The 115,343-nt window shown below is 71.8% G+C and carries 101 protein-coding genes, 1 tRNA gene and 1 pseudogene (2 of these 103 cut by a window edge); 78 read left to right on the top strand and 25 right to left on the bottom strand.

What is annotated here, in order from left to right:
- From LO763_RS14830 to LO763_RS14730, 21 genes are all read left to right on the top strand, one after another.
- Window positions 1–641 carry the 3' portion of an ABC transporter ATP-binding protein gene (locus LO763_RS14830; protein WP_230603395.1) on the top strand. The gene continues 358 nt to the left of window position 1, outside the view, so only the last 641 of its 999 coding nucleotides appear in the window; its start codon lies off the left edge, out of view; it ends in the stop codon at window positions 639–641.
- A 28-nt stretch (window positions 642–669) separates the two neighbouring features.
- Window positions 670–1,467, top strand: a complete 798-nt coding sequence (locus LO763_RS14825) for an ABC transporter permease (RefSeq protein ID WP_230603393.1) — start codon at window positions 670–672, stop codon at window positions 1,465–1,467.
- Window positions 1,460–2,281, top strand: coding sequence for an ABC transporter permease (locus LO763_RS14820; RefSeq protein WP_230603391.1), 822 nt, complete (start codon window positions 1,460–1,462; stop codon window positions 2,279–2,281). The genes LO763_RS14825 and LO763_RS14820 overlap by 8 nt, the downstream gene beginning before the upstream one ends.
- A 2-nt stretch (window positions 2,282–2,283) precedes the next feature.
- Window positions 2,284–3,072, top strand: a complete 789-nt coding sequence (locus LO763_RS14815) for an ABC transporter permease (RefSeq protein WP_230603389.1) — start codon at window positions 2,284–2,286, stop codon at window positions 3,070–3,072.
- Window positions 3,062–3,868 (top strand): ABC transporter permease, encoded by an 807-nt coding sequence (locus tag LO763_RS14810; protein WP_230603387.1) that lies wholly within the window; start codon window positions 3,062–3,064, stop codon window positions 3,866–3,868. The genes LO763_RS14815 and LO763_RS14810 overlap by 11 nt, the downstream gene beginning before the upstream one ends.
- A gap of 15 nt (window positions 3,869–3,883) precedes the next feature.
- Window positions 3,884–4,699 (top strand): ABC transporter permease, encoded by an 816-nt coding sequence (locus LO763_RS14805; RefSeq protein ID WP_230603385.1) that lies wholly within the window; start codon window positions 3,884–3,886, stop codon window positions 4,697–4,699.
- 56 nt (window positions 4,700–4,755) lie between these two features.
- The gene (locus LO763_RS14800; protein WP_230603383.1) at window positions 4,756–5,493 is read left to right on the top strand and encodes an ABC transporter permease; all 738 of its coding nucleotides are present in this window, start codon (window positions 4,756–4,758) and stop codon (window positions 5,491–5,493) included.
- Window positions 5,494–5,707: 214 nt separating this feature from the next.
- Complete coding sequence (locus tag LO763_RS14795) at window positions 5,708–6,640, top strand: serine protein kinase RIO (protein ID WP_230603381.1); 933 nt, start codon at window positions 5,708–5,710, stop codon at window positions 6,638–6,640.
- A gap of 89 nt (window positions 6,641–6,729) precedes the next feature.
- Window positions 6,730–7,710, top strand: coding sequence for a hypothetical protein (locus LO763_RS14790; RefSeq protein ID WP_230603379.1), 981 nt, complete (start codon window positions 6,730–6,732; stop codon window positions 7,708–7,710).
- Between the two features lie 53 nt (window positions 7,711–7,763).
- On the top strand, window positions 7,764–9,647 hold the full coding sequence (gene uvrC / locus LO763_RS14785) for an excinuclease ABC subunit UvrC (RefSeq protein WP_230603377.1): 1,884 nt from the start codon (window positions 7,764–7,766) through the stop codon (window positions 9,645–9,647).
- Window positions 9,648–9,740: 93 nt separating this feature from the next.
- A complete protein-coding gene (gene rapZ, locus LO763_RS14780) occupies window positions 9,741–10,640 on the top strand; it encodes an RNase adapter RapZ (RefSeq protein WP_439650294.1) in 900 nt (299 codons plus the stop codon).
- A 220-nt stretch (window positions 10,641–10,860) separates the two neighbouring features.
- Window positions 10,861–11,778, top strand: a complete 918-nt coding sequence (locus tag LO763_RS14775) for a gluconeogenesis factor YvcK family protein (protein WP_230603373.1) — start codon at window positions 10,861–10,863, stop codon at window positions 11,776–11,778.
- 3 nt (window positions 11,779–11,781) lie between these two features.
- Window positions 11,782–12,768, top strand: a complete 987-nt coding sequence (whiA, locus tag LO763_RS14770) for a DNA-binding protein WhiA (RefSeq protein WP_230603371.1) — start codon at window positions 11,782–11,784, stop codon at window positions 12,766–12,768.
- Between the two features lie 283 nt (window positions 12,769–13,051).
- Window positions 13,052–14,047, top strand: coding sequence for a type I glyceraldehyde-3-phosphate dehydrogenase (gene gap, locus LO763_RS14765; RefSeq protein WP_230603369.1), 996 nt, complete (start codon window positions 13,052–13,054; stop codon window positions 14,045–14,047).
- Window positions 14,048–14,054: 7 nt separating this feature from the next.
- A complete protein-coding gene (locus tag LO763_RS14760; RefSeq protein WP_230603366.1) occupies window positions 14,055–15,251 on the top strand; it encodes a phosphoglycerate kinase in 1,197 nt (398 codons plus the stop codon).
- A complete protein-coding gene (gene tpiA, locus LO763_RS14755; RefSeq protein ID WP_230603364.1) occupies window positions 15,251–16,036 on the top strand; it encodes a triose-phosphate isomerase in 786 nt (261 codons plus the stop codon). The genes LO763_RS14760 and tpiA overlap by 1 nt, the downstream gene beginning before the upstream one ends.
- Window positions 16,037–16,262: 226 nt before the next feature.
- Window positions 16,263–16,508: a preprotein translocase subunit SecG gene (gene secG, locus LO763_RS14750; protein ID WP_230603362.1), complete on the top strand. Its 246-nt coding sequence runs from the start codon at window positions 16,263–16,265 to the stop codon at window positions 16,506–16,508.
- 202 nt (window positions 16,509–16,710) lie between these two features.
- The gene (locus LO763_RS14745; RefSeq protein WP_230603360.1) at window positions 16,711–17,571 is read left to right on the top strand and encodes a Scr1 family TA system antitoxin-like transcriptional regulator; all 861 of its coding nucleotides are present in this window, start codon (window positions 16,711–16,713) and stop codon (window positions 17,569–17,571) included.
- Entirely contained in the window at window positions 17,537–17,800 is a 264-nt protein-coding gene (locus tag LO763_RS14740; protein ID WP_230603359.1) for a DUF397 domain-containing protein, read from the top strand. The genes LO763_RS14745 and LO763_RS14740 overlap by 35 nt, the downstream gene beginning before the upstream one ends.
- Before the next feature lie 45 nt (window positions 17,801–17,845).
- Window positions 17,846–18,769 (top strand): NADP-dependent oxidoreductase, encoded by a 924-nt coding sequence (locus LO763_RS14735; RefSeq protein WP_230603357.1) that lies wholly within the window; start codon window positions 17,846–17,848, stop codon window positions 18,767–18,769.
- A gap of 256 nt (window positions 18,770–19,025) precedes the next feature.
- Window positions 19,026–19,379, top strand: a complete 354-nt coding sequence (locus LO763_RS14730) for an RNA polymerase-binding protein RbpA (RefSeq protein ID WP_230603356.1) — start codon at window positions 19,026–19,028, stop codon at window positions 19,377–19,379.
- Between the two features lie 112 nt (window positions 19,380–19,491).
- Here LO763_RS14730 and pgl read toward each other — a convergent pair whose 3' ends face one another.
- The 6 genes from pgl to tkt all read right to left on the bottom strand — a co-directional run bounded on the left by pgl (window position 19,492) and on the right by tkt (window position 27,654).
- Window positions 19,492–20,229, bottom strand: coding sequence for a 6-phosphogluconolactonase (gene pgl / locus LO763_RS14725; RefSeq protein ID WP_230603354.1), 738 nt, complete (start codon window positions 20,227–20,229; stop codon window positions 19,492–19,494).
- The gene (locus tag LO763_RS14720; protein ID WP_230603352.1) at window positions 20,226–21,170 is read right to left on the bottom strand and encodes a glucose-6-phosphate dehydrogenase assembly protein OpcA; all 945 of its coding nucleotides are present in this window, start codon (window positions 21,168–21,170) and stop codon (window positions 20,226–20,228) included. The genes pgl and LO763_RS14720 overlap by 4 nt, the downstream gene beginning before the upstream one ends.
- A 13-nt stretch (window positions 21,171–21,183) precedes the next feature.
- The gene (zwf, locus tag LO763_RS14715; protein WP_230603350.1) at window positions 21,184–22,719 is read right to left on the bottom strand and encodes a glucose-6-phosphate dehydrogenase; all 1,536 of its coding nucleotides are present in this window, start codon (window positions 22,717–22,719) and stop codon (window positions 21,184–21,186) included.
- Window positions 22,720–24,336 carry a phosphoglucose isomerase-related protein gene (locus LO763_RS14710; RefSeq protein ID WP_230603348.1) on the bottom strand — a complete coding sequence of 539 codons (1,617 nt, stop codon included), beginning with the start codon at window positions 24,334–24,336 and terminating at the stop codon, window positions 22,720–22,722. It abuts the gene before it with no gap.
- The gene (tal, locus tag LO763_RS14705) at window positions 24,333–25,469 is read right to left on the bottom strand and encodes a transaldolase (protein ID WP_230603346.1); all 1,137 of its coding nucleotides are present in this window, start codon (window positions 25,467–25,469) and stop codon (window positions 24,333–24,335) included. Before tal ends, LO763_RS14710 begins: the two co-directional genes overlap by 4 nt.
- Window positions 25,470–25,575: 106 nt before the next feature.
- A complete protein-coding gene (tkt, locus tag LO763_RS14700; protein ID WP_230603344.1) occupies window positions 25,576–27,654 on the bottom strand; it encodes a transketolase in 2,079 nt (692 codons plus the stop codon).
- A gap of 213 nt (window positions 27,655–27,867) precedes the next feature.
- Here tkt and LO763_RS14695 point away from each other — a divergent pair, with 213 nt between their 5' ends.
- The 3 genes from LO763_RS14695 (at window position 27,868) to LO763_RS14685 (ending at window position 29,928) form a co-directional block, all read left to right on the top strand.
- The gene (locus tag LO763_RS14695; RefSeq protein WP_230603342.1) at window positions 27,868–28,866 is read left to right on the top strand and encodes a heme o synthase; all 999 of its coding nucleotides are present in this window, start codon (window positions 27,868–27,870) and stop codon (window positions 28,864–28,866) included.
- A 230-nt stretch (window positions 28,867–29,096) separates the two neighbouring features.
- A complete protein-coding gene (locus tag LO763_RS14690; protein WP_230603340.1) occupies window positions 29,097–29,663 on the top strand; it encodes an RNA polymerase sigma factor in 567 nt (188 codons plus the stop codon).
- On the top strand, window positions 29,647–29,928 hold the full coding sequence (locus LO763_RS14685) for a hypothetical protein (RefSeq protein WP_230603338.1): 282 nt from the start codon (window positions 29,647–29,649) through the stop codon (window positions 29,926–29,928). Before LO763_RS14690 ends, LO763_RS14685 begins: the two co-directional genes overlap by 17 nt.
- Before the next feature lie 9 nt (window positions 29,929–29,937).
- On the opposite strand, the gene LO763_RS14680 is transcribed toward LO763_RS14685, so the two are convergent.
- Window positions 29,938–30,654 (bottom strand): spermidine synthase, encoded by a 717-nt coding sequence (locus tag LO763_RS14680; protein WP_230603336.1) that lies wholly within the window; start codon window positions 30,652–30,654, stop codon window positions 29,938–29,940.
- A 247-nt stretch (window positions 30,655–30,901) separates the two neighbouring features.
- Between LO763_RS14680 and LO763_RS14675 the strand changes: the two genes are divergently transcribed.
- The 8 genes from LO763_RS14675 to LO763_RS14640 all read left to right on the top strand — a co-directional run bounded on the left by LO763_RS14675 (window position 30,902) and on the right by LO763_RS14640 (window position 48,888).
- Window positions 30,902–34,213: a DUF4132 domain-containing protein gene (locus LO763_RS14675; RefSeq protein ID WP_230603334.1), complete on the top strand. Its 3,312-nt coding sequence runs from the start codon at window positions 30,902–30,904 to the stop codon at window positions 34,211–34,213.
- A 71-nt stretch (window positions 34,214–34,284) separates the two neighbouring features.
- Window positions 34,285–37,587, top strand: coding sequence for a DUF4132 domain-containing protein (locus LO763_RS14670; protein ID WP_230603332.1), 3,303 nt, complete (start codon window positions 34,285–34,287; stop codon window positions 37,585–37,587).
- A gap of 131 nt (window positions 37,588–37,718) precedes the next feature.
- Entirely contained in the window at window positions 37,719–40,997 is a 3,279-nt protein-coding gene (locus LO763_RS28985) for a DUF4132 domain-containing protein (RefSeq protein ID WP_255672486.1), read from the top strand.
- A gap of 9 nt (window positions 40,998–41,006) precedes the next feature.
- Window positions 41,007–42,095 carry an ATP-binding protein gene (locus LO763_RS14660; protein ID WP_230603330.1) on the top strand — a complete coding sequence of 363 codons (1,089 nt, stop codon included), beginning with the start codon at window positions 41,007–41,009 and terminating at the stop codon, window positions 42,093–42,095.
- Complete coding sequence (locus LO763_RS14655; protein WP_230603328.1) at window positions 42,092–44,383, top strand: DUF5682 family protein; 2,292 nt, start codon at window positions 42,092–42,094, stop codon at window positions 44,381–44,383. The genes LO763_RS14660 and LO763_RS14655 overlap by 4 nt, the downstream gene beginning before the upstream one ends.
- Window positions 44,373–45,509, top strand: a complete 1,137-nt coding sequence (locus LO763_RS14650; RefSeq protein WP_230603326.1) for a VWA domain-containing protein — start codon at window positions 44,373–44,375, stop codon at window positions 45,507–45,509. The genes LO763_RS14655 and LO763_RS14650 overlap by 11 nt, the downstream gene beginning before the upstream one ends.
- Window positions 45,510–45,671: 162 nt before the next feature.
- A complete protein-coding gene (locus LO763_RS14645) occupies window positions 45,672–47,627 on the top strand; it encodes a YehQ family protein (protein WP_230603324.1) in 1,956 nt (651 codons plus the stop codon).
- A gap of 97 nt (window positions 47,628–47,724) precedes the next feature.
- Window positions 47,725–48,888: an NAD(P)-dependent malic enzyme gene (locus tag LO763_RS14640; RefSeq protein WP_369431994.1), complete on the top strand. Its 1,164-nt coding sequence runs from the start codon at window positions 47,725–47,727 to the stop codon at window positions 48,886–48,888.
- Between the two features lie 68 nt (window positions 48,889–48,956).
- Here the strand turns inward: LO763_RS14640 and LO763_RS14635 are convergent, their stop codons facing one another.
- Window positions 48,957–49,931, bottom strand: coding sequence for an ADP-ribosylglycohydrolase family protein (locus tag LO763_RS14635; protein WP_230603320.1), 975 nt, complete (start codon window positions 49,929–49,931; stop codon window positions 48,957–48,959).
- Between the two features lie 136 nt (window positions 49,932–50,067).
- On the opposite strand from LO763_RS14635, the gene LO763_RS14630 reads away from it, so the two are divergent.
- Together LO763_RS14630 and LO763_RS29865 are read left to right on the top strand one after the other, a co-directional pair.
- Complete coding sequence (locus LO763_RS14630; RefSeq protein ID WP_230603318.1) at window positions 50,068–52,545, top strand: alpha-L-arabinofuranosidase family protein; 2,478 nt, start codon at window positions 50,068–50,070, stop codon at window positions 52,543–52,545.
- A 514-nt stretch (window positions 52,546–53,059) separates the two neighbouring features.
- Window positions 53,060–54,520 (top strand): LPXTG cell wall anchor domain-containing protein, encoded by a 1,461-nt coding sequence (locus tag LO763_RS29865; protein ID WP_230603316.1) that lies wholly within the window; start codon window positions 53,060–53,062, stop codon window positions 54,518–54,520.
- A 62-nt stretch (window positions 54,521–54,582) separates the two neighbouring features.
- Here the strand turns inward: LO763_RS29865 and LO763_RS14620 are convergent, their stop codons facing one another.
- Window positions 54,583–55,365, bottom strand: a complete 783-nt coding sequence (locus LO763_RS14620; RefSeq protein ID WP_230603314.1) for a DUF2705 family protein — start codon at window positions 55,363–55,365, stop codon at window positions 54,583–54,585.
- Window positions 55,358–56,302, bottom strand: coding sequence for an ABC transporter ATP-binding protein (locus LO763_RS14615; protein ID WP_230603312.1), 945 nt, complete (start codon window positions 56,300–56,302; stop codon window positions 55,358–55,360). Before LO763_RS14615 ends, LO763_RS14620 begins: the two co-directional genes overlap by 8 nt.
- Before the next feature lie 273 nt (window positions 56,303–56,575).
- On the opposite strand from LO763_RS14615, the gene LO763_RS14610 reads away from it, so the two are divergent.
- The 5 genes from LO763_RS14610 (at window position 56,576) to LO763_RS14590 (ending at window position 63,939) form a co-directional block, all read left to right on the top strand.
- Window positions 56,576–58,318 carry a choice-of-anchor I family protein gene (locus tag LO763_RS14610; RefSeq protein ID WP_230603310.1) on the top strand — a complete coding sequence of 581 codons (1,743 nt, stop codon included), beginning with the start codon at window positions 56,576–56,578 and terminating at the stop codon, window positions 58,316–58,318.
- Window positions 58,319–58,462: 144 nt separating this feature from the next.
- Window positions 58,463–59,872 (top strand): cysteine--tRNA ligase, encoded by a 1,410-nt coding sequence (gene cysS / locus LO763_RS14605; RefSeq protein ID WP_230603308.1) that lies wholly within the window; start codon window positions 58,463–58,465, stop codon window positions 59,870–59,872.
- Window positions 59,873–59,920: 48 nt separating this feature from the next.
- Window positions 59,921–60,925, top strand: a complete 1,005-nt coding sequence (gene rlmB, locus LO763_RS14600) for a 23S rRNA (guanosine(2251)-2'-O)-methyltransferase RlmB (protein ID WP_230603306.1) — start codon at window positions 59,921–59,923, stop codon at window positions 60,923–60,925.
- Window positions 60,926–61,158: 233 nt separating this feature from the next.
- A complete protein-coding gene (locus tag LO763_RS14595; protein ID WP_230603304.1) occupies window positions 61,159–63,759 on the top strand; it encodes an Hsp70 family protein in 2,601 nt (866 codons plus the stop codon).
- A gap of 107 nt (window positions 63,760–63,866) precedes the next feature.
- Window positions 63,867–63,939, top strand: a tRNA-Thr gene (locus LO763_RS14590).
- A 266-nt stretch (window positions 63,940–64,205) separates the two neighbouring features.
- On the opposite strand, the gene LO763_RS14585 is transcribed toward LO763_RS14590, so the two are convergent.
- A complete protein-coding gene (locus LO763_RS14585) occupies window positions 64,206–65,951 on the bottom strand; it encodes an N-6 DNA methylase (protein WP_230603302.1) in 1,746 nt (581 codons plus the stop codon).
- A gap of 129 nt (window positions 65,952–66,080) precedes the next feature.
- On the opposite strand from LO763_RS14585, the gene LO763_RS14580 reads away from it, so the two are divergent.
- Window positions 66,081–66,689, top strand: coding sequence for a hypothetical protein (locus LO763_RS14580; protein WP_230603300.1), 609 nt, complete (start codon window positions 66,081–66,083; stop codon window positions 66,687–66,689).
- Window positions 66,690–66,991: 302 nt separating this feature from the next.
- Window positions 66,992–67,720, top strand: coding sequence for a hypothetical protein (locus LO763_RS14575; RefSeq protein WP_230603298.1), 729 nt, complete (start codon window positions 66,992–66,994; stop codon window positions 67,718–67,720).
- Between the two features lie 317 nt (window positions 67,721–68,037).
- On the opposite strand, the gene LO763_RS14570 is transcribed toward LO763_RS14575, so the two are convergent.
- The 3 genes from LO763_RS14570 to tnpA all read right to left on the bottom strand — a co-directional run bounded on the left by LO763_RS14570 (window position 68,038) and on the right by tnpA (window position 70,869).
- Entirely contained in the window at window positions 68,038–68,745 is a 708-nt protein-coding gene (locus LO763_RS14570; RefSeq protein WP_230603296.1) for a ComEA family DNA-binding protein, read from the bottom strand.
- Entirely contained in the window at window positions 68,742–70,178 is a 1,437-nt protein-coding gene (locus LO763_RS14565; RefSeq protein WP_230603294.1) for a serine/threonine-protein kinase, read from the bottom strand. Before LO763_RS14565 ends, LO763_RS14570 begins: the two co-directional genes overlap by 4 nt.
- Before the next feature lie 274 nt (window positions 70,179–70,452).
- Complete coding sequence (gene tnpA / locus LO763_RS14560) at window positions 70,453–70,869, bottom strand: IS200/IS605 family transposase (protein WP_230603292.1); 417 nt, start codon at window positions 70,867–70,869, stop codon at window positions 70,453–70,455.
- Between the two features lie 24 nt (window positions 70,870–70,893).
- Between tnpA and LO763_RS14555 the strand changes: the two genes are divergently transcribed.
- Entirely contained in the window at window positions 70,894–72,051 is a 1,158-nt protein-coding gene (locus LO763_RS14555; protein ID WP_230603290.1) for an RNA-guided endonuclease InsQ/TnpB family protein, read from the top strand.
- 129 nt (window positions 72,052–72,180) lie between these two features.
- Here the strand turns inward: LO763_RS14555 and LO763_RS14550 are convergent, their stop codons facing one another.
- Complete coding sequence (locus tag LO763_RS14550) at window positions 72,181–73,251, bottom strand: hypothetical protein (RefSeq protein WP_230603288.1); 1,071 nt, start codon at window positions 73,249–73,251, stop codon at window positions 72,181–72,183.
- Between the two features lie 426 nt (window positions 73,252–73,677).
- On the opposite strand from LO763_RS14550, the gene LO763_RS14545 reads away from it, so the two are divergent.
- The 6 genes from LO763_RS14545 (at window position 73,678) to LO763_RS14520 (ending at window position 79,628) form a co-directional block, all read left to right on the top strand.
- Window positions 73,678–74,298: a DUF4272 domain-containing protein gene (locus LO763_RS14545; RefSeq protein WP_230603286.1), complete on the top strand. Its 621-nt coding sequence runs from the start codon at window positions 73,678–73,680 to the stop codon at window positions 74,296–74,298.
- 36 nt (window positions 74,299–74,334) lie between these two features.
- Window positions 74,335–75,438, top strand: a complete 1,104-nt coding sequence (locus LO763_RS14540) for an adenosine deaminase (RefSeq protein ID WP_230603284.1) — start codon at window positions 74,335–74,337, stop codon at window positions 75,436–75,438.
- A gap of 10 nt (window positions 75,439–75,448) precedes the next feature.
- Window positions 75,449–76,732 (top strand): amidohydrolase family protein, encoded by a 1,284-nt coding sequence (locus LO763_RS14535; RefSeq protein WP_230603282.1) that lies wholly within the window; start codon window positions 75,449–75,451, stop codon window positions 76,730–76,732.
- A 1,125-nt stretch (window positions 76,733–77,857) separates the two neighbouring features.
- Window positions 77,858–78,496 (top strand): class I SAM-dependent methyltransferase, encoded by a 639-nt coding sequence (locus LO763_RS14530; RefSeq protein WP_230603280.1) that lies wholly within the window; start codon window positions 77,858–77,860, stop codon window positions 78,494–78,496.
- 158 nt (window positions 78,497–78,654) lie between these two features.
- On the top strand, window positions 78,655–79,014 hold the full coding sequence (locus LO763_RS14525) for a hypothetical protein (RefSeq protein WP_230603278.1): 360 nt from the start codon (window positions 78,655–78,657) through the stop codon (window positions 79,012–79,014).
- Window positions 79,011–79,628 (top strand): PIN domain nuclease, encoded by a 618-nt coding sequence (locus tag LO763_RS14520; RefSeq protein ID WP_230603276.1) that lies wholly within the window; start codon window positions 79,011–79,013, stop codon window positions 79,626–79,628. Before LO763_RS14525 ends, LO763_RS14520 begins: the two co-directional genes overlap by 4 nt.
- Here LO763_RS14520 and LO763_RS14515 read toward each other — a convergent pair.
- The gene (locus LO763_RS14515) at window positions 79,535–80,395 is read right to left on the bottom strand and encodes a dioxygenase family protein (protein WP_230603274.1); all 861 of its coding nucleotides are present in this window, start codon (window positions 80,393–80,395) and stop codon (window positions 79,535–79,537) included. The genes LO763_RS14520 and LO763_RS14515 overlap by 94 nt on opposite strands.
- Window positions 80,396–80,475: 80 nt before the next feature.
- Here LO763_RS14515 and LO763_RS14510 point away from each other — a divergent pair, with 80 nt between their 5' ends.
- The 4 genes from LO763_RS14510 to LO763_RS14495 all read left to right on the top strand — a co-directional run bounded on the left by LO763_RS14510 (window position 80,476) and on the right by LO763_RS14495 (window position 83,931).
- Complete coding sequence (locus LO763_RS14510) at window positions 80,476–80,931, top strand: MarR family winged helix-turn-helix transcriptional regulator (protein WP_230603272.1); 456 nt, start codon at window positions 80,476–80,478, stop codon at window positions 80,929–80,931.
- Between the two features lie 126 nt (window positions 80,932–81,057).
- Window positions 81,058–81,399: a hypothetical protein gene (locus LO763_RS14505; RefSeq protein WP_230603270.1), complete on the top strand. Its 342-nt coding sequence runs from the start codon at window positions 81,058–81,060 to the stop codon at window positions 81,397–81,399.
- A gap of 4 nt (window positions 81,400–81,403) precedes the next feature.
- Window positions 81,404–83,242, top strand: a complete 1,839-nt coding sequence (locus LO763_RS14500; RefSeq protein ID WP_230603268.1) for an alpha/beta hydrolase — start codon at window positions 81,404–81,406, stop codon at window positions 83,240–83,242.
- Window positions 83,239–83,931, top strand: coding sequence for a hypothetical protein (locus LO763_RS14495; protein WP_230603266.1), 693 nt, complete (start codon window positions 83,239–83,241; stop codon window positions 83,929–83,931). Before LO763_RS14500 ends, LO763_RS14495 begins: the two co-directional genes overlap by 4 nt.
- A 114-nt stretch (window positions 83,932–84,045) precedes the next feature.
- On the opposite strand, the gene wrbA is transcribed toward LO763_RS14495, so the two are convergent.
- Window positions 84,046–84,666: an NAD(P)H:quinone oxidoreductase type IV gene (gene wrbA / locus LO763_RS14490; RefSeq protein ID WP_230603264.1), complete on the bottom strand. Its 621-nt coding sequence runs from the start codon at window positions 84,664–84,666 to the stop codon at window positions 84,046–84,048.
- A gap of 438 nt (window positions 84,667–85,104) precedes the next feature.
- Between wrbA and LO763_RS14485 the strand changes: the two are divergent.
- The 19 genes and pseudogenes from LO763_RS14485 to LO763_RS14395 all read left to right on the top strand — a co-directional run.
- A pseudogene (locus LO763_RS14485) lies at window positions 85,105–86,373 on the top strand (geranylgeranyl reductase family protein); the annotation flags it as partial.
- A gap of 91 nt (window positions 86,374–86,464) precedes the next feature.
- Window positions 86,465–86,824: an NADH-quinone oxidoreductase subunit A gene (locus LO763_RS14480; protein WP_230603260.1), complete on the top strand. Its 360-nt coding sequence runs from the start codon at window positions 86,465–86,467 to the stop codon at window positions 86,822–86,824.
- Window positions 86,825–86,831: 7 nt separating this feature from the next.
- Window positions 86,832–87,467: a NuoB/complex I 20 kDa subunit family protein gene (locus LO763_RS14475; protein ID WP_369431993.1), complete on the top strand. Its 636-nt coding sequence runs from the start codon at window positions 86,832–86,834 to the stop codon at window positions 87,465–87,467.
- Entirely contained in the window at window positions 87,464–88,171 is a 708-nt protein-coding gene (locus LO763_RS14470; protein WP_230603259.1) for an NADH-quinone oxidoreductase subunit C, read from the top strand. Before LO763_RS14475 ends, LO763_RS14470 begins: the two co-directional genes overlap by 4 nt.
- Window positions 88,172–88,265: 94 nt before the next feature.
- Window positions 88,266–89,600 (top strand): NADH-quinone oxidoreductase subunit D, encoded by a 1,335-nt coding sequence (locus LO763_RS14465; RefSeq protein ID WP_230603257.1) that lies wholly within the window; start codon window positions 88,266–88,268, stop codon window positions 89,598–89,600.
- Window positions 89,597–90,295 carry an NADH-quinone oxidoreductase subunit NuoE gene (nuoE, locus tag LO763_RS14460; protein WP_230603255.1) on the top strand — a complete coding sequence of 233 codons (699 nt, stop codon included), beginning with the start codon at window positions 89,597–89,599 and terminating at the stop codon, window positions 90,293–90,295. Before LO763_RS14465 ends, nuoE begins: the two co-directional genes overlap by 4 nt.
- Entirely contained in the window at window positions 90,292–91,623 is a 1,332-nt protein-coding gene (nuoF, locus tag LO763_RS14455; protein WP_230603254.1) for an NADH-quinone oxidoreductase subunit NuoF, read from the top strand. Before nuoE ends, nuoF begins: the two co-directional genes overlap by 4 nt.
- A gap of 2 nt (window positions 91,624–91,625) precedes the next feature.
- Window positions 91,626–94,106, top strand: coding sequence for an NADH-quinone oxidoreductase subunit G (locus tag LO763_RS14450; RefSeq protein ID WP_230603252.1), 2,481 nt, complete (start codon window positions 91,626–91,628; stop codon window positions 94,104–94,106).
- Window positions 94,107–94,143: 37 nt separating this feature from the next.
- Window positions 94,144–95,448, top strand: coding sequence for an NADH-quinone oxidoreductase subunit NuoH (gene nuoH, locus LO763_RS14445; protein WP_230603250.1), 1,305 nt, complete (start codon window positions 94,144–94,146; stop codon window positions 95,446–95,448).
- The gene (gene nuoI, locus LO763_RS14440) at window positions 95,449–96,018 is read left to right on the top strand and encodes an NADH-quinone oxidoreductase subunit NuoI (RefSeq protein ID WP_230603249.1); all 570 of its coding nucleotides are present in this window, start codon (window positions 95,449–95,451) and stop codon (window positions 96,016–96,018) included.
- The gene (locus LO763_RS14435; protein WP_230603247.1) at window positions 96,015–96,797 is read left to right on the top strand and encodes an NADH-quinone oxidoreductase subunit J; all 783 of its coding nucleotides are present in this window, start codon (window positions 96,015–96,017) and stop codon (window positions 96,795–96,797) included. The genes nuoI and LO763_RS14435 overlap by 4 nt, the downstream gene beginning before the upstream one ends.
- A gap of 40 nt (window positions 96,798–96,837) precedes the next feature.
- On the top strand, window positions 96,838–97,137 hold the full coding sequence (gene nuoK / locus LO763_RS14430; protein ID WP_230603246.1) for an NADH-quinone oxidoreductase subunit NuoK: 300 nt from the start codon (window positions 96,838–96,840) through the stop codon (window positions 97,135–97,137).
- 10 nt (window positions 97,138–97,147) lie between these two features.
- Window positions 97,148–99,049: an NADH-quinone oxidoreductase subunit L gene (nuoL, locus tag LO763_RS14425; RefSeq protein WP_230603244.1), complete on the top strand. Its 1,902-nt coding sequence runs from the start codon at window positions 97,148–97,150 to the stop codon at window positions 99,047–99,049.
- Window positions 99,046–100,590, top strand: coding sequence for an NADH-quinone oxidoreductase subunit M (locus LO763_RS14420; RefSeq protein WP_230603242.1), 1,545 nt, complete (start codon window positions 99,046–99,048; stop codon window positions 100,588–100,590). The genes nuoL and LO763_RS14420 overlap by 4 nt, the downstream gene beginning before the upstream one ends.
- Window positions 100,583–102,121, top strand: coding sequence for an NADH-quinone oxidoreductase subunit NuoN (gene nuoN / locus LO763_RS14415; protein WP_230603240.1), 1,539 nt, complete (start codon window positions 100,583–100,585; stop codon window positions 102,119–102,121). The genes LO763_RS14420 and nuoN overlap by 8 nt, the downstream gene beginning before the upstream one ends.
- Window positions 102,122–102,200: 79 nt before the next feature.
- The gene (locus LO763_RS14410) at window positions 102,201–102,389 is read left to right on the top strand and encodes a hypothetical protein (RefSeq protein ID WP_230603238.1); all 189 of its coding nucleotides are present in this window, start codon (window positions 102,201–102,203) and stop codon (window positions 102,387–102,389) included.
- Window positions 102,389–102,658, top strand: a complete 270-nt coding sequence (locus tag LO763_RS14405; protein WP_230603237.1) for a hypothetical protein — start codon at window positions 102,389–102,391, stop codon at window positions 102,656–102,658. The genes LO763_RS14410 and LO763_RS14405 overlap by 1 nt, the downstream gene beginning before the upstream one ends.
- Window positions 102,659–102,717: 59 nt before the next feature.
- A complete protein-coding gene (locus tag LO763_RS14400) occupies window positions 102,718–103,497 on the top strand; it encodes a CdiA C-terminal domain-containing protein (RefSeq protein ID WP_230603235.1) in 780 nt (259 codons plus the stop codon).
- A 1-nt stretch (window position 103,498) separates the two neighbouring features.
- Window positions 103,499–104,014 carry a SitI3 family protein gene (locus LO763_RS14395; RefSeq protein WP_230603233.1) on the top strand — a complete coding sequence of 172 codons (516 nt, stop codon included), beginning with the start codon at window positions 103,499–103,501 and terminating at the stop codon, window positions 104,012–104,014.
- A 61-nt stretch (window positions 104,015–104,075) separates the two neighbouring features.
- Here LO763_RS14395 and LO763_RS14390 read toward each other — a convergent pair whose 3' ends face one another.
- Together LO763_RS14390 and LO763_RS14385 are read right to left on the bottom strand one after the other, a co-directional pair.
- Window positions 104,076–104,351, bottom strand: a complete 276-nt coding sequence (locus LO763_RS14390; protein WP_230603232.1) for a DUF397 domain-containing protein — start codon at window positions 104,349–104,351, stop codon at window positions 104,076–104,078.
- Between the two features lie 17 nt (window positions 104,352–104,368).
- Window positions 104,369–105,268 carry a helix-turn-helix domain-containing protein gene (locus LO763_RS14385; protein ID WP_230603230.1) on the bottom strand — a complete coding sequence of 300 codons (900 nt, stop codon included), beginning with the start codon at window positions 105,266–105,268 and terminating at the stop codon, window positions 104,369–104,371.
- A gap of 359 nt (window positions 105,269–105,627) precedes the next feature.
- Here LO763_RS14385 and LO763_RS29410 point away from each other — a divergent pair, with 359 nt between their 5' ends.
- From LO763_RS29410 to LO763_RS14370, 3 genes are read left to right on the top strand one after another with little or no spacing between them, the layout of a single operon-like run.
- Complete coding sequence (locus tag LO763_RS29410; RefSeq protein WP_304608829.1) at window positions 105,628–106,110, top strand: hypothetical protein; 483 nt, start codon at window positions 105,628–105,630, stop codon at window positions 106,108–106,110.
- Window positions 106,107–106,439, top strand: coding sequence for a hypothetical protein (locus LO763_RS14375; RefSeq protein WP_230603228.1), 333 nt, complete (start codon window positions 106,107–106,109; stop codon window positions 106,437–106,439). Before LO763_RS29410 ends, LO763_RS14375 begins: the two co-directional genes overlap by 4 nt.
- The gene (locus tag LO763_RS14370; RefSeq protein WP_230603227.1) at window positions 106,426–106,725 is read left to right on the top strand and encodes a hypothetical protein; all 300 of its coding nucleotides are present in this window, start codon (window positions 106,426–106,428) and stop codon (window positions 106,723–106,725) included. Before LO763_RS14375 ends, LO763_RS14370 begins: the two co-directional genes overlap by 14 nt.
- 118 nt (window positions 106,726–106,843) lie before the next feature.
- Here LO763_RS14370 and LO763_RS14365 read toward each other — a convergent pair whose 3' ends face one another.
- The gene (locus LO763_RS14365) at window positions 106,844–107,392 is read right to left on the bottom strand and encodes a hypothetical protein (RefSeq protein WP_230603226.1); all 549 of its coding nucleotides are present in this window, start codon (window positions 107,390–107,392) and stop codon (window positions 106,844–106,846) included.
- Window positions 107,393–107,690: 298 nt separating this feature from the next.
- Here LO763_RS14365 and LO763_RS14360 point away from each other — a divergent pair, with 298 nt between their 5' ends.
- Window positions 107,691–107,951: a type II toxin-antitoxin system Phd/YefM family antitoxin gene (locus LO763_RS14360; protein ID WP_230603225.1), complete on the top strand. Its 261-nt coding sequence runs from the start codon at window positions 107,691–107,693 to the stop codon at window positions 107,949–107,951.
- Window positions 107,948–108,196: a type II toxin-antitoxin system RelE family toxin gene (locus tag LO763_RS14355; RefSeq protein ID WP_230603223.1), complete on the top strand. Its 249-nt coding sequence runs from the start codon at window positions 107,948–107,950 to the stop codon at window positions 108,194–108,196. Before LO763_RS14360 ends, LO763_RS14355 begins: the two co-directional genes overlap by 4 nt.
- Before the next feature lie 200 nt (window positions 108,197–108,396).
- Here the strand turns inward: LO763_RS14355 and LO763_RS14350 are convergent, their stop codons facing one another.
- Both LO763_RS14350 and LO763_RS14345 read right to left on the bottom strand, forming a co-directional pair.
- Entirely contained in the window at window positions 108,397–109,392 is a 996-nt protein-coding gene (locus LO763_RS14350; RefSeq protein WP_230603221.1) for a polyprenyl synthetase family protein, read from the bottom strand.
- 76 nt (window positions 109,393–109,468) lie between these two features.
- Entirely contained in the window at window positions 109,469–110,641 is a 1,173-nt protein-coding gene (locus tag LO763_RS14345) for an MFS transporter (RefSeq protein WP_230603220.1), read from the bottom strand.
- Window positions 110,642–111,120: 479 nt separating this feature from the next.
- Between LO763_RS14345 and LO763_RS14340 the strand changes: the two genes are divergently transcribed.
- Both LO763_RS14340 and LO763_RS14335 read left to right on the top strand, forming a co-directional pair.
- Window positions 111,121–112,017 carry an IclR family transcriptional regulator gene (locus LO763_RS14340; RefSeq protein WP_230603218.1) on the top strand — a complete coding sequence of 299 codons (897 nt, stop codon included), beginning with the start codon at window positions 111,121–111,123 and terminating at the stop codon, window positions 112,015–112,017.
- Window positions 112,018–112,086: 69 nt separating this feature from the next.
- Window positions 112,087–113,289, top strand: coding sequence for a hypothetical protein (locus LO763_RS14335; RefSeq protein WP_230603216.1), 1,203 nt, complete (start codon window positions 112,087–112,089; stop codon window positions 113,287–113,289).
- Between the two features lie 65 nt (window positions 113,290–113,354).
- On the opposite strand, the gene LO763_RS14330 is transcribed toward LO763_RS14335, so the two are convergent.
- From LO763_RS14330 to LO763_RS14320, 3 genes are all read right to left on the bottom strand, one after another.
- Window positions 113,355–113,738: a hypothetical protein gene (locus LO763_RS14330; RefSeq protein ID WP_230603215.1), complete on the bottom strand. Its 384-nt coding sequence runs from the start codon at window positions 113,736–113,738 to the stop codon at window positions 113,355–113,357.
- 208 nt (window positions 113,739–113,946) lie between these two features.
- Complete coding sequence (locus LO763_RS14325; protein ID WP_230603214.1) at window positions 113,947–114,981, bottom strand: 2-oxoacid:ferredoxin oxidoreductase subunit beta; 1,035 nt, start codon at window positions 114,979–114,981, stop codon at window positions 113,947–113,949.
- A 35-nt stretch (window positions 114,982–115,016) separates the two neighbouring features.
- Window positions 115,017–115,343, bottom strand: partial view of a 2-oxoacid:acceptor oxidoreductase subunit alpha gene (locus tag LO763_RS14320; RefSeq protein ID WP_230603213.1) — the end only. 1,527 nt of this gene lie beyond the right edge of the window; the window shows 327 of its 1,854 coding nt (coding positions 1,528–1,854); its start codon lies beyond the right edge, outside the window; it ends in the stop codon at window positions 115,017–115,019.

The following is a 115,343-nucleotide window of genomic DNA, read 5'->3' as shown; positions in this document are numbered from 1 at the left end:
AGCTCCTCAAGCACATGTACGGCGTCTCCGACGCCGACTACAAGGCCCGCATCGCGAAGTTCGACGAGCTGCTCGACCTCGGCGAGTTCATGCCCGCGCTGGCCCGCACGCTCTCGCTCGGCCAGCGGATGCGCGCCGACCTCGCCTGCGCGCTCATCCACGCCCCCAAGATGGTCTACCTCGACGAGCCGACCATCGGCCTCGACATCTCCGTCAAGGACCGCCTCCGCGCGTTCCTGCGCGAGATGGTCAACGACGGCACCACCCTCCTCCTGACCAGCCACGACCTGGCCGACATCGAGGAGGTCTGCGAGCGGATCATCGTGATCGACAAGGGCGCCGTCGCCTACGACGGGCCCATCACCGAGCTCAAGGCCCACTACATCACCACGAAGGCGGTGAACCTCTACCTCGAGGACGCCGTCGACGTCCCCGCCCTGGCCGAGAAGTTCCCCGAGTTCACCTGGGCCGCAGGCGAGGCGCCCTCGGAGGTCACCGTCACCTACGAGTCCGCGCGCTTCTCGACCGCCGAGGTCCTCGGCTCCCTGACCGCGCAGCTCGCCCCCCGCGACCTGTCGCTGTCCGAGCCGTCCATCGAGGACGTCATCCGCCGCCTCTACGCGGGGGAGCTGACCAGGTGACCCCCGCATCTCGGAACGGAGCGGGCACTTGAGCCACGCGTTCGCGGTCGACCGCGCCTTCGCGACCGTCGCGTTCAAACGCCGCCTGGCCTACAAGACCCAGTGGATGGTCGCGCTGGTCCTCGGCGGCGGCGCCATGCTCGTCTCGATGGCGATGTGGCGGTACCTGCTCGCCGACGGCGCCCTCTCGGGCTACGACTGGGACTCGATGCGCGCCTACATCATCATCGGGTTCATCACCGCGACGGTGGTCTTCGGCGCCGCGGACTGGAACATCGCCGACCGCATCCTCGACGGCCACATCGCGGTCGACCTGACCAAGCCCGTCGACTTCCAGCGGGCCCGCGCCGCCGAGTACATCGGCTCGATGGCCTCCACGGTCCCCACGGTGGTCGTCGGCGTCATCGGCGCCTGGCTCCTCTTCGACCCGCCCGGCCCGGCCTCCCCGACCGCCGGCGTGCTCACCGCCGCCAGCTTCGTCCTGGTGTTCCCGCTGGCCTTCGGCATCACCTACATGACGGTCCTGGTGTGCTTCTGGACCAAGCGGTACCTCGGCGTCATGTGGCTGCGCGAGGCCCTGCTCAGCTTCTTCTCCGGAATGATGATCCCCTTGGCGTTCATGCCCTCCTGGCTCCAGGCGATCGCCTGGGCCCTGCCGTTCCCCCACTTCACGACCACGCCCGCCGCGATCTACCTCGGCCACGTCGACACGGCCGGCGCCCTGGGCCTGCTCGCCGCCGAGGCCGCCTGGGCCGTCGGGCTCTGGCTCGGCGCCCGGCTGGTGTTCCGGCGGGCGGTCAGGAAGGTGACGGTGCACGGTGGCTGACACCATCGCCCGCGACAGGTCCTTGACGGCGCGGCACGTGGGCGGCGTCTACGGGCGCGCCCTCGTGGCCCAGATCCGCGCCATCACCGAGTACCCGGCCGACTTCTGGGTCATGGCCTCGGCCGGGGTGATGTGGAACCTCCTCCAGTTCGCGTTCCTGACGGTCCTGTTCGCCACGGTCCCCGACGTCGCCGGATGGAGCTACCACGAGATGCTGCTGCTCTCGGGCCTCCTTTCCGTGGCCGCCGGCTCGACCGCGCTGCTGTGCGACGGCGTGTGGAGCACCGGCCAGATGGTCCTCAAGGGCGAGATCGACTACCGGATGACCCGGCCCGCGCCGGTGGTCGTCCAGGTCGCGACCACCCACATCGGGATGCAGGGGTTCGGCGAGGTCGCGTTCGGGCTCGTCATGGCCGTCTACGGCTGGATCGGCGCGGGCCTCGGCCTCGCCGCCGCCCCGGTGGGCGTCCTGGCCCTCGTCTGCGCGGTCGTCATCGAGTGCGCCCTGGTCACCGCGTTCTGCGCGGTGAACTTCTGGATCAAGGGCCCCATGTCGAACTTCGCGTTCATGCTCATCGACCTCCAGAACAGCGCGATGACCATGCCGCTGGGGCTCTTCCCGTCCGGCGTGCGGATCGTGACCATGTTCGTGGTCCCGGTCGCCTTCGTCAACTTCGTGCCCGTCGCCGTCCTCACCGGGCACCTGTCCGGCTGGTGGCTCGTCGGCACGCCGCTGGCCGCGCTCGCGGCGCTCCTCGCCGCCGTCGGCGTCTTCCGGCTCGGCCTGCGCTCCTACGACTCGGCGGGACACTGACCATGGCGAGCGTCGACGTCGCGCTCGCGACGATCTCGTTCAAACGCAAGATCGCCTACAAGACCACCTGGATCTTCTCGGTCCTGTTCGGCGGCTGGTCGCTCCTGGCCGGCCTCGCCGTCTGGAACAACCTCATCGGCGACGGCGAACTGGGCGGCTACGACTGGCAGTCCATGAAGGCCTACCTCATCATCGGGTTCCTGACCTCGACCCTCGCCTGGGCCGGGTCGGACTGGGAGATGGCCAACCGCATCCTCGACGGCCACGTCGCGGTCGACCTGACCAAGCCCGTCGACTTCCAGCGCGCCCGCGCCGCCGAGTACATCGGCGGCATGACCGCCGCGGTTCCCGCAGCGATCCTCGGCACCACCGCGGCGGTCCTGATCTTCCAGCCCGCCCCGCCCGCCTCGGCACTCGCCGCGGCCCTCACGGCCCTCAGCGTGCTGTTCATCTTCCCGCTGGCGTTCTGCATCAACTACCTGTCGGTCCTCGCCTGCTTCGTGACGCAGCGCTACCTGGGCGTCCAATGGGCCAGGGACTGCTTCCTGGCGTTCTTCTCCGGCATGATGGTCCCGCTCGCCCTCATGCCCGTCTGGCTCCAAGGCGTCGCCTGGGGGCTCCCGTTCGTCCACTTCACCACCACGCCCGCCTCGATCTACCTCGGTCGCGTCGACACCGCGGGCGCGCTCGGCCTCATCGCCGTCGAAGCGGCCTGGGCCGTCGGCCTGTGGATCGGCGCCCGGCTCATCTGGAACCAGCTCGTGAAGAAGGTGACCGTCCATGGCGGCTGACACCGCGCGCATGCGGCACGCCGGCGCCGTCTACCGCCGCTCGCTCGGCGCCTACCTGCGCTCGATGGCCGAGTACCCGGCCGACTTCTGGATCATGGCGATCGCCGGGTCGCTGTGGCAGATCCTCCTGTTCGCGTTCCTGAGCGTCCTGTTCGCCAACGTGAACGCCATCGACGGCTGGGGCTACCACGAGATGCTCGTCCTCGCCGGGTTCCTCGCCACCTCCTGGTCCTCCACCGCCCTGTTCTGGGACGGCATCTGGGACACCGGCAAGATGGTCGTCGAAGGCGACATGGACTACCGGCTCACCAGGCCCGCGCCCGTGCTCCTCCAGGTCGCCTCCAAGCACCTCGGGATGCAGGTCTTCGGCGAGATGACCCTCGGCCTGGCGATGATCGCGATCGGCTGGGTCGGCGCCGGGCTCGGCCTCGCCGCGGTCCCCGTCGGGATCTTCCTGCTCGCGTGCGCGGCCGTCATCCAGGCGTCCCTGCTGACCATCGCGAACGCCGCGAACTTCTGGATGAAGGGCCGCACCCCCGTCATCGCGTTCATGCTGACCGAACTCCAGAACGAGGCCATGCGCTTCCCGCTGACGATCTTCCCGATCGCGGTGCGCCTGGTCCTCACCTTCGGCCTGCCGCTGGCGTTCGCCAGCTTCGTCCCGGCGCAGATCCTCACCGGCCGGCTCGACCCGTGGTGGCTCCTCGCCCCGCCGATCGCCGCCGCCGCGTGCGCCGCGATCGCCGTGTGGGTCTTCAAGGCCGGCGTCCGCGCCTACGACTCGGCAGGCCATTAGACGACAGGAGCCCCCTTGACCGCCCCGCCCCTCGCCCACCGCCTCACCGTCGACCTCGCTCTGGCTCGCCTCACCTTCAGGCGCCGCGTCGCCTACCGCGTCAACTGGCTGTTCACCGTCGTCATCGGCGGCGGCGGGATGCTCGCCTCCCTCGCGCTGTGGCGACACCTCCTCGACGGCGGGGCCGCGATGGGCGGCTACGACTGGGACGCCATGCGCGCCTATCTCGTCCTCGGCTTCATCACCATGACCGTGGCCGTCGGCGGCGCCGACTTCGACATCGCCGACCGCATCCTCGACGGCATGGTCGCCATCGACCTGACCAAGCCGGTCGACTTCCAGCGCGCCCGCGCCGCCGAGTACATCGGCAGCATCCTCGCCACGGTCCCCGGCGCCGCCTTCAGCGTCGCCCTCGCCGCGCTCCTCGTGGGCCTCCCCGGCCCCGCGTCCCCGCTCGCGGGCGCCCTCACCGCCGTGAGCGTCCTGCTGTCGCTGCCGCTCTCGTTCTGCCTCACCTTCCTGAGCGTCCTCACCTGCTTCTGGGTGAAGCGCTACCTCGGGGTCATGTGGGCGCGCGAGGCGGTCACGATGTTCTTCTCCGGGATGCTCGTCCCGCTCGCGCTCTTCCCCGACCCGCTGCGCGCCCTCGCGTGGAGCCTGCCCTTCGCCCACTTCACCGGCACCCCCACGGGGATCTACCTGGGCCGCTTCGACCTCCCCGCCGCGCTCGGCCTCCTCGCCGCCCAGGCGGCCTGGGTCGTGGCCCTGTGGTGGCTCGCGCGGCTGCTGTGGAGCCGGGCGATCACCACCGTCACCGTCCACGGAGGCTGACCCGTGCGCCACGCCGTCGCCGTCTACTGCCGCTCCTGAAGGCCCACCTCCAGTCCATGATGGAGTACCCGGGGGACTTCTGGATCATGGCCGTCTCCGGACTCATGCTCCAGGCCATGAACTTCGGCTTCCTCGCCGTCCTGTTCACCCGGATCGACACCGTGGCCGGATGGTCCTACCACGAGATGCTCGTCCTCTCCGGCTTCATCAGCGTCGTCATGGCCCTCGTCGAAGGCGGCTGGGACGGCGTCTGGACCATCGGCCGCATGGTCGTCGAAGGCGACCTCGACTACCGCATCACCCGGCCCGCGCCCGTGTCCGTCCAGATCGGCTCCAGCGCCATCGGCATGCAGGCCTTCGGGAACCTCACCGCCGGGCTCGCCATGGCCGCCTACGGCTGGATCGGCGCCGGCATCGGCTTCGACCCGGTCACCCTCGCCGTGGCCGTTCCCCTGTTCGCCAGCGCCGTCGCGATCCAGGCCTCCTACCTGACGATCCTCAACGGCCTCGGCTTCTGGCTCAAGGGCCGCTACGGCTCCTTCGCCTACGCCGCCGTGCAGCTCCAGCACTCCGTCGGCCGCTACCCCATGAGCATCTACCCGGCCGCGATCCGCGCCGCGTTCACCGTCGGCCTGCCCTTCGCGTTCGTCAACTTCATCCCCGCGCAGATCCTCACCGGCCGCGTCCCGCTCGCCTGGGCCGTCCTGCCGCCGATCGCGGCCGCCGCCCTGGTCGGCCTCAGCGCCCTCGTCCTCCGCCTCGGCCTGCGCTCCTACGATTCCGCAGGCCACTGACGTGCCTGAGACCACAGCGAAAAAAGACTTGCGCCCGCGCCGGAGGCTCCGTTAGAGTCACCGCGTTGCCCGGAGCAGTGCGCCCGGGACTCTTGCGGATAGGAGGTGTGACTGATGGATGTCGTTGTGCTCGCCCTTGCCTCGAAACCCAGTTCACCTCCCGCCGACGCGCTCTGACGCGTACCGCGGGTCTACTCCACAGGAGCCCGCCACCTTGGCACGCAAGTCCGAATTCTCTGATTCCTTCCAATCCACCAAGCGCCGCCGACGCGACTTCGACGACGACGAGGTCTTCTCCGCCGAGGAGCAGGCCCGGTTCGAGGAGATGCGCACCGAGTTCGACGACGCCCCGAACGACGACGGCCCGCCCGCCGGCGACCGCTGGACGATCTGGTGGGACTCCGAGCCGCTCCAGCGCGGCCCCGAGCCCCTGCCGGACTGGGTCATCACCGACCACGGCGCCGTCGACTACGAGCTCGGCGTCCTCAAGACCGGCAAGGAGGCCGACGTGTTCCTCATCGAACGCGCCGTCCCCGACACCGACCGGGCCGTGGTCCTCGCGTCGAAGCGCTACCGCAGCGCCGAGCACACCCAGTTCAACCGGGCCGGCGACTACACGGCCGGGCGCGGCGCCAAGCGCTCGCGCGACGTCCGCGCCATGGCCAAGCGCACCACCTTCGGCCTCGAGCAGGCCGCGGGGCGCTGGGCCGCCGCCGAGTTCGACGCGCTCAAGCGCCTGTACGTGGTCGGCGCCCCCGTGCCCTACCCCGTGCAGGTCCTCGGCACCGAGGTCGTCATGGAGTTCATCGGGCACGGCCGCACCGCCGCGCCCCGGCTCGCCGAGACCCGCCCCGACGAGCCCGAGCTCGAGAGCCTGTGGGAGCAGGCCTGCGAGGCGCTGCGCCTGATGACCGAGCAGGGCTTCGCCCACGGCGACCTCTCGCCGTACAACACCGTCGTGCACGAGGGTCGCCTCGTCGTGCTCGACCTGCCGCAGATCGTCGACATCTACGCCAACCCGCTCGGCCACGACTTCCTGGCCCGCGACGTGGAGAACCTCGGCTCGTGGTTCACCGCGCGCGGTATCGACCGCCAGGAGGTCGACGACCTCCAGCTGGAGCTGAAGGCGATCGCGGCCAAGCCGTAGCGGTTGTCGGGAACCCGACACGGGCGTGTCGGGTTCCCCGCTCATTCGTTCTCCAGTCGTATCGAACCGACCGCGAGAACGGAGCCCCCGTGCCCGGAGACTGGCATGAGACCCTGGCGGCGCTGATCGCCGACAACCCCGCGCTCTCCTGGGAGCTGCTGGAGATCGGCGAGGCGAAGTCCATGCCGATCTGCACGGACAGGTGGCATCAGGTGCATGAGGCGCCGATGGCGGGGAACGGTGACGAGGCCGCCCCCTCCGGAGCCTGGACCCGGGCCGAATCGCTCGGCGCCCCGATCCACAACGACCGCCGCACCGACCGGACCGTCGAGATCGGGTTCGCCGGATCCGACGGCCTCATCGTGGTCGGCGAGGTCCAGAGCGGCTGGTCGGACGAGAAGATGTTCCGCCTGCCCGGATACGTCGCCAAGGCCTTCCAAATCCATGAGAAGCAGGTCGAGCTCGTCATCGTCTGCAAGACCGACGCGCTCGCGCGCCGGTACAGGAAGGGCATCTGGATGGGAGCGCGCAGCGTGGTCACTCCGATCGCCGTCGGCGCCGAGGACCTGTTGCCCGTCACCGATCCAAGGGCCGCGGACCAGAGCGTGCAGCTGTCGGTCGCGACGCTGCTGGTCCGCGGCGATCAGGACATGGCGCGCGACCCGCAGGCGACGGTCTCGGCCGTCCTCGCGAAGCTCGATACCATCGACCGGGAACTCGCCGCCGACTACGCCCACTACCTGGCCCGCCTGGTCAGCGACGACTTCGCCGAAATCATGGAGGAGACCATGGACACCGAACGGAAGCCCTGGCACAACGCCTACTACTCCCGAGTGCACCAGGACGGCGTCGAGGAAGGCCGTGAAGAAGGCCGCGAGGAGGGCCGTGAGGAGGGCCGCCTCGTGCAGGGGCGGCGTATGCTGCTGACCGTTCTGGAAGGCCTCGAGATCCCGGTCTCGGCCAAGAACCGCGCGCGCATCGAATTCTGCGAGAATCTCGACCTGCTCGAGGCATGGACCGCCAGGGTCGGGCGCGTCCGCAGCTGCAAGGAGCTGTTCCAGGAGGACTGACCGTCGAGCACCGGCCCCCTGGCAGTGTCGGGGGCGGGATATAGCCTTGTGCTGTGGCTGTTGATTACCGTCCCGCTCCCGGCACCATTCCGACCGAACCGGGCGTCTACCGGTTCAGGGACCGCGACCGGCGCGTGATCTACGTCGGCAAGGCCAAGAACCTCCGCAACCGCCTCAACTCGTACTTCGCGGACGAGTCCCGCCTCCACGAGCGCACGCGCCGCATGGTCAATACCGCCCGCAGTGTCGAGTGGACCGTCGTCGCCACCGAGGTCGAGGCCCTCCAGCTGGAGTGGACCTGGATCAAGGAGTACGACCCGCGCTTCAACGTCATGTTCAAGGACGACAAGTCCTACCCCTGGCTCGCGGTCACCGTGGGGGAGGAGTTCCCCCGCGCCCAGGTCATGCGCGGCAACCGCCGCAAGGGCGTGCGCTACTTCGGGCCCTTCGGCTCCGCCTGGGCCATCCGCCAGACCCTCGACCTGCTCACCCGCGTCTTCCCGATCCGCACCTGCTCCGACACGGAGTTCAAGCGCTGCAACCGGATCGGCCGCCCGAACCTGCTCGCCGACATCGGCAAGTGCTCGGCCCCGTGCGTCGGTCGCATCTCCGCCGAGGAGTACCGCGAGCTCGTCAACGGCTTCTGCGCCTTCATGTCCGGCGACACCGCCCCGGTCCGCCGGCGCCTCATCGCCGAGATGCAGGAGGCCTCCGAGGCCCTCGAGTTCGAGCGGGCCGCGCGCCTGAGGGACGACCTCGGCGCCCTCGACAAGGTCCTCGAGCAGCAGGTCGTCGTCCTCGCCGAGGACGTCGACTGCGACGTCATGGCCGTCGCCGACGACGAGCTCGAGGCCGCCGTGCAGGTCTTCCACGTCCGCGGCGGCCGCATCCGCGGCCAGCGCGGCTGGGTCATCGACAAGGCGGAACCGGTCGACCTCGCCGGGATCGTGGAGCGCTTCTGCCTCCAGTTCTACGGCGAGCAGAACGAGGTCGTGCCCCGCGAGGTCCTCGTCCCGGCCCTGCCCGGCGACGCCGAGGCCCTCGCCGAGCTGCTCTCGGAGCGCCGCGGCGCCAAGGTCGACCTGCGCGTCCCGCGCCGCGGCGACAAGCGCGCCCTCGCCGAGACCGTCGAGAAGAACGCCCTGGAGAACCTCCAGCGGCACAAGCTCAAGCGCGCCGGCGACCTCACCGCCCGCTCCAAGGCCCTCGAGGAGCTCGCCGACGCCCTCGACCTGCCCGAGGCGCCGCTGCGCATCGAGTGCTACGACGTCTCGCAGTCCCAGGGCGAGGACGTGGTCGCCTCCATGGTCGTCTTCGAGGACGGCCTGCCCCGCAAGAGCGAGTACCGCCGCTTCGTCATCCGCGGCGAGCGCAAGGACGACCTCGCCTCGCTCCAGGAGACCCTGCGCCGCCGCCTCTCCAAACTCGCCGACCAGCCCGCCGGATCGCCCGCGGAGGAGGACGAGGAGCCCAAGCGCGGCTTCCACTACCCGCCGCAGCTCCTCGTCGTCGACGGCGGCCAGCCGCAGGTCGCCGCCGCCGATGCGGTCTTCGCCGAGCTCGGGATCGACACGATCAACCTCGCCGGCCTCGCCAAGCGCCTCGAGGAGATCTGGCTCCCCGGCGAGGAGTACCCGGTGATCCTCTCGCGCACCTCCGAGGCCCTGTACCTCATGCAGCGCGTCCGCGACGAGGCCCACCGCTTCGCGATCTCCCTGCACCGCACCCGCCGCCGCAAGAAGATGTCGGCCTCCGCCCTCGACGGCGTGCCCGGCCTCGGCGACTCCAAGCGCAAGGCGCTCATCAAGCAGTTCGGCTCGGTCAAGCGCATCCGCGAAGCCGAACTGTCCGAATTGGAAGCGGTGCCCGGGATCGGACCGAAGCTCGCCGAGGCCTTGCGGACACATCTGCGTAATCCCGATGACAACGGCGCTTGAGACGCGGCTGGTACCTATACGATGGTCAGTTCGGCGCGTACGCCGAGGCCGTGTCACCACGGCGGCAGGAACGATTTCGGGGATACTGGACTTATGGGTGTGGCAGCTGTGCACGCGGATTCGGGCGACCGCAAAGAATTGGACCTCGTGATCGTCACGGGCATCTCCGGGGGTGGGCGCTCGACGGTGGCGCGCGCCCTCGAGAACGTCGGCTACTACGTCATCGACAACCTCCCCGAGTCCCTCGTCGGCCAGGCCGCCGAGCTGGCCGCGGCCGGCGGCGAGGAGGTCCGGCGCACCGCGATGGTCCTCGACGTGCGCTCGCGCGCGTTCATGACCGACCTCGTGGGCGTCCTGGAGGACCTGCGCAAGGGCGGCTTCAAACCGCACCTGGTGTTCGTCGACGCCGACGACGACGTGATCATCCGCCGCTTCGAGAAGGTCCGCCGCGCCCACCCGCTCCAAGGGGACGGCCTGCTCGCCGACGGCATCGCCGCCGAGCGCGTCCTGCTCGAGCCGGCGCGCGGCTCGGCCGACACCCTCTTCGACACCACGCACCTCAACGAGAACCAGCTGCGGGCCCGCGTCGAGGAGGCCTTCCTCGCGCCCTCGTCGCCCGGACTCCAGTTCACCTGCATGTCATTCGGGTTCAAATACGGCATCCCGCGCGATGCCGACTATGTCGCTGACGTACGATTCCTTCCCAACCCGTACTGGGTCCCCGCCCTGCGCGAGCACACCGGCACCGACCGCGAGGTCGCCGAGTACGTCCTCGGCCAGGACGGCGCCGAGGACTTCGTCGAGGCCTACGCCACCCTGCTGCTCGGCACCACGCAAGGGTTCGAACGGGAGGGCAAGCGATACATGACGATCGCCATCGGCTGCACCGGCGGCAAGCACCGCTCCGTCGCCATCGCCGAGGAGCTCGCCAAGCGACTCAACGCCGCCGGGTTCCCCGCGAACACCCACCACCGCGACCGGGGGAACGAGTGACGGCCCCCGCGCCGCGCCACCCCGGGCCCACCGACCGCTCGGGCCCCGCCGGTCCGCCCCGGCCCCGCCGGGCCGGACCGGGGCCCGCGGGCAGCGCCGGCAGGGGGCCGGCCTGGCCGGGTGCGCCGGGGGAGCGCCCCGACCCCCTCGAACGCCGCGTGATCATCGATCCCGGCCGCCGCCCCGAACCTCCCGCACCCTGATTCCGAGGTAACCGCTGATGCTCAAAGTCGTCGCGTTCGGCGGCGGGCGGGGACTCTCCGCCTCGCTGCTCGCCCTCTCCCGGCTCGACATCGAACTGACGGCCGTGGTCACCGTCGCCGACGACGGCGGCTCCTCCGGGGACATCCGCGCCACCCGCCCCGTCCTGCCGCCCGGCGACCTCCGCAAAGCCCTCGTCGCCACCGCCGACCCCGACCGGATCGAGGCGGCCCAGCTCTTCTCGCACCGCTTCGCGGGCGACGACTTCCTCACCGGCCACCCCGTCGGCAACGTCGTCCTCACCGCCCTCCTGGAGCGCCACGCCAACCCCGTCGAGGCCCTCGACGTCGCCGGGCGCCTCCTCGGCTCCCGCGCCCGCATCCTCCCCATGTCCTGCACCCCGCTCGACATCGAGGCCGACCTCGCCGAGGGCCCCGGCACCCGCACCATCGTCGGCCAGCACGACGTCGCCGTCGCCGACGGCGCCGTCACGGACGTCCGCCTCCTCCCCGCCGACGCCTACGCCTGCCCCGAGACCCTCGCCGCCGTCGCCGACGCCGACTGGCACGTCTTCGGGCCCGGCTCCTGGTACACCAGCGTCATCCCGCACCTGCTCCTGCCCGACCTGCGCGAGGCCGTCGGCGCCGCCCGGGCCCGCCGCCTCGTCGTGCTCAACCTCTCCGAGGAGAAGGAGACCGACGGGCTCACCCTCGCCGGGCACGTGGACACCCTGCGCCGTTACGCCGAAGGTGTCCGGTTTCACTACGTCGTGTCGGGCGACGCCCGAACCCTCGCCGATCCCGAATCGTTGAACAGTGCGGCACAATCGTTGGAGGCCGAGCTCGTGGCGGCGGACCTCGCCGCCGACGGCGTGACGCACGACGTCACCGCGCTCGCTGCCGTATTGGGAAACCTGCTGGTCGAAGATGGTGGTTAACGAATGGCGATGACCTCGGAGGTCAAGGACGAGCTCAGCCGTATCGAAGTGACGAAGTCCTGCTGCCAGCGCGCCGAGCTGGGCGCGCTCTTCCGCTTCGCCGGGGGCCTCCACCTCGTCGGCCAGGGCAACGTCGTGGTCGAGGCCGAGGTCGACGCCGGCAACGTCGCGCGCCGCGCCAAGCGCATGATCAACGACCTCTACAACTACGAGTCCGAGACCCACGTCCTCGTCGCCGCCGGCCTGCGCCGCAACAACCACTACCTCCTGCGCGTCATGGCCGACGGCCAGGCCTTCTCCAAGCAGATCGGCCTCACCGACCAGCGCGGCTACCCTGTCCGGGGCCTGCCCAACCACGTCGTCGGCGCCTACCCGTGCTGCGCCGAGGCCGCCTGGCGCGGGGCCTTCCTCGCCCGCGGCTCGCTCACCGAGCCCGGCCGCTCCTCCTCCCTCGAGGTCACCTGCCCCGGCCCCGAGTCCGCGCTCGCCCTCGTCGGCGCCGCCCGCCGCCTCGGCATCGCCGCCAAGTCCCGCGACGTGCGCGGCGTCGACCGCGTCGTCATCCGCGACGGCGACGCCATCGGCGAGCTCCTCACCCGCCTCGGCGCCCACTCCTCGGTCCTGACCTGGGAAGAGAGGCGCGTGCGCCGCGAGGTCCGCGCCACCGCCAACCGCCTCGCCAACTTCGACGACGCCAACCTGCGCCGCTCCGCGCGCGCCGCCGTGGCCGCCGCCGCGAAGGTCACCCGCGCCCTCGAGGTCCTCGGCGACGACGTCCCCGAGCACCTCGCCTCCGCCGGGCGCCTGCGCCTCGACCACCGCCAGGCCTCCCTCGAGGAGCTCGGCACCCTCGCCGACCCGCCGCTCACCAAGGACGCCATCGCCGGGCGCATCCGCCGCCTCATCAACATGGCCACCAAGCGCGCCCAGGAGAACGGCGTCCCCGGCCCCGACGACGTTGTCGCCGAAGAAGAGGCGCTCGTCGCCTGAGCCGCCCGCGCGAATTCGGCCCCGGGCGCGGTGCGCGCGAAAGCCGAGTCCCGAAGGGTTAGGCTTAACCGCGATGTCACACCCGTGTTCCGGGTGTGACATGATCGGGGGGAGCCAGCCGCGACAGGTTCGAGAACCGGAGCGGTTAGGGTCAAGGAGTGCTCGGCGACGAGGCCGAACAGCGATCTGTTCCACCGTCGCTCTTCGGCTGAACGGATCGCGTGCGAGACCGCCTCCGGTCTCATCCAGATATCCGATCCTGTTCTAGCGAGGAGATGGGCACGTGACCATCCGCGTTGGCGTCAACGGCTTCGGCCGCATTGGCCGCAACTTCTTCCGGGCGGTTCTCGCCTCCGGCGCCGATATCGAAATCGTCGCCTTCAACGACTTGGGCGACACCGAGACCATCGCTAACCTGCTCAAGTACGACTCGATCCTGGGCCGCCTCCCCTACGAGGTCAAGGTCGGCGCCGACGAGATCACCGTCAACGGCAAGACCATCAAGGCCTTCAGCGAGCGCGACCCCGGCAGCATCCCGTGGGCCGAGGTCGGCGCCGACGTCGTGATCGAGTCCACCGGCTTCTTCACCGACGGCACCAAGGCCGCCGCGCACCTCGGCGAGACCGTCAAGAAGGTCATCATCTCCGCCCCGGCGAAGAACGAGGACCTCACCGTGGTCATGGGCGTGAACAACGACAAGTACGACGCCGAGAAGCACCACATCATCTCGAACGCGTCCTGCACCACCAACTGCCTGGCCCCGATGGCCAAGGTCCTGAACGAGGCCGTCGGCATCGAAAAGGGCCTCATGACCACCATCCACGCCTACACGCAGGACCAGAACCTGCAGGACGGCCCGCACAAGGACCCGCGCCGCGCCCGCGCCGCCGGCCTGAACGTGGTCCCCACCACCACCGGCGCCGCCAAGGCCGTCGGCGTGGTGCTGCCCGAGCTCAACGGCAAGCTCGACGGCTACTCGCTGCGCGTCCCGATCGCGACCGGCTCGATCACCGACCTCACCTTCGAGGCCTCCCGCGAGGTCACCGCCGAAGAGGTCAACGCCGCGCTCAAGGCCGCCGCCGAGGGCCCGCTCAAGGGCATCATGTCCTACACCGAGGACCCGATCGTCTCCAAGGACATCGAGACCGACCCGCACTCGTGCATCATCGACGGCCTGCTCACCAAGGTCATCGGCAACCAGGTCAAGGTCTTCGGCTGGTACGACAACGAGTGGGGCTTCTCGAACCGCCTCGTCAGCCTCGTCGAACTGGTCGGCTAAGAGTCTGATGAAGACGCTCGACGAACTCCTGCAGGAGGGCGTCAACGGTCGGCGCGTACTCGTACGCGCCGACCTCAACGTGCCTCTGGACGGGAAGAACATCACCGACGACGGCCGCATCCGCGCCGTCGCGCCCACGGTGAAGGCGCTGGCCGAGGCCGGCGCCCGCGTCGTGGTCTGCTCGCACCTGGGCCGCCCCAAGGGCGAGCCCGACCCCGCCTTCTCGCTGGCCCCCGTGGCCCAGCGCCTCGGCGAGGTCCTCGGCCGCGAGGTCGCCTTCGCCCACGACACCGTCGGCTCCGACGCGGAGCAGAAGGCCGTCGCCCAGGGCGACGGCGACGTGCTCCTGCTGGAGAACCTGCGCTTCAACAAGGGCGAGACCAGCAAGGACGAGACCGAGCGGGCCGAGTTCGCGGGCCAGCTCGCGGCGTTCGGCGACGTGTACGTGGACGACGCCTTCGGCGCGGTCCACCGCAAGCACGCCTCCGTGTACGACGTCGCGAAGGTCCTCCCGCACTACGCGGGCTGGCTCATCGCCAAAGAGGTCGAGGTCCTCTCGAAGCTCACCGGCAAGCCCGAGCAGCCGTACGTGGTCATCCTCGGCGGCGCGAAGGTCTCCGACAAGCTCGCGGTCATCGACAACCTGCTCGACAAGGTCGACACGCTCATCGTCGGCGGCGGCATGATGTTCACCTTCCTCGCGGCCAAGGGCCACGAGGTCGGCTCGTCGCTGCTGGAGAAGGACCAGATCGAGGTCTGCAAGTCCTACCTCGAGCGCGCCGAGAAGCTCGGCGTCGAACTGCTGCTGCCGGTCGACACGACCACCGCCGCCGAGTTCGCCGCCGACGCCGAGCCGCTGACGGTGGCCGTCGACGCCATCCCGGCCGAGCGCATGGGCCTGGACATCGGGCCCGAGTCCGCGAAGCTCTTCGCCGACCGCATCGCCGCGGCCAAGACCGTGTTCTGGAACGGCCCGATGGGCGTGTTCGAGTTCCCCGACTACGCCGCCGGGACGAAGACCGTCGCGCAGGCGCTGGTGGACTCCGAGGCGTTCAGCGTGGTCGGCGGCGGCGACTCGGCCGCCGCGGTCCGCACCCTCGGCCTGCCCGAGGACGGCTTCGGCCACATCTCGACCGGCGGAGGGGCGAGCCTCGAGTACCTCGAGGGCAAGACCCTGCCCGGCCTGGACGCACTGGAGAAGTAATGACTGAGACCCGCAAGCCGCTCATCGCCGGCAACTGGAAGATGAACCTCAACCACCTCGAGGCGATCGCGCTGGTGCAGAAGCTGGCCTTCAGCCTCACCCGCGAGCAGCTCGAGGCGGTCGAGACCGTCGTCCTGCCGCCGTTCGTCGACATCCGCAGCGTGCAGACGCTGGTCGACGGCGACAAGCTGACCATCGGCTTCGGCGCCCAGGACCTGTCGGCGCACCCGTCCGGCGCCTACACCGGCGAGATCGCCGGCTCGATGCTGGCCAAGCTCGGCTGCTCCTACGTGGCCGTGGGCCACTCGGAGCGCCGGCAGTACCACGAAGAGGGCGACGAACTGGTGGCCGCGAAGGTCCGCCAGGCGCTCAACAACGGCATCAGCCCGATCCTGTGCGTCGGCGAGGCGCTGGACGTCCGCGAGGCGGGCGACCACGTCCCGCACACGGTCAGCCAGCTGATCGCCGCCGTCGACGGCCTCAACGAGGAGGAGCTCGAGAAGGTCGTCGTGGCCTACGAGCCGGTCTGGGCGATCGGGACGGGCCGCACGGCCACGCCCGACGACGCCCAGGAGGTCATCGGGGCCCTGCGCGCGGCGCTCGCCGAGAAGTTCGGCGCGGTGGCCGAGCGGGTCCGCATCCTCTACGGCGGTTCGGTGAAGTCCTCGAACGTCTCGCAGATCATGGGCAAGCCGGACATCGACGGCGCCCTGGTCGGCGGCGCGAGCCTGGACGCCGAGGAGTTCGCCAAGATCGTGCGCTTCCCGGAGCACCACGGAGCCTGATCAAGGCACAGCAAGTTTCGCCCGCAGTCGTACGAGAGGGCTGCAGGCCGCAGACAGGGCCGCCGTACAACGACGTACGGCGGCTCCTTGCGTTTCCGGAATGCCGGGTTCTACGGCTTAGCGGTGAGCCACCCGATAAGCCGTTGGATAAGCCAGACCGCTAGACTCGACGTGGCCCGCGCCCCATAACGGGCAGATTTGCTGAGAGGACACCCGATCACCGATGATGACGGTTCTGAGTTACGCCCTGCTGATCATCCTGCTGCTCTCCAGCGCGGTCCTGATCCTCATGGTGCTGCTGCACAAGGGCAAGGGCGGCGGCCTCTCGAGCATGTTCGGCGGCGGCATGTCCTCCGTCGCCTCGGGGTCGTCCGTCGCGGAGAAGAACCTGACGCGGATCACGATCGGCGTTGCCGTCGTCTGGTTCGCCGCCATCGTGGCCTTCGGCCTCCTCCTGCGAGCGATGGTCTAGACGCCTCAAGACTTCCGGCGGGGCCCGGCGAGCTTTGCCCGCCGGGCCCCGCTTTTTTGCTGCCGCGGGTCGCCATCGGGTGTCGCATCAGGCTGTCTCAAACCTCCGGCTCATTCCGAGGCTCAAAAGTATTCGGAAGAAAGTGCTGGTCCTGGCGATTTTGGTGGAGGTGTGCGATGGTCCTTCATGCCATCATCAGCCCATGACACAGCAGCGATACGACTCCTGGGTGATTTCCGCCGTGTTTAACAAGCTCTACGAGCGCAAGGGATTCAGCTCCATCAGAGAGGCTGCACGCTTCCTCTTCATGAATCACTCGACCCTCACCCGCTGGCTGGAGGGGGACACGGTGGTGTACGACCCGCAGAAGGTCAGAGGTGTGGCGATCAGCCTCGGCGCTTCCACAGGGATGGCGCGGCACCTGTTCGACCTTGCGGTCCAGACCCATGACACCAGCGCCTCAGGTTTCCACCTTTCGGCCGACCCTGAAGCCGGGCTGGCGCATACGCCGTTCACCCTCATCGAGGCGGGGGCCGAGCGCATCGACATCTACGAGGAAAGCCTGATCGCTGGGCTGCTTCAGTGCATCGAGTACATCAAGGCCTTTGCTTCGCTCGAACCCTCGGCGGACCGCGAGTTCGTGGAGAAGGTCTTGCGGTTCAAGCTCGAACGCCAGGCCGCGATCTTCGGTTCCAAGGTTCCAGAAATGCGGGTGGTGCTCAATGAGGCGGCCCTACTCCGCATCGCTCACTGCGACTTCTATGAGGCGCAAATCGACCACATGCTCGACCTCATCGAGCGTTACGGTATCGGCATTTATGTGCTGCCGATGTCTGCGGGGCTCCATCGGGCGATGTTCGGGCCATTCGTGCTGATGGGTTTCGACCAACCGGTGGAACGTGAGATCGGGTTCCTGGAATCGTATGGGGCGGCGGGAGAGTGGGTGGAGGACCGCAGCACGCTTGACCGGTTCCGTAGGCTGTACAAGAGCACCCTCCAGCGGTGCGTAGAGCTAGGAGCGTATGCGAATGCTGACCGAGGAATGGCGCAAATCGAGCCGTAGCGGGAACAACACGAACCAGAACTGCCTGGAAGCGCGCATCGCCCCGGGCCTGGCCAGCGAGTGGCGCAAGTCCAGCCGTAGCGGCAACAACACGAACCAGCAGTGCGTTGAAGCGCGGAGTCTCCCTCACGTGGTCCAGGTCCGGGACACCAAGCTCGGTGAGGACTCCCCGATCCTCGACGCCTCCCCGGCCGACTGGCGAGGCTTCCTCTCCGCCGTCGCGAAGTAGGCCGAAGCTCGGTCGGGGCCGCCGATCCGTGATGGGATCGGCGGTATGAAGGCTGTAGTGCTGCCCCGGTACGGCGGGGCCGAGGAACTCGAGGTCACCGACACTCCCATGCCCCCTCGCGGGCCCGGCGAAGTGCTCATCCGGCAGCGGGCCACCTCCGTCAACCCCGTCGACTGGAAGATCGGGTCGGGGGCGGCGGCGGAGGTGTTCCCCGCGGAACTGCCGCTCATCCCCGGCTGGGACGCCGCCGGGGTCATCACCGAGGTCGGCTCCGACGTGACCGATTACCAGGTCGGCGACGAGGTCTTCGGCTATGTGCGGCGCCCGGTCGCCAAATGGGGGACCTACGCCGAGTACACCACCGCCGAGCCCTGGATGATCGCCCGCAAGCCCGCCTCGCTCGACTGGGACTCCGCCGGGGCGCTCCCGCTCGTCGGCGTCACCGCGCTCCAGGCCCTCGACATGGTCGGCGTCCAGGAGGGCGACACCGTGCTGGTCCACGCCGCCTCGGGCGGCGTCGGGACCATGGCCGTGCAGATCGCGAAGGCCCGCGGCGCCCGCGTCATCGGCACCGCCAGCGCGCGCAACCACGACTACCTCAGGGCCTTCGGCGCCGAGCCCGTCGAGTACGGCGACGGGCTCCTGGAGCGCCTCAGGCGGCTCGTCCCGGACGGGCCCGACGCGGCCCTCGACGCCGCCGGCGGCGACGCCGTCGCGGTCTCCATCGCGGCGGGGGCCGCCCCGGACCGGGTCGTGTCGATCGTCGACCCCTCGGTGAAGGAGCAGGGCGCCCACCACTTCCTCATGAACGTCACCACCGAGGACCTCCAGACCCTCGGCGGCCTCACCGAGGCGAGGCGGCTGACCGTCCCGATAGCGGAGACCTACCCGCTCGACAAGGCCGCCGACGCCTGGCGCGCCAGTCAGACCGGCCGCACCCGCGGCAAGCTCGTCCTGCGGATCTCCTAGCGTCGCATCGCATATGGACAGTGCCGGGCCCGCGGGCCCGGCACTGTTTCGATGGATCGAACCAATTCGTGACGGTCTTTACACTGTGTGCGTTACGTCATAGAATTGCAGAGGGCGGTGCCCCAGCCGCTCCGGCCGGTGACTCCACGGCGACGCTCGGGGAGCCGCGCGGTCTTCCTCCCGCAGACCCCCGTGCCGTGGCGCGTCCGGCCGACATCCACACCAGATCCCCCGTCTGTGAGGAGCGATCACACATATGTCCAACGGACAAGCCATCCGCGGCACGCGAATCGGCGCCGCATCTGGCCGTCACCCGGAACGCGGCGAACCGGTGCCCCGGCAGCACGTCAAGTACTGGTGCGCCAACGGACACGAGACCGTCAGGTCCTTCGCGCTCTACGTCGACGTCCCGCAGGAGTGGGACTGCACCTGCTGCGGCTGGCCCGCCGGCCCCGACCAGGACAACCCCCCCGAGCGCCGCTCGGTCAAGCCGTACAAGACCCATCTGAACTACGTCCGCGAGCGCCGCAGCGAGGAGGAGGCCGAAGACCTCCTCGCCGAAGCCCTCGCCGCCCGCGCCGCGGCGCGCGGCGAACGCTCCCTCTTCTGACGACACCGCGGCGGCACGCGAGGTTGGGCGTCCGCCGCACCCGAACACACCGAGGGCCCGGAGCGCCGATCCATGGGAAATCGGATCGGCGCTCCGGGCCCCGTCGCGTCTCTCAGAACTCCAGGTGCTTCAGCCGCGACGCGGCCGCCCTGTCCACGAGCCACCGCGTGTGGCCCTGCGCCTCGACGCGCCCGGCCGGAAGCTCCCGCTTCGACAGGGCCTCGTCGACCGCCTCGGCCTTGCCCTCGCCCGAGGCGATGATCCACGCCGCCGCCGCGGTGTTGATCGCCGACATCGTCAGCGAGACCCGCTCGGGCGGCGGCTTGGGGGAGTCGCGCACCCCCACCGCCGAGCCCTCGGCCTCCAGCGCGGCGTTCCCCGGGAACAGCGACGCGACGTGCCCGTCCTCGCCGATCCCCAGCAGCAGCAGGTCGAACGCCGGGACGCCCTCGCCGCCCGCGGCCTTCGCGAGCTCCTCGCGGTACCGCGCGGCGGCCTCCTCGGGCGTGCCCACGGCGTCCGCCGCGGCCATCGGGTGCACCCGCGCCGGGTCCACCGGCAGGTGGTCCAGGAACGCCTCCCGGGCCTGTGTCTCGTTCCGCTCCGGGTCGCCCGACGGCAGGAACCGCTCGTCGCCCCACCAGAACTCGACCTTCGACCAGTCCACGACCGTGCGGATCGGCGAGCCCAGGACGTTCCGGTACACCTGCGCCGCGATCCGCCCGCCGGTGAGCACGACCGAGGCCGAGCCCCGATGCGCCTGCGCGTCCGCGAGCCGGTTGATCAGCCGCGACGCGACCGCCTCGGCCAGCACCTCGGCGTCCCCGTGGACGATCACGGCCCCGCTCACGCGCCCACCCGCTCGTCCGAGTGCTGCTCATGGAAGGTCTGGAGCACCCGCCGGTAGGCGGTGTCCGGGTCGAGGTGCCGCAGCTCCTCGGCCAGCAGCTGGCCCAGGGTCCGGCCCTGGAGCGTCTGGCGGCGCTTCGGCAGCCCCGCCTGGCGCAGCACCGTGGTGCCGTCGGCCTGCCGCTCGACCTCCATGGTCTCGCCCCCGGCCATCGTGAACGCCACGGAGGCGATCGCGGGCAGGTGCTCGGAGTTGCGCTCGACCTCGGTGTCCGCGACCTCCGGGGTCACGCCCAGGTGCGTGCAGAGCCACGCGGCCATGAGCTGCGCCGACGGGTCGTCGTCGTCCGCCTTGATCGTGATCGACTCGACCGCCTGGGTCACGCCGTCGAAGGCGCTGGCGATGAGCGAGCGCCACAGGCTGATCCGGGTCCAGCAGATGTCGGTGTCGCCCGGCGCGTAGGACTCGGCGCGCCGGTGCAGCGACTGGACCGGGTCGGCCGCGCGGGCCGAGTAGGTGATGCGGCGGTCGGCGAAGGACCGCAGCTCCTGCTCCAGGCCGTAGCGGACCGGGTCCAGCAGCCACCAGGTGACCACGGGCACGTCCGACGCGAGCATCGGCAGCACGATCGAGGTCAGGTGCGCGGCGGCCGGGCCGTCGAGGCGCAGGATGATCGCCTCGGCCGCGCCGAGCCGCTCGCCCACGGTGACCTCGGCGTCGATGCGCGGCTCGGCCGCGTCCAGGTCGCGCGGGATCGCCAGGATCAACCGGTACGGGTGCTCCTGCGCGGCGAACGAGGCGGCCTGCTCGACCTCCTCGCGCTCGTCCTCGGTGGTCAGCGCGACCAGGTTGAGCGCCAGGCCCGAGGTGCCGCCGACCTCGTGCAGTATCGACGAGAGCGACTTCATGATGTCGCCGGTGGTGGTGTCCTTCAGATGCACGTCCGACTCCCTTCTAGGCCCGGCGCCAGCGGCGGCCGGACGCCTGCAGCATGAGATCGGCCCCGCTCGGGCCCCACGTCCCCGACTCGTACGGCTCGGGCTTGGTCGTCGCCCAGTACTCCTCGAGCGGGTCGACCACGGCCCAGGACGCGTCGACCTCCTGCGCGTCCGGGAACAGGGTCTTGTCGCCCAGCAGCACGTCCAGGATCAGCCGCTCGTACGCCTCGGGGCTCGACTCGGTGAAGGTCTCGCCGTAGCCGAAGCCCATCGAGATGTCCCGCAGCTCCATGCCGGTGCCGGGCACCTTCGAGCCGAACTTCACCGTGATGCCCTCGTCGGGCTGGACGCGGATGACCAGCTGGTTGTGGCCCAGGATCTTCGTGTCGTAGTCGGCGAAGGGCATGTGCGGGGCCTCCTTGAAGACCACCGCGATCTCGGTGACGCGCTTGGGCAGCCGTTTGCCGGTGCGCAGGTAGAACGGCACGCCGTTCCAGCGCCGGTTCTGGATGCCGATCTGCACCGCCGCGTACGTCTCCGTGGTGGAGGTCGGCGGGATGTTGTCCTCGGACAGGTAGCCCCGGACGGGGCGGCCCTGCACCCAGCCGTCCGCGTACTGGCCGCGGATGGCCGTGGCCTCCAGGTCGTCGTGCAGCTTGATGGCCCGCAGGACCTTCAGCTTCTCGGTGCGGATCTCCTCGGCCTCGAACCCGTTGGGCTGCTCCATGGCCGCGATCGCCAGGAGCTGGAGCACGTGGTTCTGGAGGACGTCGCGGGCGGCGCCGTTGTCGTCGTAGAACCCCGCGCGGGTGCCGATGCCGACGTCCTCGGCCATGGTGATCTGCACGTGGTCGACGTAGTTGGAGTTCCAGATCGGCTCGAACATGGCGTTCGCGAAGCGCAGCGCGAAGATGTTCTGCACCGTCTCCTTGCCGAGGTAGTGGTCGATGCGGAACACGTCGTTGGCGGTGAACACGTCGTCGACGAGCTGGTTCAGATCGGCCGCGGAGTCGCGGTCCTCGCCGAAGGGCTTCTCGACCACGACGCGGCGCCAGCCGCCGCCGTCCTGGCGGTTGTCGGACATGCCGGTCCGCTTGAGCTGCTTGAGCACGGTCGGGAACGCGAGCGGCGGGATCGAGAAGTAGAACGCCGCGTTGCCGACGATGCCGTGCGTGATGCGCAGCTCGTCGACCGTGGCGTCGAGCTTGTCGAAGCACGCGTCGTCGTCGAACGTGCCGGGCACGAACTTGAAGTTGCCGGCCAGGCGCGCCCAGACCTCCTCGCGCCACGGGGTGCGCGCGTGGGACTTGGCGGCCTCGCGGGCCATCTCCTCGAACGTCTCGTCGCCCCAGTCGCGGCGGGCGAAGCCGACGATCACGAACGACGCCGGCAGCAGCCCCCGGTTGGCGAGGTCGTACACCGCCGGGATCAGCTTCTTCTTGGCGAGGTCGCCGGTGACGCCGAAGATCACCAGGGCGCACGGCTCGGGGATGCGCGGCAGGCGGCGGTCCGCCGGGTCGCGCAGCGGGTTGGCGTGGATGTCGGCACCCATCTAACTCAGCTCCCTCACCGCGTGGAGCAGCTGGTTGACGCCCTGGCCGCGGTCGGTGAGGTGGAATCGCACCAGCGGGCGCTCGCGCGACTCGAGGGCCTGGCGGTCGCCCGCGGCCTGCGCGGCCTGGAGCCCGGCGAACGTGTAGTCGCGGCCCGGGATCTCGAGGTCCTCGACGGACTCCCCGGTGATCTGGACGAACACGCCGGTCTGGCGCCCGCCCTTGTGGAACTGCCCGGTCGAGTGCAGGAAGCGCGGCCCCCAGCCCCAGGTGACGGGCGCGGCGGTGCGCTCGGCCAGCTCGGCCCGGAGCGCGGCCAGCCGGGCGTCGTCGATCCGGTCCAGGTAGGCCAGGACGGCGATGTAGGCGCCCTCGCGGTCGGCGTTCGTGAGCACCTCGCCGAGCGCCCCGGCGAGGGTGTCGGCGTGCGAGCCGTAGATCTCCACCGCGCCGTCGACCGCGTGCGGGCGCTCCTGGGGGAGCCCGTCGGCGAGGATGCGGTTGGTGTTCTCCTTGGACTCGGTCACGTTCGGCTGGTTGAACGGGTCGATCCCGATCAGGTAGCCGGCGTAGGCGGTCGCGAGCTCCCACGCGAGGAACTGCGCGCCGAGCGGGCCGTTGACGACCACGTCGGGCATCGCCAGCTGCGAGCCCGCGGCGGGCAGGCCCGTCGAGGAGCCGCCGACCGTCGCGTAGACCCGGTCCGAGTCGCGGGCGCCCGCGGCGCCCGGTCCTTCGAGGACGACCGGGAGCGTGCCCTTGCCGTCCTTGCCGAGGGACTCGGCGATGAGCTGCTCGGCCCAGTCGCCCAGGCCCACGACGCCGGTGCCGTCGTCGGCGACGGTGATCGTGGGCCGGGCCGCGATGACCGCGCCCAGGACCACGGCCGGGTTGTCGCCCTCGCTCTCGACCGTGGTCGCGAACGCCTCGGCCTGCTCGATCAGCTCGGCCACGTCGGCGCCCGCGAGCGCGGTCGGGACCAGCCCGAACGCGGTCAGCGCCGAGTAGCGCCCGCCCACGTTCGCGTCGGCCAGGAACAGGTGCGAGCCCTGCTCCTGCGCCAGCGACTCCAGCGCGGAGCCGGGGTCGGTGACGAACACGAACCGCTCGGCCCAGTTCTCGACGCCGATGCCCTTGAACGCCAGCTCGAAGGCGCGCCGCTGGGAGTCGGTCTCCACCGTGGACCCCGACTTGGAGGACACGACGACGGCGGTGCGCCGCAGCGCCGCCTCGCCCATCTCGGCCCGGATCTGGCCGGGGTCGGTGGTGTCCAGGATGCTGATGCCCAGATCCAGGGTCCGGGAGATCACCTCGGGGGCCAGCGAGGAGCCGCCCATGCCCGCGAGGGCGATGTGGTCGATCCCCTGCTCCTGGAACTCGGCGCGCAGCTTCGCGAGCGGCGCGAGGAGCTCCTTCGACTTGACGAAGGTGTCGATCCAGCCCAGGCGGATCGCGGCCTCCTCCTCGGCCGCGGGACCCCACAGGGTCGCGTCCTTGGCGGCCAGCCTGGCCGGGACGCCCTCGGACCTGAGCCGGTCGACCGCGGCGTTCACGTCCACGCCCGTGGTGACCGCGAGGCCCCCGGCGGCTTCCATCTTCCCCATCGGCTCGCTCACTTCTGTTCTCCGCCTTCTTCGGACGCGCTCTCACTGAGCTTGGTCTGGATCTGGTCCAGCAGCTGGTTCCAGCTGACGATGAACTTGTCCACGCCCTCGTCCTCCAGGACCTTCACGACGTCGTCGTAGTCGACGCCCGCGCGCTCCAGCTGGAGCATGACGGCGGCCGCGTCGTCGTAGAACGGCCGGACGGTGTCGGCCTCGACCCCGCCGTGGTCGGCGAAGTCGTGGAGGGTGCCCTCCGGCATCGTGTTGACCGTGCCGGGGGCGATGAGGTCCTCGACGTACATGACGTCGCGGTAGTCGGGGTTCTTGACCGACGTGGAGGCCCACAGCGGACGCTGCGGGACGGCCCCGGCCGCGGACAGCGCCTTCCAGCGCTCGGTCCCGAACGCGTTCTCGAACTCCTGGTAGGCCAGGCGCGCGTTCGCGACGGCGGCCTTGCCCTTGAGGGCCCGCGCCTCGTCGGTGCCGATCGCGTCGAGCCGCTTGTCGATCTCGGCGTCCACGCGGGACACGAAGAACGAGGCGACCGAGCGGATCGTGGACAGGTCGATCCCGGCGGCCTTGGCGGACTCGAGCCCGGCCATGTAGGCGTCCATGACCGCGCGGTAGCGCTCCAGGGAGAAGATCAGCGTCACGTTGACGCTGATCCCCGCCCCGACGGCGGCGGTGATGGCGGGGAGCCCGGCCTCGGTGGCGGGGATCTTGATCATGGTGTTGGGCCGGTCCACGGCCCACCACAGGTACTCGGCCTCGGCGATGGTCGCCCGCGTCTCGTGGGCGAGGCGCGGGTCGACCTCGATGGAGACGCGGCCGTCCTGGCCCCCCGTGGCCTCGAAGACCGGGGCCAGGACGTCCGCGGCCCAGCGGATGTCGTAGGTGGTGATGGCGCGAGCGGCCTCTTCGACGCTCACCTTGCGGACCGCCAGGTCGGCGATCTGCTCGTCATAACTGCTGCCCTTGGACAGGGCGGCGGCGAAGATGGACGGGTTCGACGTGACGCCCGCGACGGACGACCCGGCGATGAGGTCCTCGAGGTTCCCCGTCTCCAGTCGCCCGCGTGAGATGTCGTCGAGCCAGACGGACACCCCCGCCGCGGTCAGTCCGGCGAGGTTCTCGTTCGCGCTCATCGGTTCCTCCAGCTTTTCAGCTCGTCTGTTCGGTCGGCGGTGCCGCCGAGCCGGTCGGCGGCTCGGCGGCGGTGCTCGCGAGCCGGCGGCCGGCCCGGTCGCGTGGTTACTGCTGTGCCTTCTTGATGGAGGAGCGGGCCGCGTCCGCCACGGCGGCGGCGGTGATCCCGAACTCCTCGTACAACTTCTCGAACGGCGCGGAGGCGCCGAAGTGTTCCAGGGAGACGCTGACTCCCGCGTCACCCACGAGGTCCCTCCAGGACAGGGCGATCCCGGCCTCGACCGAGACGCGGGCCTTGACGGCCTTGGGCAGCACCGACTCCCGGTAGTCCTCGTCCTGCTCCGCGAACCACTCGAAGGACGGGACGGACACGACGCGGGCCTTGACGCCCTCGGCGGCCAGAGTCTCGGCGGCCTCGACCGCGAGCTGCACCTCGGAGCCGGAGCCGAGCAGGATCACATCGGGGGCGCCCTCGGTGTCCAGCAGCGTGTAGGCGCCCTTGGCGGCGCCCTCGGCGGAGGCGAACTTCGCGCGGTCGAACACCGGGATGTTCTGGCGGGTCAGGGCCAGCGCGGTCGGGCGCTCGCCCTTCTCCAGCAGGGTCCGCCAGACCACGGCGGTCTCGTTGGCGTCGCCGGGTCGGACCACGTCCAGGCCCGGGATGGCGCGCAGGGCCGCGAGGTGCTCGACCGGCTGGTGGGTCGGGCCGTCCTCGCCGAGGCCGATCGAGTCGTGCGTCCACACGTAGACGACCGGGGTCTTCATCAGGGCCGCGAGGCGCACCGCGCCGCGCATGTAGTCGGAGAAGACCAGGAACGTGCCGCCGTAGGGGCGGGTCGGGCCGTGGAGCTTGATGCCGTTGAGGATCGCGCCCATCGCGAACTCGCGGATGCCGAAGTGGAGGGTCCGGCCGTACGGGTTGCCCGGGTAGGCCTTGGTCTGGCGCGACAGCGGCAGGAACGACGGCTCGCCGTCCATCGTGGTGTTGTTCGACCCCGCGAGGTCGGCCGAGCCGCCCCACAGCTCCGGCAGGACCGGGGCGAGCGCGGACAGCACCTTGCCGGAGGCCGAGCGGGTGGCGACGCCCTTCGCGGAGGCCTCGAACTCGGGGAACGCCGCGGCGAAGCCCTCGGGGAACTCCCCGGCCCACAGGCGGTCGTGCAGGGCCTTGTGCTCCGGGTTCGCGGCGGCCCAGGAGTCGAACGCGGCGCGCCACGCGGCGCGGTCGGCCGCGCCGCGCTCGCCGACGCCCCGCGTGTACGCGAGGACCTCGTCGGCGACGGCGAAGGACTGCCCGGGGTCGAAGCCCAGGACCTCCTTGGTCGCGGCGATCTCCTCCGCGCCCAGGGCCGAGCCGTGGGCGGCGTAGGAGTTCTGCTTCTTCGGCGCGGGCCAGCCGATGACGGTCTTCAGGCGGATGAGCGAGGGCTTGTCGGTGACGGCCCTGGCCTTCTCGATCGCCTCGTAGAGGGCCTTCGGGTCCTCCTTGTACTCCTCGCCCGCGCGCCAGTCCACGTCCTGCACATGCCAGCCGTAGGCCTCGTAGCGCTTGGCGACGTCCTCGCCGAGGGCGATCCGGGTGTCGTCCTCGATGGAGATCTCGTTGTCGTCGTAGATCAGGACCAGGTTGCCGAGCTCCTGCACGCCGGCGATGGCGGACGCCTCGTGGGTCACGCCCTCCTCGATGTCGCCGTCGGAGGCCAGGACGTACACGAAGTGGTCGAACGGGCTCTCGCCGACGGCCGGCTCGGGGTCGAACAGGCCGCGCTCGCGGCGGGCGGCCATCGCCATGCCGACCGCGGTGGCCAGGCCCTGGCCGAGCGGGCCGGTGGTGGTCTCGACGCCCGCGGTGTGGCCCACCTCGGGGTGGCCCGGCGTCAGGGAGTCCCACTGGCGCAGGCTCTTGAGGTCCTCCAGCTCCAGGCCGTACCCGGCGAGGTACAGCTGCACGTACAGGGTCAAGCTCGAGTGGCCGCACGAGAGCACGAAGCGGTCGCGCCCCTCCCACTGCGGGTCGCTCGGGTCGTGCCGCATGACCTTCTGGAACAAGGTGTGGGCGACCGGCGCGAGGCTCATGGCGGTGCCCGGGTGGCCGTTGCCGGCCTTCTCCACTGCGTCGGCGGCGAGCAGCCGCGCCGTGTCGACCGCCTGCTGATCGAGATCGCTCCACTCGAACTTTGCCACTGCGATACTCCTTGATAGTCGTCTTGTTCGGGCCTTTGACGTGTGCCTTTCGACCCTACCTATCCGGGCTTGACTTTATGCGCAGTCTCTCGGAGGGCGAAATTCCGCTTGTTGTGAACCCGCCCACGAGAAAGCCTCTCATCAGAGAGCCCCTGGTGGGGGGCGTCGACCCAGGCCCCGGTCACACCCGCACGGACCGTATGGTGGGCCGTGATGAACGAGGACCCGACCCGCCCCGACTTGCCCGGCGCCGTAGCCGACCGCCCCCGGCCCGCCCGCAAGCGAATCGAGCTGCCCGAAACCGGCGCCGCCCCGCAGGCGCGCCCGGACCTGCGGACCCTGGTCGGCGCGTACGTGTCGCTCACCAAGCCGCGCATCATCGAGCTGCTCCTCATCACCACCATCCCGGCGATGCTCGTCGCCGCGCGCATGGAGTACGACGCGCTCCCGTCGCTGACGGCCGTGCTCGCGACCCTGATCGGCGGCGCGCTCGCCGCCGGCTCGGCGAACGCGATCAACTGCTACATCGACCGCGACATCGACCAGCTCATGGGCCGCACCTCCCGGCGCCCGCTCGCGAAGCACCAGATCCCGCCGCGCAACGCCCTCGTCTTCGGGCTCGTGATCGGCGCGATCGCGGTCCTCGGCATGGGCCTGCTCGTCAACTGGCTCGCCGCGCTCCTCACCTTCGGCGCGATCGTCTACTACGACGTCGTCTACACGATCTGGCTCAAGCGGACCACGCCCTACAACACGGTGTGGGGCGGCGCGTGCGGCGCGGCCCCCGTCCTCATCGGCTGGGCCGCGGTCACCGGGCACATGTCCTGGATGGCGTGGGTCCTGTTCGCCGTGGTCTTCCTGTGGCAGCCCCCGCACTTCTACGCCCTCGCCATGAAGTTCAAGGACGACTACGTCGCCGCGGGCATCCCCATGCTCCCGGCGGTCGCCCCCGCCAAGCGCGTGGCGGTCGAGTCGGTCGTCTACGGCTGGGCGATGCTCCTGGTCTCCCTGGTCGCGGTCCCGCTCGGCTCCACCTGGGTGTACGGCGTCGTCGCCCTCGTCACCGGCGGCATGTTCGTCCTGGAGTGCCACCGGCTCCTCGGCCGCGTCAACCGCGGCGAGGACCCCAAGCCGATGCGCCTGTTCCACTGGTCGGTCAGCTACCTGACGCTGCTGTTCCTGGCCCTGGCGATCGACAGCTTCCTCATGTGAGGCACCGTCATACGGCGAAGGCCCGGCCGATCCATCGGATCGGCCGGGCCTTCGCCGTTTCCCCGCCGCGGGCCGAACCCTTTCGGAGGGCCGGCGCCTCTTATACGCGTACCGGCGAGTGCCGGTACGGAACCTGGAGGTCGCCATGATCATCGGTATCGCCGTCGTCGCCGGAGTCGCGCTGGTCGGCCTGTGCGGCTACCACGTCGTGCGCAAGTGGAGGAAGACCCGTGGCTGAGCGGACCTGGCCGGCCGAGGGACTGATCGCAGCCGCCCGGGACGGGGACGTCGACGCCCTCACCGCGGTGGTGTCGGACTCGCACCCGAACGTGCGGCGGTTCGCCCGCTCGATCTGCGCCACCCCCGAGGACGCCGAGGACGCGGCCCAGGAGGCGCTGATCATCCTGTACCGCAAGATCGGGATGCTGCGGGCGTCCGGAGCCCTGGCGTCGTGGATGTTCCGCATCGTCCGCAACGAGTGCCTGCGGCGCGTGCGGACGACGCGGACCCACGCGCCCCTGCCCGACACCGCCGTGCGCTCGGCCGAGGACGAAGCCCTGCAACGGCTCGAGGCGGGCAGGGTGGCCGCCGCCATCGCGGCGCTGCCCGAGGACCAGCGCCGCGCGCTGATCCTGCGCGACGTCCAGGGCTACAGCGGGCGCATGGCCGCCGACGCGCTCGGCCTCACCACCGCGGCCCTGAAGTCCCGCCTGCACCGCGCCCGCAAGGCGGTGCAGGAGTCGCTCGGCACCGCAACCGAACCGGCCCTGGGAGGCTCCCATGACGACGCCGTCTGAGGACTCGCGGTTCGCGAGCTCGTCCCTGACCCGCCACCTGGCCCGGGGCGCGATCGGACTCGGCGCCCTGATCGGCGCGTTCGCGCTGATCCCGGCCTTCGGGCCGGTCAGCCTGCTGCTCCTGCCGCTCGGCGTCCTCGCACTGCGCGGCTGCCCGACGTGCTGGGCGATCGGTCTGGCCCAGACCCTCTCGCGAGGCCGCCTGCGACGCGACTGCGACGACGGGCGGTGCGGGCTGACCGTCGCGGACCGGTCGCGCGGATGACCCCGCCGATCAGGCCTTCGTGGCCAGGTAGACCGAGTTCGAGGACTCGCCCCCGGTATAGGGGTTGTCGAACCAGATCCGCTCGGCGTCCACGTCGGTGAAGACCTCCGCGAGCGCGGCCATGAACTCGTCCTCCGGCGGGTCGTCCGACCACATCGCGAAGCAGCCGCCCGGGCGCAGGTGCGCGGCGAGGGCCCGCAGCCCCTCGACGGTGTAGAAGCCGGCGTGCGGCGAGTGCAGCACGTGCCGGGGCGTGTGGTCGATGTCCAGCAGCACGGCGTCGTAGAGTCGTCCGGGCCGCTCGGCGTCGAAGCCGCCCTCGCTCATCGCGGCGGCGAAGAAGTCCGCCTGCACCAGACGGACGCGGTCGTCGGCGGCCAGGCCCGCGGTGTCGGGGATCAGGTCGCGCTCGTGCCAGTCGATGACCGCGTCCGAGTACTCCACGACCGTGAGCGCGGCGATCCGCCGGTCCTCAAGGGCCGCTTGGGCGGTGTAACCCAGGCCGAGACCGCCCACGATCACGTCGAGGCCGGTGCCGGGCGTCCGCGCCAGCCCGAGCCGGGCGAGCTCGATCTCGGCGACGGGGAACAGGCTCGACATGAGGAACTCGTCGCCGAGCTTGACCTCGTACACGTCGGTCCCGACCGTCCGGTCGTACCGGCGCCGCAGGCTGATCTCTCCCATCGGGGACGACTGCCAGCTGAGTTCCTCGAATCGTGTGCTCATCGACCAATCGAACCATCACCGCCCGCGACCGCCGCGGAGCGGGGCCGGACCGCGGCGGCCGCCACGCCGCCGTGAGCCGGGCCCGCTCCGCGGCGGCGACCCGCGGACGCCGCCGCTCGACCCGCCGGGCGGCGGGCCCTCCTCGCGGGCGGGGTCCGCGAACCTCACTGGTCAGCGGGTTCCGGATGCCGTGCAACGCCTTCGTGACGCAGCGGTGGTGTCGCACCCGGCTCCTAGGGTGTCCGGCATGACACCTTCCCCTGACGCCCCGGCCCTCCCCGACGAAGACCGGCTCGACTTCCCCTCCTCCTGGGAGCGCCTGGTCACCCCCACCCGCACCACCGGGAAGCCCCGCAAGGTCGCGCTCGACCCCGAGGCGGGCAGACAGCGGCTCGCCGAGGAGGCCGATCGGATCGCCGAGGCGCTGGCGTTCGAGCCGCGAGGGCGGTGCCAGACCGCCGGGACGGCCTTCCTCGCCGGCGACCCCGACCCCCTGGGCGCCGCCGCGGTCATAGTCCTCGCCGACCGCGGGAGCGGCCGGCACCGGGAGCAGGCCCGGCCCGTGCTCCACCACCTGGTTGCCGAGCGCGGCCTCGCCTTCGCCGCGCAGGCCCTGGCCGAGTACTTCACCGTCGGCGTCTTCAAGCGGTCGAAACGCCGGATCGGCCTCCACCGGATGCCGATCAGCGCCCTCGAATGGGACACCGGCAGCGACGGCCTGCTGAGCGACCTGCGGTCGCTGCTCGCCGTCGCAGGAGACGACGAGTACGCCGCGGTGGTCGCCGCCCTCGCCGACCGCCGCGACTCGCCCGCCCAGCGGTTCGCGGTGACCCTCCTCGTCCCCGACGAGCGCGACTGGGCCGACGAGGTGTGCGCCGAGCACACTTCCCTCAACCCCGCCCACCCCGTCACCGAGACCCTCGTGCGCGAGGCCGTCACCACCGCGGAGCAGCTCCGGCTCCTGGGCCTGTCGACCATCCCGGTCGCCTACGACGTCACGACCGCCCACGTCGCCCCCCTGGTGCGCCGCCTCGGCGCCGACGCCGCGCCGGTGCTGATCCGCACCGCGGAGGAGGCCTACTACGCCGGCGAGCTCAAGGCCTGCCACAAGGCGCTCGCCCTGCTGCCCTCCGACGAGGCCGTCGGCCACCTCGCCGACCGGCTCGGCGAGGCCGGCGTCGTCGGCTTCGCGATGGACGCCGCGAAGCGCTTCCCACTGCGGGCCCTCCGCGCCGTCGCCGCGCGCCTCCCCGGCGCCGACGCCGAGACCCGCAAGCGGCTCGCCGCGCTCGTCCACGCCGACCCGGTCCTCCAGACCGCACTGGAGCACCTGGACGCCCCGGCCCGCGACGTCCTCGCGCCCCTGTTCGAGTCCGGGACGCGCTTCTCCGAGGCCGACCCCGCCGACCTGCCGCCGCTGCTCGCCGCCCCGCCCTGGGCCGACAACGCCCCCAAACGCAGGCCCGTCGTCGTCGAAGGCCTCGTCCCGCCCCCGATCAACCGCGTGGTCTGGGCCGAGGACGAGCGGCAGGAGTGGGAGCGGGAGGCGCCCTACGCCTTCGGCACGCACACCGACGAGGACTGGCGCAAGACCGCCGCCGCACTCGCCCGCGGCGAACTCGCCGCCGACGACGGCCTGCGCTTCCTGGCCTTCGCGCCGCTCGACATCGCCGCGCCGCTGGTCGCGAGCTGGCGGGCCGAAGGCCTCGACGACTGGGCGGCCGGGTACCACCTCAAGACCGCCCTCGCGCGCTTCGGCGAGGACGTGTCCGAGCAGGCCGCCGTCGGCGCCGCGTCCCAAACGGGCCTGCGCGAGGCCCTGCTGCCGGTCGCGAACCTCGCGGCCGCGCGGCTCATGGCCGACGGGTTCGCCCGGCTCAAGTCCGTCCGCGAGCACGCCGCCGCCTGGCTGGACCGCCACCGGTCGGACGCCGCCGTCCTGCTCGTCCCCGACGCCCTCAGCCGGACCGGGAAGCGCCGCACCGCCGCCGAGCAGGCCCTCCACTACCTCGCGAGCGAGCACGGACCCGAACTGGTCCGCACCGCCGCCGCCCGGTACGGCGCCGAGGCCGCCGCCGCGATCGAGGCCCTCACCGACGTCGACCCGTCGACGCCGCCCGGCGGGAAGGCCCCCCGGCCCGGCGCCTGGGCCGCGCCCGCGCTGCTCCCGCAGGTGCTCCTCGCAGGCGGCGAGCGGGCCCTGCCGCCCGAAGCCGTCCGCCACCTCGTCACGGTCCTCGCCGTCGACGCCCCCTACGCGGGCGTCGGCATCGTCGCCGAGGCCTGCGACCGCGCGTCGCTCAACCGCTTCTCCCTGGCCCTGTTCGAACTCTGGCTCGCCGCGGGCGCCCCGTCGAAGGACGGCTGGGCCCTCGCGCAGCTCGCGCACTTCGCCGACGACCACACCGTCCGCGTCCTGGCCCCGCTCGTCGCCGAGTGGCCGGGGGAGAGCCAGCACCACCGGGCCGTCCAGGGCCTGAAGATCCTGGGCGCCATCGGCACCGAGGCGGCCATGCGGGCCGTCCAGGGCATCGCGGACAAGGCGAGGTACGACGGGATCCGCTGGGAGGCGCACGACCAGGTCCAGGCGATCGCCGACCGCCTCGGCCTGACCCCCGAGCAGCTCGCCGACCGCCTCGTCCCCGACTTCGGGCTCGGCGCCACGGAGGCCCTCCTGTTCGACTACGGCCCCCGCACCTTCACCGTGGCCTTCGACGAGCAGCTCAAGCCGTACGTCACCGACGGCGCCGGCAAGCCCCGCAAGACCCTCCCCAGACCCGGCGCCAAGGACGACGCCGAGACCGCCGACGACGCCTACCGGCGCTACACCGCCCTCAAGAAGGAGCTGCGCACCGTCGCCGCCGACCTCGTCAAGCGCCTCGAGACCGCCATGGTCCGCGGGCGCACCTGGAGCGCGGGGGAGTTCCGCCGGCACTTCGCCGAGCACGCCCTCGTGAAGCACCTCGCGCGCCGCCTCGTCTGGCTCGCCGACCACGGCGCCGGGACGACCGCGTTCCGCATCGCCGAGGACGGCTCGTTCGGCGACGCCGCCGACGACGCGTTCGCCCTCCCAGCCGACGCCGCCGTCCGCCTCGCCCACCCCGTCCACTTGGGCCCCGAGATCGCCGCCTGGGCCGAGCTGCTCGCCGACTACGAGATCCTCCAGCCCTTCCCGCAGCTCTCCCGGCCCGTCATGGCCTTCACCGACGAGGAGCTCGCGACCGGCGTCCTCGAGCGCTTCCAGGGCGTCACCGTCGACGTCGGACACGTCCTCGGCCTCACCGGCCGCGGCTGGCACCGCTCCGGCCCCGAGGACGCCGGGATGGAACCGGGCATCGCCTACACGTTCCCCACCGGCGGCTGCATCGTCGTCGGCCTGGAACCGGGCATCTACACCGGGTCGGTCCAGGAGTACCCGCGCCAGACCCTCGCGAGCGTGCGCCTCTCGCCCTTCGAGGACTACCGCCGCGCGAGCGGCGGCGCGCTCCCCGCGGCGGCGGACCCGGTGGCCGCCTCCGAGGCCCTGGCCGGCCTCGCCCGCCTCGCCGCAGCGCGGTAGCGACCGGGACGGGGATGTCGTACCGGCGCTCTATGCTCGGTCCCGACATCCCCGGTCCATGAGAGTTGCCGATGACTGACACCGCTGCACCCCGAGAAGACCAACTCGAAGTCCCCTGGTTCGACGACCTGCTCCCGTTCCGCGGCAGGCGCCCCGGAGGCCCGGTCGAGCTCGACCCCGAGGCCCCCGCGCGGGTCCGCGGCCTCATCGCGTCGCACGACGCCGAGCTGCGCGCCGCACTGGCCGCGCCCGAGAACCAGGACTTCGCCCCCGCGGCCCTGCGCCACCTCGACGGCGAGGCCGACGCCTACGGCGCGGGCGTCGTCGCGGTCCTGATGCGCGACTCCGACCAGCGCCGGTCGCCCTCGGCCCTGCGCCCCGAACTCGACGCCTGGGCCGCCGACCACGGCCTCGCGTTCGCCGTGGCCGCCTCGCTCGCGACCATGTCGCTGAGCTCCTCGAACCGCTACCAGCACCGCAAGAAGGTCCCGATCGCCGAGCGCAGGCTCGCGGTCGCGCAGGTCGGGCACCTCGGCGCCCTCTTCCAGGAGACCCACCTCGGCCTCAAGGCGCTGCGCGGCCTCATCGCGGCCGCCGACGAGAACGAGTACGCCGCGGTCGTCACCGCGGCCGCGGCGTTCCGGACCGGCCCCGTCGAGCGCTTCGTCACCAGCCTCGCCCTCCCCGAGCAGCGGGCCTGGGCCGACGAGGTCTGCCGCGAGTACGCGACCGTGAAGGGCTACTACAGCGACAAGATCCTGTGGGAGATCGTCTCCACCCCCGAGCAGCTCGCCGCCGCCGGCCTCACCAAACTCGAGAAGTGGGAGGCCACCACCCGCCTGACCGGCACGATCCTCCACAACCTCGGCGCCGCCAGCCTCCCGGTCCTCACCGCGAGCCTGCGCCAGATGCTCGACGCCGAGGCCCGCGCCACCCTCCTGGAGGCCCTCTGCCGCATCCCCACCGACGAGGCGATGTCCTACCTCGTCGGCAACCTCACCGAGCCGGGCGTGTACGGGGCCGCGGCGGCCGCCGCCGCCCGCTTCCCGCACCGGGCCCTGCGCATCCTCGCCCGCGCCGCCGCCGCCCCCGAACTGCGGCCCCGCCTGGCCGCCCTCGCGGCCCTCGTTCCCGCCGCGGTCCGCGACGGCCACCCCGACCGCGCCGCGATCGAGGCCCTCTTCGACGCCGCCGACATCCCCCAGGCCGCCCTCGAGGACCTGCCGCCGCTGCTGACCGCCCCGCCCTGGGCCGCGAAGCGCCCCAAGCGCAGACCGGTCGTCATCGACGGCCTCGAAGCGCCCGGCGACACCAGCGTCCACTGGGCCCCGGGCGAACGGGAGCGCTGGTCCGCCCCCGCGGTCGACTACTTCAGCAACCACACCGAGGAGGACTGGCACCAGCGCCTGCGCCACGCCGAGAAGCGCGGCGACACCCGCATGCACGGCATCGCCCTCACCTACGCGCCGGTCGCCGTCGCCGCCACCGTCCTCGAAAAGTGGGACAGCACCTTCTCGCCGTACTCGCACGGCGACCTCAACGTGATCCTCGCGCGCTTCGAGGCCGCGGTGGCGCAGCGCGTCCTGTCGGCCCTGCGCGGCCATCCGGCCCACCACGACGTGCTCGCGCCGATCCGGAGCCTGGACGCGGCCCGACTCGCCGCCGACTGGCTCGACCGCCTCAAGACCGCCCGCGCCGGCGCCGTCGCCTGGTTCGACCGGCACGGCGCCGAAGGCGCCCGCCTCCTCGTCCCCGACGCCCTCGGCGCCGACAAGAAGGCCCGCCGGATCGCCGAAGGCGCCCTGCTGCTCGTCGCGGCGCGCCACGGCGACGCCGCGGTCGAGACCGCCGCCGCCTCCTACGGCGACGAGGCCGCCGCGGCGATCCGCGACCTCCTCGACGGCGACCCGCTCGAACCGCGCGGCGCGAAGCTCCCCAAGCCCGGCGCCTGGGTCGACCCGGCGATGCTCCCGCCGGTCCTGGCCGGCGGCCGCGCGCTCCCGGCCGAGTCGGTCCGCCACCTGGTCACCGTGCTGGCCCTGACCACCCCCGAGTACCCGTACGCGGGCCTCGACGTCGTCGCCGAGGCCTGCGACCGCGACTCCCTCGCCCGCTTCGGCCGGGCCCTGTTCCAGCTGTGGCTCGCGGCCGGCGGCCCGTCGAAGGACGGCTGGGCCCTGACCCAGCTCGCCCACTTCGCCGACGACGACACCGTGCGCCTCCTGGCCCCGAAGATCCGCGAATGGCCGGGCCTGAGCCAGCACAAGCGGGCCGTGGCCGGCCTCGGCGTCCTCGGGGCCATCGGCACCGAGGAGGCCCTGCGGGCCATCCAGGGCATCGCCCAGAAGGTGAAGTTCAAGGCGCTCAAGCAGGAGGCGGGCGTCCAGATCGAGGCGATCGCCGCCGAACTGGGCCTGAGCCCCGAGCAGCTCGCCGACCGCCTCGTCCCCGACTTCGGGCTCGGCGACGACGCCCTCGTCCTCGACTACGGCCCCCGGAAGTTCACGGTGGTCTTCGACGAGCAGCTCAAGCCGTACGTCACCGACGACGCGGGCAAGCCCCGCAAGACCCTCCCCAAACCCGGCGCGAAGGACGACCCCGCGGTCGCCGAGGCCGCCTACCAGCGCTTCTCGCTGCTCAAGAAGGAGCTCCGGTCCGCCGCGTCCGACCAGGTCTCGCGGCTCGAGGCGGCCATGGTCCGCGCCCGGACCTGGAGCCCCGACGAGTTCCGCCGCTTCTTCGCCGAGCACCCGCTCGTCAAGCACCTGGCCCGGCGCCTCGTGTGGCTCGCCGAGCACGACGGCGCCCGCACCGGGTTCCGCATCGCCGAGGACGGCAGCTACGGCGACGCCGCCGACGACGCGTTCACCCTCCCCGACGACGCCGTCGTCCGCCTCGCGCACCCCATCCACATGGAGTCCCGGGAAGTCGACGCCTGGGCCGAGGTCCTCGCCGACTACGAGATCCTCCAGCCCTTCCCGCAGCTCTCGCGGCCCGTCATGGCCTTCACCGACGAGGAGCTCGCCACCGGGCACCTGACCCGCTTCGAGGGCAAGAAGGTCGACGTGGGCCGGCTCCTGGGCCTCACCAAGCGCGGCTGGCAGCGCGCCGCGCCCGAGGACGGCGGCGTCGAGCCCGGCATGCACTACCCCCTGCCGGGCGGCGGCCACGTCTCCCTCTCGCTCGACCCGGGCATCTGGGTCGGCATGATCGCCGAGAACCCCGTCCAGACCATCCAGGGCGCCCATGTCGGCCGCCGCGAGCACTACTGGTACGGCGGCACGCGCGATCACGAGCCCGTCCCGGACGGCATCGACCCGCTCACCGCCTCCGAGATCCTCGCCGACCTCACCCGCGTGACCACGCCCGCCTGACCGGGCGCCGATCCGAACGAAAAGGGCCCCGGCCGACGCCGGGGCCCTTTTTCGTACACGCGCTTCCCGGGGCGGTGTCGCACCGGGTCTCTATGCTCGTGTGGAACGCCACCGCCTCAGGAAAGACGTATATGACCGATCACGTTGCGCCCCAGTCGGATCAATCCGACCCCTCGCCCGAGTGGCGTCAATGGGCGCTCCCTCGCCGCGGCGACGGCGTCCGCCGAGTCTTCCGCATCGGCACGGTCGCCGGCCTCAACGGACTCCCCGAGCGGCACCGGCCCGACCTCGACGAGGCGCTCGCGAACGAACTCACCGACCCCGAGCTCGCCCGCCTCGCCCGCGAGCACCTCGACGGCCGGCCGAACCCGGTCGGCGCCGCGGTCGCCGGCATCGTCCTGCGCCGCACCGAGCACGCCCACGCCGACACCATGAGGGGCATGCACCGGCGCCGGGACGACCACCCCCGCGGCCTCGACGCGCAGGCCGCGGTCCGCGAGCACCTCGACGCCTGGACCGCGCACCACGGCCCGGCCTTCGCCGTCGCCGCCGCCGTCGAAGACCTCGCGGCGACCGTCACCGCGCACCACCAGGGCGGCTGCTTCGTCCGGCCCGTCGCCCCCGAGAACCTCCCGAACAAGCTCCACGTGTGGGCGCCCGACGACGGCCCGCTCGCCGCCGCCCGCACCCTGGTCGCCGCCGTCGACGACGCCGAGCACGCCCGCATCTGCGCCCGCGTCGCCGAGCACCGCGACACGCCCGTCAAGCGGCTCGCCGCCTCGCTCCTGGTGCCCGACCGCGCCGACTGGGCCGCCGAAGTCCTCGCCGAACGCGTCCTCTCCCGTGAGAGCAGGCTCGGCGAACGCCTCACCTGGTCCCTCGTCAACGGCTCCGAGCACCTGAGACTCCTGCGCCGCCAAGCCTTCGAGCCCTACTACGTCTCGCGCGAAGCCGTGGCCGAAGCCGTCGCGGGCCTCGGCCCCGACCTCCTGCCCGTCATCGTCAAGACCCTCGGCTACAAGGCCGTCAACGCCGCCGACCGCGCCGAGCTCTACAACGGCGCCGCCCTGCTGCCCACCGACGAGGCGATGACGCTCCTGCTCGACCGCGGCGCCGACCCCCGCGCCGCCGCGGCCGCGACCGCCGCCGCCGCACGCTTCCCGGACCGCGCCGCCCGCCTCACCGCCGCGCGCGCCGCCACCGCCGCCCCCCTCGAGCGCACCCGCCTGGCCGCCCTCGTCACCGCGACCCCCGCGTGCGCGGCCGCCCCCGGCCTCACCGACGCCGAGCGCGCCGCCCTCGACGCGCTCACCGCCGAGACCGCGCTGCCCGAGGCCGAACCCGGCCGGCTCCCCGGCCTCCTCGTCTCCCCGCCGTGGAACGGCCGCCCCAAGACCAAGGCCCCCCGCCACATCGAGGGCCTCACCAGCCCCGCCCCGGTGATCGTGGGACGGGCGGGGGAGTACGAGCAGGCGCTGGCGACGGAACCGGACCTCGTCGAGTGGGACGACGCGTACTGGGGCGACGACGACGCCTACACGCCCTACCTCGACGGCTTCAACGCCCGCGACAGCGGCCTGGCCCAGCTCGCCCGCAAAGGCCCCGCCGTCGCCGACGACGTGGCCGAGTCGATCCGCCGCTCCCCGTGGGCCGGCCGCGCCCTCACTCCCATCCGCAGCGGCACCGCCGCCGCGATCGCGGCCCACTGGCTCGTGCGCCTCAAGGACGGAGGCGGCCCCGCGCTCGACTGGTTCGACCGCCACGGCCCCCACGCCGCGCACCTGCTCGTCCCGCACGCCTTCGGCCCCAAGGCCTACCAGCGCACCACGGCCCGCGCCGGCCTGCGCCTCGTCGCCTGGCGCCACGGCACCGAGGCCGTGCTCCGCGCCGTCCGACCCCACGGGCCCGAAGCGGTCGCCGCGGTCGAGGCGCTCCTCGACCCCGAGCTCACGCAGCCGCTGCTGAACGCGCCCGGCTCGTGGCACTGGATCGACACCGGCCAGCTGCCGCCGGTCCTGCTGAAGGACCGCTCGGCGGTGCTGTCCGGCACCGCCCTGACCAACCTGATCGAGGTGCTCGCCCAGTGGGCGCCGCGCGTGCCCTACCCCGGGGTCGCGATCGTCACCGGACACCTCGACCGCGCCTCCCTCGCGCGGTTCTCACTCGGCCTGGCGGAGCGGTGGATCGGCGAGGGCACCCCGGGCGACGGCATCTGGACCGTCGGCCAGCTGGCGCGCTTCGGCGGCGCGGCCGCGGCCCGCCTCCTGGAGGAGCACGCGCCCCGCTGGCACGCCCGCCGCCCCGAGTGGACGGACGCCGGACTCGAAGCGCTCGCCGCGCTGCCCGCCCGGCACGCGTTCGCACCGCTCTACCGCCTGTCCCGCAACGCGAAGCGTCCCCAGGTGCGCGAGGCCGCCGCCCGCCGGTGCGCCGCCGTCGCCGACCGCCTCGGCACCGCCCCCGAGACACTGGCGGACCGGTTCGCCCCGGCCCTCGGCCTCGACCGTGCCGTGACGCTCGACTTCGGGCCGCGCTCCTTCCGCGTCGACGTGGACGACCGGCTCAACCTCAGCGTCACCGACGCGACGGGCAAGACCCGCGCCAGGCCTCCCAAGCCCGGCGTCCGCGACGACGCCGAGAAGGCCGCCGCCTCGCTCGCCCGCTACCGGCGCCTCGCCAAGGACCTCGCAGGCGAGATCGCCTTCCAGAGCGCCCGCCTCGAGGACGCGATGCACGCCGGCCGCGTCTGGGAACCGGACGAGTTCGCCCGCCTCGCCGCCCACCCCGTGCTCGGCTCGCTCGCCCGCCGCCTCCTATGGCTCGGCGAGACCGGCACCGGCCCGCAGGGTTTCCGCCTCGCCGAGGACGGCAGCCCCACCGATGTCGACGACAAGCCGTTCGACCTCGGCCCCGACGCGCGGGTCCGACTCGCCCACCCGGCGCTGCTCGGCCCCGGCCTCGCCCCCTGGACCGAGGTCTTCGCCGACTACGAAGTCCTGCAACCGTTCGACCAGCTCGCCCGCCCCGCACTGCTCCTCACCCGCGAGGAGGCCGAAAGCGGCATCCTCCACCGCTTCACCGGCCGCACCGCCGTCTTCGGGCGGCTGCGCGAGGTCATGACCTGGAAGCAGCTGTCCTGGGGCGAGTACCGCCCCGAGGGCGCCGAGTACAGGGCCTGGCGGTTCGACCGCGAACTGCCCGGCGGAGCCCGCCTGCTGGTCGAGATCGACCCCACCTTCGTCCACCCCGAGCCCGATCCGCAAGGGCGCCACCGCGTCCTCGGGATCTGGTTCTCCGCCACCAAGAACCGCCACCGCGACGTCCCGGCCCTGCGCGGCGACGCCCTCGACCCCGTCACCGTCTCCGAGATCCTGGCCGGGCTGTCCCGCGCCACCGGCCTCCTCACCTAGAAAGCCGCCATGAACGACACCGCCACTCCCGAACCGCGCCTCCAGCGCCCGCCCGCCGAGCGCCGCTACGCCGACGAGCTCGCCAAGCTCGCCGACGAGGACGACGCCCCCCGGCCCCCCGGCTGGGCCCTCAGCCTCCAGGCCGCCCGCGCCTTCATCGTCGGCGACGACTCCCGCGGCATCGCGAAGAAGTTCGTCGGCGACCCCTCCCTCATCGACCGCGCGCTCGTGACGCTGGCGACCAGCCGCGGCCTCATGCTCGTCGGCGAGCCCGGCACCGCCAAGTCGCTCCTGTCCGAGCTCATCGCCGCCGCCGTCTCCGGCGACTCCACCCTCACCATCCAGGGCGGCGCCTCCACCACCGAGGACCAGATCGCCTACTCCTGGAACTACTCCCTGCTCGTCTCCGAGGGCCCCACGCGGCGCGCGCTCGTGCCCGCGCCCCTCCTCCAGGGCATGGCCGAGGGCCGCGTCGTCCGCTTCGAGGAGATCACCCGCTGCCCCCTCGAGGTCCAGGACTCCCTGCTCTCGCCCCTGTCCGACCGCGTGCTCGCCATCCCCGAGCTCGACGGCGACTCGATGGTCTTCGCCCGCGAGGGCTTCAACATCATCGCCACCGCCAACACCCGCGACCGCGGCGTCAACGAGATGAGCGCGGCCCTCAAGCGCCGCTTCAACTTCGAGACCGTCTTCCCCATCGCCGACTTCAAGACCGAACTCGACCTCGTCGAGAACGAGGCCGCCGCCGCGCTCGCCCGCTCCGGCGTCCCCGCGCCCCCCGCCCGCGACGTCCTCGAAGTGCTCGTCCGCGTCTTCCGCGACCTCCGCACCGGCGACCAGGGGAGCGGCCGCCCGCAGGCGGTCATGTCCACCGCCGAGGCCGTCTCGGTCGCCCACGCCGTCGGCATCAAGGCCTGGTACCTGCGCGGCGGCCACGCCGAGGCCGGCGACATCGTCGACTGCATGGCCGGCGCCGCCGCCAAGGACAACGCCGAGGACCTCGCGCGCCTGCGCCGCTACCTCGAGCAGAAGGCCCCCAAGCGCAAGGGCCCGCACTGGCAGTCGCTCTACCAGGCCCGGAACCTGCTGCCCGGATGATCGAGCGCCTCCACGTCCAGGGCGTGCGGCACCACTCGCCCGCCTGCGCCCGCCTCGTCGCCGACCGGATCGAGCGCCTGAAGCCCGCCGCGGTCCTCATCGAGGGCCCCGCGGACTTCAACGACCGGCTCGGCGAACTCGCGCTCGAGCACGAGCTGCCTGTCGCGATCTACTCCTACGCCAGCGCCGACCTCGCCGTCCGGCGCTCGTGGACCCCGCTGTGCGACTACTCGCCCGAGTGGATCGCCCTCAGCGAGGGCCGCAAAGCGGGAGCCGACGTCCGCTTCATCGACTTCCCCGCCTGGCACCGCTCCTTCGAAGGCATCGAGAACCGCTACTCCGACGCCGAGCGCCGCTACGCCGAGGCCGCCGAGCGGCTCTGCGCCGCCTTCGCCGTCGACAACACCGACGCCCTCTGGGACCACCTCGTCGAGATCGCCGACCCCGAGGGACTCCCCGAACGCCTCGACGAGTACTTCGACCTGGTGCGCGGCGAGTCCGAGGCCAGCGAGTCGGACACCGCCCGCGAGGCCTACATGGCCCAGTGGATCCGGGCCGCGCTCGCCGAGACCGACGGCCCGGTCCTGGTCGTCTGCGGCGGCTTCCACGCCCCCGCGCTGCGCCGCCTCGCCGAATCCGGCGACGACGCGCGGCCCGAGGTGCCGCTCCCGGCCGAGGACACCGAGACCGGCGGGTTCCTCGTGCCCTACTCGTTCCGGCGGCTCGACTCGTTCGCCGGCTACCAGTCCGGGATGCCCTCGCCCGAGTACTACCAGCGGCTCTGGGAGGACGGCCCCGACGCCGCGGCGGGCGCGCTCATCGAGCGCATCACCTCCCGCCTGCGCCGCAAGGGACTCCACGTCTCCACCTCGGACCTCATCGGCGCCCGCAGCCTCACCGACGGCCTCGCCCGCCTGCGCGGCCACGCCCGTCCCGGCCGCACCGACCTCCTCGACGGCCTCGCCAGCGCCCTCATCAGCGACGACCTCGAGCAGCCGCTGCCGTGGACCCGCCGCGGCACCCTCACGGCCGGAACGCATCCGGTCGTGGTCGAGATGACCGCCGCCCTCACCGGCGAGCGCGTCGGCCGCCTCCACCCCGACACGCCCGCCCCGCCGCTCGTGGCCGACGCCGAAGCCGAGATCGAACGCCTCGGCCTCGACGAGCACGGCGCCCTCGCCCTCGACCTGACCAAGCCGAAGGACCTCGCCCGCAGCCGCGTCCTCCACTGCCTGCGCCTGCTGAGCATCCCGGGCGTGCGCCGCGGCGCCGGACCCACCGCGGGCGCCGACGTCACCGCCGAGGAGCACTGGACCCTCCAGCCGCACGAGGACCGCCTCCCGGCCCTCATCGAGGCCGGCGCGCTCGGCGCGACCCTCGGCGACGCCGCCCAGACCGTGCTCGAGCAGCGCGCCGACCGCGACGGCGCCCTGGACTCCCTGGCCGCCCTCCTCTTCGACGCGGCCCTGTGCGGCCGCGCCCGCCTCACCGACCGGCTCGGCCAGGCCGTCGAAGCGGCCGTCGCCGACTCGGGCGACGTCGCCGCCGTCGGCCGGGCCCTCGCGGTCGCCCTGGCGCTGTGGCGCCACGACCACCTGTTCGGCACCGCCGGAAGCGACCTGTACACCGCCGTCGTCGCGGCCGGATGCGACCGCGTCCTGTGGCTCGTCGAAGGCCTCCACGCCCCGCCCGGACCGGCCGACCTCGGCCGCCTCCAGGCCCTGTGCGCCCTGCGCGACGCCGTCCGGCACGCCCCCGGCCTGGCGCCCGCCTCCACGACGGTGACCCGCGCGGCCGACCGGATCGCGGTCGACCCGCAGGCCCCGCCGGACCTGCGCGGCGCCGCCCTGGGCCTCGCCTGGGCCCTCGGCGCCCCCGCCGACGCCGGCGCGGCCGCCGAGGGCGCGTCCGGTCCCGAGCAGCTCGGCGACTGGCTCGCCGGGCTCTTCTCCCTCGCCCGCGAAGAGGTCATCGCCGAGGAGGAGGGCGTCATCGGCGCCGTCGACGACCTCGTCGCCGACCTCTCCGACGCCGAGTTCTTCATCGCCCTGCCCGCCCTGCGGCAGGCGTTCGCGATGTTCCCCCCGCGCGAGCGGGGCCTCATCGCCCAGCGCGTCGTGGCGCTGCGCGGCGGCGGCGACGCCCGCGGCCTGACCGCGCGCCTCGCGGTCGACCCCCTCACGGTCGCCGCCTCCATGGCCCTCGATGCCCGCGTCGAGGACGTCCTCGCGCGCGAGGGCCTCCTCTTCCCGTCCCCACTGACCGAGCGGAGTCCCGATGGGCGCTGAACTCGAACGCTGGCGGCTCATCCTCGGGCCCGCCGCCGAAGGCGCCACCGGCGGCCTCGGCGAGGAGAACGCCGGGCGCGACGCCGCCCTCGACTGGCTCTACGGCCGCGACGACGACCTCGGCAAGCGCGACGTCCGCCGCGGCGGCGCGCGCTCGGGCGAGCGCGGCGCGGGCGACGAGCCCTCGATCCTCACCACCGTGGACTGGCTCGACGCCGTCCACCGGCTCTTCCCGAAGGAGACGATCGAGCGGCTCGAACGCGACGCCGTGGAGCGCTACGAGATCCACGACGTCCTCACCGACCCCGAGGTGCTCGCCCGCATCGAACCCAACCCGGCCCTGCTCAAAGCGGTCCTGCGCACCAAGCACCTGATGAACCCGCAGGTCCTCGAGGCCGCCCGCCGCATCATCGAGGAGGTGGTGCGTCAACTCGTCGAGAAGCTCTCGGTCCAGGTCCGCACCGTCTTCACCGGCAGCCGCAACCGCCGCCCCAGCCGGCACCGCCGCGCCCGCGACTTCGACCTCAAGCGCACCCTTCAGGCCAACCTCAAGCACTACCGGCCCGAGGAGCGGCGCGTCGCCATCGAGCGCCCCCACTTCCACTCGCGCACCTCCAAGCGCCTGGAGCAGTGGCAGATGATCCTGGTGGTCGACCAGTCCGGCTCGATGGCCGGCTCGGTGATCCACTCGGCCGTCACCGCCGCCTGCCTCTACGCCCTCCCGGGCCTGAAGACCCACCTGGTCGCCTTCGACACCGCCGTCGTCGACCTCACCTCCGAAGTGGACGACCCCGTCGAACTGCTCATGAAGGTCCAGCTCGGCGGCGGCACCGACATCTCCCGCGCCGTCGACTACGCCGCCGGGCTCATCGAGAACCCGCGCCGCTCGATCGTCGCCCTCATCACCGACTTCTACGAGGGGGGCAACCCCTCCCGGCTCGTCCACACCACCAAGCAGCTGTGCCAGCAGGGCACCCAGTTCCTCGGCCTCGCCGCCCTCGACGAGGACGCCAACCCCAACTACGACCGCGAACTCGCCGGGCGCATGGCCGCCGTCGGCGCCCACATCGGCGCCATGACCCCCTCCCACCTGGTCGAGTTCGTGGCCGAAAGGCTCGGCACGTGAACGGCGAACCCGGCCCCGTCCCGCCCGGCTGCGCGACCGCGCCGCGCCCGTCCGCCCGCCGCCGTGCGGCGCAGTCCCCCCGCACCCGCTCCGCGCCGCGAGGGCTCCGCGACCGCCGGCCCCTCGCCCGACACCGCAGCCTCCCCGGAAGGAGCCCCCGCCGTGTCCAGAAGTGACCTCCTCGCGCTCACCGCCGACGCCCTCGCGGCACTCGCCAACCGGGGCCTGGTCAAACGCGCCGCCAAGGACCTCGACGCCGGCACCGCCCCGGTGCTCGAACTCGACGGCGACGGCGCCCTCACCGCGGTCTTCCCCGACGGCGCCACCGCCGTCCTGCCCGCCTCCGGCGGCCTCGACACCGCCACCTGCACCTGCGGGGCCCCCGGCAAGTGCCGCCACCGCGTCGGCGCCGTCCTCGCCTACCAGCGGCAGGCCGCCGAGCCCGCCGGCACCGAAGCGGCCGAGACCGAGAGCGCCCCTCCCGAACCCGAGGCCGCCGCCACCCCCGCCGCGATCACCGACGACCAGCTCCGCGACGTCCTCGGCCCCCACGCCCTCAAGGCCGCCGAGCAGACCCGCCGCGCCGGCTACACCGCCCGCCTCACCTGGCCCGGGCCCGACCGGCCCGCCGTCGCCGAACTCCCCGCCGCCACCGTGAGCTTCCTCGTCCCGGGCCTCGGCTACGTCCACACCGACGCCACCGGGCCCGCCCGCGCCGCCGCCATCGTCCTCGCCGTCTGGGCCTTCCGCGAAGGCGAGGCCGACCAGTCGCCCACCGTCAGCGTCGGCGGCGCCGACTCCGAAGCGGGCCTCGCCGAAGCCCTGCGCCTCACCGAGCAGGTCCTCCTCGACGGCGCGGACGGCGCCGACGCCGTCCTGCGCGCCGCCCTCCAGCGCGAGGCCAAGGCCCTCGCCCGCCGCCGCGCCCACTGGCCCGCCGGCGCCATGGGCGACCTCATCGACCAGCTCCAGCGCTACGAGGACCGCTCGGCCGCCTACGACCCCCAGCGCCTCGCGGCCCTCCTCACCGAGATCCCCGCCCGCGCCCGCGCCGCCGCCCACCCCGGCGGCGCCCCCGCCGCCCAGGTCCTCGGCAGCGAGGAGGCCGACGCCACCCCCCTGACCCTCGTCCGCCTCACCGGCCTCGGCGCCCGCATCGGCACCGACGGCGACCGCCGCACCCTCGAGCTCTACTTCGCCCAGCCCGAGACCGGCATGGTCCTCGCCATCCAGCGCGACTGGCCCCTCCCCGAGGGCGAGGCCCTCACCGGCGCCGAACTCGCCGGGCGCCGCCTCGCCGGGTGCAAGATCGGCGCCCTGGCCGGCGGCAACACCGTCACCGAGGCCGCCACCCGCACCGCCGCCCGCGCCCTCAAGCTCGGCACCGGCCGCCTCGCCAAGACCCAGGTGCTCCCGCTCGGCCTGGCCTGGAACGACCTCCCGGCCTCCCTGCGCGCCACCGACCTCGACGCGCTCGCCGCCGAACTCGCCGACCGGCCGCCCTCGCTGGTGCGGCCCCGCGTCGCCGCCGAGTCCCTGCGCGTCATCGCCGTCGAGTCCTGCGAACTCCTCGGCTACGACCCCGCCTCGCAGCGCCTCGAGGCGATCGTCACCGCGCCCGGCGGCGGCACCGCCCGCCTGCGCATCGAGCACCGCGCGGCCGCCCCCGGCGCCCTCGAGGCCGCCGAGCGGGCCCTCGCGGACCGCCCGCTCGCCGTCGCCGGGCACCTCCACCGCCATCGCGGGGAGCTCATCGTCGAGCCCACCGCGATCCTCACCGCCGAGGGCCCCGTCGTCCCCGACCTCGCCCCCGGCGACGACGCCGGCGAGCTCGCCGCGGGCGGCGACGGCCCCGCGAGCGACCCCGTCTCGGCCGCGATCGACGGCGCGATCACCGCCTGCGCCGACCTCGCGCACCAAGGGCTGCGCCGCTCCCGCGAGCCCTCCCGCGCCCGCGTCGAAGCCGCCGCGGCCGAACTCCAGCGCGTCGGCCTCCAAAGGGCCGCAAACGATTTCGTCCAACTGTCCAAAGCGTTGGGCGAGGACGACGAGTCCGCGAAATGCGCCGCCTGGACGGCCGCCGCCGTCCGGACGGCGGTCACCGCTGAGCTACGATGACCGCCTGGGCAATCCCCAGTCTTTGAATCCAGCCACTCACATCTCCGGTGGAACCATCCGTTCCGCGTTCGCAGAGTCGGCGATCACCATCGAAGCAATGAGGCTTTCAGTGCCATCTCAACCTGTGATCGACCTGCAAGACCCGATCTTCCTCGCCCACCGGGGCGGCAAACTGCGCACCTCCACCACCGTCCCGCTCGACAGCCGCGAGGACCTCTCGGTCGCCTACACGCCCGGCGTGGCCCGCGTCTGCGAGGCCATCGCCGCCGACGAGTCCCTGGCGCGCACGCACACCTGGCGCTCCAACCTGGTCGCCGTCGTCACCGACGGCACCGCCGTGCTCGGCCTCGGCGACATCGGCCCGGCCGCCTCCCTCCCCGTCATGGAGGGCAAGGCCGCGCTCTTCCGCCAGTTCGCCGACGTCGACGCCGTCCCGATCTGCCTCGACACCAAGGACCCCGACGCGATCGTGGCCGCCGTCGCGGCCATCGCGCCGTCCTTCGGCGGCATCAACCTCGAGGACATCTCGGCGCCGCGCTGCTTCGCGATCGAGGACCGCCTCAAGGCCATGCTGGACATCCCGGTGTTCCACGACGACCAGCACGGCACCGCCGTGGTCGTCCTCGCCGCGCTCACCAACGCGCTGCGGCTCCAGGAGCGCCGCGCCGAGGACCTCACCGTGGCCGTGGTCGGCGCGGGCGCCGCCGGCGTCGCGATCACGAGGATCCTCACCGAGGCCGGCGTCGGGGACATCGTCGTCTGCGACTCGACCGGCATCATCCACCAGGGGCGCGACCGGCTCAACCCGGTGAAGGAGCGCCTCGCCGAGGCCACGAACCGCGACGGCCGCAAGGGCGAGGTCGCCGAGGCCCTGCGCGGCGCGGACGTCCTCGTCGGCGTCTCCGGCGGCCGCGTCCCCGAGTCCGCCCTCGAGGGCATGGCCGAGAACGCGATCGTCTTCGCGCTGGCCAACCCGACGCCCGAGGTCGACCCCGCGGTCGCCGCGCGCCACGCCGCCATCGTGGCGACCGGCCGCAGCGACTTCCCGAACCAGATCAACAACGTGCTCGCGTTCCCCGGCATCTTCCGCGGGGCGCTCGACGCCGGGGCCGAGCAGATCACCGAGGCGATGAAGCTCGCCGCGGCCCAGGCCATCGCGGACATCGCGGCCGAGGACCTGGCCGCCGACCGGATCGTGCCCTCGCCGCTGGACCCGCGGGTCGCCCCCGCGGTCGCCGCCGCCGTGAAGGCCGCGGCCTGACCGGACGCCCGACGCCGGATCGCGGCTCCTACGGATCTGCGGTCCGGCGGGCCTTCCCGCCGCTCCGCTCACGCGTCCAGCAGCGCTGCGAGGGACGCGATGACTTCACGGCCTTCGGTCTGCGCCGCCCATTCGCGCGGCAGGGCGCCGTGCCCGTAAGCGGCACCGTAGAGGTTGCCGAGGATCGCGCCGGTCGAGTCGGAGTCGCCGTCGTGGCTCACGGCGGCCACGAGCCCGGCCCGCACGTCGCCGGTCCCCAGGAAGCAGTAGACCGCGATCGCCAGCGCCTCCTCGGCGACCCACCCCTCCCCGAGCGGGGCGCAGGTGTTCGGCGCCGGCGGGACGTTCCCGGCCAGCTCGTAGGCCTGCTGGAGCGCGTCGAGGGTCTCGGAGCGGTCGAGGCTCCGCCGCAGGTGGAGCATGGTCGCCGACACCGCCCGCTGCGGCGACTCGCCGTTCGACAAGTGCGCCACCATCATCGCGAAGGCCCCGGCCGAGGCTCCCGCCGTGGGGTGGCCGTGGGTGAGCGCCGAGCACCGCTCGGCCAGGTCGAAGGCCGCCTCCGGCCCGTACCGCAGCCCGAACGGGGCCGAGCGCATGACGGTCCCGCAGCCCTTCGAGTTCGGGTTCACGGCGAGGCCCCGCCAGTCCGCGCCGCCGGCCCGGTCGTGCGCGGCGAGCCCGGAGATGCAGGCGTTGCCGGGCGCGCGCCGCGCGTACAGCCACGGCTGGGCCACGAGCCCCTGCGATCCCATGGGCGGCATGGGTTCCCGCTGGGTCTGGAGCCACCGCAGGTAGGCCTCGCGGACCGCCTCCACCTCCGCGCCCGGCTGCGCGAGCAGCAGGCCCTCGACGGTGAACAGGGTCATCTGGGTGTCGTCGGAGACCCGGTTGCAGCGCATCTCGGTGACGCCGCCGGGCCCGTAGTCCTCTTCGATCCGGGACCAGGACTGGAACTCGACCTGGTATCCGAGGGCGTCCCCGACGGCGCCGCCGACGAGGCAGCCGAGGACGCGGTCGGCTCGCGTGATCGTTGCATGCACGCCCGGATTGTATGGGGGCCTTGCCCGCGGCGCTTCCGCCGTTCGGCGCGGGACGCCGGACCCTTGACCGAGTGAGCGTTAACATGCACAATGCATTGACATGTTTCAACGCCATCCTCCGCAAAAGGACGAGACGATGAAGTTTCCGACCAGCACGAGAGCGGTGACCGTCGCAGCGGCGGCGGCCGTCGCGATCTCCTCCCTCACCGCGTCCGGAGCCGTCGCTCAAGAGGCCGACGTGCGCATCGACGTCGACCTGCGCGACGCCACCCCCATCTCCGACGACCTCTACGGCCTGTTCTACGAGGACATCAACCACGCCGCCGACGGCGGCCTCTACGCCGAGCTCGTGCAGAACCGCTCCTTCGAGTTCAGCCCGGCCGACGAGGGCTCCTACCACCCCCTGACGGCCTGGGAGACCGCCTCGGGCTCCGCCGCCGTCGCCCACGGCGACCCCCTCAACGACGCCAACCCCTCCTACGTCAGCGCCGCCGCCGGGACCGCGCTCGTCAACGCCGGCTACAACGCCGGCATGGCCTTCACCGCGGGCGACGACTACGACTTCAGCGTCTGGGCGAGCGCCGACGCCCGCACCGAGCTCGAGGTCGTCCTCGTCGACGCCGACGGGACCGCCCTCGCCGACCCCGAGACGGTCCGCGTCCGCGGCGGCGGGGAGTGGCGGCAGTACGAGACCGAGCTGGAGGCCGACACCGGCTCCACCACCGGCCGCCTCCAGGTCACCGCGGCGGGCGCGGTGGACCTCGACATGGTCTCCCTCTTCCCCGAGGACACCTACAAGGGCCGCGAGAACGGCCTGCGCGCCGACCTCGCCGAGCTCATCGCCGACCTGAATCCGTCCTTTCTCCGCTTCCCCGGCGGATGCATCGTCAACACCGGCTCCTTCGACCCCGAGAGCCGCGAGCGGGCCTACGACTGGAAGGACACCGTCGGCCCCGTCGAGGAGCGCCCGGCCAACCACAACTTCTGGGGCTACAACCAGTCCTACGGCCTCGGCTACTTCGAGTACTTCCAGTTCGCCGAGGACATCGGGGCCGAACCGCTGCCCGTCGTGCCCGTGGGCGTGACCGGCTGCGGGGACTCCGCCGAGATCACCGATTCCGAAGAACTCGACCGCTGGGTCCAGGACACACTCGATCTAGTGGAGTTCGCCAACGGCCCCGCCGACTCCGAATGGGGCTCGCTGCGCGCCGCCATGGGCCACCGCAAGCCCTTCGGCCTCGAGAAGATCGGCCTCGGCAACGAGGAGTACAAGGAGCAGTACTACGCCAACTACCCGGCGTTCCAGGAGGCGATCCGCGAGGCCCACCCCGACATCGAGATCGTCGCGAACTCCGGTGTGGACGACTCGAGCGACGTGTTCGACCGCAGCTGGGAGTTCGCCCGCGAGCAGGGCGCCGACCTCGTGGACGAGCACTACTACAACTCGCCGGAGTGGTTCTTCTCCAACAACGGGCGCTACGACTCCTACGACCGCGAGGGTCCGCACGTCTTCGTCGGCGAGTACGCCTCCCGCTCCAACACCTGGTGGAGCGCCCTCTCCGAGGCCTCCTACCTCACCGGCATCGAACGCAACGGCGACGTGGTCGACATGGCCTCCTACGCCCCGCTGCTGTCCAACATCGACTACGTCGACTGGGCCCCGGACATGATCTGGTTCGACAACCACCGGACCGTCAAGTCCGCCAGCTACGAGGTGCAGCACCTGTTCGCGAACCACACCGGCGACGAGGTCCTGGCCTCGGCCCTGGACGCCTCGCCGATCGCCTCACCGGACATCGCCGGCGGCATCGGCCTGGCCACCTGGAACACCGCCGCGACCTACGACGACGTGAAGGTCACCGGCGCCGACGGCGCCACCCTCTTCGAAGACGACTTCGCCGACGGCGCCGACGCCTGGACCCCCGGCGGCAACGCCGCGGGCGCCTGGGAAGCGGCCGACGGCGCCTACCGCCAGACCGCCCTCGTCGAGGACGCCCGCAGCACCGCCGGCTCGGCCGACTGGTCGAACTACACCATGGAGCTCAAAGCGACCAAGACCGCCGGCAGCGAGGGCTTCCTCGTCATGTTCGGCGTCGAAGGCTCGGACGACTACTACTGGTGGAACCTCGGCGGCTGGAACAACACCACCTCCGCGGTCGAGAAGTCCTCCGGCGGCGGCAAGTCCACGCTCGTCAACCACGACACGGTGATCGAGACCGGCCGCACCTACGACCTCAGGATCGAGGTCTCCGGGCGCACCATCACCGGCTACGTCGACGGCGCCGAGGCCTTCAGCGTCGTGGACGAGGAGCAGATCGAACCGCTCTACCAGGTCGTGACCCGCGACGAGCGCACCGGCGAGATCACCCTCAAGGTCGTCAACGCCCAGAGCGAGTCCGTCACCACCGACGTGAACCTGGAGGGCCGCCGCCTGCGGGACAAGGCCGAGGTCACCACCCTCCAGTGCGACCCGGGCTGCGACAACGTCCTCGGCCAGGAGCAGGTGGTCCATCCCGAAACGGAGCAGGTCCGCGACCTCGGCAACGAGTTCACCTACGAGTTCGAGCCCTACTCGGTCACCTTCATCACCCTGAAACCACAAGGGCGCCATTGAGAAGAAGCGGGGGGGCGGGGGGGGGGCCGGGGGGGGGCGGGGGGGGGGGGCGCGCGGGGGGGGCGGGCGGCGGGGGGGGGGGGGGGGGGGGGGGGGGGGGGGGGGGGGGGGGGCCGGCGGGCGGCCCCCCCCCCCCGCCGCGGGGGCGCCCCCCCCCCCCCCCCCCCCCCCCCCCCGCTTCGCGTTCGCGGGGACATGACGGACACCGGCCGCCGAGGGCCCCGGCGGCCCCCGGTGGGCCGAGTGCGCCGATGGCCCCCGGAATCCGGGGGTTCGCCCCGGTCGGGCTCGTTTCGGCCGACGGCTCCGCTTTTGCACGGCGCCCACATAGGAGCATTTCCGGCACTTCGAACGTTGCCGAATCGTTGCGCAACCAGGCGATTCTCTCTCGCGTTTCACTACTGCCCCCACTCGACGGGGCGGCGGACGCCCGGATCCGGGCGACCCCCTCCACGGTCCTCGCGGACTCGTGGCCGCCGCCCCCCGCCCGCAGACCCCCCAACGGAGAGACGACGTGCACATCAAGCAATCACTCAAACGCCTGGCGGCCCTGCTCGGCGCCGCCGCCGTGGGCACCGCCGCCGCGGCCGCCGTAGCGGTCCCGGCCCAGGCCGAGGACAGCCACCGAAGCGGCGCGCGCACATGGTTCAGCGTCACCACCGACGTGTGGGGCGAGGCCGAATGCAAGTCCGGCGAATGGCATGTGACCTGGTACCTCGAGGACACCTCCGAGACCGACCGGTCCTACGACCACAACGTCATCTCCGTCGGCTACCAGACCGAGGGCGACAAGCAGTGGCAGTGGCACGGCCCCGACTTCGAGTCGGGCGCGACCCTCGCGGCGGCCGCCGAGGTGCCCGCGAACGGTGAGGGCGCCCTCTCCGGCACGCAGGTCCTCCCCGGCGACACCGAGTGGGTGAGGCTCGCCGCCCCGACCCTCGCGATCACCACTTCGGGCTTCCCCGCCCTCAGCGCGACGCTCGGGTTCTCCGACAAGCTCCTCCTCGGCGAGTGCACCCTCGAACCCTCCGCCGCGACCGTGACCTCCAGCTGCACCGAGTTCACGGTCCTGCTGGAGGTGCCGCAGAACGGCCGCACCACCGAGTTCGCCGTCGCCACCGCCGCGGGCGAGGAGACCCACACGCTCGCGCCCGGCGAGTCGACCACGGTCACTGTCCCGATCGACTACGACCGCGGCAGCGAGGACCCGCGGCTCGAGGTCACCTGGCCCGACGGCTCCTCCGAACTGGTCCTGGACGACTACGGGACCGCGTGCGTCGGCCTCGCCGAGGTCGCCGTGGTCGCCGACTGCATCGAGTTCAAGGTCGTCCTCTCGGTCCCCGAGAACGGCCTGACCACCGAGTTCACCGTCGCCACCGCCGCCGGCGAGGAGACCCACACGCTCGCGCCCGGCGACGCGCCGCTCGAGCTGTTCCCCCTCGTCGCGTACGACGGCCAGACCGAGCCGTGGCTCGAGGTCACCTGGCCCGAAGGGTCCGTGCCCTTCGCGTTCGAGGACTACGACGCCCAGTGCATCGCCTACTCCGACCTCACCGGCACGCTCTGGTCCGAGTGCGACTCGGTGGGCTACGAGTTCCTCAACACCGCCGTCCAGAACGGCGGCGTCCCCTTCGACGTCCGCCTCGAGCCCAGCACGGGCGACGCCGTCCCGCTGACGATCGAGCCCGAGGCCCACGTCGAGGGCGCCGTCCCGGTCGCCGGCGACGGGGAGTTCAGCGTCGACGTCTACATCGACGACGAGCTCGAGGACACCTTCGTGTGGGAGTACGACGCCGCGGCCTGCGACGGCACCCCGCCGCCGACCGGTGAGGAGTCCACCCCGGTCGCGCAGGAGCAGCTGCCCACGACCGGCTCGTCCCTGACCGTCGCGGTCGTGGCCGCGGCCGCGCTCGCCGCGGCCGGCGCCGCCGTCTACATCGTCATGCGCCGCCGCCGCACGGCCGGGACCTGGTAGACCCCGCGACACGACAAAGGCGGGCCCCGGCGCATGCCGGGGCCCGCCTCATCGTTGCGGCGTTACGCGTCGCGCTTCTTGAACAGGGTCCACGCGGCGGCGATGATCGCCGCGGCGAACACCGCGAACACCGCGCCCGAGCCCCACCGGTCGAAGAACCCGTAGTCCAGGCCCATGCCCATGTCGGCCGAGCCGACCGTCATCAGCAGCGACCCGGCCGTGAACGGCAGGAACTTGACCACCGGCACCAGCCAGTCGAGCGCCGGCAGCACCGACAGGCCGACGATGACGTTCTCGATGATCAGCGGCATCAGGAAGATCACGACCAGCGCCGACGGGACGCCGCGGAACAGCAGCCCCAGTCCGAGCCCCACCAGCATGTAGATCAGCGTGTACACCACGTACCCCAGCAGCGCCGACCGCACCGGGTCGTCGAACAGGCCCGGGACCTCGCCGAAGAACACCATGAGCACACCGGTGTTGACCGCCATGGACACCACGGTGACCGCGACCGTGGCCGCGGAGACGACCAGGATCTTCGCCAGGATCAGGCGCGAGCGCTGCGGCAGCGCCGTGAGCGTCGGCTGGATCGTGCCGTGCCGGTACTCGTGGCCGGTCGCGAAGATCCCGATGACCGCCATGAACACCGCCAGGAACGGGATCCCGAACGAGGCGCCGCCGTTGACGGCGACCGCGATGATCTCCGGCACCAGCTCCTCGTCGCCGGCGGCGAACCCGAGGATGACCGGGATCAGGGCGGCGGCCAGCAGGCCGATGCCCACGAGCCAGTAGGTGGACCGCAGCGTCGTCAGCCGGGTCCATTCGTAGCGAAGGGCGTCAAGCATTCGGGGCACCACCGGTCTGGACAGCGGGGACGGTCGGTTCGGCCGCGATGAACTCCTCGGAGGCGCCCGTCGCGGACATGAACGCCTCTTCGAGGGAGGCGCTGCGGGTGGACAGCTCGGACAGTTCGACGCCCTCGGTGAACGCGAGGTGGCCGACCGCGCCGATCTCCATGCCGGAGACGACCAGTTCGCCGTCCTTGCCCTTGGCGACCTCGGCCCCGGCGCCCTCCAGGGCGGGCGCGAAGCCGTCGGCGGCGGGGCTGCGGACGATGACGGTGGACTGCGTGAACTCGCGCACGAACTGGTCGACGTCGCCGTTGAAGATCATCGTGCCGCGGCCGATCACGACCAGTTCGTCGGCCATGAGCTGCATCTCCGACAGCAGGTGGCTGGAGACGAAGATGGTGCGGCCCTCGGCGGCGAGGTGCTTGAGCATGTCGCGCATCCAGTGGATGCCGTGCGGGTCGAGGCCGTTGGTCGGCTCGTCGAGCAGGAGGATCCCGGGGTCGCCCAGGAGCGCCTGGGCGAGGCCGAGGCGCTGCGCCATGCCGAGCGAGTAGCCCTTCGGCTTCTTCCGCTTCACCGAGGCGAGGCCCACCAGCTCCATCACCTCGTCGATGCGCGCGTCGCCGACGCCGTTGGCGCTGGCGAGCATCCGCAGGTGGTTGCGGGCCGAGCGGGTCGGGTGGAACGGCTTCGCCTCCAGGAGCGTCCCCACCTTGTTCATGGGGCGGCGGATGTCGGTGAACCGCTCGCCGTCGAAGCGGGTCTCGCCCCCGCCGTGGTCGAGGCCGAGCATGAGGCGCATGGTCGTGGACTTGCCCGACCCGTTGGGGCCGAGGAATCCGGTGACGACGCCGGGTCTGACGTCGAATGAGAGCTGGTCTACGGCCACCGTGTTCCGGTAGCGCTTGTACAGACCCTTCGCGGTGATCAAGAGGGGCTCCAGTTCTTAGTGGCTCTGGTTCGCGGGTCGGGGACGAGGCCAGTCTATGGACGGCGGCGGCGCCCGCGCATGGGCGCGCGGACCGATTTCCGGGTCCCCCTCAGGGAGGAGCGGCGCCCCGGGACGGTACCCCGGTACTACCCCCGCGCCGTTTCGCGCTCGGGTGTTCACGGCCGGTTCACCCTCCGCTCCGGCGCGGGTTCCCTGCGGTCGGTGGACTGGGCCGGTACGTTCCCTCCCCAACTGAAGAACAGGAACCGGACTGTGCTCAAGCGCCTGCTCGTCCCTCCGCTGGCCCTGGGCCTCGCCGCCCTCGCCGTCCCGGCCGTCCCCGCCGCCGCGCAGGACGGGCCCGCCCTCGCCGTCACCCCCCTGGGCGCCTACGCGTCCGGCGCGTTCGCCGAGGGCGCCGCCGAGATCGTCGCCTACGACCCCCGGTCGCACCGGGTGTTCACCGTCAACGCCGAGGCCGCGGTCGTGGACGTCCTCGACGTCGCCGACCCCGCCGCGCCCGCCCTGGCCTTCACGCTCGACGCGGCCGCCGCGCTCGGCGTCGAGGGCGCGGTCGCCAACTCCGTGGCCGTCCGCGACGGGCTCGTGGCCGTCGCGGTCGAGGCGCCCGACAAGACCGACGCCGGCTGGGTCGCCCTGTTCACCACCGACGGCGACTTCGTCGACGAGCTCCAGGTCGGGGCCCTGCCCGACAGCCTCGCGTTCTCCGGCGGCGGCGCCTACATCGTCGTCGCCAACGAGGGCGAGCCCTCCGAGGACTACGCGACCGACCCCGACGGCACCGTCTCGGTCATCGACGTCGCGACCCGGGAGGTGCGCACCGCCGACTTCGCGGCCTACGCCTCCGGCGAGCGCGACCTGCCCGAGGGCTTCCGCGTCTTCGGCCCCGACCCGGACGACGTGGCCGCCGGGATCGAACCCGAGTACGTGACCGCGCCCGACGACGCCCACGCGTATGTGACCCTCCAGGAGAACAACGCGATCGCCGTCGTCGACCTGGCCGCCGCCGAGGTCGCCGACGTCCACGCCCTCGGTGCCAAGGACCACTCGGCCGACGGGAACGGCCTCGACGCCTCCGACGAGGACGGCGCGGTCGACATCCGCAACCGCCCCGTGCAGGGCCTGTACCTGCCCGACACGGTCGCGTCCTACGCCGCGGGCGGCGAGACCTACCTGGTCACCGCCAACGAGGGCGACGTGCGCGAATGGGGCGACTACTCCGAGGAGGCCCGCGTCGAGGACCTCGAGCTGTGCGCGGACGCCTTCGCCGGCGCCGACCTCGCCGAGCTCCAGTCCGAGGAGGAGCTCGGCCGCCTCAAGGTCACCGCGACGCTCGGGCTGACCGAGGCGGGCTGCTACGACGAGCTGTACTCCTTCGGGGCGCGCTCGTTCTCGATCTGGACCGCCGGGGGCGACCTCGTCTTCGACTCAGGGTCCGACTTCGAGACGGTGATCGCCGCCGACTACGCCGAGCACTTCAACGCCGACAACGAGTCCAACGACTTCGACGACCGCTCCGACGACAAGGGCCCCGAGCCCGAGGCGGTCGCCGTGGGCGCCGTCGACGGCCGCACGTACGCGTTCATCGGCCTGGAGCGCCAGGGCGGCGTCATGGTCTACGACGTCACCGACCCCGCCGGGGCGTTCTTCGTCGACTACGTGACCGGGCGCGACTTCGGCGTCGAACCGGGCGAGGGCGACGCGGGGGACCTGGGCCCGGAGTCGATCGCGTTCGTCGCGGCCGCGGACTCGCCGACCGGGCGGGACATGATCGTGGTCGGCAACGAGATCTCCGGGACCACCGCGCTGTACGACCTCACCGCCGGCGGGGCCGGTGGCGGCGGCGAGGGCGAGGGCGACCCGAGCGGGACGCCGACCGCGTCGCCGCAGCTGCCGGTGACCGGGACCGGCGTCACGGGCCTGCTCGTGGGCCTCGCCGCAGCGCTGGTGCTCGCCGGGGGCGTGGTCGTCGCGGCCCGCCGCCGCACCGCTTGACGCCTCCCCCGGCCGGGGCGCGACCGGCCGGACGCGCGGCGGCGACCCACATCGCCGCCGCGGGCGCACGCAGGCCCGGCCACCGGGCCTGACACGCGGGGCGCGGCGGGCCGGGCGCGCGGCCTGGTTGTCTAGACTTGCCGGGTGAGCCTGCGACTGTACGACACCGGCACCCGATCCGTACGCGACTTCCAGCCCCGGAAGCCCGGCCAGGTCGGCGTGTACCTGTGCGGCCTCACCGTCCAGGGGCCGCCCCACATCGGGCACCTGCGCACCGGCGTCGCCTACGACGTGATCGTGCGCTGGCTGCGCCGCACCGGCTACGACGTCACCTACGTGCGCAACGTCACCGACGTGGACGACAAGATCTTCGTCCGCGGCGAGGAGCAGGGCCGCCCGTGGTGGTCCATCGCCTACGAGAACGAGCGGACCACCAACCGCGACTACGGCCTCCTCGGCGTCGAGCGCCCCACGTACGAGCCGCGCGCCACCGGGCACATCACCCAGATGGTCGACCTCATCCAGGAGCTCGTCGACCGCGGCCACGCCTACGCGACCGCGGCCGGCAACGTCTGGTTCTCCGTGGCCTCCTGGCCCGACTACGGCGAGCTCTCGCACCGCCGCCCCGAGGACATGATCGCCAGCCCCGACACCGGCGACAAGCGCGACTCGCGCGACTTCGGCCTGTGGAAGGCCCACAAGCCCGGCGAGCCGCTCGACGCCGCCTGGACCTCCCCGTGGGGCCCGGGCCGCCCCGGCTGGCACATCGAGTGCTCCGCGATGGCCCGCCGCTACCTCGGCGACGCGTTCGACATCCACGGCGGCGGCACCGACATCATGTTCCCCCACCACGAGAACGAGCTGGCCCAGTCGCGCGCGGCCGGGCTCGGCTTCGCGAACTACTGGGTGCACAACGGCCTGCTCAACCTCGCCGGCACCAAGATGTCGAAGTCCCTGGGGAACACCCTGAGCGTCACCGCGCTCGGCGAGAAGGGCTTCCGGCCCGTCGACATCCGCTACTACCTGACCACCGGCCAGTACCGGTCCCCGCTGGACTTCTCCGAGGCCGCGCTCGGGGAGGCCCAGTCCGCGTGGGACCGCCTCTCCAACTTCGTACACCGTACGGCCGAGGCGCTGGGGGTCGAGTCCACCATCGGCGGCTCCCTCCCGCCCGAGTTCACCGCCGCCATGGACGACGACCTCAACACGCCCGCCGCCGTCGCCGCGGTCCACGACATGGCCCGCCGGGGCAACGCCGCCCTCGACGCCGCCTCCGACACCGGTGACGACGCCGCCGCGGCCCGCATCGGGGCCGGCGTCCGAGCTATGCTCGACCAGCTCGGCCTCGACCCGCTCGACCCGCACTGGGACGACCCGGGGGACGCGAAGCTCAGCGGCGCCGTGGACGCGCTGGTGAAGATCGCGCTCGAACAGCGCGCCGAGGCCAGGGCCCGCAAGGACTACGCGGCTGCCGACCGCATCCGCGACGAGCTCGCGCACGCCGGCATCACCGTCAAGGACACCCCTCGCGGTCCCGTATGGACTGTTGACTAGGCGGCGCCGCCTGTCTCCGACGATCGACGACCTGGGGAATCTGAACCGATGAGCACCAAGGGTGGCAACCCGAACCGCCGCAAGACCAGCAAGGCCGGCCCCAAGATCGGCTCGGGCGGGGGCAAGAAGGGCCTGGCGGGCAAGGGCCGCACCCTCAAGGCCGAGGACCGGCCCTGGCACAAGTCCTACACCGGCGACGACAAGCCCCAGAAGACCCAGTGGAAGCAGTCGAAGGAGCGCGCCAAGGCCGCCTCGGAGGGCCGCACCACCAACATCGGCAAGACCAAGCCCCGTCCGAGCGCGCGCCGCGCCGACGAGCCCGAGATGATCCTCGGCCGCAACCCGGTCCTGGAGGCGCTGCGCGCGAAGGTCCCGGCCACGGCCCTGTACGTCGCGTTCGGCACCGAGCTCGACGACCGGGTCGCCGAGTCGGTGCGCCTGGCCGGCAACCGCGACCTCCCGATCAAGGAGCTCGCCCGCCGCGACCTCGACCGGCGCACCAACAACGCCCTCCACCAGGGCATCGGCCTCCAGATCGAGCCGTACGAGTACGCCGACTTCGAGGACCTCCTGGAGGTCAGCCGGACCTCGGGCACCGCCCCGCTCCTGGTCGCCCTCGACGGGGTCACCGATCCGCGGAACCTCGGCGCGATCATCCGCTCCACCGCCGCGTTCGGCGGCCACGGCCTCATCATCCCGTCCAAGCGGGCCGCGTCCGTCACGGCCGTGGCCTGGCGGACCTCCGCGGGCGCCGCCGCGCGGCTGCCCGTGGCCAAGGTCGTCAACCTGACCCGCACCATCCAGGCCTGCCAGCAGGCCGGGTTCATGACCGTCGCGCTCGACGGCGGCGGCGACGTCGACGTGTTCGACCTGCCCGTGGCGACCGACCCGCTGCTCATCGTCGTCGGCGACGAGGGCAAGGGCGTCTCGCGGCTCGTGGCCGAGACCTGCGACCACCGGGCGGGCATCCCGATCAGCAGCGAGGTCGAGTCCCTCAACGCCTCGGTCGCGGCCTCGATCGCCCTCGCCGAAGTCCAGCGCCAGCGCCGCTGACCGTCGCCCTGCGGGATCTCGCCGCGCCCGCCGACCGCTCCCGTCCGGACCGTCCCGCCCGTCCCGCGAACCGCCCGGGACGGCCGAGGCGCTCGAGCATCCGGTCGCGGGGCGTTCGCGAGCCCGCGGCGCCCCGCCTCCCCCACAACGGGCGATCCCCGTACCCGCGCCTGTCGCCGCGCCGGATTAACCTGAAACGATCCCGCACGCCCTAGCCCCCGGAGCTGCCCCGCATGCCGGCTGATTACCTGCTCAGCGTCGATCTCGGTACCTCGCACACGGTCGCCGTCGTGGTCTGGCCCGACGGCCGCACCCGGCCGCTGCTGTTCGACGGCTCCCCGGTCATGCCCTCCGCGGTGTTCCTCGACCCCGCCGGGGTCCTCCACACCGGCAAGGACGCCGAGCGGCTGGCGCTGACCGCGCCCGAGCGGTTCGAGCCCAACCCCAAGCACCGCGTCTCCGACGGCACGATCCTGCTGGGCGACCGCGAGGTCCCGGTGACGGCCGCGTTCGCGGCGATCCTCTCGCGCGTCGCCCGCGCCGCGATCGAATCGGTCGGGCACCTGCCGAACGCGGTCCTCACCTGCCCGGCGGCCTGGTCCGAGCAGCGCCGCGGCGCCCTGCACGACGCGGCCGCCCAGGCCGGGTACCGGCCGGTCAAGATCCTCACCGAACCGGTGGCCGCCGCCCACTACTACACCTCCCGCCTCTCGCACCCGCTCGCGCCGGGCCAGGCCCTGGCGGTCTTCGACTTCGGCGGCGGCACGCTCGACATCGCCGTCCTGGAGCGGCGCCCCGACGGCTCGTTCGGCGTGCTCGCCGACGGCGGCCTGCACGACCTGGGCGGCCTCGACTTCGACGCGGCCCTCGTCGCCCACATCGGGGCGACCGTGCGCGCGCGCGAACCCGAGATCTGGAAGCGCCTGGAGAACCCCAGCGGCGCCAGCGAGCTGCGCAACCGCCGCGAGCTGTGGGAAGAGGTCCGCGCCGCCAAGGAGATGCTCTCGCGCTCCTCGGTCGCGCCGGTGACCGTCCCCGACATGGCCCAGTCCCTGCACCTGACGCGCGGCGAGCTCGACCAGATCTCGCGCCCGCTCCTGTCGCGCGCGGTCGGCGAGACCCAGCGGGTCCTGGGCCTGACCGGGCGCCGCCCCGACCAGCTCGCCGGGCTGTTCCTCGTCGGCGGCTCCAGCCGGATGCCCATGGTCGCGAAGATGCTGCACGAAGGGCTCGGCATCGCGCCGACGGTCCTGGAGCAGCCGGAGCTGCCGGTGAGCGAGGGCGCGGCCCTGGCGACGGCGGCCCCCGCGCCGGTCACGCCGCCCGTCCAGCTGACGCCGCCCTCGCCGCCGCCGCACCCGACCGCACCGCCCACGCAGGCCGCCGGGAGCCTCCCGCCCCGCGCGCCCGCCTCGGACGAGACCGTCGCGCTGCGCCGCGGCGGCCTCCCCAGCGCCCCCGAGCCCCCCAAGCGCCGGATCCCCCCGAAGTGGATCGCGATCGGCGTCGCGGCCGTCCTCCTCGCCGTCGCCGTCCCGGTGGGCCTGTGGTGGATCACCAACCCCTACAAGCAGCGCCCGTTCGACGAGGAGCTCACCGAGGTCGGCGCCGCGACCGCGTTCGGCGGCGAGGTCGACGACGGCCTCTACGAGGTCCGCGTCTGGGACGACCGGGCCCTGTTCGCGTACACGACCGCCTCCGGCGACGAGAGCGGCCAGGAGCTCCACGTGCGCGCGGTCGACACCGGCACGGGCGAGCCGCTGTGGGACGGGGACCGGGTCTTCCCCGGCGACGGCTGGAACGACGCCTACTACGTCTCCGACGAGCTCATCGCCTTCTCCCAGGAGGTCGAGGCCGCCGACGGCGGCTCCGAGTACCGGTACTTCTTCCTCGACTGGAAGACCGGCGAGACCCGCAACACGGTCACCAGCCCCGGCCGCGACGCGGCCCGCTCCGGCGACCTCCTCGTGATCGCCCCCGTCGACGGCAACGACTTCGCCGTCTACGACGCCGACGGCGAGACCGTCGCCGAATGGGGGATCGGCAACGCCGAGGAGGGCGTCGTGAACGCCGGCTGGGACCTCGCCGGCAGCCCCGACGACATCGCGAAGCCCGCCGAGACCGTCAACGGCGACGGCCGGGTCTGGGCGCTCACCGGCGACAACGTGCTGCACGTCTACGAGGTCGAGTCCGGCGACCTCATCGCGGAGAAGGAGCTCGAGACCCTCGACGACCACTACTTCGCCTGGAACGGCCTCCTCTACGTCGGCGTCGTGAAGTCCACCGGCTACGACCTCAACGTCTACGACCTCGACGACGACCTGGCCGAAGTGGACAGCGAGACCGTCGACGGCGGCGTGCTCGAGGCCTACCCGATGGCCGCCTGCGGCGAGACCCGGGTGTGCGTCAGGGAACCGGTGGAGGGCGCGACCGACGTCTACACCTGGAAGGTCTACGACGCCGAGGACGAGGAGTTCGTCCACGACTTCGACGACGAGGGCGGGTACGGCGGCGTCCAGCCGATCGGCGACCGCCTCATGGTCGAGTACTACGCGGGCGACGACCTGCGCACCCAGATCTACGACAAGGACTTCGACAAGCGGAACAACAGCCTCGAGGAGACCTTCACCGCGATCGACGGCGGCAGCGCGCTCGACTGGCCCTCCGGGTCGGGCTTCACCACCAGCACCGGCAACGTGGTCGGCCTGGGCCGCGACGGGACCCGCAGCGACCTGCGCATCGACCTCGAGGTCTACGACTGCGACGCCTCGGACGCCCGCCTGGCCTGCCTGACGCCGGAGGGGATGCAGGTCTACGCGTTCCGCGACGCGTGACCCGGCGGCCGCCCCGCACTCGGCGCCCCCGGCGGGATCGGCGAGTGCCGGGGACCGCGCGCGGTCCAGTAGAATCGGGTCGTCGCGCCGTGAACCGGCGCCGACCAGCCGCTGTAGCTTTAACGGTAGAGCAACTGTCTTGTAAACAGTAGGTTGCGGGTTCGAATCCTGTCAGCGGCTCCGGGAACAGCAGGTGGGGCCAGGGATATCCCGGCCCCACCTGAACCATTTCCAGTCCGTTCAAACGCCCGTAGCACGGCCCGCGGCAACCTCCCGAACGCGAGATCCCGTGCGGTGCCGAGCGCCGTCGCCGGCCCGGCGAACGGCCGTCCCCGGCCCCCACCCTTCCGAGAGGGGAAGGTAGGGCCCGCTTTCGCTCTCGGGTCCGACGAGAATCGGTCTCCGCGGCCCCGTGCCACCCGAAAGAGGACGGCGCCTCCGGCCGCTCACTCCTCCACGGTCACCGCGCCCGTGACCAGCCCGGCCGCCGCTTCCGCCGCCAGTGCCGCCACCGCCGCCTCCGAGTCCTGGAGCGCCCCGCGCACCTCCTCCAGCTTCGCGAAGGCCGCCCCCCGCCGCTCCTGCTCGGCCAGCGGGAGCCGCGGGATCCGCACCGACAGGATGCGGCGCTTCGCGCCGGTCGCGGTCCGCCTGGTCGCCGTGGGGAGCCGCGCCGCGAGCGCGGCCGCGATCCAGCCCAGGTCCACCGTCGGCTCGGCGACGACCGTCCACTGCGTCTCGGCCGCGTCGCCGCGCCGCCCCAGCCGCACCGGCGGCTCGCCCACCGGGTCGACGATGACGCACCGCTCGTCCCCGCCCTCCCCGCCCGGCGCCACCGCGAGGTGCCCGTCCCGCTCGAGGTCGCCCAGGCTCGTCTCCGGGGCCGACTCCTCCGCCCCGGCGCCGAAGCGCGGCAGCGGCCGCCCCGCGATCGCGCCGAGCCGCTCGCCGAGGCGCTCGACCGCCCCGGGCAGGTCCGCCGCGTCGCCCGCCGCGCCGGCGAGGTAGACGGCGGGGGAGACGTCCACGTCCTCGTCCCACAGCCGCATGAGCGGCACCGTGACCGCGTCGGTGCGGGCGACCGGCGCGTTCGGCGCGGCCGCGAGGTCGCGCCACGCCTCGGCGAAGTCCCCGCCGTTCGCGACCAGCAGCCGGCTCGTCTCGCCCCGGGGGGCCAGGACCCACAGGTGCGCCTTGGCCTCCGGGTGGTCCACGACCGCCCGGAGCGCGCCCCAGCGCAGCAGCTCGGAGCGCAGGCGCCGGCCGGTGCGGCGGTGGGCGACCTGGGCGGGCATGCGCACGACGGCGTGGCCGCCGGGGGCCAGCAGCGCGACGCAGTGCAGGGCCCACGCCAGCTCGGGCTCGGTGCGCGGCGGCGTGCCGTACGCCAGGCGCGGGTCGTCCCCGTCGGGGAGCCGGTCGTGGCCCCAGTCCTTGACGTTGAACGGCGGGTCGCACACGACCAGGTCGTACCGCTCCTGCGGGAGCGCGCTCAGCAGCGAGTCGCCGGTGCGCGCCCGCACCTCGGCGCGGTCGTCCAGGAGCCGCAGGCGCTGCTCGGCGATCGCGGCGCGCGCCTGCGACAGGTCCGTCCCGGTGAGCGCGGCGCAGCGGCCGATCCGCCGGGCGACGGCCGCGAGGAGGTCCCCTTCGCCGCACGCGGGGTCGTGGACCGTCGGCGCGGCCGCGCCCTCCGCCACGACCGCGGCGACGTCGGCGAGGGGCCCGATGCCCGGCGGCGTCCCGGACCCGGCCGCCTCGCGGGCCCGCTCGATGAAGAACGCGAACAGGTCGGCCCCGGCGCTCTCGCGCCGGAGCGCCGCGAGCCGCTCCACGAGCGCCGGGTCGGGTGCGGGCGCGAAGGCGGCGGGCCCGGCCGGCGGCTCGGGGGCGAGCGCCGCGAACGCGGCGGCGACCGCGCCGAGGGCGTCCTCGGCGGTCGGGTGCGCGGCCGCGAGGGCGAACCAGAGCCGGTCGGCGCCGGTGACGTGGAGCGCGCGGCCGTGCGCCTCGGCCCACGCCTCGAGCGCGGCGAGGGAGAAGCGCGATCGGCGGGCCGAGGCGTCCACGGGGGCGGGGAAGTCGGGTTCGCGGCGGCGCCAGTTGCTGACGGCGTTGCGTCCCACCCCGGCGAGGCGGGCGAGGTCGGTCAGCGTGATGGTCTCGCCGGAACCGGCGTCACGGGTGGTCATGCGGCACTCCTGTCGGATCCGGGGAATCGTAACCCACCCCGCGTTGCTGAGACTCGACACAGTCTATTAGTCTCGTGAAGTGAGTTCACAAGCTTTGAATTCCGAACTCCACCCCACGGAAGGAAGATCATGACCATCGAACTCCCCGAGATCTCCAAGCGGCTCCTCGCCGTCAGCGGCGCCGCCCTCATCGGCCTGGCAGCCCTGACCGCTTGCGGCGGCGGGGACGCCGACTCCGGCTCCGACGGCGACACCGGCGCCGCCGAGGAGGCGGGCGCCGAGGAAGGCGCCGACGAGGCCGCGTCCGGCGACGGCTCCAGCCCCGAGTCCCCGCTCCCGGCCGGCACCTCCGTCGAGATCACCGACTGGACGGTCACCGCCACCGGCGCGCTCGACGCCACCGAGGAGATCCTGGCCGCCGACGAGTACAACGAGGCCCCTGCCGACGGCAACCAGCAGGGCCTGGTGACCCTGGAGGGCGTCTACAACGGCACCGAGTCCGGGTCGCTGTGGACCGACGCCTCCTTCGGCATCTGGGCCGACGGCACCTTCTACGACAGCCTCGACTGCATGAACACCGTCGAGAACGACCTCATGGACGCCCCCGACGTCTCCGCCGGCAGCACCGCCACCGGCGCCGCCTGCGTGGAGGTCCCCTCCGGCGCCGAGACCTACCTCATCTACGTCGAGGACCTGTGGGCCGTGGACGGCACCCAGTACTTCATCGAGATCGGCTAGACGCGCAGAGACCGGAGGACGCGGCGACCATGGGCGGAACCCGCGTCCTCCTCTGCGCCCCAACGCATTCCATCGAATCGCTGAAGAACCCTTCCGGCTTGACCGAATCGCAACCATGGTGATCCTCGTCATGGAGGCGGGGCCACGGTCCCATAACGGATGTGAAACCCCAGGTCAAAGCCGTGGCTTGGTGTCGCGTGACGAGGCGGGCCGCGCCGGTAGTTGAGACCGCCGCATAGTGTCTCGGCTGAACTCAAGAGCACCGTTCCACCCGATCGGCGGTGCCGCACAGAAAGCAGCTCATGAACATCGACACCGAGACCTTCGGCCCCATCCGCCGTCTCCTCGCCGTGGGCGGCGTCGCCGTCGCCGGCACCGTCGCCCTCACCGGCTGCGGCATCCTCGAGGACGCCGCCACCGAGAACACCGCCGACGACGAGGTCAACAGCGCGCAGTACGACGCCGTCGCCGACGCCGCCGAGGGCGACTGCCTGCCCGAGCCCCCCGTGGGCGGCGCCACCGACACCTTCGCGATCGCGTGCGACGACCCCGAGGCCTTCTGGACCCTCACCGCCATCGCGGCCGACCCGGGCATCACCGCCACCGGCGGCTCCATCGCCGACCCCGCGGCCGTCTACGAGTTGTGCGGCGAGGAGATCGGCGCCAACATCCCCGGCCAGGCCTGGACCGACTGGAACATGATCTACGACCAGACCACCGGCAACGTGGACTACCTGTTCTGCCTCGAGGCCACCGGCAACCCCACCGTCGACGGCGCCACCCCGGTCTACCCCTCCGCCGAGGGCGAGTGCTTCTCCAGCACCGACTACATGATCGGCACCTACCCCTGCGACGCCGCCGGGGTCGACTCCACCATCGTCGACACCGTCGAGGTCCAGGCCGACGCCTGGGCGACCGCCGAGGCCGACGCCGAGTCCATCGCGACGGGCGAGTGCTCCGGCGACTGGACCTACTACCTCCCGGCCATCGACCAGTTCGGCCGCGCCGCCGCCGTCTACTGCACCAACTAAGCCGACCGCGGCGCGCCGCCCGCGGCGGACCGCACACGGCACGCAAGGCCCCGAGGCATCGCCTCGGGGCCTTCCCCTATGCCGGGTCCCGCGCGAACGGGAAGCGGTCGAACGCGTCCGACACCGACGGCCGCTCCCCGGCCCGCGTCCGGCGCGACCGGGGGAGCGGCGACTGCTCGTCCACCGGACCGCTGACCACGCGCCGCGTCCCGCGCGACCGGGGCGCGGATGCGAGCGCACGGCGGCGCCGTTCCGCACGGCCGAGGGGACGGGGCGCCGCCGTCGCGTGAACGGCACCGTCCCCGGCGGGCCCGCCCTCAGGGAATGAAGACGCAGTACTCGCGCAGGTGGTGCTCGAACGTCGGGCTGATCTCGACCACGAGCATCACCTCGCCCAGGCTCCCGAACGGCCCGGACCGCTCCACCCGGTCCTGGATCTGGCGGGCGCTGCGCTCGGTCACCCCCGGCAGCGTCACCAGGACCCACGGCGGGGCGTGGTTGAGGTCGACCAGACCGCCGTCGTCGAACTGCCGCGGCAGGTCCGGGCGCCCGATGCCGAGCCGCTTGGCCAGCATCGGGTCGGCGCCCGCCGTCCGGCGGGCCTGCTCGCGCAGCCGCCGCGCCCGGTCCACGACCTCGTCGCCCGACAGCCGCGCCACCGGGATCGTCGGCCCCGGCGGCGGCCACACCGCGGACCGGATCAGCAGCAGGTGCGCGGTGGCGCCGAGCGAGGTGATGACCACGGCGAACGAGAAGACCGTGTTCGCCCAGTCCGGCGGCGGGTAGTCGTACGCGCCGATGGCGCCGCACCCGGCGATGATCAGCGCCGAGTGGAGCACCAGGGCCGCGAGCGTCAGGTTGTCGCGCCGCTTGGCGAGCGCCGTGGCGAACCCGATCGGCGCGCCGAACCCGAACGTCAGGAGCGGCATGAACGCCCACAGGTAGGTGCCGAGGCTCCGCCAGAACCCGTGCGCGCGGCGCTTCGCGCCGTCCACGGGAGGGGCGTGGGGACCGGGGGCGGTCATCGAGGAGGACTCCCAGGCGAGACGAGGGGCGGGACCGGGCCCGCGGGGGGCGGTGCGGACCAGGTCCGCAGCAGCCGTTCGGCCTCGATGGTATCGGCATCGGCCGGTCCGAGCCCGGCGGCCATGTCGCGCACCAGCTCCGACAACCGGTGGTGCGCCTCGGGCCCGCGGCCCAGGGCCGCGAGCATGTCCACGGCGACGCGCCGCGACCGCAGGGTCGACCGCGCCCGCTCGCCCTCCAGGCGCCGCTGCCGCTCGATGACGCTCGACAGTCCCGCCAGCGCGCTGGCCGCGTTCCCCATGCACGCCAGGCACTGCGCCGCCCGCATCTGGCAGTGCAGCGCCAGCGCCGGGTCGGGCGTCTCGAAGGTCTCCGCGAGCGAGCGGAACGCCGAGAGCGCCCCGCCGAAGTCCCCGGCCGCGTACGCCCGGTCGGCCCCGGCCAGGAGCTCGGCCCGGTCGGCCCCGGCCGCACCGGTCCCGGCCGCGGCCCGCACGGCCTCGCGCGCCACCCACCGGGGCGCGAGCGGGGCCCGGAACGGCCAGGTCGGGTCGCCGCAGTCGCGCGCGGGCGCGCCGGAGACCGGTGCGGCGGCGAGCATCGCGGCCAGGTCGAGGTGGACCGCGGCGGCGTCCGAGCCGCGCTCGGCGGGCTCCTTCGACAGCAGGCGCGACACCAGGGCGTCCAGTTCGGACGGCAGGTCGGGGCGGGTGCGGCGCACCGGGTCGGGCAGCTCGCGCAGGTGCGCGGTCTGGACCTCGTAGGCCGAGCCGCGGTCGGCGAACAGCCGCTCGCCGGTGGCCATCTCGTACAGGAGCGCGCCGAGGGCGTAGAGGTCGGCGGCGGGCCCGGCGGGCTGGGCGCGGATCTGCTCGGGCGCCATGTAGTTGAGCGTCCCGGGCTTGTCGCCGGTGGCGGTCAGCCGGGCGGCGTCCGGCTCCAGGACGGCGGCGATGCCGAAGTCCACCACGTGCACCAGGCCGTCGGGGCCGACGATGATGTTGGCGGGCTTGAGGTCCCGGTGGATCACCTGCCGCGAGTGGGCGGCGGCGAGCACCGAGGCGAGCTGCGCGCCGACGGCGAGGACCCAGTCGGCGGGCAGGGCGCCGGTCTCGTCGAGCAGGTCGCGCAGGTTGAGGCCGGGCAGGTAGGCCATGACGAGGAACAGCTCGCCGGAGGACTCGTCGAGCCCGGCGTCGAAGATCGCGGGCACGCCGGGGTGGCCGATCTGGGCGGTCACGCGCGCCTCGCGGCGGAAGCGCGCCGCCGCCTCGTGCCGGCCCGGCCCTTCGAGCAGGTCGGGCTTGACCACCTTGACGGCGACCTCGCGCTCCAAGTGGACGTCGACGCCCTGCCAGACCCGGCCCATGCCGCCCGCGCCGACCGGCCGCACCAGCTGATAGCGGCCGCCGACGACTTGGAGACTACTCACGTCGACAAGCATGCCCGGCCGGTGCTCGGGCGCGGCGGCCGTACCCCCGGCGGCGGTGACGCCGGTCGCCGCCCGGCACCGGACCCCAAGCGGGCCTTGGGCACCGCGGCCACCGGCCCGGCCTTCGGAGCGCGGGGCCCGCCCGGCGCGGGGCCGGGCGGGCCGGAGCGGACGGCGCCGCTGCCGGTTTCCCGGAGAGTGCTCCGGCTTTTAGGCCGGAGGTGGATCCGGGGCGATTGCCTGCTCGCGGTCCCGCGCCAGCGGGACCGCGAGCCTAACTCGGCCGCTGTTGCCCTTCGATATACCGGCGCACCACGTCCAGGGGCGCGCCGCCGACGCTGGCGGCGAAGTACGAGCCCGACCACAGCCGCTTGGCCTTCCAGTAGTGGTGCTCCAGCTCCGGGTACTCCTGGCGAAGCCTGCGCGAGGAGACGCCCTTCAGACTGTTGACCAATTTCGAGACGGCGACCTTGGGCGGGAAGTTCACCAGCAGGTGTACATGGTCCGTTTCACCGTTGAACTCGACCAGCTCGGCCTCGAAGTCCGAGCACACATCCCGCATGACCGCCTCCATCCTGGTCAGGTGATGGTCGGTGAAGACCCGATGCCGGAACTTCGTGACGAAAACCAAGTGCGCGTGCATCGCGAAAACACAATGGCGGCCGGTGCGTACCTCGAAATCAGTGCCCATAAACCAACAGTTTAGGATCCTCATGTGCTCTTGCGGTACCGGTACCGGATCTACCCGACAGCTCCCCAGCGGCAATCGCTGGCGCGCTCGTTCGGGTGCGCACGCGTGGTCTACAACGACGCCGTGGCCGCCAGGAAGCACGCGCACCGCGAGGGCCTGCCCTACCCGGCCACAACCGCGCTGTCGAAGGCGCTGATCACCGACGCCAAGCACACCACTGAGCGGGCATGGCTGTCCGAGGTGTCGGCGGTGGTGTTGCAGCAGGCCCTGGCCGACGCCGACCGGGCATACAAGAACTTCTTCGCCTCCATCAAGGGCAAGCGCGCGGGCTCGCGCATCGGGCCGCCCCGGTTCAAAAAGCGCTCGAACACGCAGTCGATCCGCTTCACCCGCAACGCCAGGTTCGCTGTGCTGGGCAATGGCCGGTTGCACCTGCCGAAGATCGGCAACCTCAAGGTGGCCTGGTCGCGTGACCTTCCGTCCGCGCCCAGCTCGGTCACGATCATCAAGACCCCCACCGGCAGGTACTACGCCTCGTTCGTCGTCTTGGTCGACGACGGCGCAGAGCTGGCCGAGCCGATCCCGGACGAGGACGCCGAGACCGGGATCGATCTCGGGCTCAAGTCGTTCGCAGTGCTGCGCGGAGGCAAGGTCATAGACTCGCCGAAGTTCTTCCGCAAGCTGGAGCGCAAGCTCAAGAAAGCCCAGCGGGCCCTGTCGCGCAAGACCAAGGGCTCGGCGAACCGGGCCAAGGCCCGCATCAAGGTCGCGAAGATCCACGAGAAGATCAAACACACCCGCGCCGACTGGGTAGATAAGCAAGTCCACCGCATCGTTGCCGAGAACCAAGGCATTTACGTGGAAGACCTGCATGTCAAGGGGCTTGCGAAGTCCCGCATGTCCAAGTCGACAGCGGATGCAGCGTTCGGGATGTTTCTGACACGGCTCGAATCCAAGGCCGCCCGCACTGGGCGCACTTTCGTGAGAGTCGACCGGTACTTCCCGTCCACCCGGTCGTGCTCGGCCTGCGGTGCCCTCACCGGACCCAAGGGGCTGAAAGGGCTGAAGGTCCGCACGTGGGTGTGCGAGTGCGGAGCCGAACATGATCGGGATGCCAACGCTGAGATCAACATCAGACGCGAAGGCAAACGTCTGGTGGCCGCCGGGCAGGCGGACACCTGAAACGCCTGCGGAGGGCCGGTAAGACCGGGGAGACCCGGCGCAGCCCGTCGAAACAGGAACCCACCCGTAGCCGGGCCGTACCAACGGACCGCAAGCCGGGAATCTCCTCCCTTCAGGGAGGAGAGGATGTCAATCGCAGTCCCAGACGACGGCGTTGAGGACGTGCCGGCCGTCGGCGTCCTCGCCCGCGTAGACGTTCCCGGCGATCACGGAGCCGTCGGCGCTGATCTGGTCGGCCCTGTCGCCGAAGTAGTTCTCGGCCGGGTCCCAGACGCCCGGCAGCTCGACGGGCTTCCCGCCCTGGTCCTGGTAGGCCGCGTGCGGGAAGGCGTCGCCCGCGGCGGTGCCCTTGGCGCTGACGGCGACCGGGCCGCCGAGGCCGGTGACCTCGGCGGTGCCCTCGGCGAGGTTCCAGACGACGCCGACGCCGTCGAGGCCGGGCGCGCTCAGGTAGCCGGAGGCCCAGTCGCCGTTGAGGTCCGAGACGTAGGCGTGCGCGGTGGCGGGGTCGACGCCGTCGGGCAGCGGCAGGTGGGCGCCGGTGCCGTCCGCGTCCCACGCGTAGGGCGTGAAGTCGCCCTCGGCGTCCTCGTAGTAGCCGACGACGGTGCCGTCCTCGCCGATGTCGGTGGCGGTGCCCGAGCCGGCGCCCTCCGGCAGCGGCAGGTCGACGGGCTTCTCGCCGCCGGCCGGCCAGACCACCGGCACCTGCGGGTACTGGCCCCGGGCGCCGGCGATGTCGCCGCGCTCGTTGATGCCGTTGGCCTCGCCGCCGTCCTCGGCCGCCAGCTCGACGAGCGCGCCGTCGCGCCACGCGTAGGGGACCACCCCGTCGAGGAAGGTGAACCCGGCGCCGTCGCCGGAGGCGTTGACGTCGGCGATCTGCTGGTCCTCGCCGGGGATCGGGACCTCGGTGACCTCGCCGTCCGCGTACAGGAGCGGGTAGCGCTCGTAGCCGTGGTCGGCCGGGTAGGCGCGGTAGGCGACGACGGAGCCGTCGTCGCTCATGCCGGTGACGAACGTGAATCGAAGGCCTTCGGGGATCGGGAGGGTCTCGATCGCGCAGGCCTGCGGCGCGCCGGTCTCGGCGGCCGCGGCCCCCTGGACGGGCAGCGTGATCGCCCCGGCGGCGGCGGCCACCGCGGTGGCCGCCATGAAGGCCTTGCGGCCCTTGGTCGTTCGTTTCGCCGTGGTTGACATGGTGGCGTCGTCCCTTCGGGAAGCGGGTGCGTCGAATCCGGTGATTTCGACATCACTACGACGCTGCTCACACTTCGGCGGGTTGCCCGGGTGCGCCGGATTCTTCGCTTTCGGCCGCCTGCCTCGCACGACGCGCGCTCCTTGCCGCGGCGCCGCGCCCTGAAACTGTCAACAACCCGGGGCATTTCGCCCTACGGGACACTTGCGACTCACCCGGGCTGCGATGAAACGCCTGCGTAACACGTATGTTCGGGTCGAAGTATTTCCACGGCCCGCGTTGACTGCGGCCTGTGTCTGACGCTACAGTTCTTCACAATCACCCCCCACCGAGTGAACGTGCACTCACCCCCACAGGTGAACCCCAAAGTGGTAGGGAGCCATATGCCGACGGTGATCTCAGACCCCCGGAGCATCCGACTGCGGACAGTGGACGGCCTCAGCGCCCTCGGCATCCCCGCGCCCCCCGCGCAGTTCCCCATGCCCTTCCCCTCCGGCAAGCTCCCGCGCCTGCGCCCCCGCGGCCACATCGAGGCCCGCGCCGCGATCCTCAACATCGTCCAGGCCCGCGTCTTCGACATGCCCGAGGAGCTCGCCATGCGCTGGCTCCTCGACGCCCACGTCCTCGACCACCTCGCCCCCGACGAATGGGGCTTCATCGCCTGCGGCAGAGGCGAACGCGCCCGCTACGCCGACCAGCTCGAGAGCCTCTACGCCGTCGCCTGGCTGCTCGGCCTCGTCGACCACCTCGACCCGGCCGTGCCCTGCGCCGAGGACCTCCCCGAGATGCTGCCCGACCTGCGCCGCCCCGAGTCCTTCGGCTCCTGGCGGGACCGCCAGCTCACCCCCACGCGCGACGCCGGGGTCGTCGCCGAGATGCTCGACCTCTACTACTGCCTCGACTGGGTGTGCGACCAGGCCCGCCGCGCCGGGCAGGCCCCGCCGCGCGGCGTCGACGACAGCCTCGTCTGGCACCGGCGCTGGGCCCTGGAGTGGGCCGTGGTCTTCGCCGACGAGCGCCCCGTCCACTGGGACGAGGTCCGGTTGTGACGACGGCTCCCGAAACGCCCTGACTATATTCATGGGATGAATCCGAAGCCGCTTACCCACGAACAGATCCGCTCGGCCCCCAAGGTCGTGCTGCACGAGCACCTCGACGGCGGCCTGCGCCCGCAGACGCTCATCGAACTCGCCCACGAGATCGGCCACACCCTGCCCGCGAACGAGCCCGAGGCCCTCGCGAACTGGTTCTTCGACGCCGCGAACTCCGGCACCCTCGAGCGGTACCTGGAGACCTTCGCGCACACCGTCGCCGTGCTCCAGACGCCCGAGCACTGCTTCCGCGTCGCCTCGGAGGCCGCCCAGGACCTCGCCGCCGACGGCGTCGTCTACGCCGAGATCCGCTACGCCCCCGAGCAGCAGCTCCTCGGCGGCATGAGCCTCGAAGCGGTCGTCGAGGCCACCCTCGCCGGGTTCGCCGAAGGCGAGCGCCTCGCCCAGGAGGCGGGCAACCCGATCATCGCGCGCACGATCCTGTGCGGCATGCGCCACGCCGACCGCACCCTCGAGATCGCCCAGCTCGCGGCCGCCTACCGCGACAAGGGCGTCGTCGGCTTCGACATCGCCGGCGGCGAGATCGGCAACCCGCCCGAGCGCCACCTCCCCGCCTTCACCTACCTGCGCCACGTGTCCATGCCGTTCACCATCCACGCCGGCGAGTCCGTGGGCACCCCCTCGATCAAGGGCGCGGTCGCCGTGTGCGGCGCCAGCCGGATCGGCCACGGCATCAAGCTCATGGAGGACATCGACCTCTCCAGCGACGAGCCGAGGCTCGGCCGGGTCGCCGACTACATCCGCGACCGCCGCATCGCCCTCGAGGTCGCCCCCTCCTCCAACCTCCAGACCGGCGGTGCGAAGACCCTCGCGGAGCACCCGATCAAGCAGCTCTTCGACCTCGGCTTCCGCGTCACCGTCAACAACGACAACCGGCTCATGAGCCGCACCCACACCTCCCGCGAGTTCCAGCGGCTCTCCGAGACCTTCGGCTGGGGCTGGGCCGAGGTGCGCCGCTGCACCGAGAACGCGATCAAGGCCTCGTTCCTGCACTACCCCGAGCGCCGCCGGATCCTCGAGGCGGTCATCCGACCCGCGTACGCGGCGCTCGAGGCATCCGAATCAGACTCCGAGTAACCTCGGCTGCATGCACGTTTACACCGCTCCCGTCGTCGTCCCCGTAGCGGGCGAGCCGATCCGCGAGGGTGCGATCGGGGTCGACGACGGGCGCATCGCCTACGTCGGCCCCGCCGCCGACGCCCCCGAGGCCGAGGGCGCCACCGCCTTCGACGGCATCGTCGCGCCCGGACTCGTCAACGCCCACACCCACTTGTGCTACACCGCCTTCGCCGACATGTACGGCAACGAGAAGGAGTTCTTCGAGTGGATCCAGGAGTTCGCCCGCCGCAACCCCGAGACCGCTGACGAGGTCTGGAAGGCCTCGGTCCGCCAGGGCATCGAGGAGTCCCTCGCCCACGGCGTCACCGCCGTCGCCGACATCGTCACCCCCGCCGCCGCCTTCGAGGCCCTCTTCGAGTCCGAGCTCGCCGGCGTCGCCTACTGGGAGGCCTGCTTCATCGACGACGCCGCCTGGGAGGTGCGCCGCAGCGCCTGGCGCGACGTCGTCACCGACAACCGCGCCGTCAACAACTCCGACATCGCCGTCGGCATCAGCCCCCACACGCTCTACACGCTCGGCACCGAGGTCGGCAAGAGCCTCGCCGAACTCGCGCGCACCCTCGACATCCGCCTCCACCCCCACCTCGCCGAGACCAGCCACGAGGACATGTTCGTGCGCCGCGGCTCCGGCCCCTTCGCGTTCATGAACCGCCGCGCCGGGCTCGAACTCGAGATCGCCGACGGCGGCGCCGGGCACTCCCCGGCCACGCAGATGGACAAGGTCGGCTGGCTCGGCGCCGACGCCCATGTGGCCCATGGCGTGCACCTCGACAAGGCCGACCGCGAACTCCTGCGCTCGCGCGGCACCGCCGTCGCCCTCTGCGCCCGGTCCAACGCCCGCCTCGAAGCGGGCGAGCCGCCCGTGGCGGACCTGCGCGCCGAAGGCAACACCGTCGCGATCGGCACCGACTCGCGCGCCTCCAGCCCCGACCTCGACGTCGCCGCCGAATGGCCCGTGCTCCGCCGGCTCGCGCTCGCCCAGGGCGACGGCGGCGAAGGCCTCAACGAGTGGCTCGTGCGCGCGGCCACCGAAGGCGGTGCGAAGGCCCTCGGCCGCAGCGACATCGGTGTCCTCAAGGTCGGCGCCCGCGCCGACCTCGCGGTCTTCGACGTCCCCACCGAGGGCGACCCGTACGCGGCCCTCGTGACCGGCGCGGCGGGCAACTGCACCGCCACGGTGCTGAAGGGGAAGCTGCTCAAAGGGGATCCGCTCGAAGACCAACCGTCTCAAGACGAACCGCTCGAACCCTAGACCCGACCCCCCTCCTTGACCGCGGGCTTCCATGACCGCCGCTCTCCGGTCGTGCTCGCCGATGCCCTGCCGCTCTCCTCTCCTCGGCATCGTCGGACCGCCTGGCCGAGCCCGTCGGCGGTGGCGGTCCGCCGGGCCCGGCCCCGTGGCGCTCGCTCAAGTCTGCGCCCGCGAACCTGAAGCGGACCTGAAGCCGCCTGAAGGCGGCTTCAGGTAACGCTTCGGTCTCGTTGCTTGTCGATCGGGCCCGCTTCCGGAATGCTGAATGAGGCCGCCGCGGTGGTACTCGTGAGCCGCGAGTTGTCACATTGGCGTGACGGGCCGGAGTCTTGATTCACCGGAGAGGCCGAGCCTCTCTGTGTATCCCCTGGAGAAGGCGGGGCGCGCGGACGCCGCGCGCCCCGCCGCCACGGGAACGTCCCCTCGGCGTCGCCGCCGAAGCGCCGCGACCCGCCCGGCGACCGGAAGGGCGCGCCGCCGCTCGGCGCTCTGCGGAGTGCATGCTCGGTGAAGCGCACCGCGCGACCGTCCCGCCCGGCGCATAGCCCCCGCCGTCCACACCGAACTCCCGACGCACCGGGACGCCGCGCCCAAAAGCGTCGGAACCAGCGACTATCCGGCCTTCGTGACGATGCGGCCGCTCCCTGTGATCATCGGCACGCCCTAGTTATCGGATGGGTTACGCGCGATAACGGTTCGGTTTCATAGATCGACATCACAGCCTTCATGCGTCAGTGTGGTCCTGTAGCGCAGGCCGCACTCGGGGGATCTCTCAGCGTCGTCCCAGCCGAGCACCGCCCGCGCGAGTTCCGAACCGACGACGAGGAGGCTCAGGTGATCCGCTCACCCCAGTTCGAAGCCGCGCCTCTCGCTGCGCCCCAGGCGCTCTCGTCCTCGGTCGCACCGCACGCCTCCCTACCGGGCGAGCGCGCGGCCCTTCCCTGCTCCCTCACGGCCGCACGCGCCGCGTAAACCCCACGCGCGCCCGATATAACCCCTTGATCCGCCGGGGCCCACACCGACAGGGCTCCGGCGGATTTTCTCGCCGGGGTGTGGAAGGCTGTCGGTGTGATCGAAGCGAACGAAGCGAATACGCCGCGTAAAGAGCCGGGTCGCATCGCGGCCATGTTCGACCGCGTCGCACCGGGCTACGACCGCACCAACACCGTCATGGTGGCCGGGCAGGACAAGCGCTGGCGCAAGGCCACGCGCGAGGCCCTGAGCCTCCAGCCGGGCGAGCGCTGCCTCGACCTGGGCGCGGGCACCGGCGTCTCCACCGCCGAGCTCGCCAAGTCCGGCGCCGACGTCGTCGGCGTGGACTTCTCCCTCGGGATGCTCAAGGCCCACAAGGACCGCCAGGTCCCGCTGGTGAACGCCGACGCGCTGCACCTGCCGTTCGGCGACGGCACCTTCAACGCGGTGACCGGCTCCTTCTTCATCCGCAACGTCGTCGACCTCGACGCGTGCCTGGCCGAGATCCTGCGGGTCCTCGCCCCGGGCGGGCGCATGGTGCTGTGCGAGGTCTCGCAGCCGGTCTGGAAGCCGTACCGCAAGGCCCACGGGGTGTTCGTCAAGCACGTCCTGCCGAAGGTCGCCTCGCGCGTCGCCTCCGACCCCGATGCGTACCGGTACCTCGCCGACACGACCATGGCCTGGCCCGACCAGTCGGCCCTGGCCGACCGCATCGTCAAGGCCGGCTTCCGCAAGGTCGCCTGGCGCAACCTCGCCGGCGGCGCGGTCGCCATGCACCGCGGCTTCAAGTAGGCCGGAGGCAGCCTCCGGCCCTTCGGGGCCCGGGTGGGATGGGCCCCCGGTCGCAATCGTGCCCGCGGGGTGCGACAGTCCGCTGTTCGAACGGCGGGTCGTGGGAACGCGTTAGTCGCCTTCCCTCGACAGGGGCGCCTCCGTTTTCGGTGTCTCCTTTGCAAGCGTTTCCAAGCTGGACCGGCTGGACCGGCTGGACCGGCTGGACCGGCTGGACCGGCTGGACCGGCTGGACCGGCTGGACCGGCTGGACCGGCTGGACCGGCTATACTATTCGGGACATCTTCTACGTCCGGGAGGGGATGATTCGGATGGCTAAAACCACGGTCGACATCAATACGGAACAGATGGAACGGGCCCAGGCGATCCTGGGGACCACCACGATCAAGGAGACCATCGACGTCGCGGTGCGCCGGGTCCTCGCTGAAGAGGCCAGGGAACGGTTCATCGACCTCGCTTCGAGCGGCTACTTCGCCGAACTCGCCGACCCCGAGGTGCGGCGGAAGATCCGCTCGTGACCCAATACCTGGGCGACACCAGCGCATTGTCGCGCTGGGGTCTGGAACCGGTGAAGGCGCGACTGGACCCGCTGCTGCGCCGCGGGCTCATCTCGATCTGCGACGCCACCGAGTACGAGCTGTTGTTCAGCGCTCGCGATCGTGCCGAGCGAAGCCACCTCAAAGCGGTCATGATTCCTGCTTTCCCATGGGTCCCCATGGGCGACAATGTATTCGCAGAGGTATTGGATCTCCAGCAGCAGCTCACGGATGCCGGAAGGCATCGCTGCGCGTCGATGGTCGATGCCCTGCTGGCAGTGGTGGCCGCGCGGGAGGGCCTGACGATCCTGCATTACGACCGAGACTTCGAGACCATCGCGGCCGTCACGGGCCAACCTGTCGAATGGGTGGTCGAGCCGGGCACGGTCTTATCCGCAGGGCCTCTGAACGGGAACGCGCCGCCCGCGCCTCCTCGGTGCGCGGCGGCGCGGACGGCGCAGCGGGCGGGGACCATGACGATCACCGGCCCGCGGCCTCGGGTTCAGTTCAGCTGGAACGAGCGCTTCGACAGGCCGAACCAGTACCCGTCGATCACCGTCTTCGCGGCCTGCTCCTGCTCGCTCGCCGCGCCGTAGGTCACGAACAGCGGCACGTAGTGGTCCACCGTGGGGTGCGCGTACGGCATCCCCGGCGCCTGCGACCGGTAGCGCGCCAGCTCCTCGACGTCCCCGCGCGCCAGCGCCTCCGAGGCCCACGCGTCGAACTCCGCCGACCACCCCGGCACCCGCTCCGGGTGGCGGAAGTCCACGAACGGCAGCCCGTGCGTCATGAAGCCCGACCCCACCACCAGGTACCCCTCCTCGCGCAGCGGCCGGAGCCGCCGCCCGATCGCCATGAGCCGGTCCGGGTCGTGCGTCGGGATCGACAGCTGGAGCACCGGCAGGTCCGCCTGCGGGTACATGACCTTGAGCGGCACCCACGCGCCGTGGTCGAGCCCGCGGCTCGCGTGCCGGTGGAGCGGTTCGGCGTCCGGCATGGCGGCGGCCACGCGCCGGGCCATCGCGCTCGCGTCCGGCGTCTCGTACCGCATCGTGAAGTACCGCTCGGCGAAGCCGCCGAAGTCGTAGACCAGCGGCGTCCCGGCCGCCGGGCTGGAGATCATGAGCGGCGCGGCCTCCCAGTGGGCCGAGACGATGAGCACGCCCTTGGGCCGCGGCAGCCCCTGCGCCCACGCGAAGAGCTGCGCCATCCACTCGGCCTCGTCGAACAGCGGCGGGGCGCCGTGGCTGAGGTAGAGCGCGGGCAGGGGGCCGTCCTCGGGGGTCCAGTCGCGGCGGTCGGCGGCGCGGGGCGCGTCGGTCTCCATGAAGGCGTCGAAGGCGGCGCCGGGGCGGGCTGGCATGGCCACTCCAAATCATTGAATCTTCAATAAATACTACTCGTATTCCTTGAGCCATCAACCAGTGAAGTTAAGCTTGCGGCATGAGTGATGCGCCGTGGTTGGACGACGAGGAGATGGCGACGTGGCTGGCGTTCGTGGGCCTGGTCTCGCGACTCCCCGCCGCCCTCGACGGCCAGGTCCGCAGCGACGCCGACGTCAGCTACTTCGAGTACACCGTGCTCGTGGTCCTCGAGCACGCCGAGGACCGCACCATGCGCATGAGCGACCTCGCCTACCTCGCCAACGGCTCCCTCTCGCGGCTCTCGCACGTGGCCCGGCGCCTGGAGCAGGAGGGCTTCATCCGCCGCTTCGCCTGCCCCACCGACGGCCGCTCGACCCTCGCCGCCCTCACCGACGCCGGCCTCGAGAAGCTCGCCCAGGCCGCCCCCGGCCACGTGAAGCTGGTGCGCGCCCTGATCTTCGACGAGCTCACCCGCGACGAGGTGCGCCAGCTCGGGGCCCTCTCCCGGCGGCTGCTCGACCGCATCCAGCCCTGACCGCGGCGTATGCGCGTGATCACCCCGATTTGCGGGCCCTCGATATAGTGGGCTAGATCTCCTTTCGTTCGTACCCCCCGAGGAGCCCGCAATTGCATAACCCGAGTCCGTCGCCGGCGGTGCGCGATGACCGGCGCTGACGTCTTCGCCATGGACCCCGACGAGGTCCACCGCTCCGTCGAGGTCCTCTTCGCGATCGAGGCCGAGGCCCGCAGCCAGGCCACCGCCATGGCCGAGGCCAACGCCCGGGCCTGCGGCCCCCTCAAGGACGCGGGCACCGCCCTCGGTCCCGCCCTCGAGGCGGCCGGCGAGTGGTGGCGGACCCAGCGCGCGGGCGGCTTCGCCCGCCTCCTCGGCAACACCGGCGAGTACCTCGCCGTCTGCGCCGAAGAGGCCGTCGAGGTCGACGAGTTCACCGCCGGGACCTTCGCGGCCCTCGCCGACACCGACCGCTACCCCGGCCGGTAGCCCCGTGAGCGAACTGACCTGGGAGCACCTGCGCGACCTCGACTGCGGCGCCGTCCGCTCCCTCGGCGACTCCTGGCAGTCCTACACCGAGCAGCAGCTGGTCCATCCCGAGCGGCTCCGCGCCGACGTGGTCGGCGGCCACCTCAGCGTCGAGCACTACGAGTCCGACACCGCCGCGACGGTCCGCGACCAGATCGACATGACCGCCGACCGCTACGAGGACGACCTCTCCGACTACGCCCGCACCCGCGTCGCCACCACCCTCTTCGAGGCCGCCGACGCCCTCGAGAAGGAGCAGGCCGAGCTCGAGGAGCTCGTCCCGCTCATCGAGGCGCACGGCATGGCGATCGAGGGGGACCGGCACGAGTACGACGTGAACCTCTCCGGCGACCTGCACCGCGCGATCCTCACCCTCGATCCGCCCCAGTGGCTGTGCGACAGGTGCGGGGTGCGCAAGCCCGACGGCTTCTGGGACTGGGACACCCTCAAGGTCCTGTTCGACGGCGCCGACCTCTACGGCACCGCCGTCGGCCTCGCGGGCCAGTACCAGGACTGGCTCCGCGCCGTCATGTCCCGCGCCCACGACGCCGACGACGAGGCCGCCGCCGCGCTCACGGCGATGAGCGAGCACCCCGGCGAGCTCCCGCCCGAGCTCGGCGCCGCCTACGACGACCTCGTCGACGACTACCGGGAGGCGCTCTCCCAGGAGGTCGCCGACGAGGCCCGGGCCATCGCCGAAGGCGCCTCCGACCTGTCTCCCGAGCAGGTGAACCAGTGGTGGGAGGGCCTGTCCGAGGCCGAGCGCGAGGCGCTCGCCGAGGAGCACCCCGAGTGGGTCGGCCCCGTCGACGGCATCCCGGCCGCCGCCCGCGACACCGCCAACCGCGCCCTCCTCGACGACCGGATCGGCGGCCTCGACTCCCGGATCGCGGACAAGGAGCGAGCCCTCGCCGGCATGGACCCCGGCTCGGACGCGTACGAGCGGGCGAAGGAGGAGCTCGACGGGCTCGAGACCGACCGCCGGGAGCTGTCGGACCTCCGCGGCGAGATCACCGACCGGGACGGCGGCCCCGGCACCCACGGCGAGACCGGCCAGCCCTACCACCTGCTCGGCTTCGACACCGAGGGCAGCGGCAAGGCGATCGTCGCCATCGGCGACCCCGACACCGCCGACAACGTCAACGCCTACGTGCCGGGCACCGGCGGCGGCCTGGCCGGCTCCGGCGCCGGCCTGCTCGACCGCGCCCGCACCATGGCCTCCGACGCCCAGTTCTACCGCCCGGACGAGCAGACCGCGACGGTCCTGTGGATGGGGTACGACGCGCCGGACGACCTGATCGAGGCCACCGACGACCGGTGGGCCCGAGAGGGCGCCGAGAACCTGGAGCGGTTCACCCGGGGCGTCCGCGCCACCGCCGAGGGCGAGCCCGCGAACCTGACGCTCACCGGCCACTCCTACGGCTCGACCGCGGTCGGCGCCGCCGCCTCCGGCCAGGGCGTGGAGGCCGACAACCTCGTCTTCGTGGGCTCGCCGGGCGTCGGCGTCGACACCGCCTCGGCGCTCGGCGTCGACGAGGGCGGCGTGTGGGCCTCGACCAACGACGAGGACATGATCCAGTACGCGCCCGTCCACGGGAACGCGCCGGTGAACGAGGACTTCGGCGCCGGCACCTTCACCAGCGACTCGCCGCGCGAGGCGAGCTCCCCCTGGAGGTTCTGGGAGGGCGCGACCGAGAACCACGGCTCGTACTGGGACACCGACGAGTCCGCGACGGGCCCCAACACGGCCAGCCGCCAGAACCAGGCCTACATCGTCACCGGCCAGGAGGCCATGGTGCGATGAGGCCCGCCGCCGACCTCCGCAGGCCGCGCACCGCCGGGCGGCGCGCGCGGTTCGCGCTCGCCGCAGCGGCGCTCGCGATCCTCCCCGCCGCCTGCTCGAACCCGAAGGGACCCATGGAGACCGCACCGCCGGAATCGGCGTACACCCAGGCCGAGGCCTACGCCCCGATGGAGGCCGCCGCCGCCGAGGCGGTCGCCGCGCTCCCGGACTTCCCCGGGTTCGAGCAGCGCAGCTGGGCCGAGATGCCCTGCAGCCGCGGCGGCGTCGACGACCCCGACTACACGAGGATCGAGATCCGGTACCGGTTCTCACTGCCCGACTCGGGGGCGCCGCTGGTCCGCGAGCGGTACGTCGAGCTGCTCCGGGACCACTGGACCGGGCTCGGCTACGAGATCACCGCCGACGACGCGGTCGAAGGCGGGGAGCGCACCGACCGCAACCTGGTCGCGCTCCGCGAGGACGGCATCAGCCTCTGGTACGCGGTCGGCGGGTACGCGGGGCTGTTCATCGACTCCGGCTGCGTGCCCGTCAGCGACGCCGGCGACATCGAGTACGTCCCCCCGACCGGGGGCGTCGCCCCCGGCGGCCCCGGCGACCTCGTCGGCGACTACTTCCCCGAAGGCGTCCCGGCCGCCCGCGAGGCCGTCGCCCCCTTCGAGCCGCCCGCGGACTACGGCGACCACCTGTGACCGCGGCCCACACCCCAGCGGCACAGGGGAGGAGCGCGGCCTCCGGGGACGCGAAACGCCCGGTCCGGCCCCCCGGGTGCCGTCGGGGGATCGAACCGGGCGCGCGTCGTCGTGCTACGCGGCGAGGGCGGCGCGGCCGGCCTTGATGGCCGCGGCGGTCGCCACCACGCGCTCGGCCTGGGCGGTGGCCCCGGCGAGCGTGGTCTCGTCGATGTCGTAGCCGTTCCAGTGCGAGACGCCGTACGGCGAGGCGTTCGCGAACAGGGTCTCGTTCGCGTAGCCGGGGGCGACGATGATGCCGCCGAAGTGGTGGAACGAGTTGTAGAGGGCCAGCAGGGTCGACTCGTTGCCGCCGTGCTTGCCGGAGGCCGCGGCGAAGCCGGAGTAGACCTTGTCGGCCAGCAGGCCCTGGAACCACTGCGGGCCGAGGGTGTCGATGAACTGCTTGAGCTGCGCCGCGACGTTGCCGTAGCGGGTCGGGGAGCCCATGATGACGGCGTCGGCCCAGAGGATGTCCTCCGCGGTGGCCACGGGGATGTCGGCGGTGGCCTTGACGTTCTCGGCCCACGCCGGGTTCGAGTCGATCGCGGCCTGCGGAGCCAGCTCGGCCACGCGGAGCAGGCGGACCTCGGCGCCGGCCTTCTCGGCCGAGGAGGCGATCTGCTTCGCCAGGGCGGTCACGTTGCCGGTGGCCGAGTAGAAGATCACGGAGACCTTGACGGGCTCGACGGTCATGCGTTCCTCCAGGAACTGATAGTTCAGATTTGAATTACCCATCGACCATAGCGGCGCCGCCCGTGAAGTTTCAAATTCGAACGATGTGGCGCTCGACACGCTCCCGCCCGGAACGCCCCCTTTTCAGATTCGCCCGCGCGAGCGGGCCGCCGACCGTGTTACGAGAGTGTTTCCAGGCATCGAAAGTTGTCCGGTGCATCGACTGTCGCCTTTGTCACGTGCCCTCATGACGTCGCTCCAGGCGCTCCCTTCGCTTCCGCCACTCTGGTTCAGGCACGCCTGTTCGCGTCGTGACCTCGAATAATGACAACTTAGGTGGACCTAAGTGACAGGGCGTAGATAGCGGAGTTCTAGACTTGCGGCAAACGCTTGTGAACAGCTTCACAAGCAGGCTGATCGTTACGAGGATCACCACCCCAAACGCCTGAGAGGACGCCCGTGACCACTCACGCAACCCCGGACGCCGACGTCATCGTCGTCGGCGCCGGCCCCGGTGGTGCGGCCTCGGCCTACCATCTGGCCGCCCGGGGCCTCGACGTACTCCTGCTGGAGAAGACGCACTTTCCCCGCGAGAAGGTCTGCGGCGACGGCCTCACCCCGCGCGCCGTCGCGCAGCTGCTCAAGATGGGCGTCGACACCGAGGCCCCCGGCTGGGTCCGCAACCGCGGCCTGCGCGTCGTCGCCGACGGCGCCGCCATCGAGCTCGACTGGCCCGCCCTCGAGCACTTCCCCGACTACGGCCTCACCCGCACCCGCCTCGACTTCGACCAGATCCTCGCCGACCGGGCCGTGGCGGCCGGCGCGAAGCTCCTCACCGGCGCCAAGGTCACCGCCCCCGTCTTCGACCTCGCCGGCCGCGTCGCGGGCGTCACCGCCGTCCGCGACGGCGAGCACGTCACCTTCCGGGCCCCCCTGGTCATCGCCGCCGACGGCGTCTCCGGCCGCCTCGCCCTCGCCCTCGGCCTCAAACGCGACGAGAAGCGCCCCATGGGCGTCGCGGTCCGCCAGTACTACCGGTCCGCGGCCAAGCACGACGACGACTACCTCGAGTCCTGGCTCGCCCTGCGCACCGCCGCCGAACCCGACGTCCTCCAGCCCGGCTACGGCTGGATCTTCGGCCTCGGCGACGGCCGCGTCAACGTCGGCCTCGGCGTCCTCAACTCCTCCGAGGGCTACGGCAAGACCGACTACCGGGCCCTGCTGCGCGACTGGCTCGCCAACACCCCCGAGGAGTGGGGCCTCGCCGACGAGGCCAACGCCGACGGCCCCGTGCGCGGCGCCGCCCTCCCCATGGGCTTCAACCGGACCCCGCACTACAGCCGCGGCCTCATGCTCGTGGGCGACGCCGGCGGCATGGTCAACCCCTTCAACGGCGAGGGCATCGCCTACGCCGTCGAGGCGGGCGAGGCCGCCGCGCAGGTCGCCGCGGCCGCCCTCAAGGCCCCGAACACCCCGCGCCGCGAGGCGATCCTCCGCTCCTACGCGGGCCGCATGGACGAGCTGTGGGGCTCGTACTACCGCATGGGCGGGATCTTCGTGCAGCTCATCGGCCACCCCACCGTCATGCGGCTGTGCACCGAGCACGGCCTCCAGCGCCCAGCGCTCATGCGCGTCGTGCTGAAACTGCTGGCCAACCTCACCGACCGGCCCGGCCGCGACACCGCCGACCGGATCGTCAACGGGATGCGCCTCGTCACGCCCGGACTGGGCCGGGCCAAGGCCCGGTCGGCAGGCCGCGCCCATGCCGCTCGAGCCGATGACCGGCTCGCAAGCCTCACCGAAAGGAGGGTCTGAGCCGATGGAAGTCTACGTACCGGTCGTCATCATGTTCGCGATCGGACTGGGGTTCGGCGTCGTCTCGGTGGTCGCCTCGCGCATCGCCGGCCCCTACCGCAGGAACCGCGCCAAGGCCGACCCCTACGAGTGCGGCATCGAGCCCGCGCCCACGACCGCGGGCCCCACCAAGTTCCCGGTGAAGTTCTACCTCACCGCCATGCTGTTCATCGTCTTCGACATCGAGATCATCTTCCTCGTGCCGTGGGCGGTCCACCACGACGTGCTCGGGATCTTCGGGTTCTGGGCCGTGTTCATGTTCATCGCCGCGCTGTTCGTCGCCTACGCCTACGAATGGCGCCGCGGCGGACTGGACTGGGACTGAGGCATCAATGGGTGTAGAAGAGAAACTCCCGCAGGGCATCATCCTCACCTCGGTCGAGGCCCTCGTCAACTGGACCCGCCGGGCCTCGATGTGGCCGGCCACGTTCGGCCTCGCCTGCTGCGCCATCGAGATGATGGCCACCGGCGCCGCCCGCTACGACACCGGCCGCTTCGGCATGGAGGTCTTCCGGGCCTCCCCGCGCCAGGCCGACCTCATGATCGTGGCCGGGCGCGTGAGCCAGAAGATGGCGCCGGTGCTGCGCCAGATCTACGACCAGATGGCCGAGCCCAAGTGGGTCCTGTCCATGGGCGTGTGCGCCACCTCCGGCGGCATGTTCAACAACTACGCGATCGTCCAGGGCGTCGACCACGTCGTCCCCGTCGACATGTACCTCCCCGGCTGCCCGCCGCGGCCCGAGATGCTCCTCGACGCGATCCTCAAGCTCCACGAGAAGGTCCAGCACGAGCCGCTGGGCGAGAAGCGCCGGCAGGCCCTCGCCGACCTCCCCGAGCCCGTGGTCAAGCCCGGCGCGATGCCCTCCTCCTACCGCTTCGACAAGCAGCGCAAGAAGGAGTGGACCGAGGCGGTCAAGGCCGGCGACGAGGAGCAGCTGCGCATCCGAAAGGCGGTGGCCAAGCGATGAGCACCGAACCCGCCGACCCGACCGGCACCGGCGAGTCGGGCCCCGGCGACGTCCAGCCCGTCGGCGTCCAGCGCCAGAAGGGCCTCTTCGGCGCCACCGACACCGGCGACACCTCCGGCTTCGGCGGCCTCGTGCGGGCCGCCCCGCTCGGCGCCGAGATCGCCTCCACGGCCGAGCCCCTGGGCGGCTACTTCGACGAGGTCGTCGGGGCGCTGCGCGACCTGCTCGGCGACGACGTCACCCGCGCGGTCGTCGTCGACCGCGGCGAGCTGACGATCTACATCGCCCCCGACCGCACCGCCGAGGTCTGCAAGGCCATGCGCGACGACGAGGCCCTGCGGTTCGAGCTGTGCAACTCGGTGTCCGGCGTGGACTACCCGGACCGGCGCAACCGGCTCCACGTGGTCTACCAGCTGACGTCGATGACCTACCGCCGCCAGGTCCGCCTGGAGACCGCCGTCGGACTCGACCACCCCGTGGTCCAGTCGGTCGCCGCGGTCTACCCGACCGCCGACTGGCAGGAGCGGGAGGCCTACGACATGTTCGGCGTCGTCTTCGAGGGCCACCCGCACCTGACCCGCATCCTCATGCCCGACGACTGGGAGGGCCACCCGCAGCGGAAGGACTACCCGCTGGGCGGCATCGCAGTCGAGTACAAAGGCGCCCACATCCCTCCGCCGGACGAGCGGAGGGCCTACAAGTGACCGTCTACCGGATCTCCCCACGGGGAGCGCGGGGTGGCGAAGCCCCCCGCGAGAAGCGGCCCAGCCCGCCGCCCGACGAGAGGAGGGCCTGCAAGTGACCGCCACTGAGAACGCCCAGGACGCCTACGCCGCGGAGCGCGACACCACCGAGGGCCGCGTCTACACCGTCACCGGCGGCGACTGGGACGAGCTCGTCGCCTCGGTCGACCCGGTCAACGAAGAGCGCCTCATCGTCAACCTCGGCCCGCAGCACCCGTCCACGCACGGCGTGCTCCGCCTGGTCTGCGAGCTCGAGGGCGAGACCGTCCGCTCGGTGCGCCCCGTCATCGGCTACCTGCACACCGGCATCGAGAAGAACCTCGAGTACCGGACCTGGACGCAGGGGACCACGTTCGTCACCCGCGCCGACTACCTCGCCCCGATCTTCAACGAGACCGCGTACTGCCTCGCCGTCGAGAAGCTCCTCGGGATCGAGGTGCCCCGGCGGGCCGAGGTGATCCGCGTGATCATGATGGAGCTCAACCGGATCAGCTCCCACCTCGTGGCCCTCGCGACCACCGGCATGGAGCTCGGCGCGCTGTCGATGATGATCTACGGCTTCCGCGACCGCGAGAAGATCCTCGACATCTTCGAGGCCGTCTGCGGCCTGCGCATGAACATGGCCTACGTCCGGCCCGGCGGCGTCTCCCAGGACCTCCCGCGCGACGGCGTCCAGATGATCCGCGACTTCATCGACTACATGCCCCAGGGCCTCGACGACTACGAGGGCCTGCTCACCGGCAACGCCATCTGGCAGGAGCGCACCCAGGGCGTCGCCTACCTCGACGTCTCCGGCTGCCTCGCCCTCGGCGTCACCGGCCCCGTGCTCCGCTCCGCCGGGCTCCCCTGGGACCTGCGCAAGACGCAGCCGTACTGCGGCTACGAGGAGTACGACTTCGAGGTCCCGACCCACAACGGCGCCGACGCCTGGGCCCGGTACCTCGTCCGCCTCGAGGAGATCCGCCAGAGCCTGCGCATCATCGAGCAGGGCCTCGACAAGCTCGAGCCCGGCCCGGTCATGGTCGAGGACAAGAAGATCGCCTGGCCCGCGCAGCTCGCCCTCGGCGGCGACGGCATGGGCAACAGCCTCAACCACATCCGGCACATCATGAGCCAGTCGATGGAGGCGCTGATCCACCACTTCAAGCTCGTCACCGAGGGCTTCCGGGTCCCGGCCGGGCAGGTGTACACCGCCGTCGAGGCCCCTCGCGGCGAACTGGGCATCCACGCCGTCTCCGACGGCGGCACGAGGCCGTTCCGCGTCCACATGCGCGAACCGTCCTTCATCAATCTGCAGGCCATCCCCGCCATCTCCGAAGGCGGCCTGCTCGCCGACGTCATCGCGGGCGGGGCCTCGCTCGACCCGGTCATGGGAGGTTGCGACAGGTGAACTACCCGGAGAAGATCCGCGAGCAGGCCGAGGCCATCCTCGTGCGCTACCCCGAGGGCCGCGAGCGCTCGGCGCTGCTGCCGCTGCTGCACCTCGTGCAGTCCCACGACGGCTACGTCTCGGACGAGGGCATCGCCTTCTGCGCCGAAGCACTGGGCATCACCAAGGCCCAGGTGCAGGCGGTCTCGACCTTCTACACGATGTACAAGCGCGAGCCGGCCGGCGACTGGCTGGTCTCGGTATGCACCAACACCCTCTGCCAGTCCAAGGGCGGCCAGAAGGTGTTCGACGCGCTCAGCGACGAGCTCGACGTCGGCCACGACGAGACCACGCCCGACGGGAAGATCACGCTCGAGCACGCCGAGTGCCTCGCCGCGTGCGACTACGCGCCCGTCGTCACCGTCAACTACGAGTTCTTCGACGAGCACGACGAGGCCAAGGCCGTGGAGCTGGTCCGCGAGCTGCGGGACGGGCGCCGCCCGATCCCCACGCGCGGCGCGCCGCTGTGCACGCTGCGCGAGCTGTCGGTGCAGCTGGCCGGGTTCGACGAGGAGCGCACGGCCGGGCTCGAGGGCAACGCCCACGGCGACGCGACGCTCGCCGGGGCCCGCCTGGCGGCCGAGGCCGGCGTCACCGCGCCCGCCTACGACCCCGCCGCGCCCCTCCTGACCAAGGAACCCGAGGAAGCGAAGTGAGCGTAACCGTGCCCGGTCCCAGGCGGCCCCGCGAGGACGTCCTCAGCAAGCTCAAGCCCGTGGTCACCAAGCGCTGGATGTCCCCGGGCGCGTGGAAGATCGACGTCTACGAGCAGCTCGAGGGCTACCAGGCCCTGCGCAAGGCCCTCGGCTACTCCCAGGCCGACCTCATCGCGTTCATGAAGGAGTCCGGCCACCGCGGCCGCGGCGGCGCCGGCTTCCCCGTCGGCATGAAGTGGCAGTTCGTGCCCGACGACGGCCAGGAGCACTACCTGGTCGTCAACGCCGACGAGGGCGAGCCGGGCACCTGCAAGGACCTGCCGCTGATGATGAACGACCCGCACTCGCTCATCGAGGGCATCGTCATCGCCTCCTACGCCATCAAGGCCTCCCGCGCGTTCGTGTACGTGCGCGGCGAGGCGATCCACGCCGCCCGCCGCCTGCGCCACGCCGTCCGCGAGGCCCGCGAGGCCGGGTACCTCGGCAAGGACATCCTCGGCTCCGGCTTCGACCTCGAGGTCGTGATCCACTCCGGCGCGGGCGCGTACATCTGCGGCGAGGAGACCGCGCTCCTCGACTCGCTCGAGGGCAAGCGCGGCCAGCCGCGGCTGCGCCCGCCGTTCCCGGCCACGCACGGGCTGTACAACAAGCCCACGTGCATCAACAACGTCGGCTCCATCGCGGCCGTCCCGCACATCGTGCTCGGCGGCGCCCAGTGGTGGAAGGACCTCGGCTCCGAGAACGCCGCGGGCACGATGATCTACTCGCTGTCGGGCCGCGTCAAGCACCCCGGCCAGTACGAGTGCTCCATGGGCACCACGCTGCGCGAGCTCATCGAGCTCGCCGGCGGGATGACCGAGGGCCACGAGCTGAAGTTCTTCACCCCCGGCGGTTCCTCGACGCCGATGCTCTCGGCCGACTCGATCGACGTCCCGCTGGACTTCGACAACGTCGCCAAGGCCGGGTCGATCCTCGGCACCACCGCGGTCATGATCTTCTCCGACCAGGACTGCCCGGTGGTCGCCTGCTGGCGGTGGCTGAAGTTCTACCAGCACGAGTCCTGCGGCAAGTGCACCCCGTGCCGCGAGGGCAACTACTGGATGGTCCGCGTCTACGAGCGCATCCTGTCGGGCCGGGGGTCCCTCGGCGACCTCAAGCTCCTGGAGAGCGCCTGCAAGAACCTCCTCGGCCGCTCCTTCTGCGGCCTCGGCGACGGCGCGACCTCGTGCGTCACCTCGTCGCTGAAGTTCTTCAAGCAGGACTACCTCGACTACATCGAAGGTCACAAGCCGGCCCTCTTCGACGCCGAGAAGATCGGAGCGCACTGAACATGACCGATCAAGTCACCTTCACCATCGACGGTGTGGAGGTCACGGTCCCCAAGGGCACCTTGATCATCCGGGCCGCCGAGCAGCTCGGCATCGAGATCCCCCGGTTCTGCGACCACCCGCTGCTCGAGCCGGTCGGCGCCTGCCGCCAGTGCCTGGTGGACGTCCCCGACATGGGCAACGGGCGCGGGATGCCCAAGCCCGCGGCCTCGTGCACGACCACTGCCATGGAGGGCATGGTCGTCAAGACCCAGCACTCCAGCGAGGTCGCGAAGGAGGCCCAGGAGGGGATCATGGAGTTCCTCCTGATCAACCACCCCCTGGACTGCCCGGTCTGCGACAAGGGCGGCGAGTGCCCGCTCCAGAACCAGGCGATGAGCACCGGCCGCACCGAGACCCGCATGGAGGCGGCCGACAAGCGCACCTACAAGAAGGCGCTGCCGATCTCCTCCCAGGTGCTCCTCGACCGCGAGCGCTGCGTCCTGTGCGCCCGCTGCACCCGCTTCTCCGACCAGGTCGCCGGCGACCCGTTCATCGAGCTCATGGAGCGCTCAGCGCTGGAGCAGGTGGGCGTCTACGAGGACGAGCCGTTCGAGTCCTACTTCTCGGGCAACACCGTCCAGATCTGCCCGGTCGGGGCCCTCACCGGCTCCCAGTACCGGTTCCGCTCGCGCCCGTTCGACCTCGTCTCCAGCCCGAGCGTGTGCGAGCACTGCTCGGCCGGGTGCGCGCAGCGCACCGACCACCGCCGCGGCAAGGTGCTGCGGCGCCTCGCGGGCGAGGACGCGGCCGTGAACGAGGAGTGGAACTGCGACAAGGGCCGCTGGGCCCACTCGTACGCCGACGCCGCCGACCGCATCACCAAGCCCATGGTCCGCGAGGCCGACGGCTCCCTGCGCGAGGCCTCCTGGCCCGAGGCCCTGCGCCGGGCCGCCGCGGGCCTCGCCGGCGAGGAGACCGGCCGCGTCGGGGTCCTCCCCGGCGGCCGCCTCACCGTCGAGGACGCCTACGCCTACGCCAAGTTCGCGCGCATCGTCCTGGGCACCAACGACATCGACTTCCGCTCCCGGCCGCACTCGACCGAGGAGTCCGAGTTCCTCGCCCACGCCGTCGCGGGGGTCTACCCCTCCAGCGGCGCGGTCACCTACGAGGACCTCGAGCAGGCCCCGGTGGTCCTCACCGTGGGCCTCGAAGTCGAGGAGGAGTGCCCGATCGCGTTCCTGCGCATGCGCAAGGCCGTGCGGGCGCACGGCCAGCGCGTGCACGTGGTCGCGCCGTTCGCGACCCGCGGCACCGGCAAGCTCGACGCGAACCTCATCGAGGCGCTGCCCGGCGAGGAGGCCGAGCTCCTCGACGGCTGGCAGCGCGGCGGCTACGTCCGCGACGCCCTCGCCGAGGACGGCGCGGTGATCCTCCTCGGGGAGCGCCTCGCCACGGTCGAAGGCGCGTTCTCCGCCGCCGTGAAGCTGGCCCGCGCCACCGGCGCGCGCCTGGCCTGGATCCCCCGGCGCGCCGGGGACCGCGGCGCGGTCGAGGCCGGCTGCCTGCCCGGGCTCCTGCCCGGCGGCGGGCTCGCCTCCCACGCGGCCGACCGCGAGCAGCTCGCCGAGTACTGGGGCGTCGCGTCCCTGCCCGGCGGCGACGGGCGCGGCGCCTGGGACCTCCTCCAGGCCGCCGCGGACGGCGAGATCGACGCGCTCCTGGTGGGCGGCGTCGACCCGTACGACTTCGCGGACGCCCCGGCGGTCGAGGCGGCGCTGTACGCGGCCCGCTTCGTGGTCTCCCTGGAGATCCGGCACTCGGCGGTCACCCGCGTCGCGGACGTGATCCTCCCGGTCGCGCCGGTCACCGGCAAGGACGGGGCCTACTTCGACTGGGAGGGGCGCCTGCGCACCTTCGAGACGGTGGTCCCCACCGACCTCATGAGCGACCACGCCGTGCTCGACACGCTCGCGGCCGCCATGGGCGTCGAGCTGGGCCTGGCCCAGACGCGCACCGTGCGCGCCGAACTGGCCGGCCTGCCCGACCCGATCACCCGCCAGGAGGCGCCCGAGTGGGGCTTCGACAAGCCCGCGCGGTCCGGCGAGGACGGCAAGGCGGTGCTCGCCACCTGGCGCCAGCTCCTCGACGGCGGCTCCATGCAGGAGAACAACCCGCACCTGGCCGGCTGCGCCCCCGACCCGGTGGTGCGCCTGAGCGCGGCCACCGCGAAGGCGATCGGCGCGGTCGAGGGCTCGGGCGTCACGGTCGCCACGGCGATCGGCGGGATCACGCTGCCGCTGGCGGTGACGGACATGCCCGAGGGCGTGGTCTGGCTGCCGCAGAACGCGCCCGGCCGCGGCATCTACCGCCACCTGGGCGCCGGCTCGGGCGACGTGGTCCAGATCCGGGCCTACCCGAACGTGCCGCGCCCGGCCGCCGCCGAGCCCCCGATCGGCTCGCAGGCGTCCCCGGGCGGCGAAGTAGAGGCGGTCGAGGCATGAACGAGCTGCTCCTCCTGAAGAAGAAGGCGGTCGAGGCATGAACGACCCCATCTGGCTGATGCTCGTCAAGGGCGTCCTGGTCTTCGTGGTCCTGGTCCTGCTGGTGCTGTTCACCATCTGGTACGAGCGCCGCGTGGTCGCGATCATGCAGGTGCGGCCCGGGCCGAACCGGAACGGGCCCTTCGGCCTGCTCCAGTCGCTCGCCGACGGCCTGAAGCTCGCGTTCAAAGAGGACACCATGCCGCGCACCGCGGACAAGTGGGTGTTCCTGGCGGCCCCGGTCATCGCGGTCACCTGCGCGTTCACCGCGTTCGCGGTGATCCCCTTCGGGCCCGAGGTGAGCGTCTTCGGGCTCGAGACCGAGCTCCAGCTCACCGACTTCGAGGTGAGCGTCCTGGTCATCCTGGCCTGCTCGGCCCTGGGCGTCTACGGCATCGTGCTCGCGGGCTGGTCCTCCGGCTCGGCGTACTCGCTGCTGGGCGCGCTGCGCGCCGCGGCGCAGGTCATCTCGTACGAGATCGCGCTGGGTCTGGCGGTCCTCGCGGTGTTCTTCCAGTCGCAGCTGATGTCGACCGGGGCGATCGTCGAGGCGCAGGCCGAGGGCATCCCGCTCAACGTCGCGGGCCTCGACATCACCCTGCCGGGCTGGTACTTCCTGGTGCTCGCGCCGAGCTTCGTGATCTTCGTGATCGCGATGGTCGGCGAGACCAACCGCGCCCCGTTCGACCTCCCCGAGGCCGAGTCCGAGCTCGTGGCCGGGTTCGCGACCGAGTACTCGAGCCTGAAGTACGCCTCGTTCTTCCTGGCCGAGTACGTCAACATGGTCACGATGTCGGCCCTGGCCGTCACGCTGTTCCTCGGCGGCTGGGCCGCGCCCTTCCCCGACTCGTGGTGGCCGGGCGCGAACGAGGGCTTCATGCCCCTGGTCTGGTTCTTCGGGAAGGTCCTGGCGTTCCTGTTCTTCTACGTGTGGCTGCGCGGCACGCTCCCGCGGCTGCGCTACGACCAGTTCATGCGCCTGGGCTGGAAGGTCCTCGTCCCGGTCTCCCTGGTCTGGCTCATGGTCCTGGCGGCCATGAACATCGGCCTCGACACCGACAACGAGACGGCCACCCGCATCGCCTTCGCGGGCGGCGCGGCCATCGTCGTCATGGCCCTGATCTTCTTCTGGCCCAGCCGGAAGCAGTACGAGGCCCCGGCCGAGCCCGACACGGGCCTCGGCGGCTTCCCCGTCCCGCCGCTCGACCTCGCCGTCCCGCCCAACCCGCGGGCCCTGCGCGAGCTCGAGCCCGCGGACGCCACCGCGCCGGTCAACGGCTCCAACGAGAAGGGGGAGGAGTAGATGTCCGGTTTCGCCAAGGGCTTCGGCGTCACCTTCTCGCACATGTTCAAGCCGAAGGTGACCGTCGACTACCCGGAGGAGCCCTCGAAGCTCCAGCCGCGCTACCACGGCCGCCACGTGCTCAACCGCCACCCGGACGGGCTGGAGAAGTGCATCGGCTGCGAGCTGTGCGCCTGGGCCTGCCCGGCCGACGCGATCTACGTCGAGGGCGCCGAGAACACCGAGGCCGAGCGGTTCTCGCCCGGCGAGCGGTACGCCAAGACCTACCAGATCAACTACGCGCGCTGCATCTTCTGCGGCCTGTGCATCGAGGCCTGCCCGACCCGCTCGCTCACCATGAGCAACGAGTACGAGCTGGCCCGCGACGACCGCCGCGACCTCATCTTCACCAAGGAGGAGCTGCTCGCGCCGCTCATCGAGGGCATGGAGCAGCCGCCGCACCCGATGCGCCTGGGCGACAGCGAGAAGGACTACTACGCGTCCGGCCCGGTCAACCCCGGCGCCAGCGAGGGCGCGGAGTTCTCCCTCACGGAGATGCTCGCGCAGACCAAGCAGAGGGGGCAGCAGTGATCGACCTGGCCCAGACCCTCGCCCAGGACGCCTCCATCGGCGAGGCGGTGTTCTTCTGGATCCTCGCACCGATCGCGCTCGGCGGGGCCATCGGCCTCGTCCTGGCCCGCTCGGCCATCCACGCGGCCCTCATGCTCGCGATCACCATGATGTGCCTGGCGGTCTTCTACATCATGCAGGCCGCGCCGTTCCTCGGCTTCGTGCAGATCATGGTCTACACCGGCGCGATCATGATGCTGTTCCTGTTCGTGCTCATGCTGTTCGGGCGCGACTCGAAGGACTCCATGTTCGAGACGCTCCGGGGCCAGCGGTTCCTCGCCGTGTGCCTGGGCATCGGCCTCGCCGCGCTGCTGTCGGCGGGCCTGGCCCGGGCCGTCTCCGGCCTCATCGTCCCCGCCGAGCCCGCCGCCTGGGCCACGGGGGCCGGGTCCAACGTGGAGGCGATCGCCGACGCGCTGTTCTCGACCTACCTGTTCCCCTTCGAGGTGGTCTCCGGCGTCCTCACCGTCGCCGCGGTCGGCGCGCTCATGTTCGCGCACGTCGCCAAGAAGGGCGGCCACAAGGGCCAGAAGGAGCACAGCCGCGAGCGGTTCGCGCCCGGCGTCTACCCCGGCCCCAGGCCCGGGCCCGGCGTGTTCGCCACCTCCGACTCGACCGCGACCCCGGCGCTGCGCCCGGACGGCTCGATCGAGCCCGCGAGCCTGTCCGAGTACGTCCCGCCGCGCCAGCTCACCGCCGCCGAGGCGGCGCCGAAGCACACGGAAGGGAAGGACGCATGAGCCCCGAGCACTGCCGGCCCTCCACGGAAGGGCGCGACCGATGAGCCCCGAGTACTACCTGATCCTCGCCGCCGCGCTGTTCTGCATCGGGGCCGTCGGCGTCCTGGTGCGCCGCAACTCGATCGTCGTGTTCATGTGCGTCGAGCTCATGCTCAACGCCGGGAACCTGACCCTGGTGACCTTCGCGCGCACCAGCGGCACCATCGACGGGCAGGTCATGGCGTTCTTCGTCATGGCCGTCGCCGCCGCCGAGGTCGTGGTCGGACTGGCGATCATCATGGCGATCTACCGGTCGCGGCGCTCCGCCTCTGTCGACGACGCCAACCTCCTGAAGGCCTAGAGGGGACACAGTGGACGACATCTCGTACGCGCCCGCGACCGGCGCGCTGGCCTGGACGTGGGCGCTCATCGCGCTCCCGGCGCTCGGCGCCGCCGTCCTGCTCCTGGCGGGCCGCCGCGCCGACAAGTGGGGCCACTGGCTCGGCACCGCCACCATCGGCGCCGCCTTCGCCCTCGCGCTGACGCTCTTCGCCTCCCTCTCGGGACTCGAGGACAAGAGCGGCACCCTGGACCTGTTCACGATCATCTCGGTCGGGGACCTCCAGATCGACGCGAGCCTCCTGTTCGACCCGCTGAGCGCGGTCTTCTGCCTGCTCATCACCGGCGTCGGCTTCCTCATCCACGTCTACGCCGTCGGCTACATGGCGCACGACGAGGGGCGCCGGAAGTTCTTCGCCTACTTCAACCTGTTCGCCGCCGCGATGCTCGTGCTCGTGCTGGGCGGCAACTACTTCATGACCTTCATCGGCTGGGAGGGCGTGGGCGTCGCCTCCTACCTCCTCATCGCGTTCTGGCAGGCCAAGCCCGCCGCCGCGACCGCCGGCAAGAAGGCCTTCCTCGCCAACCGGGTCGCCGACGTCGGCTTCCTCCTGGCGATGTTCACCATGATCGGCGCGCTCGGCTCGCTCGACTTCGCCACGGTCTTCAACGGCGCCGAGTCCCTCTCCACGGGGACGAGCCTCGCGATCGGGCTGCTGCTCCTGGCCGCGGCCTGCGGCAAGTCCGGCCAGTGGCCGTTCCAGACCTGGCTCCCCGACGCCATGGAGGGCCCGACCCCGGTCTCGGCCCTCATCCACGCGGCCACCATGGTCACCGCGGGCGTCTACCTGATCGCCCGCTCGAACGTCATCTTCAGCCTCAACCCGGACGTGCAGACGGCCGTGGTCGTCGTCGGCGCGCTGACCCTCCTCTTCGGGGCGGTCGTCGGCTGCGCCAAGGACGACATCAAACGCGTCCTCGCCTGGTCCACGGTCTCCCAGATCGGCTACATGTTCCTCGCGGTCGGCCTCGGCGGCGGCGCGTTCGCGCTCGGCATCATCCACCTGCTGGCGCACGGCTTCTTCAAGGCCGGCCTGTTCCTCGGCTCCGGCTCGGTCATGCACGCCATGAACGACCAGACCGACATCCGCCGCTTCGGCGGCCTGTGGCGCGTGATGCCCTGGACCTACGCCACGTTCGCCGCCGGCTGGCTCGCGATCATCGGCCTGTTCCCGTTCTCCGGCTACTTCAGCAAGGACCCGATCATCGCCGCCGCGTTCGCGCGCGAAGGCTGGCAGGGCTGGGTCGTCGGCGGCGCCGCGCTCCTGGGCGCCGCGCTCACCGCGTTCTACATGACGCGGCTGTTCGTGCTCACCTTCCACGGCCCCCGGCGCTGGACCGAGGACGTGCACCCGCACGAGTCCCCGGCGATCATGACGGGCCCGCTGGTCCTGCTCGGCCTCGGCTCGCTCGCGGCGGGCGGCCTCATGGCCGGCCCCGTGACCACCTGGCTCACACCGGTGTTCGGCGAGCACCACGAGGCCCACGGGCACCTGAGCCACACCCAGGTCACCATCGCCACCACCGTCGTGGTGGTCCTCGGCGCGGCCCTGGGCTGGTTCCTGTTCCGCCGCGGCACCGACGAGGCGCCGCGGGCCGCCGCCTGGCCGGTGCGCCTCGCGCGCGCCGACCTCGGCGGGGAGGCCGTCAACCGCGGCCTCTTCGAACGCCCGAGCCGCCTGGTCGCGGGCGCCTCCGTCTCGATCGACGCCCGCGGCGTCGACGGCGCCGTCAACGGCCTGTCGGCCGCGATCGGCGGCGGCTCGCGGCGGCTCCTGGCGCTCCAGACCGGCTTCGTCCGCTCCTATGCCCTGTCCATTCTGTCCGGCGCCGTCATCGTGGTGGCCGCGCTCATGGTGGTGGTCGTCCAATGAACGAACTCCCGTTGCTGTCGGCGCTGGTCGCCGTGCCCCTCATCGGGGCGGTGGTCGTCGCGTCGATCAGACGCGAGAACGCGGACGCCGCCAAGTGGACCGCCCTGGCGGTCTCCGGCGTCGTCGCCGTCATCACCGCCATGGTGGCGCTCGGCTTCGACTACTCGGCCGACGCGCCCTGGCTCCAGTTCACCGAGACCTACACGTGGGTCGAGGCCTGGGACCTCAACCTGTCGTGGGGGGTCGACGGCATCGCCCTGCTCCTGGTCGCCCTGACCGCCGGGCTCACGCCCATCGCGATGCTCGCGGCCTGGCGCGACCTCGACGCGGTCAAGCGCAGCGTCCCGGCGTTCTTCGCGCTCATACTGGCGCTCCAGGCGGCCATGCTGGCGACCTTCCTGGCCTCCAACGTGCTGCTGTTCTACTTCTTCTTCGAAGCGATGCTCGTCCCGATGTACTTCCTCATCGGCTCCTACGGCACCGGCCCGAAGAAGCAGTACGCGGCGGTCAAGTTCTTCCTGTACTCGCTCGTCGGCGGCCTGTTCATGCTCGTCGCCGTCATCGGCCTGTGGGTCCACTCCGGCGGCGTCTTCGACTGGCAGACGCTCGTCGCGGCCGAGCCGATGGAGGCCGGGTCGCTCCAGAACTGGCTGTTCCTCGGGTTCTTCCTCGCGTTCGCGATCAAGGCCCCGTTCTTCCCGTTCCACACCTGGCTCCCGGACGCGGGCGGGGCGGCCCCGGCCGCGGTCGCGGCGCTCCTGGTCGGCGTCATGGACAAGATCGGGACGTTCGCGATCCTGCGCTACTGCATCCCGCTGTTCCCGGACGCCACGCGGACGTTCGCGCCGTGGGTGATCGGCATGAGCGTCATCGGCGTGCTCTACGCCGCGTTCGTCGCCATCGGCCAGACCGACCTCAAGCGCCTGGTCGCCTACACCTCGATCGCGCACTTCGGGTTCATCGGCATCGGGATCTTCGCGTTCACGCAGGCCTCGGCGACCGGCGCGGTCCTCTACATGTTCAACCACGGCCTCGCCACGGGCCTGCTGTTCATCATCGTCGGGTTCCTCACGCTGCGCCGCGGCTCGGCGCAGATCGCCGACTACGGCGGGGCCGCCAAGACCCTGCCGCTGCTGGCCGGGATCTTCCTGTTCGCGGGGCTCGCCTCGCTCTCGCTGCCGGGCACCGCGCCGTTCATCTCCGAGTTCCTGGTCCTGTTCGGCGCGTTCACCGACAACGAGCCCGTCGCGGTCCTGGCGACCCTCGGGATCATCCTCGCGGCCGCGTACGTCCTGTGGATGTACCAGCGCACCATGCAGGGCGACCGGAACCCGGCGCTCGACGAGGTGCCCGCGATGCGGCGCGACCTCACCCTCCGCGAGAAGGCCCTCGTCGCGCCGCTGGTGATCGCGATCCTCGGCTTCGGGTTCTACCCGCAGCCGCTCATCGACGCCGTCGAGCCCGCCGTCGACAACACGCTCCTGTTCATCTCCGGTGAACAGGCCGACCTGCCCGCCGCTGAAGGAGTCAGCAATGAATGAGGTCCAGATCGACTGGGCCGGCCTGGCCCCCATGATCATCGTGTTCGCGGCGGCCTTCGGCGGACTCCTCGTGGAGGCCACGGTCCCCCGGGCCCGCCGCCTCGCGGTCCAGGCGGGCCTCGCCGTCGCGGCGCTCCTCGCGGCGTTCACCGCCGTGGTCCTGATCCACGACAAGAGCAGCGCCGCGTTCTCCATCGAGGGCACCGGCCTCGGCTCGGTGGTCCTCGACGGGCCGGGCCTGTTCCTCCAGGGCACCATCGCGCTCCTGTCGGTCGTGGCCGTGCTCCTGCTCGCCGAGCGCCGCACCACCCGGGGCGGCGACTTCGTCGCCGAGGCCGCGGTGGTCGCCGACTCGGCCGCGGACAAGGCGCAGCAGCGCGAGGACGGCGCGACCGAGATCTTCCCGCTGACGCTCTTCGCGGTCGTCGGCATGATGATGTTCGTCGTCGCGGGCGACCTGCTCACCATGTTCGTCGCCCTCGAGATGCTCTCGCTCCCGCTGTACCTCCTGTGCGGCCTCGCCAAGCGGCGCCGCCTCATCAGCCAGGAGGCCGCGCTCAAGTACTTCCTGCTGGGCGCGTTCGCCTCGGCGTTCTACGTCTACGGCATGGCGATGCTGTACGGCTTCGCCGGCACCGTGGACCTCGCGGGGATCAACCAGGCGGGGATCGCCTCGAACCAGCCGCGGCTCCTGCTGTACATCGGCGTCGCCATGATCGCCGTCGCGATGCTGTTCAAGGCCGCGGCCGTCCCGTTCCACATGTGGACCCCGGACGTCTACACCGGCGCCCCGACGCCGGTGACGGCCCTGATGGCCGCCTGCGTGAAGGTCGCCGCCTTCGGCGGGCTCCTGCGCGTGTTCAACGTGGGCCTGGAGTCCTCGGCGTGGGACTGGCGCATGATCCTCATGGTCATCGCGATCGCGACGATGCTCGGCGGCGCGATCTTCGCCGTCACCCAGCGCAACATCAAGCGGCTGCTCGCGTACAGCTCCATCGCGAACGCCGGGTACCTGCTGATCGGCGTCATCGCGCTCGGCGACGCGGTCGGGTCGACCATGTTCTACCTGGCCGCCTACGGCTTCACCGTGATCGCGGCGTTCGCCGTCGTCTCCCTCGTGCGGGACGGCGACGAGGAGGCGACGCACCTGTCGCGCTGGGCCGGGCTCGGCAAGAAGTCCCCGGGCACCGCGGCGGTCTTCACGATCCTGATGCTGGCGCTCGCGGGGCTCCCGTTCACCAGCGGCTTCACCGCGAAGTTCGGCCTGTTCGCCGCCGCCCTGGGCGCCGGCGAGGTCGGCCTCGTGGTGGTCGGCGTCGTGTCCTCGGCGATCCTGGCGTTCCCGTACCTGCGCGTGGTCGTCCTCCTGTGGCTCAACGAGCCCGCGCCGGACGCGCCGACGGTGAACCTGCCGAGCCCGATGGCCGGCGCCGTCGTGGCCGCGGGCGTGGCCGCGACCCTGATCCTCGGCGTCGCCCCGGGCTTCCTGATCGACATCGCCGACCAGGCCAGCACCTTCCTGAACACCTAAGCGCACCAACGAGAAGAGGCCGCGGGGAGCGAACGCTCCCCGCGGCCTCTTCTCGTGTGCCGCGGCAGAGCGCGAGGCTATGGCGACGATGACCGAAGGAGTCGGCCTGGCCGCAGAAGGCGTCTCCGATATGCGGAAGGATTGCGAGCCAAGTGAGGGCGGCGATTGCGAAATGACCGCGACTGCGATGGCGGAGCACCTCGCTACCAGTGGGTATCTTGAAGACATGCGCGCCGACATTGAAACCGCCCTTGATCGGGGCATGTAATGGCGATTGATCCCTATGTGCCGCTTGAGAAGCACTCGACCGAAGTCCTTGTGGCCGAGATCCGGCGGCTCAACCGGGTGTGCTTCGCGCACGAGCAGGCCCGAGAACAGCTCGAGCTGAAAGTCGCGGCACTCGCCGACGAGCGGCTCCACGAGGTGAAGGAGGAGACCGACCGCCTCGAACTGCGGGGGTTCGTCAAGGGCGCGGCGGCGGTGGCGGCGTGCTACCTGGTGGTGCGGGCTTTGGGCGTCGGGGGATTCTTGAGCTGAAGGCGGCAAGGGACTCAGGTTGAATCGAAGCTGCTCCGGTCCATCCTCAGGAGATTCTCGTGTCGCTGCTCGCTGAACTGATCGCGCAATTGACCGCGCTCATCGAACAGAACCGCCAAGCCGAAGCCGCGCTTGTCGCGGCCCACGACCGGATGAAGGAGGCGCTCAGTTCGATACGGGCCTCGACAGTCGGTTCGAGCAACCCTCTGGTCGCCGACGGCTTGGTCCAATGGGAATCCGCGCTTGAGAAGCTCGCAGAGGTCCATGGGCTGATGAGCGCAGGCGACCAGGCCATGACCGACTACATCTCCGGGCCTCTGCTCGGTGGCACGGTGTCGACGGCTGGGGGTACCGGCGACGGCCCTTCGAGTGGTACGCCACGCTCACCGTCTCCCGTCCACGCCGTCACGAGACCGGCACACCCGCCCGACCCCGGCAGGCGACCCGCAGGCCCGCCCACCGCGCTTGACGGCACCAAGAGCCGTGCCCTCGAGCGCGAGAACGAGTCCGCGATCGTCCTGGCGCGTGCCGGATACGACATCGAGCAGAACCCACCAACCGCATCGGAGAAGGACCCGGACTACCGGACCCAGGGTGAGCTTTGGGACTGCTATGCCCCGAAAACCAACAAGCCCAAGAACATCCGTACCGCCATGCGCGACAAGGTCCACGACAAGCAGGCTTTCCGAATAATCTTGAACCTTGACGATTGCGAAGCGAGTCCCGCCGAGATCCGGGCGCGATTGGAACACGATCCGATCCGTGGACTCGAAGAGATCAAGATCGTCTACAACGACCAAGTAACGCAGTTCTTTCCCTGGGATTCGGAGATTAATTGAGATGGCGATCGAGTATGTGCTTGAAGCGACCCCGGTCCTCGATGCGGCCGCGATGCTCGACTATTTTGCGGACCTGATCGGCTGCGATGAACGCTTCGACGAGCCGGGGGATGTTCCTCGAGCAGTGCGGCGGGAGGTCCAGTTGACCACCTTGGAGACGCCGTCGGAGGATGACCCGGAGGAGGAGCCGCTGCTGGGCGAGCTGTTCGGCGTCGACCAGACCGTGACTCTCACCTTTCGGATGAACAAGTTCCTCACCCGCGAGGAGGATGGAGCGATCTTCCGCGACATGCTGGCCGCGTGCGCCAAGTTCCTCGAGGATCACCCTGGAGCCAAGGGGATCTTCAGCTATCAGTACGACCACATCTATCTGCAACGCCTGGACGAGGACGGGATCGTGTTGAGTGAGCGCCTGCGCGATCCCGACTTCAACACCGACGGTGTGCTGGACGAATTGCTGGCGACATACCCGAGCCGGGAGCTGGGCATGGTGGATGCCTTCGTCTCAGACGACTGACTTTGAACGCGGCAAGAGGCCGCGGGGAGCGAAGCTCCCCGCGGCCTCTTGCCATGAAGTTTTAGGTGAGGTCGCCGGTCTTGATGGCGGTGAGGAGGCCGGTCCAGGAGGCGGGGTCGACCAGGAGGTGCGGGAAGTCCCCGGAGGTGGGGAGTTTGGAGTCCCGGACTGCGATCGTGGAGGCCACGGGGGCGACCTCGACACAGGCGCCGTTCGTCTGCGACCGGCTGGACTTGCGCCAGGGGGCGTCATGGATGCAGGCGACCTCTACGCAGTTGCCGTTGCTGGCGCTACGGCTGCTCTTTCGCCAAAGGGCGTTGGTCAGGTCGGTAGTCATCCCTCATCCGTTCCGGTTCAGCCAAGCTCCTTGGCGACGGCACGGATCAACTTGGCCGATTCCTGCTGGCTGAGCGCCGCCGCCATCATGTGGCTGTACGCAACACTACAGCGCTGCACTTCCGACTCTTTCTCCAGGTAGAAGCTGCCTGCCTGGGTTTCTGCGTAGGCGACGGGGGAGTGGAAGTCCTCGGGGAACTCCAACAGTTTGACCGGCCCGAGCAGGCCATGATAGCCGCCATGGCTGAGGGGCACGATCTGGATGTTCACATATGGGCGCTTCCCGAATTCGAGGAGATGCAACAGCTGCTCGTGCATGATTTCCGGACCGCCGATATTGCGTCGCAGCACTGCTTCATCGAAGATCGCCCAGATCTCGGGAGGGTCTTCATCCAGCAATCGCCGTTGGCGCTCCATGCGCATCTCGACCTGGTTCTCGACCGGTGTTTGTCCAGAATGCCAGGTGGATTCGATAAGTGCCCAGGCGTATTTCTCGGTTTGGAGCATTCCATCGACCATCATTGACTCAAAGAACCTGATGGTCGTGGCGGCGCCTTCGATGCCGAGGAGATTCTCGAACGCGGTTGGTACAGAGCCGAAGCTAGCCCAGTAACCGCGCTCCTTGCCCTTCTTGGCGAGCTCGACCAGTGCGGTGCGGTTCTCCTCGTCCTTCACGCCGAGGAGGTCGAGCAGGTACAGCAGCTCGATGCGGCTTATCCCGATCCGGCCCTCCTCGATCTTGCGGATCTTGCTCTCCGAGCAGTCCATCAGCTCCGCGATCTCATCGCGGCTCTTCTTCGTCTTGCGGCGCAGGCCTTCCAGGGCCTCGCCCAGTTGCCAGCGCGGGATGGTCGGGCCGGTCATTTTCGGCATCGCTACCTCCTCGGTGGGCAGATCATAACCGCCGCCTCTGCTCATGCCATCCTCCAGATCCGGCGAGTCTGCTGTCGGGAAGTTGTCACGACACGCCGAACCATAATGCTTGACCCGAGAAAAGTTCCATGGAAAACTTCTGGAAGTGGTGAGAGCCACGCATGGCCGCAATTCTGGATCACCGGCCGCGGTGCTGACTCGCAGGCCGCTTGGTTCCGGTGGGGTCAGGCGGCGTTGCCGCCCGGTGGTTCGGCCCGCTCCTTCGGTTCGTGACTCCGGGGGAGCGGGCGCCTACTTCGGGCACCTGCCTGTTGCGCAACCGAACATGACCACATAAGCAGCGGCCCACCGGGAGCTTGGAACCTTGCCGGTGGGCCGCGTCCCAACGAGAAATGGAGCTTCTCATGGGTCTTCTCAGCGTACCCGTCGACCGTGTCCCCGCCTGGACCAAGATCGACCTGCAACTCCACCAGCCCTACCGCACCTTCCTCGGCTTCGGCCGCCTGCGCTGCGACTGGTGCGGCGAACGCTGGGGCCGCCACGGCTGCCCCTCCCGAGAATCAGCCGCCCGCCTCTTCCTCCACACCGCCAGCCCCGCCCAGCGCCAAGCCGCGCTCGACTCCGGCGACCTCACCCCCGCAGACCTCCGCCTCCGCCGCACCGCGCCCTCCGGCCTCGCCGATCCCACCGCCTCCACCGACCCTTCCCCCACCTGCCACACCTCCCGCACCTCCCACTCGTCCCGCCCGGCCCACCGCCGCCGTCCACCCAGCCCGCACCCTCGTACCGCCTCCACCCCCGCCCCGCGCGGCCACCGGGCCCGCGACGACTCCCGGCCGAACCCGCTCACCGCCCTCCGCCGCGAACTCCAGGCGGCGAACCGATGAGCACCGACACCAGCGCATCGCCATCCGACCGCACCAAGATCGGCACCGAGGTCTTCGGCGTCCGCGTCGTCTCCGGCTCCGTCGACCGCCCCGAACCCGGCTCCGTGACTCTGCGCCAGCTTTACCCCGGCGCACCAACCGATATCGGCGTCATCGACACTATCGAGGGCGGCACCGGCGCCGTCACGATCTACCCCTCCCACCGCCGCGAATGGACCGACCGTGACCGCGCCCGCCTCGCCGAGTTCTTCGTCCGCCGATACCTGGACCGCGCCCGCCGCACTACCGACGACAGCACCGTCCCGGGCGTTCCGCATGAACATCGGTGAGCGCGACACCACCGCCGGCTCCCCCGACTGGGTCTACCTCGGCGAGTTCTTCCACGACATCGGCCTGGGCGACCGCGTCCGCTTCGCGGTCTACCGCAGCACCGCCGACAAGGCCCTGCACCGCCTGACCTCCGACGAGCAGAAGCACTACGGCGCCCGGCTCATCGCCGTGTTCACCGAGCCCCCCTCCGACGCCGGCACCGACATGTGGCACCCGGCCTGGGAGCGCGACGAGATGCGTCCCGCGACCGAGCAGTGCGCCCGGGGCATCGCCGCCCGCGGCTGACCGCCCGGTCCTGCCTCCTCCGGCGCCGGGCGCCCGACACGCACGACGAAGCCGCCGGGAGCCTCGGGCTCCCGGCGGCTTCGCGTCGTGCTTCTGCGGGCTTCGACCGCTCGTGCTTCTAGCGGGCCTCGACCGCTTCGAGTTCTCCGGTCTCCGACAGCTCGCGGTCGATCTCCTCGAAGAGGGCCTCGGCGGCGAACCAGGCGCGCGCGCCCCGCGAGCGCAGCAGCAGGAGCGTCGCGGTCGGGAACGACCCGCACACCACCAGCATCGCGGCGGCGCTCAGGAAGAACGGGGCCTCGTCGGGGAACGTCGCGAAGTACGCCCGGCCCAGGATCCACAGGTACATCGTGAACGGGACGATCGCCAGCGCCCACCACGCGGCCGTGACCGCGTGCGCCCGCCGCTGCCCGAGCCGGGTCGCGATGAACGGCATCGAGACGGTGATCGCGACGCTGAGCAGGATCGTCACCGCGTTCTCCAGCCCGATCGAGCCGATGACGCCGAGCATCGACCGCTCGCTGGAGTCGGATCTGGTGGCGTCGAACAGGAACCGCAGCCCGAACGAGTAGAGCAGCATGATGGCCGCGAACTGGAGCCAGATGACGCCTTGGGCGGCGATGACGGTCTTCGGCGTGGCAGAGGGCCCGGTGAGCTGGGGTCGCACTGCGCTCCCTTCTCGGCGGCGGTGGCGCGCGCCGGAGGCGTCCCGGCGATCGCCGGGGGTCGAACATGTCTGATCGGCGGCTCGGCCGCCGCGAGCGTGCCGCCTCCTGGGGGAGGAGCGGCGCTTTGAACGATAGCGAACCGGGCCCACCCGCAGGCAGGCGGTGCGGCCGGGAACACAGGGCGTACGCCGGTGACCTCCCGGCAACCCCGGCTCACTGTCTCGTCCGTCGCGAAGCGGGCATCCCGCTGCAAGGCGACTTCTCGACGCGACATAACCATGATGTTAATCTAGATAAATGTCGACTTACACTATCACCGAGGCGCGACCGAAGCTCGGCGACATCGTGCGCCGCGCCGCCGCACATCAGCAGACTGTCATCACCGACCACGATCGCCCCATCGCCCTCGTGGTGAACTTCAGCGACTGGGAGGACATGGAGGACACCATCGCCGCCCTCCGCAACCGAATTTCCCGAGCCGAAGGCGTGCAGCCGATCGAACACGGGGAAGCCAAACGGCTCCTGCGTGAGGCGGCGGCCGAGGCCGCCGCGCAGTGAGCTACATCGTCCAGTGGGAACCGGCCGTGGTCGCGCAGGTCTCACGGTTCATGGCATCCCATCACGGCGAACTCGAAGAACTCCTGGCGTTCCTGGACTCGTTGGAGGAAAACCCCCGGCCGACGGGTTCGGTCGCATGGGGGCCGGATTACCGTCGCGCCCGTGTCGGAGCGTGGCGGGTGCTCTACAGGATCGAAGAGACGCTGAGCGTCGTCGGCATCGAGAACGTCGGACGCACCGAATGATCCGCGAGACGGCCGGCGAGAGCGGGCCCCCGTCTCGAAGGAGAGCGGAACACGAGCGCTTGACAGACGAGCTTGTCGAGCGCCATCGCAAACTGCCACGGCTCGATTACGAGAAGATGCGGGCCGAAGTCGACGCATGCTTCGGGAACGAGGGCCGCCTCGGGGACGACGACCCGTGGGAGCGGGCCGGGGCCGTCGAATTAGGCGTCGCGCTCGATCATGTAGTCGCAGATGTCGACCAGGGCCTTCTGCGCCGCGCCCTCCGGGAGCGACTCGGCCAGCGCCCGGGCCCGCTCCTGGTACTGGTGCAGCGTGTCCTTCGCCTGCCCGATCGCCTTCGAGCCCCGCAGCAGCGCCAGCGCCTCCTCGAGGTCCTCCTCCGGGACGGGCCCGGCGACGAGCTCCCGCAGCCGCGCGTCCTCCGGGGCGTCGCCCGCCAGCGCGTACAGCACCGCCAGCGTCGGCACGCCCTCGAGGAGGTCGGTCCCCGGCGTCTTCCCCGACGAGTCGGACTCGATGTCGATGATGTCGTCCGCGATCTGGAACGCCACCCCGATGACCTCGCCGAACTCCTCGGCGGTCGCGATGGTCGCCTCGTCGGCGCCCGAGAGCCACGCCCCGAACTTGGCGCACGTGGCGATGAGCGACCCGGTCTTCTCCGAGAGGATCTCCAGGTGCCACTCGACGGCGTCGATCCCGTCGGGCCGGGGCATGGTCTCGTTGATCTGCCCGCGCACGAGCCGCGCGAACGTCGCGGCCTGGAGGCGCACGGCCTCGGTGCCCAGCTCGGACATGATCTGCGCGGCCTGGCTGAACAGGTAGTCGCCGGTGAGGATCGCGACCGAGTTGTCCCAGCGGGCGTTCGCGCTCGGGGCGCCGCGGCGCATGAGCGCCTCGTCCATGACGTCGTCGTGGTAGAGCGTCGCCAGGTGCGTCAGCTCCAGCCCCACGGCCGCCTCGAGGATGTCGGGGCGGGCCGGGTCGCCCAGGTGCGCGCACGCCAGCGTCAGCATCGGCCGGAACCGCTTCCCGCCGGCGCGGATGAGGTGGGACCCGGACTGCCGCAGCAGCGGTTGGTCCGTGTCGACCGCTTTGAGCAGGCGCTCCTCGACGAGGCCGAGGGAGGCCTGCATGTCCTCGGCGAAGGCCTCGTCGGTGAAGGTCAGTGCGGTCTGGGCGCGTCGGGTGGTCACCACGGCCTCACCTTATCGTGCGGCCCCGGCGGCTGAAACGGCACGTGAACGCGAGTAGCGGACGCCGCAGCGAGGAACGTCAATGCCGGGCCCTCGAGTAGGCGAGGCTCCCCGCGACGATGAACAGGGCCGACAGCCCCATGGCCGCGATCGCCGCGGTCCAACCTGCGGCCCACCCGGCGCGGTCCACCAGGAGCCCGAACCCGACGGGCCCGAACGCGCCGCCGAGGAAGATCCCGGTCTGCGTGACGGAGGTCGCCAGCGCCGGGGCGTCCGGGTACCGGCTGGTCACGGCGTGGTTCATCAGCCCCGGCCAGGCCCAGCCGAGCGCGTAGGCCGCGGCGGTGCCCAGCGGCAGCAGCGACGGCAGCTCGAACAGGTACGTCGCGAGCCCGGCCGCGCCGCCGACGAGCATGAGCGCGATGACGCCGAACTCGCCGCCCTGGCGGCGGTCGCCCAGGGCCCCGGCCCCGGTGCGGCCGATGACGCCCGCGATCCCGCCGATCGTCAGCACCAGCCCCGCGTAGTGCTCCGATCCGCCGATGTCCACCGTGTACGTGGTCAGGAACGAGCCGATCGGGGTGGCCGCGGACGCCCCGAGGCAGGTCGCGGCGGCGAACAGCAGCAGCCGCGCGTCGAAGCCCCTCGCGCCGGGGGCCTTGGGCCGCACGGCGGGCCTGCCGAGCCCGGCCAGCGGCACGAGCGCGAGCAGCACCAGGGCGGCCCCGAACACGAACGCCCACCGCCAGCCCAGCGTCAGCGCCACCGCCGGGACGCTGAGCCCGCCGAGCATGATGCACAGCGGCACCGAGGCCTGCTTGGCGCCGAACAGGAGCCCCCGGCCGCGCAGGGGCGCCCACTCGGTGAGCACCGTGTTGGACGCGAGCTGCCCGAGCCCGTTGGCGGGGGCGCACAGGATCATGAACGCGGTGAGGACCACCGGTTCGCGCGCGAAGACCGCGATCCCGAGCATGGCCCCGGCCGAGAGCGCGACGGCGACCCTGGCGGTGACGAGCGCCCCGAACCGGTCGACGAGCCGTCCGGAGGGGACGGTGGTGAGCGCGGAGACGGCGAAGTAGAGGCCCGAGACCCATCCGATCGCGCTGACGCTCATGCCCAGCTCGTCCGAGACCTGGACGGCGAGGCCGCCGAAGAGGAACAGCGGGAGGACGGCGGCGACCTGGACGCTCATGGCGGCCACGACGGTGGTGGAAGTCCTGGGGGAGGAGGGGGCGGTGGTGTCGACGGGCACGCCGGCAACCGTACTCCAGCGCGCCGGATCGTCCCGGAATCGGTTCACATACAGGGAATGCGCGGTACGCGTCGCCGGTACGGGTGAACCTTCTTGACGCGCGCGCACCGCGTGTGCGACGGTGGATCCTGTTTCAAGACGGTGCGTTACCGGTCGACTCCACCGGGTCCCGTCCGCGGCCGGGCCCCCTCCCCGGGGAACACGAAACGCGGCGGCCCTGGTGGGAGGGAGCCGCCGCGCTTCGGTTATTCGAATGTCCGCGGTGACGGCGAGGAAGTTTGGTGGGGACTCGACGCCGCCGCCGCGGGTTGTCCGCGACCGGCGAGCCGGACCGCGAACGGTGCTGACACATAGATACTGCCCTGTACGCGACGGCGGCGCAACCCACTGTTGTTTATATAGTTAGATCACGGCCGACCCGACCCGCGCCGCACCCGGCGCAGGCCTCGAGGTCAACGGTGTGCAATTGGAGCGGCGGCATGGTGGAGCAGCGGCGACCAGGAGACGAGTCGCGCGGAGGCGACCCGCGGGGACCGGGCGCGCGGTCGCGCGCCGGGCGGTCCAGGCCCGACCGGGCGGGCATCAAGGCCCCCGGCACGGCCGGGGTCTTCCCGACCCCGTCCGAGCCGACGAAGATGATCCAGAGCGTCCAGCGGGCGCTGCGCATCATGGAGCTCGTCGGCCGCCACGCCGACGGCGTCACCGCGCCGCGCATCGCGTTCGAGTGCGGCCTCAACCGCGCCACCGCCTACAACCTGCTGCGCACCCTCGTCTACGAGCGCTACCTGCGCCGCGACGACGAGGGCCGCTACACGCTGGGCCTGGAGGTCTCCGACCGCTACTCGGAGCTGACGCGCGCGATGGCCGGGCCGCGCACCTGCGGCCAGTACATGCGCCGCATGTCCACCGAGACGGGCTACTCGACGTTCGTGGCCCGCTTCGTGGAGGGCCGCCCCGCGGTCACCGACGTCATCGAGGGCAACAAGAGCCCGCACGTGGAGGAGCTCATCGTCGGCTTCGACGACGGCGCCCACGCGACCGCGCTCGGCAAGGCGCTCCTGGCGACGCTCCAGCCGATGGACCGGGCCCGCTTCCTGCGGGCCGCCGGGATGCGCAAGTTCACCGGCCACACCCTCACCGAGCCGGACGCCTTCGAGTACGACCTGGCCGTCTACGGCGAGTCGGGCGTGTACGCCGAGATCGGCCAGTTCAAAGAGGACGTCGCCTGCGCGGGGGTCGTGATCCGCGAGGGCGACGCCCCGGCCGAGCGGATCGTCTTCGCCGTCGCGATGCCCCTGGAGGACATCCGCGCCTCCTGGCCGATCCTCACCCAGCGCCTGCGCGAGGCCGCCGCCGAACTGCAACCGCTCCTGTGAGCAACGCCGGGGCACCGGCCGGGCGTACTCAGAGGGTCATGACCGACCCGTCGAGAGGACACCTGACCGATGCAGCGGACCACCGCCGCGGGCCTCACCGGCCTCGCGGTCGCCCTGGCGGCCACCGCCGCCTGCACTGACGACCCCGCCGGAGGGGGCGACGCCGCCGAGACGGCGCCGTTCGACGAGGTCCGCCTGGTCGACATGGTCAACGAGAGCGCCCGGCTCCTGTACGAACTGGAGTCGGCCGAGAACCGGATCGTCCAGGACTGCCTGGAGCGCGAGGGCTTCGCCGTCCACGACCGGTTCTGGTTCACCGCCTCCGAACCGGAGCGGCAGGAGGCGCTGTTCCGCCCCGACGACTGGGGGAGCTGGCTCCCCGAGCCCGACGAGGCCGCCGAGTTCGGCCTCGGCTCCTGGACCATCGCCGCCGAGGGCCGCGACGACCCGGACCTGGAGGCGTACTACGAGTACAAGGGCATCGTCCCCGACGAACTGGGGATGAGCGGCGACGGTCCCGCGGGCGACGCCGGCCCGCCCGACAACGGCGAGTTCGACGCGCTCTCCCCCCAGGAGCAGTACGACTGGTACACGGCCTACTTCGGCGAGGCCACCGCCGTGACGGAGTACGGCCACCTGGTCGACGCGCAGGCCCCCGACAACGACGGCGGCGCCGACGGCGGCGAGATCGACCTGGGGGACGACTTCGACTACGTGGAGCCGGAACCGGGCGGCTGCCGGCGCGAGATGATCGACGCCCTCTACGGCGACGGCCTGGAACTGGTCCAGGACCCCGAGGGCCAGGAGTACCGCGAGGCGGTCTGGACCTACCGACCCGCCAACCCCGTGGACGACTTCGCGGTCTACGAGGAGTTCGACCTCCTCTACCGCGAGAGGATGGCCGAGGCCGAGGGGCTGCTGGTCGACTGCCTCGCCGAGCGCGGCCACCCCGGCTGGGAGTTCGGCGAGGAGGGCTCCCTGCCGCTGTCCGACTACTTCTGGGAGCTCTACGAGGGCGAGGCGGACGTCCACGACCACCCGGACCTGCCCGACGACGTCCCCGGCGACTACGAGGGCAGGAAGGCCTTCGAGATCGCGTTCGCCGTCGAGCTCGCCGCATGCGGCGACGAGACCGGCTTCCGCGAGACGGCCGAGCAGTCGTGGGCCGACACCCAGAACGAGTACTACCTGTCGATCGAGACGGCGGTCTACGCCTGGCAGGACGAGGTGCGCGACATCCTCACGACCGCGCAGGACCTCCTCGAGGGCTGAGCGGGGCCGGACCCCGAAGGGCCCGGTGCGTCCCGGGGAGCGGCCGACCGCCCCCCGGGGCCGCCCTACTCGTTGAAGTTCTGGTACGCGCAGCCCGCGATGGCGTGGCACAGCCGCATCCGGTAGGGCACCAGCTCGAGGACGTCGAACCCGAAGCTCACCGGGTTGCCGTCGCCCGAGCCGTTGTGCTCGCACTTCAGGGTCGTCCACCCCACCCGCGGCGCGTACGCCTGGAGGCAGCCCTCGGGGCCGTAGCCGTCGGACTGGTCGTCGTAGATCTTGAACACGTCGCCGTCGTCCACGTGCGTCATGTGCGCGACCTGCCGTCCGTCGATGTCCGACAGGATCAGCAGGGTGTTCCCGGCGTAGGCCGGGCTCGTGCTCCCCGCGACCATGGCCAGGCCCAGGGCGCCGGCGATCGCGAATCGGGTCAGCCACTGCTTCAGCATGCTGGTCTCCTCCTTCGTCCGGCGCCCCCGTTCCAAGTGCCTTCACGTTGCGCCGCAGGCGATCGCATCCGGTGCCGGAGGCGTCGCCGGAGGTAATACGTCGCCCGGGCCGAAAGGGGTTGCACGCATAGCGAACGGGAATACCGGACAGCGCGAGAGGACCGGGCCCCGGGCCCGGTCCTCTCGTCTGCGAAGTCCGCTCCGGCGTCTAGAGCACGGTCCAGGTGTCCCCGGAGTGCAGGAGCCGGTCGAGGGCCTCCCTGCGGTCGACGCCCGCCGCGGCCTCGTCGACCTGGGTGCGCACGCCCTTGTCGTAGGTGGGCCGGGCGACGTTGCGGAACACGCCGATCGGGGTGTGGTCGAGCGCCGTGCCCGACAGGCGCGAGAGCGCGAACGCGTACGCCGGGTCGTCCACGTCGGCCTTGTGGACCACCACGTCGGCCTCGTCCACGTCGGCGGCGTCGCGCACCTCGAGCCCGTAACCGGACTGGACGACGACCTTCTCGCCGTCGGCCGCGCCGAACCGGACCGGCTCGCCGTTGCGCAGCCGGATGATCGCCTCGTCGCGGGTCTCGGGGTTCTTCAGCACCTCGAACGCGTTGTCGTTGAAGATCGGGCAGTTCTGGTAGATCTCGACGAACGCCGAGCCCTCGTGCTCGGCCGCGGCCCGCAGGACCTCCTGGAGGTGCGCCCGGTCGGAGTCGAGCGTGCGGGCCACGAACGTGGCCTCGGAGCCCAGCGCGAGCGACAGCGGGTTGAACGGCGCGTCGACCGAGCCCATCGGGCTCGACTTGGTGAGCTTGCCCGGCTCGGACGTCGGCGAGTACTGGCCCTTGGTGAGCCCGTAGATCCGGTTGTTGAACAGCAGGATCTTCAGGTTCACGTTGCGGCGCAGCGCGTGGATGAGGTGGTTGCCGCCGATCGACAGCGCGTCGCCGTCGCCGGTGACGACCCACACCGACAGGTCCGGGCGCGAGACCGCCAGGCCCGTGGCGATGGCCGGGGCGCGGCCGTGGATCGAGTGGATCCCGTACGTGTTCAGGTAGTACGGGAACCGCGAGGAGCAGCCGATGCCGGAGACGAACGCGATCTTCTCGCGCTCCAGGCCCAGCTCGGGCAGGAACGACTGGACCGCGGCCAGGATGGCGTAGTCGCCGCACCCGGGGCACCAGCGCACCTCCTGGGTCGACTTGAAGTCCTTGGCCTTCAGCTTGGGAGCCTCGAGCTTCACTGCGTCAGCCACGACGGGAGACCTCCTCGGAGAGATAAGGGACGGTGTCAGCCATTCTTGATGACCTCCTCCAGGGCGTCCTGCAGTTCGTTGGAGGTGAACGGCAGGCCGCGCACCTGGTTGTAGCCGACCACGTTCACGCCGGGGAAGTTGCCGCGCAGCAGGAGCGCGAGCTGCCCCAGGTTCATCTCGGGCACGACGACCTTGTCGTAGCGGGCGAGCACCTCGGCGGTGTTCCCCGGCATCGGGTTGAGGTAGCGCAGGTGCGCGCGGGCGATCGGGACGCCCTTGTCGCGCAGGCCCCGCACGGCCGCGCCGATCGGGCCCCACGTCGAGCCCCAGCCGAGGACGAGCACGTCGGCGTCGCCCTGGTC

Source organism: Glycomyces amatae, from assembly GCF_020991375.1.
GTDB classification, from domain to species: Bacteria; Actinomycetota; Actinomycetes; order Mycobacteriales; family Micromonosporaceae; genus Glycomyces; species Glycomyces amatae.
Note: the sequence above shows the minus strand (reverse complement) of the source record. Positions and strands in the feature narration are given on the sequence as shown.

Bases quoted from the DNA above. Each gene is read 5' to 3' on its own strand.
- LO763_RS14340 (WP_230603218.1), top strand. From the start codon at position 111,121: ATGGTGGAGCAGCGGCGACCAGGAGACGAGTCGCGCGGAGGCGACCCG.
- LO763_RS14540 (WP_230603284.1), top strand. From the start codon at position 74,335: ATGAATCCGAAGCCGCTTACCCACGAACAGATCCGCTCGGCCCCCAAG.
- LO763_RS14395 (WP_230603233.1), top strand. From the start codon at position 103,499: ATGGCGATCGAGTATGTGCTTGAAGCGACCCCGGTCCTCGATGCGGCC.
- LO763_RS14495 (WP_230603266.1), top strand. From the start codon at position 83,239: ATGAGGCCCGCCGCCGACCTCCGCAGGCCGCGCACCGCCGGGCGGCGC.
- LO763_RS14740 (WP_230603359.1), top strand. From the start codon at position 17,537: ATGCTGACCGAGGAATGGCGCAAATCGAGCCGTAGCGGGAACAACACG.
- LO763_RS29410 (WP_304608829.1), top strand. From the start codon at position 105,628: ATGGGTCTTCTCAGCGTACCCGTCGACCGTGTCCCCGCCTGGACCAAG.
- LO763_RS14650 (WP_230603326.1), top strand. From the start codon at position 44,373: ATGGGCGCTGAACTCGAACGCTGGCGGCTCATCCTCGGGCCCGCCGCC.
- LO763_RS14410 (WP_230603238.1), top strand. From the start codon at position 102,201: ATGGCGACGATGACCGAAGGAGTCGGCCTGGCCGCAGAAGGCGTCTCC.
- LO763_RS28985 (WP_255672486.1), top strand. From the start codon at position 37,719: ATGACCGATCACGTTGCGCCCCAGTCGGATCAATCCGACCCCTCGCCC.
- LO763_RS14470 (WP_230603259.1), top strand. From the start codon at position 87,464: ATGAGCACCGAACCCGCCGACCCGACCGGCACCGGCGAGTCGGGCCCC.
- LO763_RS14620 (WP_230603314.1), bottom strand. From the start codon at position 55,365: ATGCTTGACGCCCTTCGCTACGAATGGACCCGGCTGACGACGCTGCGG.
- LO763_RS14815 (WP_230603389.1), top strand. From the start codon at position 2,284: ATGGCGAGCGTCGACGTCGCGCTCGCGACGATCTCGTTCAAACGCAAG.
- LO763_RS14505 (WP_230603270.1), top strand. From the start codon at position 81,058: ATGACCGGCGCTGACGTCTTCGCCATGGACCCCGACGAGGTCCACCGC.
- LO763_RS14330 (WP_230603215.1), bottom strand. From the start codon at position 113,738: ATGCTGAAGCAGTGGCTGACCCGATTCGCGATCGCCGGCGCCCTGGGC.
- LO763_RS14570 (WP_230603296.1), bottom strand. From the start codon at position 68,745: ATGACCGCCCCCGGTCCCCACGCCCCTCCCGTGGACGGCGCGAAGCGC.
- rapZ (WP_439650294.1), top strand. From the start codon at position 9,741: ATGGGTGTGGCAGCTGTGCACGCGGATTCGGGCGACCGCAAAGAATTG.
- nuoI (WP_230603249.1), top strand. From the start codon at position 95,449: ATGTCCGGTTTCGCCAAGGGCTTCGGCGTCACCTTCTCGCACATGTTC.
- LO763_RS14775 (WP_230603373.1), top strand. From the start codon at position 10,861: ATGCTCAAAGTCGTCGCGTTCGGCGGCGGGCGGGGACTCTCCGCCTCG.
- LO763_RS14585 (WP_230603302.1), bottom strand. From the start codon at position 65,951: ATGACCACCCGTGACGCCGGTTCCGGCGAGACCATCACGCTGACCGAC.
- LO763_RS14680 (WP_230603336.1), bottom strand. From the start codon at position 30,654: ATGAGCACACGATTCGAGGAACTCAGCTGGCAGTCGTCCCCGATGGGA.
- LO763_RS14595 (WP_230603304.1), top strand. From the start codon at position 61,159: ATGCCGGCTGATTACCTGCTCAGCGTCGATCTCGGTACCTCGCACACG.
- LO763_RS14685 (WP_230603338.1), top strand. From the start codon at position 29,647: ATGACGACGCCGTCTGAGGACTCGCGGTTCGCGAGCTCGTCCCTGACC.
- zwf (WP_230603350.1), bottom strand. From the start codon at position 22,719: ATGGGTGCCGACATCCACGCCAACCCGCTGCGCGACCCGGCGGACCGC.
- secG (WP_230603362.1), top strand. From the start codon at position 16,263: ATGACGGTTCTGAGTTACGCCCTGCTGATCATCCTGCTGCTCTCCAGC.
- LO763_RS14735 (WP_230603357.1), top strand. From the start codon at position 17,846: ATGAAGGCTGTAGTGCTGCCCCGGTACGGCGGGGCCGAGGAACTCGAG.
- wrbA (WP_230603264.1), bottom strand. From the start codon at position 84,666: ATGACCGTCGAGCCCGTCAAGGTCTCCGTGATCTTCTACTCGGCCACC.
- LO763_RS14550 (WP_230603288.1), bottom strand. From the start codon at position 73,251: ATGTCAACCACGGCGAAACGAACGACCAAGGGCCGCAAGGCCTTCATG.
- LO763_RS14575 (WP_230603298.1), top strand. From the start codon at position 66,992: ATGAACATCGACACCGAGACCTTCGGCCCCATCCGCCGTCTCCTCGCC.
- LO763_RS14655 (WP_230603328.1), top strand. From the start codon at position 42,092: ATGATCGAGCGCCTCCACGTCCAGGGCGTGCGGCACCACTCGCCCGCC.
- LO763_RS14760 (WP_230603366.1), top strand. From the start codon at position 14,055: ATGAAGACGCTCGACGAACTCCTGCAGGAGGGCGTCAACGGTCGGCGC.
- LO763_RS14745 (WP_230603360.1), top strand. From the start codon at position 16,711: ATGACACAGCAGCGATACGACTCCTGGGTGATTTCCGCCGTGTTTAAC.
- LO763_RS14375 (WP_230603228.1), top strand. From the start codon at position 106,107: ATGAGCACCGACACCAGCGCATCGCCATCCGACCGCACCAAGATCGGC.
- whiA (WP_230603371.1), top strand. From the start codon at position 11,782: ATGGCGATGACCTCGGAGGTCAAGGACGAGCTCAGCCGTATCGAAGTG.
- LO763_RS14695 (WP_230603342.1), top strand. From the start codon at position 27,868: ATGAACGAGGACCCGACCCGCCCCGACTTGCCCGGCGCCGTAGCCGAC.
- rlmB (WP_230603306.1), top strand. From the start codon at position 59,921: ATGAGCACCAAGGGTGGCAACCCGAACCGCCGCAAGACCAGCAAGGCC.
- LO763_RS14660 (WP_230603330.1), top strand. From the start codon at position 41,007: ATGAACGACACCGCCACTCCCGAACCGCGCCTCCAGCGCCCGCCCGCC.
- LO763_RS14670 (WP_230603332.1), top strand. From the start codon at position 34,285: ATGACTGACACCGCTGCACCCCGAGAAGACCAACTCGAAGTCCCCTGG.
- LO763_RS14675 (WP_230603334.1), top strand. From the start codon at position 30,902: ATGACACCTTCCCCTGACGCCCCGGCCCTCCCCGACGAAGACCGGCTC.
- LO763_RS14450 (WP_230603252.1), top strand. From the start codon at position 91,626: ATGACCGATCAAGTCACCTTCACCATCGACGGTGTGGAGGTCACGGTC.
- LO763_RS14360 (WP_230603225.1), top strand. From the start codon at position 107,691: ATGTCGACTTACACTATCACCGAGGCGCGACCGAAGCTCGGCGACATC.
- nuoK (WP_230603246.1), top strand. From the start codon at position 96,838: ATGAGCCCCGAGTACTACCTGATCCTCGCCGCCGCGCTGTTCTGCATC.
- LO763_RS14335 (WP_230603216.1), top strand. From the start codon at position 112,087: ATGCAGCGGACCACCGCCGCGGGCCTCACCGGCCTCGCGGTCGCCCTG.
- LO763_RS14630 (WP_230603318.1), top strand. From the start codon at position 50,068: ATGAAGTTTCCGACCAGCACGAGAGCGGTGACCGTCGCAGCGGCGGCG.
- nuoN (WP_230603240.1), top strand. From the start codon at position 100,583: ATGAATGAGGTCCAGATCGACTGGGCCGGCCTGGCCCCCATGATCATC.
- LO763_RS14480 (WP_230603260.1), top strand. From the start codon at position 86,465: ATGGAAGTCTACGTACCGGTCGTCATCATGTTCGCGATCGGACTGGGG.
- nuoH (WP_230603250.1), top strand. From the start codon at position 94,144: ATGAACGACCCCATCTGGCTGATGCTCGTCAAGGGCGTCCTGGTCTTC.
- LO763_RS14800 (WP_230603383.1), top strand. From the start codon at position 4,756: ATGATGGAGTACCCGGGGGACTTCTGGATCATGGCCGTCTCCGGACTC.
- LO763_RS14370 (WP_230603227.1), top strand. From the start codon at position 106,426: ATGAACATCGGTGAGCGCGACACCACCGCCGGCTCCCCCGACTGGGTC.
- LO763_RS14730 (WP_230603356.1), top strand. From the start codon at position 19,026: ATGTCCAACGGACAAGCCATCCGCGGCACGCGAATCGGCGCCGCATCT.
- tnpA (WP_230603292.1), bottom strand. From the start codon at position 70,869: ATGGGCACTGATTTCGAGGTACGCACCGGCCGCCATTGTGTTTTCGCG.
- LO763_RS14515 (WP_230603274.1), bottom strand. From the start codon at position 80,395: ATGCCAGCCCGCCCCGGCGCCGCCTTCGACGCCTTCATGGAGACCGAC.
- LO763_RS14810 (WP_230603387.1), top strand. From the start codon at position 3,062: ATGGCGGCTGACACCGCGCGCATGCGGCACGCCGGCGCCGTCTACCGC.
- LO763_RS14420 (WP_230603242.1), top strand. From the start codon at position 99,046: ATGAACGAACTCCCGTTGCTGTCGGCGCTGGTCGCCGTGCCCCTCATC.
- LO763_RS14405 (WP_230603237.1), top strand. From the start codon at position 102,389: ATGGCGATTGATCCCTATGTGCCGCTTGAGAAGCACTCGACCGAAGTC.
- LO763_RS14530 (WP_230603280.1), top strand. From the start codon at position 77,858: ATGTTCGACCGCGTCGCACCGGGCTACGACCGCACCAACACCGTCATG.
- LO763_RS14640 (WP_369431994.1), top strand. From the start codon at position 47,725: ATGAGGCTTTCAGTGCCATCTCAACCTGTGATCGACCTGCAAGACCCG.
- tpiA (WP_230603364.1), top strand. From the start codon at position 15,251: ATGACTGAGACCCGCAAGCCGCTCATCGCCGGCAACTGGAAGATGAAC.
- LO763_RS14510 (WP_230603272.1), top strand. From the start codon at position 80,476: ATGAGTGATGCGCCGTGGTTGGACGACGAGGAGATGGCGACGTGGCTG.
- LO763_RS14385 (WP_230603230.1), bottom strand. From the start codon at position 105,268: ATGAGCAGAGGCGGCGGTTATGATCTGCCCACCGAGGAGGTAGCGATG.
- LO763_RS14535 (WP_230603282.1), top strand. From the start codon at position 75,449: ATGCACGTTTACACCGCTCCCGTCGTCGTCCCCGTAGCGGGCGAGCCG.
- LO763_RS14390 (WP_230603232.1), bottom strand. From the start codon at position 104,351: ATGACTACCGACCTGACCAACGCCCTTTGGCGAAAGAGCAGCCGTAGC.
- LO763_RS14580 (WP_230603300.1), top strand. From the start codon at position 66,081: ATGACCATCGAACTCCCCGAGATCTCCAAGCGGCTCCTCGCCGTCAGC.
- tal (WP_230603346.1), bottom strand. From the start codon at position 25,469: ATGAGCGCGAACGAGAACCTCGCCGGACTGACCGCGGCGGGGGTGTCC.
- LO763_RS14475 (WP_369431993.1), top strand. From the start codon at position 86,832: ATGGGTGTAGAAGAGAAACTCCCGCAGGGCATCATCCTCACCTCGGTC.